The sequence below is a fragment of the Cupriavidus sp. 10L45 genome (genome assembly GCF_056395225.1).
The window spans coordinates 223,373-336,223 of the sequence record NZ_JBFTJC010000001.1 but is presented as its reverse complement, the minus strand read 5'-3'; the positions used below and the strand labels follow the sequence as shown (position 1 = coordinate 336,223).

Genomic DNA, 112,851 nt, shown 5'->3' with positions numbered 1-112,851 from the left:
GCCGGCCACCACTGCCTGCTGGCCCTGGAATGTGTAGTCGCCAGCGAGCGTGAAGGTGGCATTCGACGCGCCCTGCACGTCGATGACCTTGATCCCCTCGACCGTGGCCGCGCCCCCTCCGCCGATGTTGACCGCCCGGATCTGGCTGCTGCCCGAGGTATCGCCGGTCACCACAAGCCGCCCGGTGGCCGATGCGTCGCCGCCAAACACCGTGTTCACGCGGACCGTGCCGCCGTTGCCGATGTAGTTGCCGGCGATGGTCAGCACGCCCGAGCCGCCGCCCGGCGTCACCGTACCGCTGTTCGTGACATTGCCGAAGATCGTGCCGGTGCCGGACAGCGTACCGGCCGTGGCTACCGTCACCGGGCTGGTGATCGAGCCGTCGATGGCCAGCGTGCCGAGGTTGACGGCGGTGCCGCCCGTGTAGGTGTTGGCGCCGGTCAGCACGGTGGTGCCGCTGCCGTTCTGCGCGAGGCTACCCGCGCCCGACACGATGCCGCCATAGGTGTGGGCATCGGAACGATTGAACGCCAGCGTGGCGCCGCTGTTGACGACCACATTGCCGGCCAGGCTGCCGCTGGTGCCGCCATTGCCGATCTGCAGCGTGCCCTGGTCCACGGTCCACGGCGCGGTGACCGTGCCGGCACCGATCAGCGCCCACGTGCTGGCGCCGGTCTTCACGAAGTTGTCGAAGTAACGGTACTGCGCGGTGTCGCCGATGGTCGAGACATCGAACACGCTGTCGGTGGCGCCGCCGAGGCGGAAGGTGTCATTGGCCACCGTGTCGTTCGCGACGACGTTGCCGACGATGTTGGAGCCGGCCTGCAGTTCGAGCACAGCCCGGCCCGTGCCGCCCGAGGCATATTCGATGGCATTCGCGTAACCGGTACCGGCGCGGATGGTGCCCGCGTTGACGACCGTCAGCGTTCCGGCGGAGCCAGATACGGCGATAGCCCCCGCGCCAGCCCCCCCTTCGATCAGCCCCGAGTTAGTGACGGTAGGCGTACCCGCCTGGACGCGTATGCCGACGCCACCGGCCCCGCCACCACTCAGGTCGGCGCCCCCGCGAATCGTGCCCGCGTTGACCACGCCGCCCGTGACGGTCGCAGTCAGGTTCACGGCGGTGCCGGCCTGGCCACCCGAGGCATCGCCCCCCGTGATGGTGCCAGTGGCCGAGTTGACCAATCTGGCATTGGTCGAGAGCGATACGCCTCCCGTACCGTTGGCAGAATTCGTTCCGCTGCCGCCCTTGATCGAACCGTTGTTGACGACGGATGTGTTGGGCAGCACCGAGACGGCGACCCCGCTCTCGCTGCCCGCCACCGTCGTGTTGCCGCCGGTCACGGTGCCGTTGACGATCGCCTGGCCGCCTCCGCTGATCAACATGGCCGTGCCGCCCGCCGTGTCCGGGGCAACCGTATAGGTGCCGTTCAACGTCAGCGGTCCCGTCGCGGATGTCACATAGTTCCCCAGCGCGCCGGTCTTCGTCAGCACGAAACCGTTCGTATCGAGCGTGATTGGTTTGGTAGGCGAGCCGATTGACCAGACGCCACCGGGCATGGTCACGTCAGCGCTCAGGCGGATGGTGGCAGTGGCATCGCCGTCCGCATTGGCGGCCGTAATGGCCGACTGCAGCTCGGCGAGACTGGAGGCAACATATTCGCCGGCCGACGCGCCCGTCGGAAACAGCAGCGCAACAGCCAGGGGGATACAGGACGCTTGCGGCGCGCGCACGCCCGCCCGTCGGATTCCACGACAAAAATTGGACTTCATTGACACCCCGTTCAAATGTATTGTTATTGGCACAAAGTGATGCGGGGCGATCTTAAATCACGACGCAAAATGTATGTAAGCGCTACAGATAACGTCCTGTCGCGACAGCGCGACGCCTGTCTGTTGGACGGTGGCAAGGTATTGCCACCGCCGTCCTGATGGTTTAGAGGACACACTCTAAACGTCATTCTGTTAGTCGGAATGCACGCCGTGCGGCCGAGGAAAGGCCGCACGGCGTGCTCATCTGCAGGACCCTCCGTCAATCCGAACCGTCACATTTCGATCAACACCCTGTCACGAGCGCTCTCCAGAATCACGGGCTTTTCGTGGGTCAACAGGGAAGTAGAAATGCAAAGCAAGACACCGGGCAAGCCATCCGCAATCGATACCGTCAAGCTCGAGGGCATTCCAGACCGCCAGCGCCGCCTGCTGCTCAGGGCGGGCCTTGGCATGTCGTTCGGCACCTCGGCCCTGCTGGCCGCGTGCGGCGGCGGCGACGATGCCGCGCCCGGCACGCCGGCCACGACGCCCGGCACCACGCCGGGTGGCTCCACGCCGTCCGGCAAGGTCTCGAGCTTCGCGCTCGCCGTGCTGCCCGATACGCAGTTCTATTCGCGCTACGCCACCACTGACGAGAACCTGCAGTTCCAGCGCAAGTACGGCACCACGCCGTTCCTGGCGCAGACCAAGTGGATCACGCAGAACGCCGCCGACCTGCGCATCCCGTTCACGATCCACCTCGGCGATGTGGTGGATCAGCAGGGCAAGCCGCTGCAATGGCAGATCGCCGACGAGGCCATGGAAGTCATGGAAGCGGCCCGCGCGCCGTACTCGATCCTGGCCGGCAACCACGACGTGATCTCGGACGTGGACTACGTCAACGCCGGCAGCCAGGCGTCGAACACCGACGCGCAGCGCAACCTGGCCAACGAGCCGTACCTGAAGACCTTCCCGACCACCCGCGCGCAGCGCCAGGCCACCTTCGGCGGTCGCGATCCGTCGGGCTTCCACGAGTACCACTTCTTCGACGTGGACGGCAACCGCTTCATGGTGCTGTCGATGTCGTGGCGCGCCTCCGACGCCGCCATCACCTGGGCGCGCAACGTGCTCAAGCGCTACCCGAAGGTGCCGGTCATCCTCTCGACCCACCAGTTGCTCAATATCGGCCCGGATGGCGTCAGCCCGCTGGAAGTGCCGTACGGTCTGATGCTGTGGGACAAGCTGATCAAGGACAACGACCAGATCTTCATGACGCTGAACGGCCACTACCATGGCGCTGCGCACCTCACGAAGACCAACGACTTCGGCAACCCCGTCGAGGAAATGGTGGTCGACTACCAGATGGCGTACATGGGCGGCAACGGCTTGATGCGCCTGTACGAATTCGACCTGACCAATAACAAGATCAAGGTCATCTCGTTCTCGCCGTGGGTGCCGCAGAAGCCCACCGAGACGCTGAACGAGTTCGACGTAGCGGTGCTGACCGACAAGAACCAGCAGTTCGAGATCGACTTCGATTTCCGCAAGCGCTTTGCGCGCTTCAACGCCGACTTCGCCATCCCGGCGGCCGGCAACGATCCGATCAACGACCGCGCCAAGGCCGCGATCCTGGCCAACTACACCGAGCCGAGCCTGACCGACAAGAAGGCCGCCGCCGACACCAACGACTACCCGCTGGTGGCTTCCACCGTGGCGCACTGGCGCTTCTTCGGCGGCACCGACGGCGCCGCCGTGCCGGTCGGCCAGGTGATCGACGACCTGACCGGTGCCAATCCGCTCTCGCGTGAAGCGCTGGCCAACGGCGGCGCGGCCCAACTGGGCGACCTGACGTGGTCGAACGATCACCACTTCCTGTCGGCTGCCCCGGGAAGCGTGAAGTTCGCCAATTCACTGAACAGTCCCCAGCGCATGAGCTACTTCGCCACGCAGACCACGGCGGCCCTGAATGCGTTGACGTTCGACAACGGCTACACCGTCGAGGCATTCATCAAGGTGCCGGCGTCATGGACGGCCGGCAACAACGCGTGGATGAACATCATGGAGCGCGAGGGCCGACGCAGCACGGTCGCCGGCTTTGGCAGCGGCGACGGCGACGAAAGCCCGCTGATCTTCGCCATCTCCAGCCTGCGCGAAGTGCAGTGGGAAGTCACGCCGAGCACGGCCGGCACCAAGAACCCGGCCGCAAACTGGTCTGGCGAGATCATCGCCGAGAAGTGGGTCCACGTCGCCGTGGTCAACGACCCGGCGAAGAATGAGACGGTGATGTACGTGGAAGGCGCCCCGGTGCTGCGCAACGCGTCGAACACGCGCGGCATCGCCGCCGTCAATGCTGCCAGCCGCTTCTTTGTGGGCGGCGGTGTCTACGGCAACGTCCCGTCGAATGGCTTCCTCGGCCAGATCGGCGAAGTGCGCCTCTGCACGGAACCGCTGGCGTCGGACAAGTGGCTGACGGCACGCCGCGCCTGACCTGAGGCGTTGAGGCGCTAGCTAAAAAAGGCCCGTGCCGCCATGCGATGTTGCATGGCGGCACGGGCCTTTCTACATTGCGGTCCTGGCTTACTGCGGCTGGAGATGGATCCGCTTCGCCATCGCGCGGAACTTGCCGGTCTCTGCCTGCAGGAAGCGCTGCGCGTCAGCCACCGAGCTGGGCTTGGCCACCTCCGCACCGGTCGCCTCCAGACCGCTGACGACCTGTGCGTCCTGCAGCGTCTCGACGAGCGCCTGGTGCAGCCGCGCGACCACGGCCTCCGGCGTGCCCTGCTTGACCATGATGCCGGCCCAGGTCGCCTGGTCGAAGTCCTTGAGTTGCGTCCCTTCGCCGAAGGCCGGGATGGCGGGATCGACCTTGCTGCGGCTGTTTCCGGCCCAGCCGACCAGCTTCAACCGCCCCTGATCGGACAAGCCACGGAAGCTGGCCGCGTACGGCAGGATGGCGAAGTCGACGTTCTTCCCGGCCAGGTCCTGCATCAGCGGCGCCATGCCCTTGTAGGGGATGTGGCTCACGCCGATATGGGTCCGGGTCGCCATGTCCTCGGTCACCAGGTGATACATCGACCCGGGACCGACGCTGCCGTACGTCAGCGGCTTGGCCGGATTGGCCTTGGCCAGCGCGATGAGATCGTCGACGCTGCGGACCGGCAGGTCGGGCCGCGCCACCATCACGAGCCGGTTGACGGTGACCGGCGTCAATAAGCGGAAATCCTCGGTACGCAGCTTCACCGCCGCATTGGACAGCGGCGACAGGATGACCTCGTTCGGCGAGCCCAGGAAGATCATGTAGCCGTCCGCCGGCGCGTTCAGCACCTTCTGCGCCGCCATGGCGCCACTGACGCCGCCGAGATTCTCCACCAGCACCGGCTGGCCCAGCGCCTTCGACAGCCGAGTATTCATGCTGCGGGCAATGGCATCGGAGAGCCCGCCGGCCGGGTACGGCACCATCAGCACGACTGGCTTGGAGGGATACGCGTCCGCCGCGCCCGCGCCCGGCGTGGCGAGCAGGCCAACCGTAGCGACAGCGGCAAACGTGCAACGGGCAAGCATTCTGCGAATCGAGTTCATGGCAGTCAGGCAGTGGGGTGGAAGAATTCGGTGGCGAGCGCCACCCAGAATGCCGCGCCCGTATCCAGGCAGCGGTCGTTGAAATCGTACGAGGGGTTGTGCACGCTGCAGGGGCCGGTCGGCACGCCGCCCGCGTGGCCATTGTCGCCATTGCCGATCATCAGGTAGCAGCCGGGGCGCTCGGCCAGCATGTAGGCGAAGTCCTCGCTGGCGCACAGCGGCGTCGCGTCGTCATCGACGCAATCAGCCCCGTACAGCTTGCGGGCGACCCGCACGGCGAGCGCTGTCTCCGGCGCGGTGTTGACCAGTACCGGATAGCCGCGCTCATAGACGATGGCGTGCCGCAGGCCGAACGCGCGCGCCTGGCCCTCGACCACCTCGTGGATGCGCCGCTCCAGCAGCGCCCGCACCTCGGGCTGCAGCGCCCGGATGCTCAGTTCCAGTTCGGCCGACTCCGGGATGATGTTGTAGGTGGTTCCCGCCTCGAGGCGCCCTACGGTGATGACGGCGGCAGCCTGCGGATCGACATTGCGGGCGACGATGCTCTGCAGCGCCATCACGGTCGAAGCCGCGGCAATCGTGGGATCGACAGCCAGTTGGGGCATCGCCCCATGCCCCCCGACCCCGTGGAAGGTGATCACGGCGCGGTCGGACGACGCCATGAACGCGCCCTCCTTGACATAGAAGCGCCCCACCGGGCGCCCCGGATAGTTGTGCATGGCGAACACGGCATCGCACGGAAAGCGCGCGAACAGGGCCTCGTCCATCATCCGCCGCGCCCCGCCTGCGCCGCCCAGTTCCTCGGCCGGCTGGAAGATCAGGTGCAGGGTGCCATCCCAATCCACGCCCTCTCGCTGCATCGCCGCCAGACGCTGGGCCGCGCCTAGCAGCATCGCCGTGTGGCCATCGTGGCCGCAGCCATGCATCTTGCCGGGGATCTGGCTGGCCCATGGCAGCCCCGTGACCTCCTGGATGGGCAGCGCGTCCATCTCCGCGCGCAGGCCGAGCTGGCGGCTGCCCTTGCCGAAGCGAAGCCGCCCGACGAGCCCGGTGCCAGCGATGCCCGTGGTGACGTCGTAGCCCCATTCCTCCAGCTTGCCGGCCACGAAGGCGCTGGTCCGGAATTCCTCGAAGCCGAGTTCCGGGTGACTGTGGAAGCGCCGCCGCCAGGCCGTCATGTTGTCCACATCGGGGTCACTGCAGTTCGCGTCGGTCATGGGGGGTCGGATCGGTTCTGGTCCGCTCCATCATATGGCTCCCGGAGAAAACCAATTGGCGATATATTTTCCATGGTGAACACCCTTGGTGTTCATCATCGCCACCCTCCCCTGGAACCCTTGTCATGCGCCAGCACCAGCTCCGAGCCCTCGTCCAGGTCGCCGAAAACGGCACCATCCGTGCCGCTGCCCGGAGCCTGCATCTCAGCCAGAGCGCCCTGACCAAGGCGCTGCGCGAACTCGAGGACGATGTCGGGACGGAGCTGCTCGTGCGCAGCCACAAGGGGGTGGAGTTCACGGCGGCCGGGCGCGTGCTGCTCACCAACGCCCGCCTGGCGCTGGCGTCGCTGGAGCGGGCCCGGGACGAGATCCGGGCGTTGCAGGGCGGTGCCGGCGCGCACGTGGCGGCGGCGGTCACCCCGCTTCTGGCGCTGGATGTGCTGCCCCGCGTCTGGGAGGCCTTCACCGCCCGGCAGCCCGATGCGCGGCTGTCATTGAGCGAAGGATTTCTTGCCGACCTGATTCCACGGCTGATCGAAGGCCGGCTGGACTTCGCCATCGCCATCGCGGATCCGGACGAGCTGCCGCCCGAACTGGCCTTCGAACCGCTGTTCGAGGTCAGCGCCGTCCCGGCCGGCAGAGTCGGCCATCCGCTCGCCGGTGCGACGGGCTGGCAGGCGCTGGAGCATGCCCGGTGGACCTTGAACTTGTCCCCGGGCAGCCAGAGCGAGACGTTGCTGGAATGGTTGCGGACGAGCGACCTCCCCGTCCCGCGCCAGATCACGGCGTGCACATCGCCCACGCTGATGACGGAACTGATGCGCCGCACCGATGCCATCGGCTACTGCCCCACGCAACTGCTGGCCGATCCGATGTATGGCAACGGGCTGCAGGCGTTCGCGGCGCTATCTCCGCTGCCGCCCCCGATGCAGGCCGGCCTCATCCGCCTGCGCGCGATGCCGCTGGGGACGTCCGCGCGCATGCTGGCCGAACTGTTTGTCAGCCACCTGGCGCCATAGCATCCTGCGAACACGCAAAGTCCCCGGCTTTCGGAAAACGCCCCTGCGCCGCCCAGCCGTAGAGTGGCTCCAGTCAATGTCCGACAGGAGCCGCCCATGTTTTCCACACGTCGTCCTTCATCGCTGCACTTCCCGCTGGCCGCCATGCTGCTGGCCAGCACGCTGCTTGCCTCTGCCTGCGCCGAGTACGCGCCGCCGGGCAGCGTCTACAGCGCCGGACAGACCTCGCTGCCCGAGACCGTGACGATGGCCACGGTCGAGCGCGTGCGGTTGGTGCAGATCGACGACAGCAGCCAGGGATCGAGTCTGGTGGGCGAACTGGGCGGCGGCCTGCTGGGCGCCGTGGCCGGCAGCGCCATCGGGCACGGCCATGGTTCGCTGCTCGCAGGTGTGGCCGGCGGCCTTGCCGGCGGGTTGGCCGGGCACGAGATCGAGTCGGGCGTGGAGCGCCACCCCGGATATGAAATCACGGTCCGGCTGCCCGACGGCCGGCTGCAGGCGATCACCCAGTCGGCATCCGAAGGCAGCTTCTACCCGGGCCAGCGCGTGCAACTGCTGTGGTCGGAAGATGGCAAGGTGCGGGTGACGGCCTGAGCGGCCGGGGGAACGCGGCGCGATGGCCGCGCCGCTGTCAGATCTTGACGGCCGCGAAGAGAATCAGCGCGGCGATCGGCGAGGACACCAGCGAGATCACGGCGCTCTGCTTGAGCGTGGCCTTCAGCATCACGACGAAGCCGAACGAGAACGCGATGAACGTCACCACCCAGGTCACGAGCGAGGCGGGGCCGGACAGCGATCCGCCCGTCAGCTTGGCCATGGCCGCCGCCGCGATGGCGTTGAACAGTAGCGCTACAAACACGGCCTTCAGGGCCTCGACCACGGTCGGGTCTTCGCCCGTCACCATCCTGGCGACGACCTTGACCACGAAGCCGATCACCACGGTAATCACCACCACGGCGAGGGTGACCTTGACCGGCAACAGCATGGCCATGAACAGAAATGCGGCAACCAGAAGCAGGATGGCGACCATAGTCGGCAGATAGAGTGTGAGGGCGGCGAGCACGGTATCACGCAGGCAGCGCTATCGCACGCGTCTCGAAGTGGGGTGTGCGGGACCGATACACCCGACTATGGGAGGGATGCGGGCTTACGGGTCGCAGGGGCGAGTCAGTGGCTCGCCACCGCCACCGTCACCCGGCGGATTGTCTCTTATTGATGAGGCAGCGGACGGCGCGGATGGGCCAGGAAGAACCGGAGCATTTCCGTACTGGCGTCTGGCCCCTTGGGATCGGTGTACGAACCGCCTGTGCCTCCGCCTGACCATGCATGTCCGGCGTCATGGAGCAGCCAGTATTCGGCATCGACGCCCGACGGCGTGGTGATCAGGCTGCGCGTGTAGCGGCGGCCGGCGCGACTGGCGTCGCGCTCGATCCGCTTCTGGGCACTGCCCTGTTCGTAGGGCTCGATCAGCCGGTCGCCGTTGGCGCGGTGCACAGTGTGGTCGGCATCGCCGTGGAAGACAATCAAGGGGCGCCGTGGCGTGGCGTGCGGCGACGCGCCCCGCCTGGAAGCGCCCAGCCCCTTTCCGCCTTTCATCGCCGCGAGCGCCGATGGCAGGTCATGGGCGCAGCCCGCCGGAAGTCCCGAGTGGACGCCGGCCGCGGCAAACAGTTCGGGATAGCGTTCGACCATCACGGCGGCCATCGCCCCGCCCGCTGACAGGCCCGCAATGTATACGCGATCGGGATCGACGCCGTGGCGCGCAATGACCTCCTGCGTCATGCCCGCGAGGATCGACGGCTCACCACGCCCCGCTTGCTGGTCGCCCGGGCGGAACCAGTTCCAGCATTTCGAGGCATTGGCATCGGCCGGCTGAATCGGATACAGGACCATGAAGCCGAGCTTGTCTGCAAGCGCATTCATGCGCGTACCCGCTGCGAAATCATCGGCATCCTGGGTACAACCATGCAGCATGACGACCAGCGGCATCGGGCCGTGCACCTCGCCTGTCGGCTTGTAAAGTTTGTAGGCGCGCTTGCCAGCTTCATTGGCGAATCGTCGCTGACTGAAGTCTCCCGCCTTTGCCACGGCTTCGGCGCGTGAGGCTGGAGCTGGAGCTGGAGCCGGAGCCGGCTCGGCGGTGCGATGCTCCAGCAGGTGCTGGACCACCTGTGCCGGCATCGGCGGCGATTCCGGCGCGGGTGCATCCGCCGAATGTTGGCGAAGCGCCCGTTGGATAACGGCGGTTGCCTCGAGCGGGCCTGCGGTCTGAAGAAGCTGCATGGCCTCATGCATCGAGGCGAGAAACGCGTCGTTCATTTTCACGTTGATTTCCCATCTGGCCCGAAGAACCGGGCGCGGCGACATTGCCGCAAGCTACCGTATGCGTCCTGCCAGCGCGGCCTTGACCGCGGGCGGTGCATGAAACGCGCCGAGTACAACAACCGATTCGATCGTCGCCGATGCCAGCGCTGGGCTCACATCGGCAGCAATACTTGCCAGACCAAGAACATGGATGGCCAGTTTCTCATTGGCTGCCAACGCCGCCTCGAGGTCCTGCTTCGAGAAATGCTGCAGACCGAGTACCAGCGCGCGGCGCGTCACCGTCTCATGAATGGCCTGCTGGTGCACGGCCAGTTGATTGCGGATGGCGGTCCGGATCAGATCCGTGCGGTTCGAATAGAAGCCCTCTTCCACCAGCAGATCGATCTGCCCGAGGTCCACCGGCCCAAGGTTGATGGTGATTTTTTCGGTCTCGCCGCCCTTGGGGCGAAGTGCGCCGCCCTGTGCCGCAAGGTCCATTTTTCGTTCCATGTCGCCCGCTAAGTGGTTAGGTCTGCAACCATCCTAGCACCATCCCACTGGATGGTGCTAGGAGTTTTTTCGCCCTCTTGGAGGCTGCCATGCGGAAGTGCGGTGATATGCTGGGACGACGGCGTGCGCTTCCGCGCCCACCGAAAACCACACCTCTGCCCCCGCCCTGTGCTTCGAATCCCGCACCGCCAGGCAGCACGCCCATCGCCCCTGAAGATCTGGGAAGGCTATTCGAACCCTATTGGCGCCCTGCAGGGCAGGACGCTGCCGCTGGACTGGGACTTGGCTTGTATATCTGCCATGAGATTGTGAAAGCGCATGGTGGCACCCTCCGGGCGCAATCCGACCTTGAAGTGGGAACGCGCTTCGAAGCCTCCCTTCCAGTACGGTAATGGCCCGCATGCGCGCTAGTGCTTCTGTGATCTTTTTGTCCCGTCTCGAAATTAATGGGACGTCAATCACCGACAAATCCAAAAGGGACGATCTGTCTCACAGTAACTGGGCACATGGAGAGTGGTGGTACTACAGGTCGCAGTCCTACTTGGCGACGTCCTAAGACGTGTGCGTCGGCACGTTTAGAATCGCCCTACAGGTTGGAAGTGGATTGGTCGATGGCGCCGACGGCGAACGTAACTGTTAGCTACGATAAAGATCGCGGCGCGTCGAGGTCCCTTTCCGGCCAGTAACCGTCATTGCCCATCGCTGAACGAATGGCTGCTTTGGCACAGGCAGCAGTCGAGACTTGATTCCTTGCTGGCTTGATTTCCATTAGCGCGACTCTGCAGCTTCCAAACCACTTACTTGCACCAGATTCCCGCTCAATTAGCCCGATTTTTCTCCGAAGATCTGGCTCTATTCGGAGGATCGGCTGATACCGGAAACGGAAAATGGCTGAATGCCCTTCGAGCACCCCTCGGTCGATAAAGGAGTGTTGAAGGATCAGTGTTCAACTGTGTGGGCTACCCGACTGAATGCATGAGGGCGGTCTGCGTTCCCGCATTACGCCGCTGCCGCAACTGGAAGCCGAAACGGGGCGCCGAGACGATTGAATGCGTTCATGGCGGCAATCGTAATAGTGAGATCAACGAGGTCCTTGGGCGAAAATGCTGCCGATGCGGCCGCATAGGCTTCGTCTGAGGCATGCGTCTCACTGACGCGCGTCACTTCCTCCGCCCAGGCCAACGCGGCCCGCTCTTGCTCGGCGAATAGGTGCGGTACTTCATCCCACACCGGAACCAGCGTGATCTTGTCGACCGACATGGTCTTTCTGAGATCGCGGCTATGCATGTCAATGCAATGCGCGCATCCGTTGATCTGGGAGACGCGGAGGAACACGAGGTGGACAAGCTCCTCGGGGAGATCCGTCTTCTTCGTGACATAGTGGTGGATACCAAAAAGCGCCTTCGCGCCGTCAGGCGCTATCTCTTGCCAATTCAAGCGGGTCATCTCGGTCCTTTTCTGTTGGTGATGGGGTCTAGCGTCGCGGTCCGCGCGCCCGAGCCGCCTATCGACTTGGGCCGCGATTCATGTCATAACGCAAAGTTACTCCGCCAGGCATTGAAGATACAGGCCCAAAAAGTGGAGAAACGACTGGCCCAAAATGAATCACCCGAATTCGCCCGCCGTGCTGTCCGTTCTGGTGGACCGCGCCACCGCCGTGCCGATCGGCGACCAGATCCATGCGAGCCTGCGACAGGCGATCGTCGAGGGTCGGCTCCTACCTGGACAGCGTCTTCCTTCCGGCCGGGACCTCGCTGCGCAGCTTGGCGTCGCCCGCGGCACCATCCGTGTCGCCTACGACCGTCTGATCGCCGAGAATCTGGTGTTCGGCGCGGGCTCCGCGGGCACACACGTATGCGCGCGGCTACCTGTCGGGCGAGCCGGCGGCGAAGCCGCACTCGATGGGCCTCTGGCGGATTTCACCCGCCCGTTCTCGAGCGTCCCGCTTCCGTTCCAAATGGGCGTACCTGCCCACGACGCGTTTCCCGCCAAGCTCTGGGCCCGCATGCGGACGCGTGCCGTACGCGCCGATGCCTTCGCTTACACGGCCTATGCTGATCCGCGCGGCGAGCCTGCCCTGCGAGCCCAGATCGCGAGCCACCTGGCCGTAAGCAGGCAGATGCAATGTCATCCGGATCAAATCATCGTTACCAGTGGATACCGGCAGGGTCTGATGCTGGCACTGACCGCCCTGCGCGCGCACGGCCGCAAGGCGTGGCTCGAGGAGCCAGGGTATCCGCTCGGAAGGCGAGCACTGGAAGTGACCGGAGCCGAGGTCGTACCCGTACCCATTGATGCCGAGGGGCTGCGCGTCGAAGCCGGCGTCGCCAGCGCGCCAGACGCTTTGCTGGCGCTGGTCACGCCCGGCCAGCATGCACCGCTGGGCGTCACGATGTCGCCGGCACGCAGGCGCGCGCTGCTCGAATGGGCGGCGACAAGGGGGGGCTGGATCATCGAAGACGACTATCTCGGAGAACTACAGCTCGACGGCCGGGCCGCACCGGCGCTTGCCGCCGGCGAGGGCGCCGAGCGTGTCGTTCATATCGGCGCGTTCAGCAAAACGATCAGCCCGGCGCTGGGCCTCGGTTTCGTCGTTGCCCCGCGCGCAGTGGCGGAGCGTCTGGTGGAGGTCTGCGCCGTGTTGGCCCCGGCGCCGAACCGGACCACCCAATTGGCGGTGACGGAGTTTCTGCGGGATGGGCACTACCTGCGGCATTTACGCCAGATGAAGGCACTCTATGGCGAACGGCGCCGCCTGACGCTGGCGCATGTCAGCGAGTTTCTGCCGGGCACGCTGATGGCGGGTCTGGGTGTGATCGCACCGCTGCCACAAACCGCCGACGACCGCGTGGTTGTCGGCATTGCCCGCGCACGCGGCCTCGCACCTTCGGCACTCTCCGCATGGTACCTTCGCCGCAATCACGCGCAAGGCGGCTTACTACTCAGTGCGACAAACCTGCGCCCTGACAACATCGAGGCCGTGTGCGCGACGCTTGCGGGTATCGTTGCTTCATCGAGTCGTAGCCCACATGAGTCCAATGGTCGCGAAGGCGACGTCGGAGCGTCCACTTTCTAGAGATATCGACGACGGCTAAGGGTCGGAACCGAGGATCCGTAGCTGCGGCGGGCCTGGCGACCGCGGAACTTCCGCGTTCGGCCAGCACTAGACGTTCGTAACCTGATCATGGCAGACCGCAACCCATACGTGCCCGGCCATTCGATATGGCCTCACCAGTCCGCCGCGACAGCATTAGCGCGCCCCGGCGCGCTCGTGATTGCCTGTCAGTTCCACCACGAAGTCAAGAAAAGCGCGGGTCTTTGCCGGCACGTAGTGCCGGGACGCGTAGTAGACGTATAAAGGATACCGTTCGTCTACCCATTCGGGAAAGAGATTGATCAATCGGCCGTCAGCAATCAGAGGCTCGGCACCGAGCAGCAACATCTGCGCGATTCCCGAACCGGCGAGACATGCGTTGAGCAGGGCACCCGGATCATTGACCGTGAGTCGTCCGTGAGTGTCGACCACAATACGTCTTCGCTTGCGATGAAATTCCCACTGAAATGGCTTGCCTGTCTCCGGGTTGCGAAACTCAAGGCATCTGTGGCCTCGACCTTCGAGGTCCTCGGGTCTTGACGGCCGTCCCCAGCGAGCAACGTACGATCGCGCTGCGACCGTCACGATGCGGGTGTCGAGCAGCTTTCTCGCGATCAGAGTAGACGCTTTGGGTTCGCCGAATCGCACAGCGAGGTCGAAGCCGTCCATGACGAGGTCGCCAAGACTGTCTCGCGCGATGAACTCGATTTCGAGTTCCGGGTGTGCGTCCATGAACGCATCGAGTTGTTGCCCGAGAATGGTCCGGTAGACGACAGGATCCAGATTGATTCTCAGCTTTCCACGCACAGCGGACGCGCCACCTGCCGCAGCGGCCGCTGCTTCCTCAAGCCCGGCGAGATGGGGCATGACCTCCTCGTAAAAGCGGCGGCCCTCTTCAGTCAGGGAGACGGAACGCGTTGTTCGGCTGAAGAGCCGGATGTTCAACCTTTTTTCCAGCCGCGCAATTGCCCGACTGACGCCCGGCGGCGTCATTCCTATCACCTCCGAAGCGGCCACAAACGTTCCCGCATCCACTACGGCGGCGAACACGCTAATGCTGCCGGAAAGCTTCTCGCTACTGGATCTCATGGTTTCTCGAGTTAATACGTGTGGCGGAGCGCGACCGACTACCTGAATGCAAACGCTTCGCCGCGCAGCAGTGCTGATCGTGTCTTGGGATCATGCCAAATTGGTGATGCGTTGTCACTTATCCAATGACATCCATGTCATTTTGTTTTGTTTGGTGCTTGTCCAGAATACGTCTCACCGAGACATCCGGTCTCGCCAATCGAAGGAAGTCGCCATGCACAGCCCATTTTCATTGTTGCTCTGGCGACCGTTGGACGCATCAACTGGAACCGATCGCGGCGCGCGTTGCTCGCCCACCACCGAAGCACTGTGATGTCGCGATTCATTCATTTGGAAAGGAACGGAAAATGGCAGTTCAAACGGATCGTCGTCGCCTCCTGAAGGGAGCGTCGAGCCTGCTGGCTCTTGCGACACTTGGTGGCGTCGCAAGCCGCGACGCGCGGGCAGTACCGCAGCGTGCGAGTGGCGACGCCGCGCTGGCCCATCACCCGGCCCATAGTTCGATCGATCAATGCCTGCAACGGGCGGTGGACGACGGCACGGTGGTTGGTGTTGTCGCCATGGGCGCAACGGACCGCGGACTGGTTTACGAGGGCGCCTGTGGCCGGGGGAATGCACGCACCGGCGAGGCTATTAGTCCTGACACGGTCTTCTGGCTCCTGTCGATGACAAAAGCGATTACCGCAACCGCGTGCATGCAGCTCATCGAACAGGGCAGACTGCGGCTGGATCAACCTGCGGGCGAGATCCTGCCGCAGTTGAAGTCGCCTCAAATCCTCGATGGATTCGACGTCTCGGGGCAGTCGAAGCTGCGTCCTGCGCGCAATGCGATTACGGTGCGCCATCTGCTCACGCATACCTCCGGCTTTACCTACAGCATCTGGAGCGACAAGCTCAGTCGGTACGAGACGGTAACGGGCATGCCGGACATCGGCTATTCGATGAACGGTGCATTCGCGGCGCCGCTCGAGTTCGAGCCGGGCGAGCGCTGGGAGTACGGCATCAGCATAGACTGGGTCGGCAAACTGGTCGAGGCCGTGACCGATCAGTCGCTGGAAGTCTACTTTCGCGAGCACATCTTCGATCGGCTGGGCATGCGCAACACGGGCTTTCTCATCGGTAGCAAGCAGAAGCAGCGAGTCGCGACCATGCACAGGCGTCAGGCGGACGGCTCACTTGCGCCCGAGCCGTTCGAGATCAACCAGCGCCCCGAGTTTTTCATGGGTGGAGGCGGACTCTTCAGCACGCCGCGCGATTACATGGCGTTTCTGCAGATGCTGTTGAACGGCGGCACGTATGGCGGCGAACGCGTGCTGCGCGCCGACACCGTCGCGACGATGCTCCGCAATCACATTGGCGATCTGCAGGTCGCGGAAATGAGGACCGCGCAGCCGTCGTGGTCGAACAGCTTCGATCAGTTTCCGGGGACCGCGCACAAGTGGGGGCTTTCGTTCGACATCAATACAGAGCAAGGACCCCACGGACGAAGCGCTGGCAGCGTGAGCTGGGCCGGGTTGTTGAACACCTACTTTTGGGTCGATCCGGTCAAGCGGGTCGCCGGATCGCTCTTTACGCAGATGCTGCCCTTCTACGATGCGCGCGTCGTGAACCTATACGGACAGTTCGAGCAGGCGTTTTACGACGGTTTGCGTCGCGCCTGAGTGGTTGAGCGTCGGCACATCCAGGCTGCGTCACACGATATATCCACACATGGAGAACGAGCAATGTATGCAATCACAGGAATCACCGGCAAGGTGGGCGGCGCACTGGCCCGCGAACTGCTGGCTACCGGACAGCCAGTGCGCGCAGTCGTGCGGGATGCGACGCGGGCGGAGGCGTGGGCAGAACGAGGTTGCGAGATCGCGACGGCTTTCATGGAAGACCCTTCGTCGCTCGCCGCAGCGTTCGAAGGCGCGACGGGCGCTTTCATCCTGCCGCCTTCGGAGTTCGATCCGGAGCCTGGGTTTCCTGAAGCGCGCACAGTAATTGAGGCTGTGTCCGCGGCACTCCTGAAGGCGCGGCCGGACAAGGTCGTTTGCCTCTCGACGATCGGCGCACAGGCCGACGAGGTCAACCTGCTCACTCAACGCACGCTGATGGAGCATGCGCTGCGCGAGATGCCCATGCCGGTGACCTTCCTGCGGCCTGCCTGGTTCATGGAGAACGCCGCATGGGATGTTGCGTCTGCAAGCGACGATGGCGTCATTTCCAGTTACCTGCATCCGCTCGACAAGCCGGTGCCGATGGTCGCCACCGCGGACGTAGGCCGCGTTGCTGCTGAACTGCTTCAGCAGACGTGGCGCGGTGTGCGCATCGTCGAGCTTGAGGGCCCACGCCGGGTGAGTCCTAACGATCTCGCAGTCGCTTTCGCCGGCGTGTTGCGTCGTCAGGTGCGTGCGGAAGTTGTCGAAAGGAAGACGTGGGAAGCGCTGTTCCGCAAGCAGGGCATGAAGCATCCTCTACCTCGCATGCGCATGCTGGACGGCTTCAACGAAGACTGGATCGATTTCGAAAGCAGCTCCGACGAAATCTTGCGCGGCCACGTCGAACTGGAAACCGTTCTGGGCGAGCTTGTGTTGCGTCGAATCTGACCAGAGTCGATGGCGCGACGCGTGGACTCCAGGTCTTACTCTACCGGTGCATCAGATTTTCGTTCAAACAAGGAATACACGATGGAATACAGCACACTTGGCAGAACCGGGCTACGCGTCTCACGGCTGAGCCTGGGCGCAATGACGTTCGGTGCCGGCTCGGGCATCTGGGGCAATATTGCCGGCTTGAACAGCGATCAGGCCGCCCGGCTCGTCGCGATGGCCGTGGAACGTGGAGTCAACCTGATCGACACGGCGGACGCCTATTCGCAAGGTCGCTCAGAAGAGGTCGTGGGCCATGTGCTGAAAGCGCTAGGGCTGGACGAAGATCGAATGCTCGTCGCGACCAAGGTTCGGCTGCGTACCGGCAGCGGCCAGAACGAAGTGGGATTGGGCCGCTCACACATCATGCGCTCGGTCGAGACAAGTCTGAAGAGACTCGGTCGCGATCACATCGACCTGTTCCAGTTGCATGACCGTGACGCGCTTGTTCCGCTCGACGAGACGCTTCGTGTGCTGGACGACCTCGTCACGCAGGGAAAAGTCCGCCATATTGGCGTGTGCAATTTCAGTGCAGGCGATCTCGAGCGGGCCGTCGGGATAACGTCCCGTACCGATCGGGCTCATGTCGTGAGCAATCAGGTGCACTATTCGCTGACGAGCCGCGATATAGAACTCGAGATAATGCCGGTTGCAGCGACAAACAGAATGAGTCTTCTGGTCTGGAGTCCGCTCGCAGGTGGCTACCTGAGCGGCAAGTACCCGCAGAATGGCGAAGCTACCGGGCGGCGTGCGAAGCTCGACTTTCCGCCGGTAGATACAGTCAGCGCGGAGCCGATCCTCGCAGTATTGCGTGAAGTCGCCGACGAACTGGCGGCCACGACGGCTCAAGTCTCATTAGGTTGGTTGCTTGCGCGCGAGCAGATCACTTCCGTCATTGTCGGAGCCCGCACGTGCCAGCAACTCGTAGCTAACCTCGATGCACAGAATCTCGCACTAACCTCCGAACAGTGCGCGCGGCTCGATAAAGTATCTGAACCGTCACTTTCATTCCCCTACTGGATGCAACGCTTCCATGACCGGGATCGCGTCTGCTAATGAGGGGCGGGCGTCGGGAATCCTGCCTGCGCGAGGCGGTTGAATGGGGAATGCCTGTGACCATGTGCGGCAGCTCATCCTCGAATAGCCGCCGTTGGAAGTCTGCGGCTGGCCGACCGGAATGGGTCGGACAGCGACCGTTGCGAAAAGCGCAAACTGGATCTCCCTTCACCTGAAAGGAGATCGCCATGGACACCGCATACTCTCCTGCCGCACCTCGCATACCTTGGAACAAGGGAAAGCTCACGGGTCAGAAGCCTCCATTGAAGCTTAAGGAAATCTGGGCAATCCGAACTAGGCTGCAGATGTCCGCGAACGCGCGCGATTTGGCCCTATTCAACCTAGCAATCGACAGCAAGCTTCGTGCTTGCGATCTGACTCGGCTGCTGGTCCAAGACATATGCCACGGCAGCCACGTGGCTACACGCGCAACAGTGACGCAGCAAAAGACACATCGGCCGGTGCAGTTCGAGATCACCGAGCAGACACGCGAGAGCGTCGATGCCTGGATACGATTGCGTGGCCTGCGTCCACCAGAGTATTTGTTCCCGAGCCGACTCCACGCCTCGGCGCATCTTTCGACGCGGCAGTATGCCCGGCTAGTTCACCGATGGATAGCTTCGATCGGGCTCGATGATTCGGCCTATGGAACACATACCATGCGGCGAACGAAGGCTTCGTTGATCTACCGGCGAACGAAAAATCTCCGCGCCGTGCAGTTGCTCCTCGGACACACGAAGATCGAGAGCACCGTGCGATATCTCGGCATCGAGGTTGACGATGCCCTTGAGATGGCGGAGCAGACTGAAGTTTGATGAGATCGGCCGGCGAGCGGGCGCTTGCCGGCCAGGAGCAGCCGTTCACACCGTGTAATATCGTCAAGTGAATGCGAAGCTTCCTGCTATACCCGCCTGACCTTTTGCCCGAGGGTTTTCTATACCCTCGAGAGCTCGTCGAAATCGCCGCCGGGGCGCGATTCACGCCCGTCGGCCAGTGGTGGTTCATCGACGCAAATTCCAAGGCCGGTCGGCTGGCCTACGAGATCCGTACCCGTGGTGGCAGGAATCTAGTTCCGTTTGCAAAGGTCGATGATGGCCGCGGGGATGTTGCGTGCTTTGACGGAAACGACCGCTCGGGCGATCCGCCTGTCCTGATGCTCGTTCTTGACGACTCGGAGCGCAGCTGCCGGTACGCCAACTTTCGGGAATGGCGCCTGACGGAAATGCAGGAGTAATAAGAGCGCCTGCGACTTGTCCTGTCCCAGCACAGGGGGCCGACGCGTAGCGCGGCCGTCGCCGCGCCCCTCTCAGTCTTGGCTGCTCCCGGCCTGGAACGGTCGGTCGAAAGGATCGCGAAAATGAGTTCTCATTCGACAAAAAATTCGGATTGAACGACACTGCGTGATAATAGTTCGATAACTCTTTAAATTCTTATCGTCGCGGACATGAACCTATCGCTCAATCGCATCATGCTTTATGTGAGGAACATCGATGACACCCGCGTTTTCTACGAGCGTTACTTTGGCTTCTCGGCCGAATCGCGCGACGACGATCGGGTCGTGGAATTGAAATCGGCGCATGGAGGCGCGATTCTGATGCTTCATCAGGCCGCGAAAAGCGTCAAAACAGGCCAAGCTTCGGTTAAGCTGGTTTTTGACGTAGAGGACGTAGAGAGATTCAAGCAGCATTGCTCCGCGCGTGGGCTCGAATTTGGCTCTACGCATAAGGCGGACGGCTATTGTTTTGCGAACGCGAAAGATCCGGACGGCAACTCAGTTTCAATTTCGAGCCGTGCGTTCGCCAACCGATGAGCTCGCCTAGGCCGCCTCAGCCTCAGACCATCCCCCCTGACTACGTGACCAGCACTCGTTAGTCCGCCAATGCCCGAGCCAACGAGGGTCACCGTTGACCTCCTAACCGGAGGCTGAGTCCGGCCATAAGCTGCCAGTCGACATGCATCGCTACATTGCGCACAATACGTAGATGGCTCAGAAATCGACTACGTTGCAACGGGAAGAGAGAGCGCGCGCTTATCGGGCCTGCAACTTCGTCGGGCCTCTCTACACGACGGATAGGTGCCAAAATGCTGCCTGTGGAAGCTCAGTTCGCCCCTAGCCTGAAAGCGTTAGGGTTCAAGAAGAAAGCCAGGACCTGGACAAGGGAAACGGCAGAGGCATTCCAACTCGTCAATCTGCAAAAGAGTCAGTTTGGCGAGCAAGTTTATGTGAATGTCGCCGTATATTTGAAGGCACTAGGCGAAGAGACTTTTCCGCCCGAGTACCGGTGCCACATTCGTGCGCGTTTGGAGCGCATTGCACCTGAAAGCCTTTTCGAAGACATCAGGTCAGTCAATGCATCGCATCCACCGCAGCCAGGCCTGCTCAGGGCGCTGCACGACCATGCGGTTCCCTGGCTTGAACTCGTGTCTAGCCAAACGGGACTGGAGTCGTTCATTCGGTCACCAGCGGCAAAGCATTGCTCGATCAATAGCAGAGTCCGCGCCGTATGAGTATTCACGCGGCGGCGTCCACCCCCTCGTCGCAGCCGACTCTGGCCAGTTGAACTAGTCGGCCGGCTGGATTCAGCAGTTAAGCGTCCGCTTCCGGTAAGCACGAGGGGCAGCTCTGGGTCGGATAGCGACCGTTGCAAAAAGCGCAAACTGGATCTCCCTTCACCTGAAAGGAGATCATCATGGACACCGCAAACTCTCCTGCCGCGCCTCGCATACCGTGGAACAAGGGAAAGATCACGGGTCAGAAGCCGCCCCTGAAGCTCAAGGAAATCTGGGCGATCCGAACCAGGCTGCAGATGTCCGCGAGCGCGCGCGAGCTGGCGCTGTTCAACCTAGCAATCGACAGCAAGCTCCGCGCTTGCGATCTCACTCGGCTGCTGGTCCAGGACATATGCCACGGCGGCCACGTGGCTGCGCGGGCGACCGTAACGCAGCAAAAGACCCATCGACCGGTGCAGTTCGAGATCACCGAACAGACACGCGAAAGCGTTGATGCGTGGATTCGATTACACCGTCTGCGTCCATCAGACTATCTGTTCCCAAGCCGGCTTCACGCCTCGGCTCATCTTTCGACGCGGCAGTACGCCAGGTTAGTTCACTGTTGGATCGCTTCGATCGGGCTCGATGATTCGGCCTACGGGACACACACCATGAGGCGAACGAAGGCTTCGTTGATCTACCGGCGGACGAAGAACTTGCGCGCGGTGCAGTTACTCCTCGGGCACACGAAGATCGAGAGCACGGTGAGATACCTCGGCATCGAGGTCGACGATGCCCTCGAAATGGCGGAGCAAACCGAGGTGTGACGGCATCATGGCCGGCGAGCGGACGCTTGCCGGCCATTTGCGGTCACTGAAGTTTCTTCCACTTGCGGCAGATTTACCTCACAAAACGGTCATCGCCATTCGCGATGAGTTAATGCGAGTGGCGATGGTGGACATCTGGATAGTGCGGGTGTTTGTGCACCATGACCTCGTGATGATGGGGGTGCCGGTGTGGTTCCCGGCCGTCCCACGGGAAGTCGTGCGTATGTCGATGATGCTCGTCATGCCGGTGCGCGTGCGTATGATCCAACGGCTCATGCATGTGCTCATGTTCATGCCGCTCCCGCAAATGCAGCCATACCCCGAGCGCCATCAATCCGGCGGCGATCCAGAAGGCCACGCTCGGCACCTCGGGCCAAATGACGAAAGCGATCAATACCCCGAACAACGGGGCGACGGAAAAGTAGGCGCCAGTGCGAGCTGTGCCGAGGACACGCAGGCCGACTACGAATAGCGCAAGGCTGACGCCATACCCAGCGAAACCGACCATCATCGCGCCAGCACCGACGGCCAGGGACGGCATCGATGCACCCTGCCCCAAAGCGAGCATCGTATTGCACAGCCCCGCGGCGAGCCCCTTCAGGCACGCCAACAGAAGTGCATCGTTGCTCGATACCTTGCGTGTCAGGTTGTTGTCCACCGCCCAGCAAAGACAAGCACCGACAATGAGCAGCGCACCGACGGACATCTGCAGGCTCCCAGGCTGCCAGGAGAGCAGCAGCCCGCCTGCAACAATGGCTATCATGCCAAGCACAATCTGACGATCGGCGTTCTCCTTGAACACCACCCACGCGATCACGGCAGTCAGCACGCCTTCTACATTCAGAAGCAAGGAAGCCGATGCGGCATTGGTCGTCACGAGGCCCGTCATCAGCAGTGCGGGACCGGCGACGCCACCGGCCAGGATGGCGCCCAGTAGCCACGGCCAGTCAGCCCTGGGTATGCCGATTTCATCACTTGGTGAAGCGTGCTGGCGCCATAACCGCCGAACCGCGAGCACCAGCGCGAGCCCGAACCCGCTGCCCAAGTAAAGCAGGCCCGCAAGCAGGAGCGGTGATACCGCGCCGGTCAGGGCCTTGGCCAGGGGCGTGCTGGCGCCGAAAAGCAGTGCGGCAAGTAAAGCCGGATATGCGGTGCGAAGGGACATTGCAGGAGGGCTGGAATGCTAACGGGGCCTATTGTCTACCTGGCTGGCGACAATGTCAGGAGCATCGACGGTATCCCCCGAACACGAAGGGATTGTGTCGAGGGCCATCTTGCTCATGTAGAATCCGTGCCATGTCGCGAATCATAGCCATTCTCATGATGCTGATTCTGCCACTGCAGGCCTTTGGCGCAGTGGAGCGACAACTCGTCCATATGTCGGGCGAAGCCATGGATCATCTGGTCGCGCATGCCGAGCATTTGCAGCACCACCACGACGATGACGGCGCCATGGAGGAGGACGATTCCCTTGCCTCTGCGACGCATCAACTCGATTTCGACCTGATGTCGAACCTCCCTGGCACACTGCTGTGCGTGGCGCTCCCGCTGCTGCTGGATACCCAACAAGTCGTGCCATCCTTTGCAGGAAGCGCCATTCCGACGCCTGCATACAGTCCCCCCTTACGACCGCCTCACGTGCCCGCCTGACGGCGGGGCGTTGTCTTTTTCTGCTCGCCGTGTCCGGCTGTGACACGGTGCCCCGTCGCGACGCTTGCTCGAGCTTTTGGCGTTTGGGGATCTTATGCGGAAGTTATTGCTATGCCTGACGGCATCCTTGGGGATGCTGACCAATGTCTGCGCGCAGAGTCCATCTTCGGATTTGCGCGCCCTGTTCGATGCCGCCTGGCAGCGGTCGGTTGCCGTACAGGCGACCGAAGGCCGTCGGCTGGAAGCCGCTGCCAGCCGCGTCCAGGCCGACGCGCTGATTGCGGGGCCACCTTCTATCGACTTGCGGCATCGCGGCGACCAGCTTACCGATCGTCGCGGCGTCCGGGAAAGCGAGGTTGCGCTGGGCGTGCCGATCTGGATGCCCGGCCAGCGCAGTGCGCGCGGCGCGCTCGCGGAGGCCCAGGCCGCCGAAGCGGAATCGGCTGTCAGGCTGGGCCAACTCGCCGTCGCCGCCGAGGTTCGACAACGGGTGTGGCAACTTGCCGCCGCGGAATCAGAACGAGACGTAGTGCGGCGCCGCGTGATCGTCGCGCAGTCACTGCGCGACGACGTCAGGCGCCGCCTGACTGCAGGCGACCTTGCGCGGACAGATCTGCTGTTCGCGGAACAGGAACTGCTTGCAAGCCAGGCGCTGCTGACAGAGAGCGAAGCGCGGCTGGTGGAGACCCGCGCGCGCCTTATGCAGACCACGGGCTCGGACGGACTGCCCGCGAGATTCGAGGAAACGCCGGCTTCCGACGGCTCAGCCACTTCCCATCCCCGGCTTGACGCCGCGCAAAGCGCCGTGGAACGCGGCGAACGTCAGGTCGGCTACCTGCAGAAGTCTCGTCGTGACCCACCCGAGGTCGGTTTGACCTATCGACGCGACACGGCGGGGGGCGGCCTGCCGAGCGACCAGACCATAGGCGTCTTCATCCGGATCCCCTTCGCCACGGATGCGCGCAACCTGCCTCGCGAAACGGCCGCGCAGACCGAACTGATGACCGCGCGCGCGGAACGGGACCAAGCCGAACGCATCGTGCAATCGGAAATCGATGCCGCCCGGAAATCGTTAGCGCTGGCCGAACAACAGCTCGAACTGATCAGCCAGCGTAGCAGCACGCTGTCGGAGCGCTCGGACCTGCTGCGCAAGACGTTCAACGCCGGCGAAATCGGCTTGCCCGAAGTCTTGCGCGCCCAAAACCAGGCACTGGAAGCGGAAACGGAGTTGGCGCGGATGCGCGCACGCCGTGGCCTCGCCATTGCCAATCTGAATCAGGCCCTCGGAGTCCTGCCATGAAACGAATCCCGATCATCGCGTGGCTGTGCTGCGTCACGCTGACTGCACACGCAGCCCCTGGCGCCCACGGGCCCAACGGCGAGCACCTGGATGCGCCAGCCACCGTTGCCGGCGCCGCCACCACGCTTCCCGTGATAGAAGCCAATACCGAAGGCTTCGAGCTGGTCGGCACGCTGCACGAGGATGAGCTGTCCGTCCTGGTCGATCGCTATGACACGAACGAGCCGGTCACGACAGGAACGCTCGATGTCGAACTCGGCACGATCAAGGCGCAGTCGAAGATGCATCACGACATCGGGGATTTCTCCTTCACCGACCCGAAGCTCCTTGCCGCGCTGCGCCAGCCCGGCGACCACGCGCTCGTCTTTACGCTGGTGACGGGCAACGATACCGACCTCATCGAAGGCAAGCTTGCCGTGGCACCGGGTACGGACAGCCATGGCCATCGTCAATTAGGGCGTGTTGCATGGTTCGTCGCGGCGCTTCTCGCCGTGCTCCTCCTGATTGCCATTCTCTGGCGAATTCGTGCTCGCCGATCCATTTCCTGAAGGCCACGCCACCATGAACAAGATAACGATGGTGATCGCTATTTTCACGCTGATCGTAAGCCAAGCAATGTCCGTGTGGGCCGCCCCCGGCGCCCACGGGCCGAACGGGGAACACCTGGACACCGCCGCCGTCGGTGCCGGCATTGGTCTGTTCCGCCTCCCGGACGGCAGCGTGCAGGTGCCGAAGCTGGCGCAGCGCCGCATGGGTATTCGCACCATGATGCCGCAGAGTGGAGAGCACCCTCAATCGGTAACCCTCAACGCAATCGTGGTGATGGATCCGAACGCCGGTGGCCGCGTGCAGGCCGGTCACCCGGGCTGGCTCGAACCACCCAGAGACGGCTTCCCGCTGCTGGGGCAACGCGTCGCAAAGGGGCAGACGCTTGCGGTGCTTCGACACAAGAACGAGCCGTTCGATATCGGCAACCAACAGGCACAACTTGCGACGCTGACGGCCAACCTCAAGCTGGCGCGGCAACGCCTGGAGCGTCTGGAGTCGTTGCAGGACAGCATTCCACGCAAGGATATCGATGCCGCGCGTGCGGAGGTCCAGAGCCTGAGCGGCCAGCGCGACGCGGTGGCAACCAGCCTGCACCCGACGACCCTGTTGCGCGCACCCGCCAGCGGTGTGATTGCCTCGGCCAACGTGGTCGCTGGTCAAGTGGTCGCGCCGCAGGACGTGTTGTTCGAAATAGTCGATCCACTGCATCTATTGATCGAGGCCCAGACTGCCGACACTTCCCTGGTCGGCCGCATCCGAGATGGCGTGTTGGCGGACGGCGGCAAAGCCAACGGTGCGCTGAAGTTTGTCGGCGCGGGCCGCAGCCTGAAGAATGGTGCGGTGCCGCTGACGTTCAGCCTGGCAGACGGCGCGTCGACGCTTGCGGTGGGCCAGCCCCTGACCGTGCTGGCGCGGCTCTCCGACACGATGCAGGGCATTGCATTACCCAGCGAGGCATTGGTACGGAACCCGAACAACGAGCCAGTCGTCTGGGTCAAGTCCGGGACGCAGCGCTTTATTGCGCAACTCGTTGAAGTCCGCACGCTCGATGCGCGCACCGTGATCGTCACCCGGGGACTGTCGCCGGAGAACCGGGTGGTCGTCACAGGCGCCGCGTTGATCAACCAGATCCGATAGAGGCGCGCCATGTTCAACTGGATTGTTCGCGCGAGCCTCGGCAACCGGCTGCTGGTGCTGGCCCTGGCTGCCATCCTGATGGTGTACGGCGCCCTCACGGCCTGGCGCACCCCCGTGGACGTGTTTCCTGATCTCAACAAACCACTTGTCACGGTGATCACGGAAGCTGGCGGTATGGCTCCCCAGGAAGTGGAACTGCTCGCATCGTTCCCCATCGAGACGGCGCTGAATGGCATGCCGGGCGTGACCCGCGTGCGGTCCGTTTCGGGCGTTGGCCTGTCCATCGTCTACGCCGAGTTTGACTGGGGCAGCGACATCTACCGCAACCGGCAACTGGTATCCGAGCGGCTCGCACTGGTCAGGGAACAACTTCCCGGCGGACTGACGCCGATCCTCGGCCCCGTATCGTCGATCATGGGCGAGATCATGCTGGTCGCGTTGCCCATCGATCCCGAAATGGCCAGCCCCATGGCCGCTCGCGAATATGCGGACTTCGTACTCCGGCCGCGCCTGCTGTCGGTACCAGGCGTTTCGCAGGTCATTCCGATCGGCGGCGAGGTCCGCCAACTGCGGGTGGAACCCGATACGGCACGCATGGCGCAGTTCGGGGTCACGCTGGAGCAGGTGACGCGCGCCTTGCGCGACTTCGCTGCGAACACGAGCGGTGGCTTTATCGATCTCAACGGACGCGAGTACCTGATCCGCAACCTGGGTCGCACCAGACAGCTTGAAGATCTCCGTGGCCTCGCCGTCTCATATCGGGACAGCGCGCCCGTGCTGCTTGAGCAGATTGCGGATGTCCGCCATGCCGCAGCGGTAAAACGCGGAGATGCTGGCTTCAACGGACAGCCCGCAGTGATCGTCAGCGTGCAGAAGCAGCCGGCCGCCGACACCGTCAAACTGTCGCACGATCTCGAACAGGCCCTTGCCGAGTTGAAGCAAGGGATGCCTGCCGGCCTTGCCGCGCCGCGGATCCTGTTCCGTCAGGCGGACTTCATCGAAGCCTCCATCGGCAACGTCATGGAGGCGCTGCGGGATGGCGCGATCATGGTGGCGATCGTCCTGTTTGCGTTCCTGCTGAGCGCGCGCACCACCGCCATTTCGCTGATCGCCATCCCCTTGTCCCTCGCCGTTACGGCGCTGGCATTCCATCTGCTCGGTCAATCCATCAACGTGATGACGCTGGGTGGGCTGGCCATCGCAATCGGAGAACTGGTCGATGACGCCGTGGTGGATGTGGAGAACATCCTGCGGCGGCTGAAACAACGGCGTGCCATGGACGCCCCGCCTCCGGCACTGGACGTCATCTGGCACGCATCCGTCGAGGTGCGTTCGGGCATCGTCTACGCCACGCTGGTCGTGGTGCTGGTCTTCGTCCCCCTGTTTGCGCTGCCGGGCATTGAAGGCCGGCTGTTTGCGCCGCTGGGCATCGCCTACATCGTATCGATCCTTGCATCGATGCTGGTGTCGATGACGGTAACGCCTGTGCTGTCGTACTACCTGCTCCCGGGCATGAAGCGCCTCGACCATCCGGACAGCCCACTTGTGCGCTGGCTCAAGAAGGTGGAGACCCGCGTGCTGGAATGGTCGTTTCCGCGCGCCCGTCGCGTGCTGGCAGTTGCCGTGGCCCTGGTGCTGGTGGCTGCCGCCACCGTTCCGTTCATGCCCCGAGCATTTCTGCCCGCGTTCAACGAAGGCTCGCTTGTCATGTCGCTGATGCTCAACCCCGGGACATCGCTTGCCGAGTCCAACCGGATCGGGGCGCTGGCCGAATCCCTGATCCGGCAGGTGCCGGAAGTCGTTCAGGTGGGTCGCCGTACCGGACGCGCGGAACTGGACGAGCATGCGGAAGGTGTGCATTCCTCTGAAGTCGATATTGACCTGCATCGCTCAGGCCGTAGTCGCGAAGCGGTCATGGCAGCGATCCGCGCGCAGCTTGCGACGCTGCCGGCGTCGGTGGCCATCGGCCAGCCCATTTCCCATCGACTCGACCACCTCCTGTCTGGCGTGCGTGCCCAGATCGCCCTGAAGATCTACGGCGACGACCTCGATACCCTCCGCGGCCTGGCGGAGAACCTGCGCGGCAAGCTGGCGGGCGTCCCCGGCCTGGTCGACATCTCCGTGGAGAAGCAGGTCTTGATTCCGCAGGTTAACGTGAGGCTCGATTACCGCAAGGCCGCGCAATATGGCGTTACCCCCGGCGACGCGCTCTCGGCCCTGCAAACGCTTGCCGACGGGACGCGCATCTCGCAAGTCATCGATGGCGTCAAGCGCTTTGATCTTGTGGTGCGCCTGCCCGATGCAAGTCGTACCCCGCAGGACCTTGCACGCATCATGATCCAGTCCCCGCGTGGGGCAATTCCGCTGTCAGCCATCGCCACCGTGGAGGAGTCCGACGGTCCCAACCAGGTGGGTCGCGAGAACAGCCGGCGCCGCATTGTCGTCTATGCGAACACCGATGGTTCCGACATGTCCCGCGTCATAGCAGGTGTGCGGGGTGCCATTGCCAGCACCGGACTACCCGGCGGGTACTTCGCCAGTATCGAAGGTCAGTTCCAGGCCCAGGAACAGGCCACCCGGCTGATCGTCCTGCTGGCAATCGGGTCGCTGGTGATGGTTTATCTCGTGCTGTTCTCCCGATATCGTTCTCATCGGCTGACCCTGGCCATCATGGCCAACATCCCCTTCGCGCTGATTGGCAGCGTTGTGGCGATGTGGCTCGGCGGGCTGACGTTATCGGTCGCATCGATGGTCGGGTTCATCACGCTGACAGGCATTGCTACGCGCAACGGCATCCTGAAGGTCAGCCACTACATCAACCTGTGCCGGCTCGAGGGCGAGCCGTTCGGCGTGCCGATGCTGGTACGCGGATCGCTGGAGCGGCTCACCCCCGTGCTGATGACGGCGCTGGTGGCCGCGTTTGCCCTCGTCCCGCTGCTGATCTCCGCCGATGCGCCTGGGAAAGAAATCCTTCACCCCGTGGCAGTGGTGATTTTCGGGGGCCTGCTCAGTTCTACTGTGCTGGACGCCGTACTGACACCGCTCATCGTCTGGCTGTTTGGGCGCGAACCGATCCAACGCATGGTCCATGAATGGGGCCGGGACGCTTACTGAACGACGGGCTCTGTGGCGACGCCCTTCAAGTCGCCCATCTCCATGGAGAAACACATGAAAAAACTCGTAGCGATTGGCTTGGCCGCCTTCACCCTTGGCGCCACCGGACTCGTTCATGCACATGGCGCCAAGCCGGCGCAGTATGGTGGTGTGGTCCAGACGGCCAGCGACCTGCAATTCGAGCTGGTCAACAAGGATGGCAAACCGAATCTTTACGTGGACGATCATGACGCCAGGAAATCCGTCAGCGGCGCGAAGGGCAAGCTGACGGTGCTGTCAGGCAAGGAGAAGAACGAAACCGTACTGACGCCGGGATCTGACAACGTCCTGGTCGCGAGCGAACCCGTCCCGCTTCCCCGGGGTGCCAAGGCCGTAGCGACCGTGACATTCGCCGACGGAAAGACCATCACGGTGAGGTTTGCCATCAAATAGATGGACACCTGACGATGTGACACGGCTACAACAGGCCCTCCCGTTGCGGAGAGGGCTGTCAGCCGAACTGATGCTAAGTTGGGGACGCGGCGAATAGAGTTACGAAGAGGATGTCAGATCGTCGGTCTCAGTTCGGCCAGTCGGCCCTCGAGCCAGCTATGGGCGAAAAACTGGGTGTAAAGCGGACGTCTGGCGTTGACAAGTTGGCAACACCCTACTCCCATGCTTCGTATCAATTGCGCCGCCCCGTACGTCCGGAGCGGCATCCTGGCTGGCAGGTCCGACACATATTGAAATCCTCTTTCGGACGGATACGAATACTGATGGCTCGCGCCATGAACCATCAGCACCTGCAAGAAGGTGCTTCACTTCCGCAAATCGATCACCGTTGCCTTACCGTCCACGGTGTCAAACGTTGCCGACACCTTGTCGCCCTCCTTCAACGTCTTCAGCATCGTGGGATCCTTGACCGGGAATGCCATCGTCATGCCGGACATGCCCAAGTTGGCGATGGGCCCATGCTTGAGCGTGATCTTGCCTGTTGTGACGTCGATCTTACGGACCTCCGCCGGCACCGGTTGAGGTGTCTTGGTGGCGTCGGCGGCTGGCTTCATGTCCATGCCTTCCATATTCGCAGCGAATACCGGCGGGACAATGCCGATGGTTAGCGCAAGCGCGATGGTGCCAAGGGTTGCGTTAATGGACGTCTTCATGCTTCTTCCTCCTTGAGGGTTGTTGGGTGAGTTACAGCAGGGAAGGTTGTCGTCTGCCGACGGCGGATCAGCAGGTACACGGCGGGGACCACGAACAGCGACAGCAGCGGCGCCGTGACCATGCCGCCCACCATTGGCGCCGCAATGCGTTGCATGACTTCGGAGCCCGTGCCATGGGACCACATGATTGGGATCAACCCGGCCAGGATAACGGCCACCGTCATCGCCTTGGGACGCACCCGCTGTACGGCGCCTTCCTGGATCGCAGCGAGCAAGGCGCTGGCATCCGCTTCGCCACGGGCCTGATGGTCCTCCCAGGCGTGCTTGAGATAGAGCAGCATGATCACGCCGAATTCTGCGGCGACGCCTGCCAGCGCGATGAAGCCGACAACGCCCGCTACAGACAGGTTGTAGCCAAGCAGGTACAACAGCCAGAAACCACCGATCAAGGCCAGTGGCAGCGTCCCCATGATCAGCAGCGCTTCGTCCAGACGACCGAACACCAGGAAAAGCAGCACGAAAATGATCGCCAAGGTGAATGGCACCACCATCTTCAGCTTTGCGCTCGCACGTTCCAGATATTCGAACTGTCCAGACCAACTCAGCGAATAGCCGGCCGGCATCGGCACTGTCTTGGCAACGGCGGCCTGCATATCACGAACAGCAGATTGCAAGTCGCGTCCTCGGATGTCGACGTAGATCCATCCTGACAGCCGCGCGTTTTCGCTACGCAGCATAGGCGGGCCTTGCACCACCTGGATGCGCGCTACATCGGTGAGGACGATCTGTTGTCCGCGATCAGTGACGATGGGCAGCCTGCGCAATTGCTCGACTGAATCGCGGTAGTCGCGCGGGTAACGCAGATTGATCGGAAAGCGCGCCAGTCCATCGACCACTTCGCCTATGTTGTCGCCACCTATGGCCGAGGACACGATGCCCTGTACATCGGCGATATTGAGTCCGTAGCGGCCAGCCGCCGAGCGATCGATATCGATATCAATGTAGCGTCCACCGGTCAGGCGCTCCGCCAGCGCCGATGTGACGCCGGGCACGGTCTTCACGGTTTCTTCAATGCGAGTGGCGATTCGGTCGATCTCCTTCAGGTCCGTGCCCGCCACCTTGATGCCCACCGGGCTCTTGATGCCGGTGGCCAGCATGTCGATGCGGTTGCGGATCGGCGGCACCCAGATATTGGACAGCCCCGGCACTTTCACCACGCGATCGAGTTCTTCCACCAGTTTGTCCGGCGTCATGCCCGCGCGCCACTGATCGCGCGGCTTGAACTGGATCGTGGTCTCGAACATTTCGAGCGGCGCCGGATCGGTTGCGGAATCCGCGCGGCCGGCCTTGCCATGGACGGTGGCGACTTCCGGCACGGATTTGATCAACCGGTCGGTCTGCTGCAGCAGTTGCGCCGCCTTTCCAGCGGAAAGGCCGGGCAGCGCCGATGGCATGTAGAGCACGTCGCCCTCATCAAGCGGCGGCATAAATTCGCCGCCGATTCGCATGATTGGCCATGCCGTCGCCGCCAGCACGATGGCAGCCACCACGAGCGTTGTCCTCGGATACTCAAGAACCTTCGTGAGGATGGGTTGGTAGATGCGGATCAGCCAGCGGTTAAGCGGGTTGGCCTGTTCAGCCGGAATGCGCCCACGAATCAGGTATCCCATCAGCACAGGCACCAGCGTAATCGACAGCCCCGCCGCCGCCGCCATGGAGTACGTCTTGGTGAAGGCCAATGGCGAGAACAGGCGGCCCTCCTGCGCTTCGAGCGTGAACACAGGCACGAAGGACAGCGTGATGATCAGCAGCGAGAAGAACAGCGCCGGCCCCACCTCAGCCGCTGAATCGCTGATCACGCGCCAGCGATCGGCCCCTTCCAATGGCTTGCCGGGATGCTCCGCGTGCCAGCGCTCCAGGTGCTTGTGCGCATTCTCGATCATCACGACGGCAGCATCCACCATCGCCCCAATGGCAATGGCGATGCCACCCAATGACATGATGTTGGCATTCACGCCCTGATAGCGCATGACGAGAAACGCGGCCAGCACGCCAAGCGGCAGCGACACAATGGCTACCAAGGCCGAACGCAGGTGAAACAGAAAGAGCAGGCAGACCAGCGCGACGACAATGAACTCTTCCACGAGCTTGTGACTGAGGTTGTCCACCGCTCGGTGGATCAGCGCGGAGCGATCATAGGTCGTGACAATCTCGACGCCTGCCGGCAAGCTCTTTCTGAGGACTTCCAGCTTGGCCTTGACCGCGTCGATCGTCTCCAGCGCATTCTTGCCCGAGCGCATGACGATGACGCCGCCCGCCACTTCGCCCTCGCCGTTGAGTTCGGAGATGCCGCGCCGCGTTTCGGGGCCGAGCTGGATCGTGGCGATATCGCCCAGACGCACGGGTACGCCGGCACTGCTCGTCTCGATCGGAATCTGCCTGAAGTCATCGAGTGTCTTCAGATAGCCCGATGCCCTGACCATGTACTCCGCTTCCCCGAGCTCCAGCACGGAGCCCCCTGCTTCCTGGTTGGCGCCGCGAATCGCGGCCAGTACCTTGGCTTGCGACAGATTGTAGGCACGCAGTCGGTCCGGCATCAGTACTACCTGGTACTGCCTGACCATGCCGCCCAGCGACGCCACCTCGGCGACGTTCGGCAAGGATTTCAACTCGAAGCGCAGGAACCAGTCCTGCAGCGCACGCAACTGGCTCAGGTCGTGCCGGCCGGTGCGGTCGACCAGCGCGTACTCATAGATCCAGCCCACCCCGGTGGCGTCGGGTCCCAGCGCGGGCCGGGCCGCGGGCGGCAGGCGGGATTGCACCTGATTCAGATACTCCAGCACGCGAGAGCGCGCCCAGTAGGGATCCGTTCCATCCTCGAACAGCACGTAGACGAAGGAATCCCCGAAGAACGAATAGCCGCGTACCGTCTTGGCGCCAGGCACCGACAGCATGGTGGTGGTCAGCGGATAGGTGACCTGGTTCTCGACGAGTTGCGGGGCCTGGCCCGGGAACGTGGTGCGGATGATGACCTGCGTGTCCGACAGATCTGGCAAGGCGTCGAGCGGTGTGCTGCGAATGGCCCAGAGTCCCCATGCCATCAGCATGACTGTGGCCAGCAGCACGAGGAAGCGATTACGTATCGACGCGAGGATGACATGCGCAATCATGGCTTGCCTCCCCCAGCGCCGGTCGGTTGTACCGACGATAGCGTGGCCGCGCCATCCTGATCGAGACGGAATTGAAACCGGATGCGATCGCCCGGCTTCAGACCCTTCAGCAACGCCGCATCGTGCGTCGCGAAATCCATGGTCATTCGTCCCCATTGCGCCGAGGGAATCGGGCCATGGGAAATGGTCAGTCCGCCCGCATTGACAGACTCGATGCGGCCTGTACCTTCGTGCGCCTGCGCAGCCGCGGCAGGCGCCGACGCAGCGGCGGGCGACGCCAGCCGCTGCGACGTCCCGCGCAGGCTGGCTTCGGAGTCGATCAGGAACTGGCCGGAGACAACGATCTTTTGGCCGGCGCGCAGTCCGGAAAGGACTTCGGTCATGCCTTCGGCTTCGTGCCCCGTGCGGATTTCCGTGGAGACGTAGCCCTGCGGGCCCGCATCGACAATGACGATGTTGCGCTGACCCGTGCGAATCACAGCTTCGGATGGAACCTGCAACACGTCCTGGCGTTCGCCGCTATCGAACCGCACGTTGGCGAACATGCCCGGCACCAACCGGCGCTGCTTGTTCGGCAACACGATACGGACCTTGATGGTACGCGTGGCCGGATTGACGTCGGGCAGGATCGCATCGACCTTGCCGGTCACGAGTTCCGGCGCAGCGGTGGCCGACACCGTGGCGGCCTGTCCGGGCGCAATGGCACGCGCCTGGGCCTCGGGCACCTCGGCAATCACCCACACCTGGCCAAGATCCGCCAATCGGAACAGCGTCATACCGGGGGTGACCGTCATACCCTCGCGTACGGCGATTTCGGTGACCACGCCATCCAGCGGGCTGGCAATGCCCTGGCCCGTCTGCAGCTTGCCCGAACGGGCGACCGCATCGGCCTGGCCCGGCGTCATGCCGGCTTGCAGCATGCGCGCTTTTGCAGCACCGACCAGGTCGCCTTGGATCGTTGACGGCAATCGTGCCACGGCCAGGTATTCCTCCTGTGCCGCCACCCAATCCGGCGAGTAGAGGCTGACCAGCGTCTGCCCCTGCCGTACCGGATCGAGCGTAGCGCGCACGCCCACATGCTGGACGAAGGCAGTGGTCCGCGCCTGGATGACGTGGATGCTGCGCTCGTCGATCGCCACATTGCCGGGCGCCTCGAGTACGGAAGCGATGTGCGCGGACCTCACCTCTGCCGTGCGGATGCCCAGGTTCTGGCTAACGCGGCTGTCGATGGTGACACCGCCACTGCCGGCATCGTCGGCCTCGGCATAAACCGGAACAAGCTGCATGTCCATGAAAGGCGACTTGCCAGGCTTGTCGAAGCGCTGCCCGGGCACCATCGGGTCATGCCAGTAGAGAATCTTCTTTCCGGTTTGCGGATCGATGTCACCACCCTTAGCCATCGCGCTCGTGTCCGGCTTGCCAGGCATGGCAGGTATTCCCTGCGAGACGCCGAAGCGATAGCCGGCGTACCCGGCCGCTCCGATCATGACGAGACACGCTGCGGCGATCTTCAGTCGTGGGCTCATTTGAAATCCTTGATGGCAGAAGCGGTTTGCGCAGTCGGCAGCGGAGTCAGGAACGTGAGCTCGGCCCAGAGCTTTGTCGTGCGTTGTTCCAGGGCCAGCCGTTCCAGCGCGGTATCGATGGCGCGGTGATTGGCTTCAGCCACTGCCAGCAGCGAACCGGCATTGGCGCGATAGGCCGTCAGTGCGGCTTCCGCCTGCGCATTGGCCAGCGGCAGCGTCGCGTCGTCATAGCGCTTGAGGCGCTCCAGATTGCGGCGCATTTCCGCGAGTCGCGCACCAACTACCGCGTCGGTATTGCGCTGGGCGATCTCCGCCTTGGCACGCGCCTGCTCGGCCTGTGCAAGCTTCGCGGAGACTTCCCGGTCCTGGCGATTGGCGCGATCCCACGGCAACGGGAAGCTCACATTGACCGATGCCATGTTCGAGTAAGCCGAGCCGCGCTGGCTGTACATCAACTCGACGGTGACGTCGGGCTTGCGCACTTCATCCGCCACGCGCACTTCCGTCTCCGCAAGGGTGACGTCGCGCTGGGCGGCGGCAACTTCCGGAACGCTGTCATAGCGCGTGCGGACGAGCTGCTCCACGCGGTCCGGTATCACCAGCGTCGGACGGTTACCGAGGGGGCGCGTGGCGTCTGCACCTACCCAGCGCGAGAGATTGACTGTGGCGATATCGAGGGCTGTCTGATTCTCGCTTTCACGGTCGCGTAGTTTCTGTACTTCCAGTTGCGCGGATAGCACATCGGCACGCGTGCCGCGGCCGCTGCGATAGGCCGCATTGGCAGCTTCCAGCGCCAGGCTCAACGGATGCGAGTGGTGGCCTAGCAGCGACGCTGCCTGCTCGGCGTACCAGCGGTCGATCCATGCCACTACGGCGCCGCGCTGGACATTGGTCACGCCAACGAGGCGCTGTGCATCGGCGGAAGCGGCCTCGGCCTCGAAGCGCGCGGTGCGCGCCCGACGTTTGTCCGCACGCGTAAATTCCTGCATCACGCTAATCGAACGCATGGTCATGAAGTCACGACTCAACGAGAACTTGTCCGGGCCATCGGTGGGGACGTTGTTCAGTCCAACCTTGAGCACGGGATCAGGCAACTGGCCGGCCGCCACGGCCATCTGCACGGCTGATTCGACAGCGCCGTGCGTGTTTTCGGCATCGTGCGCACGCGCCGTGGCCAGCGCAGCGGCTTCTTCAATGGATAGGGACGGGACGGCATGTGGTGCCGCGGCAAGCGACACCGACATGCCGAAGGCGGACGTGCAGAGCAGCGCCAGCCTCAGGCAACGCGGGAATGACATAAAGCCTCCGAATACAACGACCACCGCCCCCAGGGATTTGGGAGCGACAACGATATGGCGTGGTATTGGAGGCTAGGTGCGGAAACAGCAGTGAAGAATGGCGTGCGGCGGCGGTGGCGCACGCGGCTGCGCCTGTGCGCGCTCGGCAAATAGCGGCGCGGCGTCCAGCATTGGGGGCTCGACGACAGTGCTGACTAGAATCGGGATGAACGCTGGAACCTGCGGCGCCGGATGATCGGCGTGCTTGGTATCGGCCTGGCAGTGCGCCATGCAGAGCGCCTTCTGGCCGTCGTGCTGCGCGGCGTCCTGTTCGACCATGTCGGCGCAGGACGGCATCGCCTCCATCGTCTCCATCGACGGCTGTCCATCCAGTTCGCCCTGGCCTGCGGTGCAGGCATAGGCGGCCGTTGCCAGTTGGACTGACAGGAACACAACTAGAAGGATGCCGGCAAACCATGAATGCCGGCGGACGATGTGTCGCACGATGGACTAGAGTGTCGGAGCAGCGCCTAGGATAGCCGCTTTTTGGTGATTTTCAATAGCCGGTCTGCTGAAATACCCCGCCAGCCGCTTGGCTGCCGGAGCCATTGCAAAAGCCGCTCGGGCGTGCGAAGCGTAACCGGTGGCGACGCTGTCGGCGGGTATTGATTGAAGAACACGGTGAGCGTGGACATTCCCACTATGGGAAGGTCAAGCACTTTCTTTGATGGCCCTCGTGATGTCACCCGAAGGAATTACAGTCATGGGGAGATCCCCATGCCTAACGTCCGATATGAGGTAGGCAACAGCCGTTACCGAGGGGTTGATTGAGCGGCCCAAATGGGTCGGCTACGAAGTCCGGCCCGGCGGTGACGCCTGGTGGCCAGCGGACTTCCGGATTCGGCCATTAGCGGACGGAGGCAGCGTGAATGTGGATGGCTGCTATTGAATGCCTCTCGGACCCGCGTCAGCCAGGGTCGCGCACATGGGACGATTCGCCTTGATCGGACATCTACCGCATGTGCGCGAGGGCGCGGAAGCAAAGCGTCACTATTCCTGCCAAAAAAATGCCACGTACGCAAGTACGTGGCAATGGCGAAGCCCCTTCGCTTACTTGTGCGCTTATTCGATCTTCGCGCCGGATTCTTTGATCACGCGGGCCCAGCGGACAGATTCGCTCTTCATGTAGTCCGTGTATTGCTGCGGCGTTCCCCCCAGGATCTCAGAGCCCTGGTCCTGCAGCTTGGCACGCACCGACTTGTCTTGCAACGCGTGCGCCGTCGCATCGCGCAGTTGCGCGACGATGGCACCGGGCGTGCCCTTGGGTACCAGAATGCCCTGCCAAGCGCCCATCACCAGCGAATCCAGGCCCGTCGCTTCCTTGATGGTGGGCACGTCGGGAAGGATCGGCGTGCGCTTGTTGCTGGTGAGCGCAAGCGCCTTAAGCTTACCCGCCTTGATATGCGGCGTGGCCTCGTTGAGCGGCAGGAACATGAACTGCGTTGCACCGGCGATCAGGTCCGTGATGGCGGGCGCGCTGCCCTTGTACGCCACATGCGTGGCCTGGATGCCCATCTCCTTGGCAAACAGGGCACCGCCCAGGTGCAGCAGTGCGCCCGAACCTGACGACGCGTAGTTCAGCTTGCCGGGATTGGCCTTCGCATGCGCAACGAGTTCCTTGACGTTGTTCACGGGCAGGTTTGGCGTCGTGACGAGGACCAGCGGGATGTTGGCGGTCAGGCTGATCGGGACGAAATCATTGAAAGCATCGAATTGAACGTTCTGGTACAGGGACGGCGCGAGCACGATGGCCGAGGTGCTGTAGAAGATCGTATAGCCATCCGGCGCCGCACGCTTGGCCTCGGTCGCCGCGATATTGCCACCGGCGCCGGGCTTGTTGTCAGGGACAATCGAGGCGGAAAACTGAGATGCCAATCCCTGCGCCATGATCCGCGCATTGATGTCCGCCGAGCCGCCCGGCGGGAAGCCCACCAGCATGCGCACGGGCTTGTTGGGGTATTTGTCCTCAGCGGACACTGCCGGCGCCGCAAACGTCGTGGCAAGGATCGCTGCAGTTGCTGCGAGATAGAGGGTACGCATGTCCTGTCTCCGAAATTCTTTATCGTGGTGATACTTGTGTCGTTATGCGGCTTGGCTAAGCAGCCACTGCAGTGCGTCCTCGAGCGACGGGTTCTCTCCCACCGGGCTGGTTTCGATGGCTGCGGCGGTATTGGCGAAGCGGGCCTCCACACCGGGCAGCACGAGCGACGTCAGCCCCGCCCCGCGCAGTTCTTTCTGGGCTTCCGCCACTTCGTGGGTGCGGCGACGCGCATGAATCGTGTGCGTGCGCACCAGCATGTTGATGAAGTCTTCGAGCGGACTGTCGTCGATGTCCTTCAGCACGCCATACAGCTTCGCGCGCACGCCCTGTTTTTCCGCCGCCATGAGCAGTTCCACCGCCAGCGCTTCCATCCCCTTGGTGAACACGCTGCGCAGAACCTTCAACGAGATGGCATCGCCCGCAGCACCGCCATCGACGACCCGCGCATTGCCGCCCGCGCGCTGGATAAGTCCTGCAAAGTCGTCGGCGGCATCGCCCGCGCACAGTAGCGGCGTCTTCGACAAGGCGAGCGAGATCGCCCCCATAACCGCCACGTCCGCGTAGCCGATGCCCTTGGTTTTCGCACGCACGGCCGCCACGCGCTTGTCCCCCGGGCTTGCCGTCGTCAGGTCGGCATAGCGCGCACCTAGCTTCATGTGGTCGAAGCACTGCCCTGCCACGTCGAGCGCCACCGCGCCGAACACACAGGACAGCACCCAGTCGGCATCGGCGAGCCAAGGCCCGATCTGATCGTGAACACTGAGGTCGAAGCTTGTGGCGAGCTCCTGGCCGGTCTGCGACAGGTGGGTGTCGCAAAACTGGAAAGTGGTGCCCGGAATCGTGGCGAGTGTGCTGACGTAGCACCGGCCGACTTCGCCTAGGCCAATAATTGCGATGTTCAAGACCGCCTCCTTGCTGATGAAGCCAAAGAGTACAAAAAAAATACAGCCAGGACAACGGGTATCGACAGAGTGCAGGGTAAACGTGGAAAATGCTCGCGGTCACCTCTCCGCAATGTGCGCCGCAGTCGCTACATTGTTCTATTTTTGTACGTCGATCGGTCGTGGCTCGAAGCTGTCCAAGCGCCGGCTCATGAACCGCTGATTCGACACCAGTAGGTGCACGGACATGAGTTGCTCGGCCAAGTCGCCATCGTGCAACTCGACGGCCATGGCGATATCACGGTGGTGTTGCAGGCTTCGCAACAGGTCTTCGTACTCGTAGAGGAAGAACGAGCGCGTGATGATCGGCATGTCGATCATGGTCTCCAGGATCGTCTTCAGCCGCTGGGAGCCTGCTGCATCGAGCATCAGGCGATGGAAGCGACTGTTCGCGGCCTGCACCGCCTCAATGCCACTTTCCGAATCGCGAGCCCCTTCGATAGCGCCGGCCATTTCTTGGTTGCATTGCTTCAGGCGCGCGATGACGGACGCATCGGCCCGCTCGGCCGCCAGGCGCGCGGCAAAGGGCTCGAGGCGGATGCGCAGCCGGAACATGTCTTCGATATCCCACCGTGTAAAGCCTGTGACGAATACGCCACGCCCGCTTTCCTGCACGGCCAGGCCATCGTCGATCAGTCGCTTGAGGGCGGCACGCACCGGCGTGCGGCTCACGCCGATGTCCTCGGCGATGTGCTCCTCCTTGAGCTGAGTGCCCGCCGTGTAGTGTCCCGCCACGATCCGCTTCTTCAGCACTTCGTAGGTCTGTTCGCTGCCCTTTTTCATCGCTTTTCTGATTTTCCTGACGCGCGTCTCGGGGTCACTCCCCACCGGACCGCATGAGGCGGCCAGCGTCGCAATGCTACCAAATGCGCCGGCGCCCGCTGAGCGACGCGCGGGCGCGTGGGCATCGTTGTACTTTTAATGTACACATACCACCGAGATACCGCGGTTACCCACCAAGATGTTCGCGTTTTTTCCACGTTTACCCGCACCACATTAAGTTGTCCTTGAACTGTATTGTTTTTATTTTGTACTATGCGCTCACCAACGACACACCGCATTCACTCTAAACGGAGACGACATGTCCGCCAACGCACAGCACATCGATCGCCTGAAAGCATTGGGCACCGCCACCATCCATGAAGCCCAGGGCCAGAAAGGCGCGCTCGATTCGGGACTCAAGCCCCTGGACCCGACCCTGCGCATGGCCGGCCCGGCCGTCACCGTCGAGATCCGGCCGAGCGACAACCTGATGATCCACTACGCCCTGACCAAGACGAAGCCCGGCGACGTGCTCGTCGTGGACGCCAAGGGTTTTCTCGAAGCAGGACCGTGGGGCGACATCCTGACGCTGGCCGCGCTTGAACTTGGACTCGCAGGCCTCGTCGTAAACGGTTCGGTTCGCGATGGCAACGCCATCATTGAGATGGGCTTCCCCGTGTTCTGCCGCGGTCTGTCCATCAAGGGTACCGGCAAGAACCAGCCTGGCAAGGTCAACGTGCCGGTGCACTTCGGCGGCGTCCAGATTAATGCGGGCGACATCATCGTCGGCGACCGTGACGGGTTGGTGGTGGTCTCGCCCGATGAGGTCGAGAGCGTCATCAACAAGAGCATCGAGCGCGAGGAGAAGGAAGAAGCCATGCGCGTGGCGCTGAAGGAAGGCAAGACGATGGTGGAACTGCTCAAGCTGGGCGAGACCCTGGAGCGCTTCGGCCTCCGTTGATCTCAGCGCGCCCATCAGCGGGCGCGTTCTTCCGCATCCCAGGAGCGCTCGAAGAAGCGCCTTTCCCAAAAGATTCTGGAGACACTCATGCACATCCTCATGCGCATGCTGGCGGCGCTCGCCCTGAGCACTACCGTATCTACTGCCGCGTACGCCGCGGAATACGCCGGCCCCATCCGCATCGTCGTACCGTTCGCCGCGGGCGGCGCCACCGATGCGCTCGCTCGCCTGCTTGCACCAGGACTCGCCAGGGAACTCGGCCACACCGTGGTGGTGGAGAACCGCCCCGGCGCCAGCGGCCAGATCGGCACCGCCTACGTCAAGAACGCACCCGCCGACGGCGCCGTGTATCTGCTCGCGCTGGACCACTCCGTCGTGATCGTGCCGTTGATTACCCCGACGGCCGGGTATGACGCCTTGCGCGACTTCACGGCTGTTGGCACCGTCGCCCGCTTCCAGTGGGTGCTCTCTGTCCCGACCACCAGCCCCGCAACGACCCTCCAGCAGTTCATGGAGCTGGCGAAGAACGACCCTGGCAAACGCAATTACGGTGTGCCGCTGATGGGCGGGATGCCGGATCTCATCGGCAGGAGCGTCGGCAAGAAGTCGGGCGTCGCAATCGAAGCCATTCCCTTCAACGGATCTGCGCTGATGATGCCGCAACTCATCGGCGGCCAGCTCGCGTCCGGTGTAACCGGTTCTCCCGAAGCCGTGACCATGGCGCGCGCGAAGAAGGTTCGCCTGCTCGCGGTCACGGGCGACAAGCGCTCGCCCGTACTGCCCGACGTGCCGACCTTTACCGAAGGCGGCGTGCCGGGCCTGAACCTGAACAGCTTCAATGCGTTCTTCGCGCCGAAGAACCTGCCACCGGCGATCGCGGACAAGTTCAACGCGGCCCTGCGCAAGACGCTCGCCGACCCGGACGTACGGAAGCAAGTGAGCGATATGTCGCTGGATCTGGTGGAGTCATCCTCAATTCCGGAGGCCAAATCCGAACTCGAACGCACCTATCGGTTCTGGAACACCTCCGCGGCGGCCAAACGCTGATACGACTCAGGAGCGTCACGCAATGACGGACAACGTTCCTCACTCGACAGGCACCGACGCGCCGTCGTTCGCCATGCCTGAGAACGCATGTGATTGCCACATGCACATCTTCGATCCGGCGCTACCGTTCTTGGACAACGCAGTGCTGACGCATGATGCCGCGACGCCCGCTCAATACGAGCGTCTTCGCGAGCGCCTTGGCATCAGGCGCAATGTCATCGTCCAGCCGTCATCGTATGGCACCGACCATCGGGCCACGCTCGCGGCATTGCAATATTTCGGTCCGTTCGCGCGAGGCGTGGCCGTCGTCACTCCGGACACCTCCGATGGGGAACTGGAACGGTTGGCAGCTGCAGGCGTCGTTGGCGCGCGCTTCAATCTTGTCCAAAGAGGCGCGACCGACATTTCGATGGCCAAGCCGCTGGCCGCGCGGCTTCGTCACCTTGGCTGGCATCTGCAAGTCCACATGGTGCCGGACGATTTCGTGCAGGAAGTGGACCATCTGCTGGGTCTCGGCATCGATATCGTGGTCGATCACTTCGCACGGGCCTGCACCGAACCATCGCTCGCCCCCCTGATGACACGCGCGGTCAACAAGCTGCTCGGAAGCGGCCGCGGATGGCTGAAGCTATCGGGCGCCTACATCGCGGTGCCGCACGGCAGCCCCGACCTCCATCCGCTCGATGACTTCGTCGCTGGCATCGCCGACCGGTTCTCATCGCGCCTCGTGTGGGGAACCGATTGGCCTCACGCAACGGAGTCGGTCAAGCCCGACGACACCACGCTCGCCAACCTGCTCGCGCGCTGGTTCCCGCAGCCCGTGCGGGACAGCATCCTCGCGACCAATCCTGCCCTGCTTTACCGCTTCAACGATTAGTACCCATTCCGGACGAGGTCCGGACAAGCAGCATCTGTCATCACAACAACTAGACGAGGAGACATGGTGGAACATTTGAAACGAAAAGCCCAAGCGGCGATCATCGGCGCGGGCATGGCCGTACTGGCAATTACCGCCGCTTGCGGAGGCAGCGACGATCCGCCGGCCGCATCGACGACTCCGGCCACACCCCCGGTCGTCGACCGCTTCGCGGCATTGACACCCGTCGATCCAGAGCCCGCCTATGCAACACAAATGGACCGGCACCTCGCGGCGGCGACGCGCGACGCAGGCGGGGATCAGGCGCTTCTGGATACGTACCGTAAGTACTACTGCATGTATCCGGAGAACAATACGGCCCTCCGCAGCCAAGTGATCGCAGACAATGCACGCCTGCCCCTGACGCAGATCTTCGACGACGTCTGGTACGTCGGCAGCCGCTATGTGGGGCAATACATCTTCCGCTCGCCGACGAGCTTCATGATCCTCGATGCGCTTAATAACGCCGCCGAGGTGCAGCAGTACTCGGTTCCTGCGCTGACGTCCCTCGGCGTCGGCGCGGCGCTTCCGGTAAAAGATCTGCTGCTCACGCATGGCCACGGCGACCACGACGGCGGCGCACTGGAAATCAAGACGACCTATGGCCCCCGCGTCCTGCTGGGTTCCGGCGACGCAGCGGGCAAGGCATACGCGCCCTATCAGATCGACTCGACCGATCCGAACCCTGTGACCATGACGCTCGGTGGCCGCGTGGTGTCGCTGCTTGCCACGCCTGGCCATACGCCGGGTTCGGTCAGCGCGGTCCTGCCCGTGCTCGACAAGGGCAAGCAGATCAAGGTGATCGTGGTAGGTGGGTCCGCAATTCCCGCAACGGTCAACGAATCCAGGAATTATCTGGACTCCGTGGAGCGCACCTACAAGCTCGCCCGATCGGAAGGCGTGGTCGGCTCCATCCACCCGCATCCGGTGTTCGACGGCTCGCAACGCAACATGGTGACCATCAACGCATCCGGCATGCCGGCGAACAATCCATTCGTCGTCGGCAATAAGAAGGTCCTGCGCGCTACCGCGATCTTGCGCCAATGCGCAGCCGCGATGGTTGCGCGGGTGGACACCACGGCAAACCTGTCCGTGTGGCGCGTCACGAAACTCGAGTTGCCCATTGGCGGCCCGAACATCAACGACGTGTCCGCACGACTGACGAGCGACTGGGGGCCGATACAGGGCAAGACACTGAACTTCTCCACGGCCTCCGGTAAAACCTGCGCCGCCACGACAAACGACGTGGGCGTCGCCCGCTGCACCAACCCCGGCTTCGCCGCAACGGATTCTGTCACCGTGACCTTCGATGGCGCTGAGGGCGATGGCACGACGGAATTGCCCAGCACAGAGACCGCGCAGATGGCATCGGCGACGTAAAGCGGACCCTTTGTCACCGGGACGACAGCGGTTCATCGGCCGCTGTTGTCAAAATTGCGGCCGGTGGATATCCAGTCTCCAAATGACGGCTCTGGGTCGCGAGCCGCCAATTGAGCCTGGCCGTCCTGTGAGTGTGGACCGACGGCCCGGTCCGGCCAGCTTCTGCCATTGGTCCTGAGCACACCGCCGTTGCGCGGGCAGCTTGACAAGCCCGCCCATCTATTCTAGTTTACAAGACATAAATTCTATTTTACTAGATGCATGGACATCAACGCTGTCATCGCTCGCCGCGTGAAAGAACTTCGCGATGCGCAAGGGTGGTCGCTCGACGCGCTGGCTGAACGCAGCAACGTCAGTCGCTCCGCCATTTCCCTGATCGAGCGCGGTCAGAGTAGCCCCACTGCTTCCGTTCTAGACAAACTCTCTGCCGCATTGAACGTCACGCTCGCCTCGTTGTTCGAGGAGCAAGCCGAGGAAACCTCGGATCCCTCACCGATGTCGCGCGCCAGCGAACAGGTCGTCTGGATCGATCCGGCGTCGGGGTACGTCCGTCGCAACCTGTCGTCCATCGCACCGTCCCCGATCCAGCTTGTCGAGGTGAGCTTTCCCGCTGGCCAGCGCGTCACGTACGAGACAGGGGCGCGAGTGACAGAGGTGCATCAGCAGGTCTGGATCATCGAAGGGACCATGGAAATGACCATCGGCGACAAGAGCTGGCGACTCGAAACCGGTGATTGCCTGACCATGCGCCTGGACGCGCCGATCACGTTCCGCAATCCAGCCAGAAAGCCCGCGCGCTATCTCGTGGCGCTCGCGAATATGTCCAACAACAATCCCAGGGGAAATGGATGGTCGGCAATGTGATCGTGCGGCGCGTCGATACGGAAGAAGCTCACGCTTGTGTGGAGGAACTCGCGGATGTGCTCATAGACTGCGTAGAAGGCGGCGCGTCGGTAAGCTTCATGCTGCCAATCGAACGGGAGAAAGCGACCGCGTTCTGGCGCAATGTCGCCGCCGATGTGGCACATGGCGGACGGGTTCTGCTCGTCGCTGAGGATGAGGCTGGACAGATTGTCGGCACGGTGCAAGTCATCATTGCACAACCGGAGAACCAACCGCATCGCGCCGATATCGCCAAGATGCTCGTACACCGCCGCGCCCGACGAAACGGCGTCGCACAGCAACTGATGGTTGCCGCCGAGGTTGCCGCGCGACAGGAAGGCAAAACTGTTCTGGTCCTCGATACCGTCACCGGGGGTGCCGCAGAACGGTTGTATCAGCGGGTAGGCTGGCACCGTGTGGGGGATGTTCCGAACTATGCGTTGATGCCTACCGGCGAGCTTTGCGGAACGACGTTCTATTGCAAGCAGATCTGATCGGTCCCGCCCCCGTTTTTCTCCTCCGCTTTGACACGCACGGGTTGAGACCGGTCGGCGCTCTTCGGCCAGAAGGCGCCGGTCGACATGCTCGCCTCGATTGCACACAATCCGGAGACAACGCCCGCGATTGCCTGCGGCAGCGAACGCCGGCCTCCTGCGAAGATTGCCTCTTCCGGTGCTGTGATCGCTTTGGCAAGTGTGGCTGGAACCCTCCGTTTGGGGCATGCGAGGTTATAGTCCTCTCGCCATAATCGGCGGTCGGGCCTCCGGGCACCGATATCGCCAGCTAATGCGGCACACAGAGCAAAAATATCGAGGGGTCATATGAAGGCATTGTTCGGCCTGGCGTTGTTCATGGCGCTCGTCTTTATCGTGCTAGGCGCGATGAAGACGAAGCGTGGCGGGGACGGGTCTTCGCAGCGCTATCAGTTTTCCCGCAAGGCACCATTCATGCGCGACGACGAAATCCATCTCTACGAGCGGTTAGTCATTGCCCTGCGAAACGCGCATGTGTTTCCACAGGTGGCCATGTCGTCTTTCGTGCAGCACAAAGGGAAGGAGTACGGCGCTCGGAGTCTTTTTTCGCAGAAGTATGTCGATTATCTCGTTTGTGAACGCGGGACAATGCGACCGCTGTATGTGATCGAGCTTGACGGCGCTTCGCATAGCAGCGCGCGGGCGAAGAAGCGGGATGGGCAGAAGAATCAGGTGCTGGAATCGGCGGGGATTCCGATCAGGCGGTACACGTCGAAGGACGTCGATTTCAAGGTAATTTTGTTGGATTTTGCATCGGTGGTTAGGCCGGCGGAATCGGTTGTGACTTCCGGGAGTCGGAGTGTGGTGAGCGTTATGTAATGGACGGACGAGCCTTGGACGGTCGGGTTCGGCCATGAAGAATCATTGGCATTCGCTTCCCAAAGTGGTCGTACACATGCTTGTTTTCCCGAGGTGCGCAATAGCAGCGTGTGACGACTGGTTTGGAAGTTTTCCCGGATATAATCAGTAAGATGGTCATAACAGCAACGCACAGACTGAGAAGATATGGCGGTCGCCGGCACGTGCGTCTGCCACGCTGGCTTACACGTTCGCATTTCAGAGATTGAAGTACTTCGGACTTAACTAGATATGCCAGTGTATGAGATATGTAGTGACGCGATTCAGCCATTAAAGAAAGTGGCGTTTTCGGAGCTAGGATTGCGTGAGCGCGGAGATATTCAACGGCTTCTGCGGGAATGCATCGACGTCATATCACCACATACGTTGGTTATCTCTGAAGAGTTCAGTGGTTGGTCTGAAGGCAACCGGCGGATCGATTTGCTCGGCGTCCACAAAACGGGTGATCTAGTTGTCATTGAGCTTAAGCGAGACGATGCAGGCCACATGGAGTTGCAAGCGCTCCGCTACGCCGCAATGGTGTCCACAATGACGCTTACCCAGGCAATTGACACGTATCAGACCTATCTGAGCGCTCGCGGGATGGCGGAGGAAGGAGCTGCGCAGAAGATCGCCGACTTTCTCGACGCCGACGCAAAATTCGGCGAATCCGTGCGCATAGTGTTGGCCGCGTCCACTTTCCACAAGGAGATCACATCGACGGTCCTTTGGCTTAACGACAGCGGTCTCAACATTTCGTGCGCCCGTCTGACGCCATACAGTAACAACGGCAAGGTGTTCCTCGACGTAGACCGATTTATCCCACTGCCTGGCGCGGAGGAGTATCAGATTGCTGTCAGAAACAAGGTGGCTTCTGAAAAAATCGCCGAAAGCGAGCGAGCCGCGCGTAATCTCGCAAAGTACTCCCTTCACACGTCGTCCAAAGACTTCGATTCCTTGAGCAAACGAGATTTGATCTTTAACGTTGTGAAGATCGCAATCGAATCTAACGTTTCCATTCAGCAGATTCAAGAAGCCATACCTTGGAAGCCACAACTCTTCGTGTCTGCGAAAGGCTCGCTTCGCATAGACGAATTCCTCCGACGAGAGGGGCCGCGTGCTATGGCTGCCGGCCAAAATCTCGAACGTAGCTACTTCAAAGATCAAAAGCGACTACTAGTTCATCACGATATGACATATCTCATGCGTCGAGATTGGGGACCCAAAACCGAGCAAGCTGTAAGGAATGTCATCGCCCTTCTACCTGAAGGCCACGGTGTCACTTACAGTGTTCAGGAAGCAGACGAATCCGCTTAGATCGAAGGTCCACCGAACGGCGATTTCTGGCAGGTTCTAGCGTCCCTTCCGGGTCGAGACCAGAAATTCATTGCCCGGGGCGGCCCGACTGCCTTGGGCTGGGCGCCCAGGTAAAACCGGTCCACCAATCAGGCGCACGCAAAAATAGCGCTATAGACACCGTTGCACCTCATCCCTCGGCCTCAAAGCGCGCCGCAATGGCATCGATCATCGCCCGAACCCTCGCGGTATGACGGAGGTCCTGGTGGGTGACCAGCCAGACTTCGTAGGCTGCCGCCCTTGAAAGCTCGGGCCAGATCCTTACCAGCCCATCCCGTTCGCCCATATGCACCGGCACCTCGCCGATACCGATATCGGCACGGATCATCGCTCGCAGCATCAGGCTTGAGTGCACACTGGCGACAATGCGTCCCGCATGGATAGGCTCGCCCACCAGCGTGGGCCTACTGCTGCCCGACAGGAACGGCTGATAGAGCACGAGATCGTGCCCCGTGAATCCCGTCCCACGTTCAGGCTCGCCGTGGCGACTCAGGTAATGCTCCGTTGCATAGAGCCCCACGCGCCAGCGGGCCAATCGCCGTGCCACCAGGTCGGGGCTTTCCGGTTTCTGGGTACGAATGGCGATGTCCGATTCGCGCCGAGCGAGGTTGAGCACTTGTGTGGAGGTGCTCAATTGCACCCTGACGTCCGGATGTTCGACGTGCAAGCTGGCAATCGCCGGGATCACGAACGCGAGTGCGAGCGAATCTGTCGTGGTCACCCTCACCTCACCCGCCAGCCGATTGTCCACACCTTGTGCCTGCCTGGCCAGTTCATGCGCGGACTGCTCCATCTTCTCCGCTGCTTTCAGGACACTTTCGCCAGCAGATGTCAGGGCGTAGCCATCCGACGCCCGAAAGAACAACGTGGCGCCCAATGCATGCTCAAGCGCGGCAATGCGCCGTCCGACAGTAGCCTGGTCCAGCCCCACTACTTTGGCGGCCTTGCGCAGCGTACGTTCGCGCTGCACGGCGAGGAATACCCGTGTGTCATCCCAGTTCATGCTGTCGGCCTTGTGATGCGTTTTTGCATTGGAGAAGCTGAATATTGCCGCATCGATTCATCGATGTGCAACTCTATACTGGCTACCAATGTTCGGGCGGCTGTCGTCCGGCGCAAGCGCGATCCACCAGGGACAAACCATGAAAGCCATCACCTTCGCCGAATTCGGCGACGCCGACGTTCTGCAACTCACCGATGTGCCGGATCCGGAGGTCAGGCCCCATGACTTGCTGGTGCGCAATCGTGCTGCCGGTCTGAACCGAGCGGATCTGACGCACAGGCGTGGGGGGTACGGGCGCACGAACTTCGGCGATTCGGACATCATGGGCCTGGAGATTGCCGGCGAGGTGATTGCAATCGGCTCAGAGGTGCAGGGTTTCGCCATTGGGGATCGCGTCATGGGAATCGTGGGCGGCGGCGGATACGCGGAGCTGGCACGCATCGACTATCGCATGGCCATGCACATTCCCGATGGGCTGGACGACGTGCATGCGGGCGCGCTGCCGGAAGTATTCGTCACCGCCTGGGAGGCGCTTGGTCATCTTGGTCGGCTGGCATCAGGCGAGTCGGTACTGATCCATGCGGCGGCTGGTGGCGTCGGCTCGGCCGCAGTGCAACTGGCGCACGCGGTAGGTGCCCGGGTGCTGGCAACGGCCGACGGCAGCAAGCGCGAAGCCGTAATCGGTTTCGGCGCCGATGTCGCCATTGATTACAAGACCGAAGACTTCGAGGCGGTGGTGAATAAAGTCACCGATGAGCGCGGCGTCGATGTGATTATCGATTTCGTCGGCGCGCCCTACCTGGCACGCAACATTCGCTCCCTGGGCTTTGGCGGCCGGCTGGTTCAAGTTGGCATCCTTGGCGGCATCCAAGGCGCCGAGCTTCCGCTGGATCGAGTGCTCTACCGACACCTGCAAATCATGGGAACGGTCATGAAATCGCGCCCGCCAGCGGTGAAACATGCCATGACTCGCCGGTTCGCAGATACGTGGCTTCCTCGATTTGCAAGCCACTGCCTGATGCCCGTCGTCGACAGCACGTTTCCGTTGAAGAATGCAGCTGATGCGCACCACCGCATGGAATCCAACCAGAATGTGGGGAAGATCATGCTGACGATGGCTTCTGTGACCTTTTGACGCACCGCAAAAACTCCTGCATGCCCCCTTGATCCGTATTAAACTTTCACAAATTACTGAAAGTTCGAAACGTTCATGCAGCTCTCGCCCCTGATCCAGCGCTTTGTCCTTCACTTTGGTGAGATGGGTAGCCGCTGGGGTATTAACCGGACGGTCGGTCAGATTTACGCCCTGCTCTTCACCGCCTCGCGCCCCCTCAATGCCGATGAAATCGCCGAATCGCTCGGTTTCTCGCGCTCCAACGTCAGTATCGGCCTCAAGGAACTGGAATCCTGGAGTCTGGTGAAGCTCTCCCACCAGCCGGGCGACCGCCGCGAGTACTTTTCCGCGCCCGATGACGTCTGGGCGATTTTCCGCACGCTGGCCGAGGAGCGCCGCCGCCGCGAGATCGATCCCACGCTGTCCATGCTGCGCGAAGTGCAGCTCGAGGCGGCCACCTCCCCGGAAGACCGCCACGCCCAGGCGCGCATGAAGGAGATGTACGGCCTGATCCTGCTGGTGACCACGTGGTTTGGCGACATGCAGCGGCTGGACGTCGCCACGCTGGAAAAGCTCATGCGGCTCGGCTCCCGTGTGACCAAGCTGCTCGACGTCAAGGACCGCTTCGCCAGTGCCATCGGCATGGGCGGCGACAAGAGCGCTGACAAGGGCGCCGACAAGTCCCCCGCCGCCGCCCCCAAGAAAGCCCCCAAGCCCCCCGCAAAGTCCTCCCGCCCCCGCAAGGAGTAGCCCGTGTTTGCCAGTCTCGACCCCGTGGTGCTGGCGCGCATCCAGTTTGCCGCCAACATCACGTTCCACATCCTTTTCCCAACGATCAGCATCTCGCTGGGCTGGGTGCTGCTGTTCTTCAAGCTGCGCTACGGCAAGACCGGCGATGAAAGCTGGATGGCCGCCTACCGCGTCTGGGTCAAGATCTTCGCCCTGACTTTCGCGCTCGGCGTGGTCAGCGGCATCACCATGAGTTTCCAGTTCGGCACCAACTGGCCTGGCTATATGGAAACCGTCGGCAACATCGCCGGCCCGCTGCTGGCCTACGAGGTGCTGACCGCCTTCTTCCTGGAGGCCACCTTCCTCGGCATCATGCTGTTCGGCATGCGGCGCGTCAGCAACCGCACCCACACCATCGCCACGCTGCTGGTGGCGGGCGGCACCACGCTGTCGGCGTTCTGGATCCTCGCGCTGAATTCGTGGATGCAGACCCCGGCCGGCTTCGAGATGATCGATGGCCGCGCCCACGTCACGAGCTGGCTCGAAGTCATCTTCAATCCGTCGTTCCCCTACCGCCTGACCCACATGCTGCTGGCGTCCGGGCTGACCGTGGCCTTCCTGCTGGCCGGCGTCTCGGCCTACCGCTGGCTGCGCGGGGACCATGGGCGCGATGTCATCCATGCGATGCGGACCGGCGTGGTGCTCGCGGCGATCCTGATCCCCCTGCAGATCGTGGCGGGCGACCTCCACGGCCTGAATACGCTCCATCACCAGCCGGCCAAGATCGCCGCGATGGAGGGCATCTGGAAGACCGAGAAGGGCGCGCCGGCTGTGCTGTTCGGCATTCCCAACGCCCGCACACAGACCAACGACTTCGAAATCGCCATTCCCAAGCTGGCCTCGCTCTACCTCGCCCATGACCTCGAGGGCGAAATCAAGGGCATCGACGCCTTCCCGGACCGCCATCCCCCCGTGGCCCCGCTGTTCTTCGCCTTCCGCATCATGGTCGGCGTGGGCCTGCTGATGCTGGCCGTGTCGTGGATCGGCGCGTGGCAGTTCCGCCGGCGCGGCGAGCCCGCGCCGTGGATGGCCCGCGCGCTGGTGGCCATGACCTTCTCCGGCTGGGTGGCGCTCGTCGCCGGCTGGTACGTGACCGAGATCGGCCGCCAGCCGTATCTGGTCTACGGCGTGCTGACCACGGCGCAGGCCGCCTCCAAGGTGCCCGCCGCGATGATCGCCAGCACGCTGGCGATGTACCTGGCGCTCTATCTGGCGCTGATCGTGGCCTATATCTCGGTGGTGTTCCACCTCGCCCGCAAGGCCGGCGCCCCGCCGGAGGATACCGCCGCGCCCGACGCCTTCCAGACACCGCAACCCGTCCTTCCCGGCCAACCCAGGAGCAAGTCATGAACCCGGCCACCCTTCCCGACCTGACCCAGCCGGCCGGCTGGATGCCGCTGGTCTTCCTGGCCCTGATGGGGCTGGCGATGCTGATCTACGTGATCCTGGACGGCTACGACCTTGGCGTGGGCGTGCTGCTGCGCCGGGCCGACGATGCGGACAAGGACCGCATGATCGCCTCGATCGGCCCGTTCTGGGATGCCAACGAAACCTGGCTGGTGCTCGGCGTGGGGCTGCTGCTGACGGCCTTCCCGCTCGCGCACGGCGCCATCCTGACCCACCTCTACCTGCCCGTGGCGATGATGCTGGCGGGGTTGATCATCCGCGGCGTGGCGTTCGACTTCCGCGTCAAGGCGCGCGATCCGCACAAGCCGTGGTGGAACTTCGCGTTCTATGCGGGCTCGCTGCTGGCCAGCTTCTCGCAGGGGCTGATGCTCGGCCTCTATATCACCGGCTTCCGCTACGACCTGCCGAACCTGCTGTTCGCGGTGGCCGTGGGGCTGTGCCTGGTGGCCGGCTACTGCCTGCTCGGCGCGAGCTGGCTGATCATGAAGACCACCGGCAGCCTGCAACTGCGCGCCATCTACTGGGCGCGGCGCAGCCTGTGGCTGACGGCGCTGGGCGTGGCAGCCATCTCGGTGGTCACGCCGCTGGTCAGCGCGCGGATCTTCGAGAAATGGTTCTCGCTGCCCAACATCATCCTGCTGGCGCCGATTCCGCTGATTACGCTGGGCGTGTTCGTGGGGGTGGAGCGGCTGCTGCGCAAGATGCGCGACCTGCACGCGCGCGGCAACGACCGCTGGTGCTGGGTGCCGTTCGCTGGCACGGCGGTGATCTTCCTGATGGCGTTCAACGGCCTGGCCTACAGCCTGTTCCCCTACCTCGTGGTGGATCAGATCGACATCTGGCAGGCCGCCAGCGCGCCGGAATCGCTGGCAGTGATCCTGATCGGCGCGGCGGTGGTGCTGCCCACCATCCTGGGTTACACGGTCTACGCGTACCGTGTATTCTGGGGCAAGGCCACGGACCTGCATTACTACTGATTTACTACTGATCCGTCCCCACTCATTGACCCGTGGCCCCGGGCGCCAGGGAGGCGCCCCAGCGGCATGTCCTCACGCGTCCCCGGCCCCCCCACGGAACCCGCCACCCCTCCGCTGCTGACCCGCCTGCGCAGCCATGCCGGCGCGCAGGTGCGCGCGCTCACACGCAGCAACTCCGGCCTGTCGATCGACTACGACAACCCGCCGGGCGATCCCGGCCTGTTCGGCCCCGATGCAGTCTGCTGGCGCGTGCATGGCGATTTCCCGGCGATGCTGGCCGGCGGCGTCAGCGCGCTGCTGCTCCAGGCGCTGCATCCGCTGGCGCTGGCCGGCGTGTGGGACCACTCCACCTTCCGCACGGACATGCAGGGCCGGCTCGGCCGCACCGCGCAGTTCATCGCCGGCACCACCTACGGCAGCCGTGCGGACGCCATGCGGCTGATCGAGCGCGTGCGCCACATCCACGCCAATATCAGCGGCCTCGCGCCAAACGGCCAGCCCTACGCCGCCGACGACCCCGCGCTGCTGACCTGGGTGCATGTGGCCGAAGTGTCGAGTTTTTTGGCGGGATACCTGCGCTATGTCGGCCCGCTCTCGGCCGCCGATCAGGACCGCTACTACGCCGAGGAAGCCACCGTGGCCGCCCTGCTGGGCGCGCCGGACGTGCCGAGATCCCGCGCCGAGGTACACGCCTACCTGGAAGCCCAGCGTCCCTATTTAGTTAACAGTGAGCGCACGCGCGAAGTGGTGCGACTGGTGATGGCGATGCCGGTGGCCAATCCGATGCTGGTGCCGGCCGTGCGGACCATGGCCGATGCCGGCGTGGCGCTGTTGCCGTCCTGGGCGCGCGAGGCGCTCGGGCTGCACCGGCGCTCGGTGCGCCGGACCCTGGCCGTGCCGGCGATGGGCGCGCTGGCGCCCACCTTGCGCTGGGTGCTCGGCCCCGGGCTGGCAGCCCGCGCCCGGCGGCGCGTGGCGCGCAGCGCGTAACAGGTAAGCCGGGTTATTCCGCCGCGCTGGCCGCGGCCGTAGCGGCAACCGGGCTGCCGCGCAGCGTGGTCTCGCGCAGCCGCATCACCAGGAACGGGGCGATCACGGACACTGCCGCGCTGAACAGGAACAGCGTGCGGAACGCCTGCTCGGCCGCCACGCGCACCGCCGCGGCGTCGCCATCGTTGGCCGCGCCCATCGCGCGCCGGAACATGCTCATCAGCACATCCTCGCCGCCGCTCAGGTCGCTCACGGCCATCCCGCTATGACGCAGCAGGGCGATCAGCACCGTGGTCAGCACGGCCACGCCCACCGCCCCGCCCAGCAGCCGCGAGAAAGCCGTCAGCGCCGTGGCGATGCCCACCTGCTGCGGCGGCACCGAATTCTGCGTGGCAACCAGCCCGCTCGGCAGTTGCAGGCCGATGGAGAGCCCGAGCACGATCATCACCAGCGCGGACGCCATCACGGCCTGCGGCGGCATGAACGCCAGCGCCACGATGGCCAGCGGCGCGATGATCGAGCCGGCCAGCTGCATCGGCTTGTAACGGCCGCTCCACGACATCAGCCGCCCGGAGATATAGGCGCCGAACGGAATCGCCAGCGTCAGCGGCACCAGCCGCAGCGCGGCGGTGTCGGCATGGGCGCCGCCCACCACCTGGAAGCGCAGCGGCAGCAACACCGACATCGCAATCAGCTGGAAGAAGCACAGGAACAGCGTGGTGCAGCAGATGGCCACCGTGGGCACGCGCAGCATCGACAGCGGAATCACCGGGTCGACGGCGCGCCGCTCCTGCCAGACGAACAGCACCATGCCGACGACGCCGGCCACCAGCAGGCCGAGGGTCTGGAATTCCAGCGGCGAGTGGCCCTGCCCCAGACGGGTCAGGAACACCAGCACGCCCGAGAGCCCGCCGCCGAACAGCAGCGCGCCGAGGTAGTCGATGCGGTGCCGGCGCCCGCCCACGGGCAGGTGGCGCAGCGCGCGGCGCACCACCACCAGCGCCAGCAGGGACAGCGGGATGTTGATCCAGAAGATCCAGCGCCAGGACAGGAAATGCGCCAGGTAGCCGCCGATGACCGGCCCGGCCATGCTCGCCACGGCCCAGACCCCGCTCACATAGCCCTGATAGCGGCCACGCTCGCGCAGCGGCACCACATCGGCGATGGTCGCCTGCGAGACCGAGATCAGGCCGCCGCCACCCAGGCCCTGGAGGATGCGGGCGAGGATCAGCATCGGCATGGTCGTGGCCATGGCGCAGAAAATCGACGCCAGCAGGAACAGGATGATCGAGAACGAGAGGACGGAGCGGCGCCCGAGCACGTCGGACAGCTTGCCGTAGATCGGCGTCACCACGGTGGAGGCAACGAGATACGCCGAGATCACCCAGGCCATATCCTCGAAGCCGTTGAGCTGCAGCGCGATGTCCGGCAGCACCACGGCCACGATCGACTGTTCCAGCGCGCCAAGCAGGATGGCCAGCATCAGGCCGAACAGCACCTGCATGACGGGCACGTCTGGCGGCGAGGCGTCAGGTGACCGGAGGGACGGCTGGGGGGATGACTGCTGGGGAGGCGGCACGGAAGGGGCGGACATGGAAGGCCTGCGTGGCAGACGGCGGCGCGACCGGCCGTGTCTGCTCTTGTCTGGTCAAGGAGAGCCGGTATTGTAGGCGCATGCCGCCGGCCCTGCTTGCCGAAGTGCCGCCCGGCTTACAGGCGGCTTTCAGGCGACGCTGGCGCCGCCTGAAAGTGGGGACGGTCGATCAGAACGTTTCCCAGTCGCCAGCCTCGACCGTGGCAGGCGCGGGCGCGGCTGCGGGACGGCGGCGGGCCGGCGTGGACAGCACGGGCTCCTTGCGCTGGGGCGTCACTGCCGGACGCGGCTTGGCGGGCGTGGCCGGCTGGCGCGCGGCCAGCACCGACGGCTGCGGCTTGCGCGCCACCGGCGGACGCACCGCCGCCGGCACGGCCGGGGCGCGAGCGCTGCGGGGTGCGGGGGCTGGGGCCGGGGCAGGCGATGCCTTGGCCGGCAGCGCAGGCGCTGCCGGACGGCTGATGGCCCGCACACGGGCGGGGGCCGGCGCAGCCAGGGCCGGGGTCTTTGCCGGGAGCTTGGCCGGGGCGGCCATGCGCGGCGCGGCCGTCATCACGGCCTGGGGCGCGCGCGCCTCGGGGGCGCGCACGCCGCCCAGGTCGAAGCGCGCCACCTCGGACACCAGCCCGCCGGCCTGCTGCATCAGGCTCTCGGCCGCCGCGCTGGCCTGCTCCACCAGCGCCGCGTTCTGCTGCGTCACCGATTCCATCTGGGTAATCGCCAGGCTGACCTGCTCGATGCCGGCGGTCTGCTCCTCGCTGGCCGCGCTGATCTCGCCCATGATGTCGGTCACACGACGCACGGCGCCGACGATGTCGTCCATGGTCTTGCCGGCCACTTCCACCTGCTTGGCGCCGTCCTGCACCTGGCGCACCGAGCTGTTGATCAGTTCGCCGATCTCCTTGGCTGCCGACGACGAGCGCTGCGCCAGGCTGCGCACCTCGGCCGCCACCACGCTGAAGCCCCGGCCCTGCTCGCCGGCGCGGGCCGCTTCCACAGCCGCGTTCAGCGCAAGGATGTTGGTCTGGAAGGCGATGCCCTCGATCACGCTGATGATCTCGGCCACGCGTGCGGAGGATTTCGAGATGCCATCCATGGTGTCGACCACGCTGCGCACCACCCGGCCGCCTTCCGTGGCCACATCCGAGGCGTTGACCGCCAGCTGGTTGGCCTGGCGGGCGTTCTCGGCGTTCTGGCGCACCGTGGAGGTCAATTCCTCCATCGACGCGGCGGTCTCCTCGAGCGAGGCCGCCTGCTGCTCGGTCCGCTGGGAGAGATCGGTATTGCCACTGGAAATCTCGCGCGCTGCCGTGTCGATCGAGCCGGCGGCCTGCTGGATGCCGCGTACCAGCACGCCAAGCTGGCCGAAGGCGCGTTCCATCGCGCCAAGCATGCGGCCCATCTCATCCTGGGTGCGCACGGCGATGGCGTGGCCCAAGCGGCCCTGGGCGAGCGCCTCGGCGGCGTCCAGCGCCTGGCCGGCCGGGCGCGTCACCGAGCGGGTGATGGCCAGGCCCAGCAGCGCGGCGATCGCGGCGGCGGCGGCCGCCAGGCCGATCAGCAGGTTGCGGGCAAAGACATAGTGGTCGGAAGCCTCGGCCACGGCGTCGATGGCCATCTTCCGGCCAGACGCGGCGGCTTCGTCGAGTTTGTCGAAATAGGCGCCCTGCGCCGCCGGCAGCGTCACGATCAGGCCGGCGCGGGCGCTATTGAAGTCGCCACCGCGCAGTTGTTGCATGACGAGGTCGAGCTGGCCGTTGTAGGTGGTCCGGGTCTGGTTGAGCTGCTCGAACATGGCCTTGGACTCGGCCCGGCCACTGGCCTCGATGATCTTGGCCAGGGTTTCCAGGCTGGCGCGCATCTCGTCGCGCAGCTTGTTCACCTTGTCGATGTTCTGGGCGGCCAGCGCCGGATCCTCGGTCAGCGTGGCGTCGCGCACCAGCACACCGATCTGCAGCGCCCCTTCCTTCACGTGGTTCAGGTCGATGACGCGCAGCAGGCGCTGCTCCACCGCCTGGTGCATCGCATCGTTCATCCCGCGCAGCGCCGTCACGCCCACGGCCGCTACGGCCGCCAGCAGCAACACCACCGCACAGAATGCCAGGGACAGTCGTGCCCCGATACCCATGTTTCGCAAGCCCATCTCAGCGTACCTTTCTCTCTTTTTCGATGTTGGATGTACGTCTAGCGTCCACCGGAATCCGGGTGTCGCCATCAGCGCTATCGGGCAGGCCGGTGCGCTTCTTGAGCGGAAAATCGAAATAGGGGGAAAAGTGCCGGCAGTTCGTCAAATTGCCGCGTCAACGACTGGCGTCTAATCTGTTCCGGGCACTCCGGCCCGGCCGATCACGGCCACTGCGGCAACAGACCGCGACGAAACGACGAGGGCAAAAAAAAGAAGCCCACGCGCGGGGTGCTCGTAGGCTTTCAGGACTGCTGTGAAAGACCGGGGGTAAACCGGTCCGAACCCCGGAATATAAACCTGCTTACATGAGGTGTAAATGAGGCTTCTATCAGGGAATGCCCTGATAGCGGCTGTAACGAATTGAGCACTTTCGCGTTCCATGTCATGCCATGCCGCACATTCGGGCATATCGGCAGTTATCGGCAGCGTCCCAGAAAGCTTTAGTGCGAGCGGATTGCGACCCAAACGTTGCTTTTCTGTCAGGCGCCGACCACGAAGGTGCTACTTCAATCACACCGACTGCATCAATAAAATAAATAGAGCTTTACCTCTAGGCATTGTTCGCGGGCCAACTTTGTCAACACTTGTAAAACTTTGTTACCCTCCCGGCTGAAGTATTCCCCTTCTCTCCTCGCAAGGCCGGCCGAATTGCTCGGCCGGATGGCGCCATTCAACCGTTCGGTGTGCGCGCCCGTTAACGTGATGAAGGTGAGCCCCTGCCCCGGCTCCGAGAGCGAATGTTTCATATCTCGCCGGGATCAGGGCGCGCCATCCGTCACTTTTAGTGCGACCTCGATCCATGCGCCTGGTCCTCGGACCGTTGACCGCCGCCAGAACCCTCGCGGGCTCTTCCGGAGAAGTTGTGAAGCAGGAAAAAAAGGTTCCCCGTCCCAGCCGAAAGTTGCAGCATCTGCACTTTGCGGCCCACAGCGCCAGCCGCAATACCGTCATCGTGCACCTCTCGAATGGCACGCGGCTGACCGGGATCGTGCTGGCCTCGGACAATTACATGATTCTGCTGGGCAAAACGGGCGAGGATCCCATGCCCACGGTGGTCTACAAGCGCGCCATTACCGTGGTGACGCCGGCGCACGCGCCGGAAGCCGACGCAGCGGTGCTGGACGCCGAGGCGTCGCCGGATTTTGTGCGTCTATATATACCGCGCACCCGCAAGCGCCGCTGACGCCGCCAGGCCGGCCTGCGCCGGCGGCGCCCCGCCCATTCCCCGGGCCGGCCGCCATCCGCAATAACGCCGGGGGTTCCGGGCAGCGCCCGCAAACTCTCGCAAAGATCACTCTAAAGTCTCCTACCGCCCTGTCGATAACCCTTGCAACGGAGGCACTCTACGCCCTGCAACGCAGGCAGCCAACGTTACGGCACCCGCCGGAATGCCTAAAACATTGCATATAGGAGTCGTACCATGGCGCAAGTCATCAACACCAACATTCTGTCGCTGCAAACGCAGAGCAACCTGAACACGTCGCAATCGTCGCTGAACACCGCGATCCAGCGCCTGTCGTCGGGCCTGCGCATCAACAGCGCCAAGGACGATGCTGCTGGTCAAGCCATCGCCAACCGCTTCACCGCCAACATCAAGGGCCTGACGCAAGCTTCGCGTAACGCCAACGACGGTATCTCGATCGCGCAAACGACCGAAGGCGCCCTGAGCGAAGTCAACAACAACCTGCAACGTATCCGTGAACTGTCGGTGGAAGCCGCCAACGGTACGAACTCGGGTTCGGACCTGAAGTCGATCCAGGACGAAATCAAGCAACGTCTGTCGGAAATCGACCGCGTGTCGGCTCAGACCCAGTTCAACGGTGTCAAGGTTCTGGCCAAGGACCAGAACATGTCGATCCAGGTTGGCGCCAACGACAGCGAAACCATCTCGATCGCCCTGAAGGAAATCACCTCGAAGACCCTGGGCGTCGCTGGTTTCAGCGTTGCCGGCCCGCAAGGTGCCACGGCTTCGATCGGTTCCGCCGCCGCTCAAACGGCTCTGGGTTCCGCTACCCCGGTGACGGCTGCTTCGGCAACCGGCATCGCCGCCGCTGACATCCAGCGCGCTCTGGGCCTGAACACCTCGGCAGCCATCAACTCGCAATCCGTCGTGACGGATTCGAAGGGCAACTGGTTCGTGCAAGTGAGCATGACCGGCCTGACCGCCGCCGACGACGCCGCTCTGTCCTCGAAGGGCCTGGCTGGCAACGGTACGGCTACCTCGACGACGATGTACATCGCCGTCAAGCCGAGCGACGCTTCGGTGTCGGGTTCCACCGCCGGCTTCACGATCAAGGGCGCTTCGCTGCAAGCTTCGGACTTCCAACAAGCTGCCACGGTTGACCCGCTGAAGACGCTGGACTCCGCACTGGCTTCGGTTGACAGCCTGCGTTCGAGCCTGGGTGCTGTGCAAAACCGCTTCGAGTCGACGATCAACAACCTGAGCACGACGGTGAACAACCTGTCGGCTTCGCGTTCGCGCATCGAAGACGCTGACTACGCAACGGAAGTGTCGAACATGACCCGCGCGCAGATCCTGCAACAAGCTGGTACCTCGGTGCTGTCGCAAGCGAACCAGACCACGCAAAACGTGCTGTCGCTGCTGCGTTAATCGCCGCGCCGCAAGAAGGCCGGGCCGCAAGGCCCGGCTTTTTTGCCGGAATGTTTTGCAGGCAGCCCACTGCCTGCAAAGCGTTTCAACCGAGCAGAACCCCTCGCCTCACCGGACGGAGCAAACCATGGCAACTCCCAATCCCGTTTCCACTCCGGCGGCCCGCATTCCCGCCGACACCGTGGCCATCGCGCCGGCTTCCGCCGCCCCGACCGCCACGGTAAAAGCCGTTCGCCCGTCGCATGAAGCCGACCGCGCGGACACCCGGCCCGCCGCCGATGCGCCTGAAAACACCGCCACCGCGGTGCAGGAGCTGGTGGACGTGCTGAAGACCACCTCCATTGGCCTGCGCTTCGCCATCGACGACCAGACGCACCGCGTCATCACCACGGTTTTCGACAAGGAGACGGGCGAGATCATCCGGCAAATGCCGAATGAAGACGTTGTGCGCCTGGCGCGCGCGATCGACAAGCTCCAGGGCCTGTTCGTGAGCCACGCCGTCTGACCTCTGCAATCACCCAGTTGAAGACAAATAACAATAGGTAGAACAGTCATGGCAATCTCTTCCATCGGTATCGGTTCCAACCTCGAGCTGCAAACGCTGCTCGACAAGCTCCAGGCAGCGGAAGAACTTCCGCTCACGCAGATCAACAACCAGGCCAAGAGCTACCAGGCCAAGCTGTCCGGCTACGGCACCATCAAGAGCGTGCTGGATGCCTATTCGGCCGCCGCCAAGACGCTGAACACCGCCGCCACGTGGAGCGCCGTCAAGGCCGCCGTGGGCTCGGATAGCGTGCTCAGCGCCGCCACCGACGCTACCGCCGTGGCAGGCAGCTACAACATCAACGTGTCCTCGCTGGCCGCGGCGCAATCGCTGGTCTCGAAGTCGGTGGCCGACAAGACCGCTGCCATCGGCGGCGGCACCATCACGGTGGACTTCGGCGCCGACCTCGCCACGGGCGGCACGCCCACCAGCACCAAGACGGTGACGATCGGCTCCGATACCTCGCTGGAAGGCATCCGCGACTCGATCAACAAGGCCAATATCGGCGTCACCGCCAGTATCATCAACGACGGCAGCGGCACGCCCTACCATATTGTGCTGACGTCCAACAAGACCGGCACCCAGTCCGGCATGCGTATCAGCGCCAGCGACAGCGCCGTGAGCGACATCGTGGCCTATGACCCGGCCGTGGCCACGCAGCCGAACGGCATGTCCGAGAAGGTGGCCGCTGCCAACGCCACGCTGAAGATCAACGGTATCGACGTCACCAGCCAGAGCAACACCGTGCAGGGCGCGGCCCAGGGCGTGACCCTGACGCTGAAGTCCACCGGCACCACGACCATGAACGTGACGCGCGACGATGCGTCGATCAAGGCCAGCGTGCAAGGCTTTGTCACCGCGTACAACAACATCCTGTCGGCCGTCGGCTCGCTGACCACGTTCGACACCGATGCCGGCACGGCTGGCGCACTGAACGGCGACGGCACGCTGCGCAATATCGCCACGCGCCTGCGCTCGATGCTGACCACCCCGATGTCCGACGGCAACGGCGGCTCGGTCACGCTGTCCGATCTCGGCATCGAGTTCAACGTGACCACCGGCAACGCTGGCAAGCTGGAAATCGACGACGACAAGCTGAACAAGGCGCTCTCGGACAACTTCCAGGACCTGACCAAGTTCTTCTCGGGTGTGGATGGTTCGGCCGGCATGGGCAAGACCATCACCGACTATGTCGACTCGCTGAACGGCACCTCCGGCGCACTGACGGCAGCCACCGACGGCATCACCGCCACGCTGAAGGACCTGGAAGACAAGTACACGGCGACGCAGGACCGCGTCACGTCGACGATGGACCGTTACCGCGCGCAGTTCACGCAGCTGGACCTGCTGGTGTCGAAGCTGAACCAGACCAGCAGCTACCTGACGCAGCAGTTCGCGGCCATGAACGGCACCAGCAGCAAGTAAGTCACCGGAGTTCACCATGTTCGCGCGCCAAGCCATCAATGCCTATGCCCAGGTCGGTGTACAGACCGGGGTCATGAGCGCCAGCCCGCACAAGCTGATCGCGATGCTGTACGACGGCGCCCGCTCGGCCATCGCCCGTGCCAGGTTCCACCTGGACAATGGCGAGCTGGAGGCGCGCGGCAATGCCATCTCCAAGGCTATCAACATCATCGACAACGGGCTGCGCGCGGTGCTGGACCACGAGGCGGGCGGGGAAATCTCCGCCAACCTCGAATCGCTGTACGAATACATGACCCGTCGCCTGATGCTGGCCAACCTGCGCGGCGACGCTACCCTGCTGTCGGAAGTGGATGCCCTGCTCGAGAATCTTGCCTCGGCCTGGACCGCCATCGACCCGGCAGCGCCCACTGACGCCGAGCCCGCTGCACCGACCGCCATCACGCAGCCGGCCCTGCAGGAATCCTGAGATGTTCGATATGTCCCCCATCGTCAGAAGCTACGAAGAGCTGCTGGTGCTCTCGGAGCAGATGCTCGAAGCCGCGCGCGCGTCCAACTGGGATGCGCTCAACGATCTCCAGCAGGTCTACATGGCCGAAGTGGATCGCCTGCGCCTGCTCGACCACACCAAGCCGTTCTCCGACAACGAACGCCTGCGCCGCTTCCAGTTGCTGGAGCGCATCCTGGCCTACGACGCCCGGATCCGCGACCTGACCATGCCGCGCCTGGCCCAGTTGGGCGAACTGCTGAACAGCTCGCGCCGCAAGCTCGAGTTGTCCGCCGCCTACGGCGCCGCCGCCTGAATCCACTGCCCTTCCGTGCTTGCGGAAGGGATCGACCGACGCGTATCACGTCCATCGCCATCCGCTGACACGCGCCCATGACTGGCATCCAAATCCCGGCGGCCCTGGTGCCCCACGCTGCACCGGACACGCAACTCTCGCGCCCGGCGCTGGCCATCGACAAGCTCGCGGCGCTGATGCCGGTGCACGACGTCTCGCAGGGCGACGTGCAGTCGTCCACGGGCGAGACCGTCCAGGCCCGGCCGCCCAGCGCGGTCGGCCCCGGCGCCATGGACGCGCGCGGCAACGCGCTGACCACCTCCACGCGCGAGACCCTGAGCTTCGCGGCGCGCGCCATCCTCGACCTGTTCGAATCGGGCGATGCGCAGCCGCTGCAGACGCGCGCCCCGCTGCTGGCCACCGCGCCCGGCGCGGGCAACGCGTCGGCCGCCACGCTGTCCGCCGCGCTCGCCACGCTGGTCGACCAGAGCGGCCTGTTCTACGAATCGCATGTGGCGCAATGGGTAGTGGGCCAGCGCCCGCTGTCGGCCCTGCTGCAGGAGCCGCAGGCCGGCCTGCGCCAGCCCGCCCCGCCGGCCCAGACGGCCCCGCCCGCCGCGACGCCACCGCAGCAGCCCGCGCCCRGCGCCGGTGCGCCGGTGGCGCTGCTGCCCTATGGCGGCCCGCCCGCCGCGCCCGCGCAGGCCCCGAGCGCCGCGATCCTGGCAGAACTGACGCGCCCGACCATCTTTCCGCTGACTACCGGCGTACCGGCGCAGCCAGCGCGCGGCCATGGCGCCGACGCAGGGAGCCAGGCCGGCCAACCGGGCCAGCCCGTCGGCGCCACGCCCGGCCAGGCCACGCCCTCGACACCGGCCGCCGAACAGCGCCGTGCCGCGCACGCCAATGCGGCGGCGCATGCTTACCAGATCACGGCCGAGGTGTCGCACGAAGGCCACCATATCGCCCAGGCCCAGCGCGCGGCGATCATCGCCAGCTGGAATGCGCCCGACCAGCCCGCCGCCCCCCCGCAGGCCGACGTCGGCCCGCCAGTCCACCCGGCCAGCGAAGGCGTGGTGCGCCACCAGCTCGAGCTGCTCGCCACGCAGCAGTTCCGCTGGACCGTGGAAGCCTGGCCCGGCATGCCGATGGACTGGGAAGTCACGCGCGAGCAGCAAGGTGAGCACTCGCCTACCTCGGCAGATGCCGCGACCTGGAGCACCCGGCTGCGGCTGGATCTGCCCCGGCTCGGGCATGTCGATGCCGTGCTGACTCTCGGCGCGCACGGTCTGGAAGCGCGACTGGTGGCCGATGACCGCGCCACCGCTGGCCGTCTGGCCGAAGCAGGCGCTGACTTCCGCGGCCAGCTCGAAGCCCACGGCATCTCCCTGCTGAACCTCAACGTCAGCGCGGCCGCCGAGGTGGAAGCGCGCCTGGACGCCATTCCCGCAGCCCAGTCATGAGCGAGAACGATCCGAACCGCGGCGCCGCCGTCGCGCTCTCCTACCAGTCCGCCGACAAGGCCCCGCGCGTGGTGGCCAAGGGCTACGGCCTGTCCGCCGAAGCCATCATCGCGCGTGCCCGCGAGGCCGGCGTCTACGTGCACGGCTCCCCGGCGCTGGTCAACCTGCTGATGCAGGTGGACCTCGACAGCCAGATTCCCCCGCAGCTCTATGTAGCCGTGGCCGAGTTGCTGGTCTGGCTGCACCGGATGGAGCAGCCGGATGCGGCGGCATCCCTTCCGGCCCTCACCTGACCCCGCCTGACCCTCATCTGACCCGGTCCCCGAGGCGCCGAAAACGGCACCCCCGCTGAAATAGCGCCAATTTCGGCCCGTGTTCCGGCCGATGGCGCGGAACGTCCCTTGTTACTGTGCATGCATCGATCAGCCCGTCTGCTGTCCGGGCTGACACCGCGCCTTTGCAAAGCACAACGCCATGACCAAGAACGTTTCGAGTCCCGCGCAGCGGACGATCCAGCAGGCCTGGACTGCCTACAACGCCAGCAAGTATGCGGAAGCGCTGAAGCTCGCCCGCGCCGCCAAGCGCAGCGCCGGCACGCTCCCCGAACCGTATTACATCGAATCGCTGTGCCTGTCCGGCATGAACCATAGCGAGGAAGCCAAGCGGCTGGCGGAAGCCGGCATGAAGCGCTTCCCGAACCATCCGGGCTTCCTGGGCCTGGTCGGCGCGCTCGACGTGGCACTGGAAAACTACGCCGCCGGCATTCCGCTGCTCCAGCGCAGCCTGGAACTCCAGCCTGGCTCGGCCCATCTGTGGCAGGTGCTCGGCACGGCCATGTTCTATACCGGCGACTATTACGGCGCCCGCCTGGCCGGCGAGAAAGCCGCCGCGCTGCTGCCGAACGACCCGGTGGCGGTGGGCAACTACGCCTCGGCGCTGCGCGAATCGGGCAGCACCATCGAAGCCATTCCGGTGTTCCGCCGCGCCTGCGCGCTGGACCCGCTGCAGCGCGTGAACCGCTCCAACCTGCTGTTCTCGCTGCTCTACGACGAAACCATCGGCGCCGAGGAACTGCGCCGCGAGGCCACCGACTGGGCCCGCACGCTGGCCCGCACGCCCGTCGAAGCCCCGGCCTTGCAGGCCAGCCAGGGCGAGCGGATCCGCATCGGCATCCTGTCGAACGACTTGCGCCGCCATGCCTGCGCCTACTTCCTGATCCCGCTGATCGCCAACCTGGACCGCACGCGCTTCGAGGTGCACCTGTTCTCGCTGTCGAACGTCAACGACAACATCACCAGGAAGATCCGCGTCTACGCGGAAGGCTTCCACGACCTCTACAGGATGTCCGAGGCCGAGGTGGTCAAGGCCGTGCGCGCGCAGCGCTGCGACGTGATGATCGACCTGGGCGGCTACACGGGCGCCTCGCCGCTGACCTACATGGTCCACCGCCTGGCCCCGAAGCAGCTGACGTGGCTGGGCTACCCCGGCACCACCGGCATGGAACAGATCGAGTACCGCGTGACCGACTGGACCGCCGATCCGGAGGGCTTCGACCACAACTACACGGAAACACTGCTCCGTGCGCCGGTGTTCAGCGCCTACCACCCGATCGTCACCAACCCGCTGAAGATCTACGACCCGCAGTTCCGCGTGCAGCCGACCCCGGCGCTGAACAACGGCTACATCACGTTTGGCTCGTGCAACACCATCGCCAAGCTGGGTCCCAAGACCATGCGGCTGTGGAGCGCCGTGCTGGCACGCTGCCCGAACGCCCGCATGCTGGTGGAAGCCACCGGCTGCGACCGCGACAACGTGCGCGAGATGCTCTACGAGCGCATGGTCGCCCATGGCATCGACACCAGCCGTGTGGAGCTGATCAACCGTGACGGCGCCGCGCAGTACGTGACCTACAACCGCATCGACATCGCGCTGGACACCGCGCCCGTCACCGGCGGCACCACCACCTGCGACGCCATCTGGATGGGCGTGCCCGTGGTGACCTTCTCCGGCGACACCTTCCACCAGCGCGTGTCGGCCCCGTTCCTGCACGCCGCCGGCCTGGACGACCTGATCTGCGAGACCGAGGCCCAGTACGTCGACGTGGCCTGCGCGCTGGCTTCGGACGTGCAGCAGCTCAACGAGATCCGCATGTCGATCCGTCCGCGTGCCGAGCAGAGCGAGATGTTCGACGCGCAGCGCTTCGCCGCCTGGTTCGAGGACCAGTTGACCGAGATCTGCAGCGAGACCAAGCCGATTCCCGCCCGCACCGAACCGCGCCGCTCCGGCCTGTTCTTCGCCGGCGCGTGGTATCCCGCCGAGGACCTCGTGATGTCGGTGGCCGCTCACATCCACCTGAAGGAATGGGTGCCGCTGCTCAACGTGCTGGAGAACCTGACGTCCACCTGGTACCGCAACTGGGTGGTGGCCTACGGCCTGGCCGAATTCAAGTACCACAACGGCGAGGCTGACGCGGCCATCGACCTGCTGGTGGAAGCCATCGGCATGCGCCCGTACGCGCTGCCGCTGTACCGCAAGCTGGCGCTCTGGCTCGACGAACTCGGCCTGGACAAGTCCGCGCTCGCCCAGTTGCTGGACGAGCAGTTCGGCCTGGCACTGGAAGTGCTGGAAGCCTCCCCGCCGCCTACCGTGTTCGAGGTGATCGGCATCGAGGTGGCTACGCAGGCCGCCCCCGAAGCCGCCGCCGAGGAGGTGGCAGCATGAAGGCCGTCATCCTGGCCGGGGGCCTGGGCACCCGCATCTCCGAGGAATCGCACCTGCGGCCGAAGCCGATGATCGAGATCGGCGGCAAGCCCATCCTCTGGCACATCATGAAGATGTACTCGGCGCACGGCGTGAACGAGTTCGTGATCTGCCTGGGCTACAAGGGCTACGTCATCAAGGAATACTTCGCCAACTACTTCCTGCACATGTCCGACGTCACGTTCGACATGCGCGAGAACCGCATGGCCGTGCACCACCGCAAGGCCGAGCCGTGGAGCGTGACGCTGGTCGATACCGGCGAGGACTCGATGACCGGCGGCCGCCTGCGCCGCGTGCGCGAGTACCTGACGCCCGGAGAGCCGTTCTGCTTCACCTACGGCGACGGCGTGTCCGACATCGACATCACGGCCGAGATCGCGTTCCACCGCGAGCACGGCCGCCGTGCCACCGTGGCCGCCGTGCAGCCGCCGGGCCGCTACGGCGCGCTCGAGCGCGACAACGACAAGGTGTGCGGCTTCACCGAGAAGCCGCGCGGCGATGGCGCGTGGATCAACGGCGGGTTCTTCATCCTGCACCCGGAAGTGCTCGACCTGATTCCGGACGACACCACGAGCTGGGAAGAAGCGCCGATGCGCCAACTCGCCCGCTCCGGCCAGATGGCCGCGTTCGAACATACCGGTTTCTGGCAGCCGATGGACACGCTGCGCGAGAAGAACCTGCTGGAAGACCTCTGGCAATCCGGCAAGGCGCCCTGGAAGCGCTGGTAATGGTGTCGACTGCTTCCCCGTCGGCGGCGCTTTCCGCCTTCGCAGGCCGGCGCGTCTTCGTGACCGGGCACACCGGTTTCAAGGGCGCCTGGCTGGCGCTGCTGCTCGCGCGGCTGGATGCGCGCGTCAGCGGCTACGCCCTCGCCCCGAACACCACGCCGAGCCTGTTCGACGCCGCGCGCGTGGCGCCGGCGCTCGCGCAGCATACGGTGGGCGATGTCCGCGATGCCGCCGCGCTCACGCGCGCGCTGCACGCGGCCGAACCCGAGATCGTGCTGCACCTGGCGGCGCAGCCGCTCGTGCGCGCGAGCTACCGCGACCCGGCCGAGACGTGGTCCACCAACGTCATGGGCACGGTCAACCTGCTCGACGCGGTGCGCACCTGCCCGTCCGTGCGCGCGGTCATCGTGGTCACCACCGACAAGTGCTACGACAACAAGGAATGGCTCTGGGGCTACCGCGAGACCGATCCGCTCGGCGGCCATGACCCCTATAGCGCGAGCAAGGCCGGCACCGAACTCGTGGCCGCCAGCTATCGCAAGTCGTTCCTGGCCGAGCGTGGCGTGCTGCTCGCCACCGCGCGCGCCGGCAATGTGATCGGCGGCGGCGACTGGTCCGAGGACCGCCTGATTCCCGACGCCGCGCGCGCTGCCGCCCGTAGCGCCACGCTTGAGATCCGCAGCCCACAGGCGACGCGGCCGTGGCAGCACGTGCTGGAAGCGCTGCACGGCTACCTGCTGCTGGGCGCCCGGCTGCTGGCCGGCGACGCCGCGCTGGCCACCGCCTTCAACTTTGGCCCGGAAGCGCGCGACAACCTCCCGGTAGCGCGCGTGCTGGGCGGATTGCAGCAACACTGGCCGGAACTCCAGTGGGCGCATTGCCCGCCACCGGGCGCTGCGCCGCACGAGGCCCGCAACCTGTACCTCGATTCCTCCCAGGCGCACACGCTGCTGGGCTGGCAATCGCGCTGGACGCTGGACGAGGCGCTGGCCGCCACCGCACGCTGGTATCGCACCGTCCAGCACGAGCCGGGCCAGGCCCGCGCCATCACCGAACAACAGATCGAGCAATTCTGCGCATGACCACTGCTGCCACCGCTCCTACCCCCTGCTGCCGCGCCTGCGGCGCACCGCTGACGCAAACCGTCGTGGACCTCGGCCTGTCGCCGGTCTCCAATGCCTTCATCCGGCCGGAGCACATCGCACAGGGCGAGATGTTCTATCCGCTGCACGCCATGGTGTGCCACAAGTGCTGGCTCGTGCAGCTGCGCGACGCCACGCCGGCGGAAACCCATTTCCACGACGACTACGTCTACTTCTCGTCGTTCTCCACCTCGTGGCTCGAACACGCCCGCCGCTACGTGACGGCGATGACCGAGCGCTTCGACCTGACACCGGCGAGCAGCGTGATGGAGCTCGCCAGCAACGACGGCTACCTGCTCCAGTACTTTCACCAGAACGGCGTGCCGTGCCTGGGCATCGAGCCTTCCGCCAATACCGGCGAAGCCGCGCGCGCCAAGGGCATCGACAGCCGCGAGCTGTTCTTCGGCGAGCGCACCGCGCGCGCGCTGCGCGTGGAAGGCTGGGAGGTGGACCTGCTGCTCGGCAACAACGTGCTGGCCCACGTGCCGGACATCAACGACTTCGTGGGCGGCATGCCGATCGTGCTGAAGCCGGAAGGCGTGATCACGCTCGAGTTCCCGCACCTGCTGCGCCTGCTCGAACAGAACCAGTTCGACACGCTGTACCACGAGCACTATTCCTACCTGTCGCTGACGGCGCTGGTGCCGATCCTCGCCCGCGCCGGGCTGCGCGTGTTCGACATCGAGCACCTGCCCACGCACGGCGGCAGCCTGCGCCTGTTTGCCTGCCACCAGGCCTCGCGCCGCGCCACCACGCCGGCCGTGCAGGCCTGCCTGGATGAGGAGGTCGCCGGCGGCCTGACTTCGCCGGACCGCTACGCCCGCTTTGCCGAGCGCGTGCGCCAGGCCAAGCGCGACCTGCTGGCCTTCCTGATCGAGGCGCGCCGCGCCGGCAAGCGCGTGGCCGCCTACGGCGCCGCCGCCAAGGGCAACACGCTGCTGAACTACTGCGGCATCGACGCCGACCTGATCGAGTACGTGGTGGACCGCAACCCGGCCAAGCAGAACAAGCTGCTGCCCGGCACGCGCATTCCGGTGCGCTCGCCCGATTCCATCTACGCCAGCCGGCCCGACTACCTGGTGATCCTGCCGTGGAACATCAAGGACGAGGTGATCGAGCAGATGGCCGGCATCCGCGCCTGGGGCGGCCGCTTCGTGGTGCCCATTCCCGATACCGTGGTCCTGCCGTGATCTTCACCCCGACCCGCATCGCCGGCGCCTGGCTGGTGGACCCCGAACCGCTGCCCGACGCGCGAGGCTTTTTCGCGCGCACGGTCTGCGTGGCGGCGTTCGCCGAGCACGGCCTCGACGCGCACTTCGTGCAGCAGAGCGTCTCGCGCAACACGCGCGCCGGCATCCTGCGCGGCATGCACTTCCAGACCGGCGCGCATGCCGAGGACAAGCTCGTGCGCGTGACCACCGGCGCGGTGTACGACGTGATCCTCGACCTGCGCCGCGCGTCCACCACCTACCTGCAATGGCAGGCCGTGGAGCTGTCGGCGGACAACCAGCGGGCGATCTACATCCCGAAGGGCGTCGCACACGGGTTCCAGACCCGCACGGCGCTCTCCGAGGTGTTCTACCAGATGACGGTGCCGTTCGCGCCCGGCAGCAGTGCCGGCGTACGCTGGGACGACCCCGCCATCGGCATTGACTGGCCAGACTGCGCGGACCGCATGGTCTCCGCGAAGGACCTGGCGCTTCCCCTGCTCGCCGGGCTTGGCGAGCATTGACAACCCCTTTTATTCGATCCTGACAATCCAAGCGGAGCCACCCATGACGACTGAACATCTGCAAAAGCTGTCCGACGCCCTGCGCACGGTGGGCGGCAGCGCCGCCGCCCGCGACAAGGTCATCGCCCTGTGCAAGAGCATCGAGCAAGACCTGGACGCCTACGAAGGCAGCGTGCGTGACGACATTACCGGCCCGATCGTCGACGCCATGTACAACGAGCAGTCGCGCCTGCGCAAGACGCTGGCCGACGGCACGGTGTTCGAATTCCTGTACCGCACCAAGATCGCGCGCGACTTCCTGATGAGCACGCCGCCGCAGCCGGACCACGTGTGGGAGCCGCAGACCACCAAGCTGCTGCTGAAGCTGTGCGAGCGCGGCGGCCATGCCGTGGTGGGGGGCGCCTACTTCGGCGACCAGGTGATCCTGATGGCGCGCCGCCTGGCGCAGGCCGGCGGCACCTGCCACGCGTTCGAGCCGAATGCCGACCAGCTCGGCATGCTGCGCAACAACGCCTCGCTGAACCACGTGGAAAACATCCGGAGCTGGCGCCTGGGCCTGTGGTCGGACAGCACCACGCAACTACGCCTGGTGGGCCACGACTCATTCGCCCATGCCGAGCACACCGACGGCCCCGCCGATGACGACAGCTTCTCGACGATCACCATCGACGAATACTGCGCCCAGCAGAACGTGGACAAGCTCGGCCTGATCATGCTCGACATCGAAGGCGCCGAACTGAACGTGTTCAAGGGCGCGGCGAAGCAGCTGGCCCGCCCGGCCGGCGAAGCCCCGAACCTCGTGTTCGAAGTGCACCGCCACTACGTGGACTGGAGCGCCGGCCTGCAGAACGCCGAGATCATCCGCATGCTCACCGGCTTCGGCTACCACGTCTACGCCGTGCGCGACTTCAACTCGAACGTGAACATGGAAGGCCGCCCCGTGGAGCTGGTGCCGGTGGACCAGGTCTACCTGGAAGGCCCGGCGCACGGCTTCAACATGGTGGCCGTGAAGGACCCGGCGCTGCTGGCGGGCAAGGACTTCGCGGTCGTGCCGGGCGTGAGCCCCAAGCTGCTGTGGCACCGTGACCCGGCGCTCCACCATCCCGTCAACTGATCGACACCGAGGAAAGCAATGCGCTGTACGGTGATCGGCGGGGCCGGCTTTGTCGGCCGCCGCCTGGCGGACACGCTGCGGCGTGCCGGCCATGAGGTCTGGGTTCCCGCGCGCGGCGACCGCGCGCTCTTCACCCGTGACCTGGGCCATGTGTATTACTGCGCCGGCCTGACGGCCGACTTCGCGGCGCGCCCGTTCGACACCGTCACGGCGCACGTCTCGCTGCTGGCCGATGTGCTGCGCGCGAACCGCTTCGCGCATCTGGTCTACCTGTCTTCCACGCGGCTCTACGACACCTCGCAGCTGCCCGTGGGCGACGAAGCCGCCGCGCTGATGCTGCAGCCGGCCAGCCCGCGCGCGCTGTACGACCTGTCGAAGGGGCTGGGCGAAAACCTCTGCCTGACCGTGGCCGCCGGCCGCGCCGCCGTGGCGCGGCTCTCGTGCGTGTTCGACTGGGCGCCCGAAGCGCCGGGCTTCCTGTCCGAATGGCTGATCCGGGCCGCCACCGAGCGCGCGTTCACGCTCGACAGCGACGCCGGCTTCGTGCGCGACTACATCCACCTGGACGACGTGGTCGGCGCACTGACCGCGATGTCCACGGGCGGCGCGAGCGGCATCTTCAACCTGGCCAGCGGCGCCAATGTGTCCAACGGCGAGTTGGCCGAGGTCTTCAACCGGCTCGGCTGGGACATCGGGCTGACCCGCGCCTCGCCCGTGCAACGGGCCGCCGTGTGCAGCACCGAGGCACTGCGCGGCCTCGGCGTGGCCCCGCGCGACGTACGCGACGTGGTGGCGAGCTATCTGGAGGGGATCAAGCCATGGAACTGATCGGCCATACCCGCGAGTCGCTGGCCGCCTACACCTGCGCCCAGGTGGCCAACCTGGTGCCGGACGGCCGCCACGCGGCGCTGCTGCCCGTGGTGTCCCGGCACATGGACGAGGCCCTGACCCGCGTGGGCCACTGCATCGACGCCGTGCGCATGTGGCGCCCCGGCCAGTTCAACTACCTGCACTCGTCGCAGTACTGCCAGTACCTGTACTACCTCTCGAACACGATCTGGCGCAATGAGCGCCACGGCGAGGCCTGCACCAAGCTGTTCCTGCTCAACAAGGCGCTCAACGCGATCGACCTGTTCTACGAGATCGAGATGCCCGAGGTGTTCTTCATCGGCCACTCCGTCGGCATCGTGCTGGCCAAGGCCACCTACGGCAACTACCTCGTCCTGTACCAGAACTCCACCGTGGGCAAGAACCACGGCGTGGCCCCGGTCATCGGCGACGGCGTGGTCATGTACCCCAACACCGCCATCATCGGCCGCAGCCACGTCCGCAACGGCTCGGTGATCTCGCAGGGCGTCAGCGTGCTGAACCGCGAAACCCCGGGCGACTGCCTGGTCTACGCCGGCGACGCCGGCGACCTGATCTGCAAGCCCGCCTACGAGCGGGCGGCGACGGAGTATTTCAGGGTCTGAGGGGGTGACAGACGGCAAAAAGGCCATGTCGCGGCAGCGCAACATGGCCTTTTTGTCGTTCCCGACCCACGCCCCAACCGCTGCACGGGTCGGAGAACTGCCATCAAACCGGCATATTCATCATTTCCTGGTACGCCGCCGCCAGGCGGTTGCGGACCTGGACGGCGGTCTGGAACGACACGTTGGCTTTCTGCATGTCGATCATCACGTCGTTCAGGGCCACGCCGGGCTTGCCCATTTCGAAGGCTTCGGCCTGGCCGTAGGCGCGGTCCTGCACGGCGTTCAGGCGTTGCATGGAGCGTTGCAGTTCGCCCGCGAAGCCTTCGGTAGAGGCCGCCGGGGCCTGGTTGGTGCTGCCGCCGCCAGCCACCTGCGCCAGGCCGCGCAGTTGCTGGAGCATGCCTTCAATCGAGGAGATCGTCATGACGCGTCCGGTTCTGTGAGAGGGGTTTCCGGAGCCACGCGCCTGATACATCACACGCAGTCCGTTTTCAGTGCTCGCACTGTACCCACCCCCGCTCCCAGCCCAAAGGATGAATTCGGCGGGAAAACCTAGCCTATTCAGCCGATTGTCCATCAGCCTTCTGGCCGATCATCGCTACCGTGCCGGATCTGGCGGATCCAAGCGTATCGACGCACCGCCCCGGCCTGTTATCAACCAGCGGGGAGTGCGCGTGTTTTTTCAGCAGCGTAATGTGAGCCAAGCCGAAATGATTAACGGCAGCCAAGGCGAAAGTGGCAAGGGCAGGACTAACCCTGCCGCGCCGGAGTCGCGCGCATGAACGCGGCAGCTACCCTGCCGAACGGCGCGGCACTGGTCGACAAGCTCAAGGCCAATCCGCGCCTGCCCATGATGCTGGGCGGGGCGGCACTGGTCGCGGCCATCGCCGTGGGCGTGATGTGGTCGCGCACGCCGGACTACAAGGTGCTGTACAGCAACCTGTCCGAGCGCGACGGCGGCGCCGTGGTGGCCTCCCTCCAGCAGATGAACGTGCCGTACAAGTTCGCCGAAGGCGGCGGCGCGCTGATGGTGCCGGCTGACAAGGTGCACGAAATGCGCCTCAAGCTGGCCAGCCAGGGCCTGCCGAAGAGCGGCAACACCGGCATGGAGCTGATGGACAACCAGAAGTTCGGCATCAGCCAGTTTGCCGAACAGGTCAACTACCAGCGTGGCCTGGAAGGCGAACTCGCCCGCTCGATCGAGTCGATCGGCGCCGTGCAGTCGGCCCGCGTGCACCTGGCCATCCCCAAGCCCACCCTGTTCGTGCGCGAGCGCCAGAAGCCCACCGCGTCGATCGTGCTGCAGCTCTACCCGGGCCGCGCCGTCGATGAAGGCCAGGTCGCCGCGATCAGCCACCTGGTTTCGTCCAGCGTGCCCGAACTCACGCCGAAGTCGATCTCCATCGTCGACCAGCACGGCAACCTGCTCTCCGGCACCAACGACCGCTCGCTGGATGCCAGCCAGCTCAAGTTCGTGCAGCAGGTGGAACAGAACTACGTGAAGCGCGTGGAAGCCATCCTCGCGCCGATCCTCGGCAAGGACAACGTCCACGCCCAGGTCACCGCGGACGTGGACTTCTCGTCCGTCGAGCACACCGACGAAAGCTACAAGCCGAACCAGGACCCGACCAAGGCGGTCATCCGCAGCCAGCAGACCAGCGAGTCGAGCACGCAGGGCGCCACCCCCGTGGGCGGCGTGCCGGGCGCGCTGTCGAACCAGCCGCCGGCCGCCGCCGTGGCCCCGGTGACCACGCCGCAGCCGCCGCGCCAGCCGGGCCAGCCCAATCCGCCGGCCCAGGCCAACGCGAACCAGGCCACGCAGACCGCCGAGAAGACCGGCCCGAGCACCAGCCGCCGCGACGCCACCACCAACTACGAGGTGGACCGCGTGGTGCGTCACGTGCAGCAGGCTCCGGGCGGCGTGAAGCGCCTGTCGGTGGCCGTGGTCGTGAACTACCGCCAGAAGCTCGATGCCAAGGGCAAGCCGGTGACCGAGGCGCTGTCCGCCAAGGAACTGGCCCAGATCGAGAACCTGACCAAGGAAGCGATGGGCTACTCGGCCGACCGCGGCGACTCGCTGAACGTGGTCAACAGCCCGTTCACCGACAACGCGGAGAAGGAACCCGAGCTGCCGCTGTGGAAGCAACCGCAGATGATCGACCTGGCCAAGACCGGCGTCGGCTACCTGCTGCTGGCCATCCTGGCGATGTTCCTGTGGTTCAAGGTGGCGCGTCCGGTGCTGCGCAAGTACACCGCGCCGCCGCTGCCCGCGCCCTCCGAGACGACGGAAGCCAGCGAAGCCGTGCTCCTGCCGCCGGAAGAAGCCCAGAATCCGGAAGTCCTGCGCCTGGCCGCGAAGTACGAAAGCGATCTCGCCCTGGTGCGCGACGCCGCGCAACGCGACCCGCGCCTGGTCGCCAGCGTAATCAAGAATTGGATGGCCCATGACGAACGCCAGTAAGGGAATGCCCGAACAGGGCCTGCAGAAGAGCGCCATCCTGATGATGGCGATTGGCGAGGACGCTGCCGCCGAGGTTTTCAAGCATCTGTCGCCCCGTGAAGTGCAGGGGCTGGGTTCGGCGATGGCCAACCTGTCGTCGGTGACGCGCGAGGAAATGGCCGAGGTGCTGGCCGAGTTCCGCGGCGAGACCGAGCAGTACCTGGCGCTGAACGTGGACTCCAGCTCGTTCATCAAGAGCGTGCTGAACAAGGCGCTGGGCGAGGAACGCGCGCTGTCCGTGATCGAGGACATCCTGGAATCGCGCGATCCGGGCGGCGGCATCGACTCCCTGAACTGGATGGACGCCACCTCGGTGGCCGAGCTGATCAAGGACGAGCACCCGCAGATCATCGCTACCATCCTGATCCACCTGGACCGCCAGAAGTCGTCCGAAGTGCTGGGCTTCTTCACGGACCGCCTGCGCAACGACGTGATCCTGCGGATCGCCACGTTCGGCGGCGTGCAGCCGGGCGCGCTGCAGGAGCTGACCGACGTGCTGACCAAGCTGCTGGCCGGCCAGAGCCTGAAGCGCAGCCGCATGGGCGGCGTCCGCACGGCGGCCGAGATCATCAACCTGATGAGCACGGCCCACGAGGAAGCGGTCATCGACGGCGTGCGCACGCACGACACCGACCTGGCCCAGAAGATCATCGACGAGATGTTCCTGTTCGAGAACCTGCTGGAAGTGGACGACCGCGGCATCCAGCGCGTGCTCAAGGAAGTGGCTACCGAATCGCTCATCGTGGCGCTCAAGGGTGCCCAGCAGGAACTGCGCGACAAGTTCATCCGCAACATGTCCACCCGTGCCGGCGAGATGCTGCGCGAAGACCTGGAAGCGCTGGGACCGGTGCGTGTGTCGCAGGTGGAGGCCGAGCAGAAGGCCATCCTGCAGGTGGTGAGACGCCTGGCGGAATCGGGCGAAATCCAGATTGGCGGAGGCGACGATGCCTACGTTTGAGCGCGGCTTTGCCGCCAGCCGCGGGCCTGCCCGCGGCGACACCGGCACCAGCATCGGCAATGGCAGTGGCGCCGGTGCCAGCGACCCGTTCGACAACTTCAGCGCGTTCGAGCCGCCCAGCCCGGTGCGCGCCCGCTCGCGCGGGGACGCCTGGCAGCGCTGGCAGATGGTGTCGCTGGACCCGCGCGACGCGCTGAAGCGGGCGCTTGAGTCCGTCCAGCTCCCCGCCGAACCGCCGCCCCCGCCGTCCATCGATTTCGAAGCCCTGCATGCGATGCGCGAAGGCGCCCGCAAGGAAGGCTATGCGCAGGGCTACACCCAGGGCCAGACCCAGGGTTATGGCGACGGCCACCGCGAAGGCTATGCGCGCGGCCTGGAATCGGCCCGCAATGAAGCCGCCCGGCTGCAGGAGCTGGCCGGCAACTTCCGCGACGCGCTTGGCCGCGTGGATACCGAGATTGCCGACGCACTGGTCGGCCTGGCCCTCGATGTGGCCCGCCAGCTGGTCCGCAAGACCATGGAGACCGATCCCGCCGCGCTGCTGCCCGCCGCGCGCGAACTGCTGGCGGCCGAGCCGCGGCTGTCCGGCTCGCCCTGCCTGCTGCTGAATCCCGAAGACGTGTCGCTGGTGGAAACCCACCTGGCCGGCGAACTGGAAGCCGCCGGCTGGACCGTGCGCGCCGACGCCACCGTGGCGCGCGGCGGCTGCATCGCCAGCGCCGCCAGCGGCGAACTGGACGCCAGCCTGGCCACCCGCTGGAGCCGTGTGATCAAGGCCCTGGGCCGCAACGACCCGTGGGAGCCCCCGCATGCATGACGCCCAGCCCGCCGCGCCGGCCCAGCCGATGCCCCCGTCGGCACCCGCCGATGTCGCTTCTGCCGCGCTGCACACCGCGCGCTGGCGCGACGCGCTGACCGGCGCCTCGGCAGGTATCGCCGAGGTGGACAGCAAGCGCGCCTGCGGCCGCCTGACGCGCGCCGCCGGGCTCGTGCTGGAAGCCGTGGGGCTGCGCATGCCGGTGGGCAGCGACTGCCTGATCGAACTGCCGGGCACGCAGCACGCCCATGGCGGCCCGCGCACGGCCGAGGCCGAAGTGGTCGGCTTTGGCGCCGACCGCCTCTACCTGATGCCGCAATCGGACGTGGCCGGCCTGGTGCCGGGCGCCCGTGTCTATCCGCTCGAACCGTCGCCGCAACCGTCCGGCATGGCTTCGCCGCGCGAACCCGGCTCGAAGCGCCTGCCGGTAGGCCACGGCCTGCTGGGCCGCGTGCTCGACGCCGCCGGTCGTCCGCTCGACGGCCTCGGCCCGATCACCGCCGCCACCGAAGTCCCGCTGGCCGGCAAGCAGATCAACCCGCTGATGCGCGCCCCGATCGAAACCGTGCTGGACACGGGCGTGCGCGCCATCAACGGCATGCTGACCGTGGGACGCGGCCAGCGCATGGGCCTGTTCGCCGGCTCCGGCGTGGGTAAGTCAGTGCTGCTGGGCATGATGGCCCGCTACACCAGCGCCGACGTGATCGTGGTCGGCCTGATCGGCGAACGCGGCCGCGAAGTGAAGGACTTCATCGAGAACATCCTGGGCGAAGAGGGCCGCAAGCGCTCGGTCGTGGTGGCCGCGCCGGCCGATACCTCGCCGCTGCTGCGCATGCAGGGTGCCGCCTACGCCACGCGCCTCGCCGAATATTTCCGCGACCAGGGCCAGCACGTGCTGCTGATCATGGACTCGCTCACCCGTTACGCGATGGCCCAGCGCGAGATCGCGCTGGCCATCGGCGAACCGCCCGCCACCAAGGGCTATCCGCCTTCGGTGTTCGCCAAGCTGCCCACGCTGGTGGAGCGCACCGGCAACGGCCCCGAGGGCGGCGGCTCCATCACCGCCTTCTACACCGTGCTGACCGAGGGCGATGACCAGCAGGACCCCATCGCCGATTCCGCCCGCGCGATTCTGGACGGCCACATCGTGCTGTCGCGGAGCCTGGCCGAGAGCGGCCACTATCCGGCCATCGACGTGGAAGCCTCGATCAGCCGCGCCATGACCGCGCTGATCGAGCCGCCGCAGTTCGCCTCCGTGCGGCGCTTCAAGCAACTGATGTCGCGCTACCAGCGCAACCGTGACCTGATCAGCGTGGGCGCCTACGTGCCCGGCAACGATCCGGAACTGGACCTCGCAATCCGCATGCACCCGCGCATGGAGTCGTTCCTGCAACAGGACATCCACGAGCGCGCGGACTACGAGGGTTCAATCGCCCGCCTGCACGATCTCTTCGAGAGGACGCACCATGGCTAAGCCGACCCCGCTCAACACGCTGGCCGAACTGGCCCAGGACAACACGGACAAGGCCACGCGCGAGCTGGGCCGGCTGCAGGGGCTGCGCACGCAGGCCGAGCAGCAGCTCCTGGCGCTGACCGAATACCGTCACGAGTACCGCACGCGCATGCAGGCCATCGCGGCGGAGGGCATGACCTCGGGGCGCTGGCAGGACTTCTCGCGCTTTCTCGACTCGCTCGACCACGCCATCCGCCAGCAGACCAGCGCGCTGGCCAAGGCCGAGGCCGACCTGCTGGCTGGCCGTGCCAACTGGCAGCAGCAGAAGCGCCGCCAGAACTCGTTCGACACGCTGATCACCCGCGCCGAAGTGCGCGAGCAGCAGGTCTCCGCGCGGCGCGAGCAGCGTTCCACTGACGAATACGCCGCCCGCATGGCCCGCCAGCCGGCCAGCGGCCAGAACTAACCTGCCAACAAGAACATGATCGATATCAGCCAGCTCGTCGGCAACGCCGGCCTGAAGACCCCGACCTCCGGCACGGCCGGCGACGCCCGCGCCAGCGCCGAAGCGAATGCGTTCAAGGACGCGCTGACCCGCGCGCGCGAGAGCGGCCAACCCGCCGTGCGCGTGCCCGCCAAGCCGTCCGGCAACAAGGCGGACGCCAGGGACACGGCAGCCAAGGACAAGTCGGCCGAACCATCGACGCAGAACAAGGGCGACACCCAGACGGCGCAGGCCAATACGCGCCCGGCCAAGGATGCCGACGGGAAGACCACCGGCAAGGCCGATGCCGCCACGGACACCACGCAGGATGCCGAGAACGGCGAAGACAGCACTGTGGCCTCTGACGCCGCCGCCGCTGCCGCCGCGCTGGCCGCCGCGATGCTGCTGCAACCGCTGCCCCAGCAACCGGCTCCGACCGACAAGACCGCTGCCGACCCCACCGGGCTGAACAGCCTCGCTGGCCTGAATGGTATGAATGGCGTGAACGGTCTCAATGGTCTCAATGGTCTCAATGGCCCGGCCACGCTGACCGGCCAGGCTGCCGCGCAAGCCGCCGCACAGGCCGCACAGGCCGCACAAGCCGCACAAGCCGCCGCAGCGGCTGGCGATGCCGCCGCCCCGGCCCAGACCGACCCGCTGGCGCAACTGCCGGCCACGGCCACCGCCGACGCCACCGCCAAGGCGTCCACGCCGAGCCCGGCCGACACGCTGGCGACCATCGCCCAGCAGCGCGCCGCGCTCCAGGGCACCGCACCGACCACCGCCGACAAGATCGCCGCCGCCACGCAGCAGGTGCCGGTCGCCGGCGCGCAGGACGCGCACGGCCAGTCGGGCAGCCACACGGGTGGCCAGTCCGGCAGCCCGCAGTCGAGCCTCGGCCAGACGGCCCAGCCGGCACTGCAAGCCGCCGCCGCGCCGAACGCCAACGCCCCGGCCGCCAACCCGTTTGCCGCCGCTGCGGCTGCGGCGCGTACCGGCGAATCGGCCGATACCGGCGCCACGAATGCCAGCAGCGCCGCCACGCTGGCCTCGGCCATCGCCGCGCAGGCTGCCGTGCATGCCACGCCGGCAGCGGCCGCCGCAGCCGCCGCGCGTCCGGCCGTCGCGCCGAACGTCGGCGACAGCCAGTGGGCGCAGGCCCTCGGCCAGCAGATGGTGCGCCTGTCCACGCAAGGCAACCAGACCGCCGAACTCGATCTCAACCCGCCCAACCTCGGCCCGCTGAAGGTGGTGCTGAACGTGGTGAACGATCAGGCCCAGGCGCAGTTCGTGTCGCCGCATCAGGCCGTACGCGCCGCCGTGGAAGCCGCGCTGCCGCACCTGCGGACGTCGATGGCCGAAGCGGGCATCCAGCTCGGCCAGGCATCGGTCGGCTCGGACGGTTTCGCCCAGGCCGGCAACGGCGGCCAGCAGCAACCGCAGCGCCAGTCCAACGGCGGCAGCGCCTTCGCCCAGACCACCGGCTTCGGCAAGGACACGGCACCCGCCGTGGCCGCTACGCCCGCCCCCCGCACCCCGCGCCCGCTGGCGCGCGGCGAAGTCGATACATTCGCCTGATCGGGTACTGCAGACGCCTGCCCTCTCCCCCAGCCCCTCTCCCAGAGGGAGAGGGGAGAACACCGCGGGTTTGCTCCCCTCGCCCGCTTGCGGGAGAGGGGCCGGGGGAGAGGGCAGCGCCTGCACGCCCGCCGCCGTCCGGAACTTCCCCGCACGCGGGGCGGTCAGTTGTGCGACGATCCTGTCTCTTCCTCGCACCCCGCCCCCGCCATGTCCCTGCTCCGCCAGACCCTGCTTGCCGCTGCGACTGTCGCCGCGTTCTCTGCATTCGCCGCGCCGCTCGCCCACGCCGCCGATGCCGCTGCATCCGCGCCGACTGCCGATAGCGGCCCCGCCTACGGCCCCGAACTCGAAGGCTTCGACTACCCCGCCCCGGTCCAGCGCTACCGCTTCACCTCCCAGGGCGAAGCCATGCAGATGGCCTTTCTCGACATCAAACCCGAGAAGCCCAACGGCCGCGCGGTGGTCCTGCTCCACGGCAAGAACTTCTGCGCCGCCACCTGGCAGGAAACCATCCACCAGCTCAGCGGCGCCGGCTACCGCGTGATCGCGCCGGACCAGATCGGCTTCTGCAAGTCGACCAAGCCGGCGCGCTACCAGTACACCTTCCAGCAACTCGCCCGCAACACGCACGACCTGCTGGCATCCATCGGCGTCAGCAACGTGACGGTCATGGGCCATTCCACGGGCGGCATGCTGGCGATGCGCTACGCGCTGATGTACCCGCGCGAGACGCAGCAGCTCGTGCTGGTCAACCCGATCGGGCTCGAAGACTGGAAAGCCAAGGGCGTGCCGCCGCTCTCCGTGGACCAGTGGTACACGCGCGAGCTGGGCACCACCGCCGACCGCATCCGCAACTATGAGAAGGCCACGTACTATGCGGGCCAATGGCGCGCCGACTACGAACCGTGGGTGCAGATGCTGGCCGGCCTCAACCGCGGCCCGGGCAAGCAGACCGTGGCGTGGAATTCGGCCCTGCTGTACGACATGATCTACACCCAGCCCGTGGTCTACGAAATGGGCGCGATCCAGGCCCCGACCCTCCTGCTGATCGGCGACAAGGACACCACCGCCATCGCCAAGGACGCCGCCCCGCCAGAGGTCCAGGCCAAGCTCGGCCGCTACCCCGAACTGGCCAAAATCACTGCCAAGGCCATTCCGAACACCACACTGGTGGAATTCCCCGAACTCGGCCACGCCCCCCAGATGCAGGACCCGGCGGCGTTCCATAAGGCGTTGCTGGAGGGGATGGCGCGGCCGAGGTAACCCTCGCTCAGAACGGCAGCCCGATGTAGTACTTGCCCAGTTCCGTCAACTGCCCATCGCCGCCGAGCAGGCTGGTGAAGTGCATGTCGTTGTTCCAGCGGCCGGTGAACCAGGCGTAGCGGAACACGTCGGCGCGTTGTTCGCAGATGGCGACCATTTCCTTCATCTGCTGTTTCTGTTTCTCGAGGGTGTCGATCTGGGCGCCGTCGGCGTTGCTGTGCCAGTTGGCGAACTCGGTCACCCAGAACGGCTTGTTGTACTTCATCAGCCGGTCGAGCTGGCCGCCGAGGCCGTAGTCGTACCAGTGGAAGGCCAGGTAGTCGATGCGCGGGTCGCGGTTGCCGTTGGCGGTGCGATAGGCGGCGTAGAACGCGTCCATCCAGATCACCGGGTCCTGGTAGCCGGGCATGGTGCCCCAGGTGATGGTCGGGCCGACCAGCTTGACGCCGGTATGGGCGGCGATGGCCTCGTAGCGCGGCCAGACGGTGGCCGCCTGCGCCGGGGTCAGGTTGGCCTGATCGGTGAGGTTCGGCTCGTTCATCAGCAGCAGGTACTTCACGCGCGGATTGGCCAGCAGCCAGGCTTCGATGGCGGCGTCGTTGAAGTTGTCGTTCCAGAGCATGGGGATGAAGTCCATGCTGTACTTGGTGGTGGCATCGGCGGGCGCCGTGCCGTTGGGCTTGGCGGCCCAGTTGTACCACCAGGACACCCCCGGCGCGAGCGCCGCGAAGTCCTGCGCGCTGACCAGATCGTAGGCCACGCCGCGCTTGGCGCTCTTGGTCACGCCGGGCGTGCCGGGGTCCCCCGGGGTCACCGGCGGCACTTGCGGCACCTGTGGGTTGGACGGCGTCAGCGGCGCCCCGGCGCCAGGCGAGCCGTTGGTCGCCTCCTCGCCCCCGCCGCCACAGGCGGCCAGTGCCAGCATGCCGGCGATCAGTCCCGCGCCCAGCAAGCGCCGGACAAGTGTCATCCCGCGCCATGGCGCGAATTGCTTGGTTTCCATCGTATTGACCCCTTCTGGTTATTCCCGTGCGCGCTATGTTTTTGTCGATCCGCGCTACCGTCCCTTGACAGGACTCGCGGATGATAACGGAAGCGCACTCGGAATCCGTGCCGGTTTGCCCATTTACAACGCTGGTCGATGCGCGATGGCACCCAGATAGCGTGAACGCGTTGCACGCCCCGCCACCCGGCATCCCGGCGAGCCGCTATCATCGGCATGCCCCGCCTCACCTCATCATGACTTTCGATCTCTTCGACGCCCTGCCCGCCGACCCCGACACCCCGCCCGCCTCCGAGCCGCTCGGCGCGGGCGCCGTGGTGCTGCGCGGTTTTGCGCGCGATGTCGATACCCGCCTGCTGGCCGCCGTGGACCAGGTCAGCGCCCAGGCCCCGTTCCGCCACCTGATCACCCCCGGCGGGCTGCGCATGTCGGTGGCAATGACCAATTGTGGCGAGGCGGGTTGGGTCTCCGACCGCACCGGTTACCGCTACGACCCCGTCGACCCCGATTCCGGCGCGCCGTGGCCGCCCATGCCCGAGGTGTTCCGCGCGCTGGCCGAGCGCGCCGCCGCCAGCGCCGGCTATCCGGGCTTCGCGCCCGATGCCTGCCTGATCAACCGCTACCTGCCCGGCACGCGGCTCTCGCTCCATCAGGACCGCGACGAACTGGACCTGCGCGCGCCCATCGTCTCGGTCTCGCTCGGCCTGCCCGCCACCTTCCTCTGGGGCGGCCTGCGCCGCGCCGACAAGCCGGCGCGCATCCGGCTCGCCCATGGCGACGTAGTGGTGTGGGGCGGCCCGTCGCGGCTGGTCTTCCACGGCATTGCGCCGCTGCCCGATGACGATCACGCACTCACCGGGCGCACGCGCATCAACCTGACCTTCCGCAAGACACGCTGAGCGGGAAAACACAAGCGACAAATCCTCGCGCCGGGCACAAGTTGCGCATCCAGCACGGGCCTTGCGGCGTGCAGTACGATACGGCACCACGACAAATGGCTGCCGGCGCCAGACGTCAACAATCGCGCGACCGGCCTCCGAAGAGACACCCGCGATGCCTGCCGATTCGACCCCCGCCAATCCCGCCGCCGATCCCGCCGTCAAACCGGCACCCACCCCCGCCCCGCAATTCACCGGCCGCCCCGCGGACTCCATCCGCGCCGCGCTGCTGATCGCGGCCAGCATCGCCGCGGTCTGGATCGCCGGCCAGGCCGCCGGGGCGCCGCCGGCGCTGATCTGGGCCGGCGCGCTGGTGGTCTCCACCGTGTCCTGCTGGGCCACCGGCGCGCTGCCCGAACCCACCGCCACGCTGCTGTTCTTCCTGTGCGCAGTGGTCCTCCACATTGCGCCCGCGCCGGTGGTCTTCTCCGGCTTCACGTCCACAGCCTGGTGGCTGATGTTCGGCGGCGCAGTGACCGGCGTGGCGCTGCGCGGCACGGGGCTGGCGCTGCGGCTGGCGGACATCATCTTCCACAAGCGCGTCAACACCTATCCGCAGGTGATTGCCACGGTGGCCATGAGCGCGGTGGGGCTGGCGTTCCTGATGCCGTCCACCACGGGCCGGGTGCTGCTGTTGATGCCGATCGTGCTGGCGCTGTCGGACCGCCTCGGCTTCCGGCCCGGTTCGAACGGGCGCATCGGCATGGTGCTGACCGTGGCGGCGGCCAGCTACATGCCGCCCACGTCGATCCTGCCGGCCAACATTCCCAACAGCGTGCTGCTCGGCGCGGCCAATTCGCTCTATGGCATCAACCTGAGCTATGGCAGCTACCTGTTGCTGCATTTCCCGGTGCTTGGCGCGCTGAAGACCGTGGTGCTGGTCTGGCTGGTCTGCAAGCTGTTCCCGGAAACGGCGGCGATGACGCCGCAGCCGGCCACCGCGCGCACGGCCATGAGCAAGCCCGAAACGCTGCTCGCGGTGCTGCTGGCGCTGGCCGTGGCCGCGTTCGCCACGGACGCCTGGCACGGCATCTCGCCCGCCTGGATCTCGCTGGCGGCGTGCATCGTCTGCCTGCTGCCCGGCATCGGACTGGTCTCGCCCAAGGCGCTGACCGAGCAGGTGCATCTGGTGCCACTGCTCTACGTGGCCGGCTTCCTCGGCCTGGGCGCGGTGGTCGAGCACACCGGCCTCGGCACGGCCATCAGCGCAGCGCTGCTGCACTGGCTGCCGCTGGCGCCGGGCCACACCGCCGGCAATGTCGGCGCGCTGGGCGCCATGGGCGCCGTGCTCGGGCTGATGTCGACGCTGCCCGCGCTCCCCGCCGTGATGACGCCGCTGGCGCGCGACCTGGCCACCGCCACCGGCCTGCCGCTGGAAACGGTGCTGATGTTGCAGGTACCGGTGTTCTCGACGGTGTTCTTCCCCTACCAGTCGCCGCCCATCGTCATCGCCATGCAGCTGGGCGGCGTGGGCCTGCGGCACGGCACGCGGCTGTGCCTGGCGCTGGCGGCCATCACGGTGGTGGTGCTGCTGCCGCTGGATTACCTCTGGTGGCGCGTGCTGGGCTATCTCCCGTAAGCCACGCCCTGTGGGATTCGGCTGACATCGCGGCGCGCCGTTTGCCGGCAGGCGCCGCGGGGCGTCATGCGTACCCTCCAAAGTGACAGATTCCGATGCTGGCACGAGGATGGAGGCACCATGGGCGACTTTCCGGACGATCGCGGCGCGCACGCCCACCTCGGGGCTTTGATTGCCGAGTTCGTCCGGGGGGATCGCGTCCCCCCTGGCATCCCCCCTGGCATCCCCCATGGCATCCCCCTCCCCGGCCATGGCCAGACGCTGGCGCGCTGGCAACTGTTCGCCACCATCGCCGCCAGGCGGGGCGCGGTAGCCATCAAGCTGTTCGAGGCCCATGCCGATGCGCTGGCCATCCTCGCCGAAGTCGCCGGCGCCACGCCGGCTCCCGACTCAAGCTGGGCGATCTGGGCGGCGGAACCGCCCGATGCACGCCTGCGCGTGCAGACCGATGATTCGCCCAGCATCCCGCACATTGCCGGCCTGACCGGCAACGACAGCGGCACCGACAGCGGCACCGACACCTTCACCCCCGCCCGCCTCACCGGCCGCAAGGCCTGGTGTTCAGGCGCCTGGGAGGTCTCGCACGCGCTCGTCACCTGCTGGCTGGATCAGGCGGAGCCCGGTCCGCAGCGGCTGGCTATCGTCGACATGGCCGGGCCCGGCGTCACCGTCACGCGCGAGGGCTGGCACGCCGTGGGCATGGCCGCCACCGATAGCGGCGATGTCCTGTTCGACGATTGCCCCGCGCTGCTGCTCACCGCGCCCGATGCCTACCTGCGCCGCCCCGGCTTCTGGCACGGCGGGGCCGGCATCGCGGCCTGCTGGCATGGTGCGGCGCTGCCGCTCGCCCACGCCGTGCGCGCGGCGCTGAAGAAGCGGGACGATCCCCACGCTGCCGCCCACCTCGCCGCCATCGACGGCGACCTGCACGCCAGCGCCGCGCTGCTGCGCGAGACCGCGCAATGGATCGACGCCCATCCCACCGAAGACGCCTTCGTGCCGGCCATGCGCGCCCGCACCGTGATCGAGGCCGCCGTGCTGCGCGTGATCCAGCACGCCGGCAACACGCTCGGCGCCGGCCCGCTGTGCCGCAACCCGACGCTGGCCGCGCTGTACGCCGACCTGCCCGTGCTGCTGCGCCAGAGCCATGCCGAACGCGACCTCGCCGCGCTGGGTCAACGGCTGGCGCAGGACGATAGCGATATGGGGGCGCTATGACCGCAACCGCCACGGATTTCCACGCCATGTTCGACAACCCCGACCCGTGGGGCTTCGAGTCGCTCTGGTACGAGGCCCGCAAGCGCGACGTGGTGCTCGCCGCGCTGCCTGACGCGCGCTACGGCGCGGCGTTCGAGGCCGGCTGCGCCACCGGCATGCTGACCGATCGCCTCGCCACGCGCTGCGACCACCTGCTGGCCGTCGATCTCGTGCCCCGCGCCGTGGCCTGCGCGCAGGAGCGCGTGGCGCGGCACAGGCACGTGAAGGTGGCCACCGCCAACCTGCCTGCGGAATGGCCGAACGGCCCCGAGGCCGCCTTCGACCTGATCGTGCTCAGCGAGATCGGCTACTTCTTCGCCCCGGATACCTGGCTTGAGACCGCGCAACGCGCGGCCGGCGCGCTGACCGATGCGGGCGTGATCCTGGCCTGCCACTGGCTGCGGCCGTTCGCCGAGCGCACCCAGCCCACGCGGCACGTGCACGCTGCCATCGCGCGGCAGCCGGGGCTGCATCGCCATGTGCGGCATCTGGAGCCGGATTTCCTGCTCGAAGTCTGGTCGCGCGACGCGCGGCCACTCCGCCAGCGGGAGGCGCCATGATCGGCGTGGTCGTGCCTGTTCACAACGAGGAAGACCATCTGGAGGCGTGCCTGCGGGCGCTGACCATGGCCGCCACCCATCCGGCGCTCGGCGGCGAGGCGGTGCGCGTGGTGATTGTGCTCGATGCCTGCGACGACGGCTCGGCCGCCATCGCCCAATGCCACGCGCCGGAGCGCATCACCTGCCTGACGATTGCCGCGCGCAACGTGGGCGAGGCCCGTCGTGCCGGCGCCCAGCACCTGCTGGCCCAGCAGGCGCGCTGGCTGGCCTTTACCGATGCCGACAGCCGCGTAGCGCCGGACTGGCTGGTGGCGCAGCTTGCGCTACGCGCCGATGCGGTCTGCGGACTGGTGACGGTGGAGGACTGGAGCCCCCAGCCGCCGCACGTGGCCGTGCGGTTTGCCGCGCGCTACCGGCGCGAGGAGGGGCACCGGCATGTCCACGGCGCCAACCTCGGGGTCTGCTCGCATGCCTACCGGCGCGCGGGCGGCTTCCTGCCGCACCCGGTCAGCGAGGACGTGGCGTTGATCGAGGCGCTGCAGGCCATCAACGCGCATATCGCCTGGAGCACGCTGCCGCAGGTGACCACCAGCGCGCGCGCCCGTGGCCGGCTGGCCGGCGGCTTTGCCGATCATCTTGCGACGCTTGCCGCGCTGCGCGAGGGCGAAACGCTGTTGCCCTGAGCCGGGCGGATTGATCCGGGCCTTACCACTCGAACTTCTGAATTTCCGCTTCCCCGATCGCGCGGTCCTGCACGACGAGATCGAGGTCATAGGCCCCGAGCAGCGCCAGCAGTTGCCCCGCGCTGATGGTCTCGGGGTTCAGCTCCATATGCGAAATCCGGCTTTGACTGATGTCGAGCCGGGCAGCCGCTTCCGCCTGGGTCAGGCCGGCGACCTTGCGTGCGCCTTGCAGCACTTGTCCAAGCTGATCTGGGTTGGAAATCATGACTCTCAGCATCGCGGTCATCCAGGAAAAGTTAAAAATCTATCAATTCTGACCAATGATTGACAAAACCTCCTAGCGCAACATCATGCGGCTACGCATGCCATAGGTAAGTACCCGCTTCGCGGTTTGTAATGTTGTCAAAATAAAACGCTCGCCCGAGCAGCGCGCCGTGGCAATCCCTACAAACGGAGGGAGGCGGCCCCCTCCGGACGGGCGCCGGCGGCGTGGAACGAAGCTTGCGGCGGTCAGGGAATTCCTATTCGATAACGGAGACACCCCCATGGACCCGATCGAGACCCCCATCGACCGCCTGGACGATCCCGAGCGCGCCCCGGTCACCGGCACGCGCCGGCTGGCCGTGGTCACCGGTGCCTCTACGGGCATTGGCTATCACCTCGCGCAGTGCTGCGCGGACCACGGCATGGACCTGATCATCGCGGCGGACGAGCCGCAGATCGAAGCGGCGGCGCAGACACTGCGCACCGAAGGCACCACCATCGAGGCCATCCAGGCCGATCTCTCCACCCCGGCCGGCGTGGACAAGCTGCTGGCCGCCACGCGCGGGCGGCAGGTGGACGTGCTGTGCGCCAACGCCGGGCGCGGCCTGGGCCGCGCCTTCCTGGACCAGGCATTTGCCGATATCGAGCATGTGGTGGAAACCAACGTCACCGGCACGCTCTACCTGCTCCATCACATCGGCCAGACCATGCGCGAGCGCGCCGAGGGCCGGATCCTGATCACCGGGTCCATCGCCGGCTTCATGCCGGGCACCTATCAGGCGGTCTACAACGCCACCAAGGCCTTCCTGGACTCGTTTTCGTTCGCCTTGCGCCACGAACTGCGCGATACCCGCGTCACGGTGACCTGCCTGATGCCGGGGGCCACGGAGACCGAGTTCTTCGACCGCGCCGACATGCTCGACACGCGCATCGCCCAGGAGAAGAAGGCCGATCCGGCCGAGGTGGCGCGCATCGGCTTCGAGGCCATGATGCGGGGCGAGGGCGACGTGATTACCGGCTGGCAGAACAAGCTGCGCGCGGCCATCGCCATGGTCACGCCGTCCGATGTGCTGGCGGAACAGCACCGCAAGATGGCCGAACCGATGAGCGGCGACGCGGTGCCGAGCGTGGAGAACGAGCCGCGCGCCGTGGAAGAGAAGTAAGAAGGGGAATCAGCGCCGCCGCGCGGCAATGACCAGCGCGATCCCGCCGAGGATGGCCACCGCGCTGACGGCCAGCCGCGCGGTCATCGGCTCGCCCAGCCAGGCGATGCCGCCCAGCGCGGCCAGCACCGGCACGCTCAGTTGCACCGTGGCCGCCGTGGTGGACGCCAGCCCGCGCAGCGCGGCGTACCAGATCACATAGCCGATGCCGGACGTCACGGCGCCCGAGGCCACCGCCAGCACCACCCCGCGCCAGTCGACCGAAAGCTGGGCGACCGCCCCCACGCTCACCACGCTCACCGCCAAGGCTATCGGCACCCCGCGCACGAAGTTGCCGGCGGTGGCGGCCAGCGCGTCCGGCGCGCCCCGGCCCCGCAGCGAATAGACGCCCCAGCCGATGCCGGCGACGGCCATCAGCAGCGTCGCCCCGGGCGGCGGGGCCTGCAAACCCGGCAGCACCAGCCAGACCAGCCCCGCCAGCGCCAGCGCAATGCCGAGCCACTGCACCGCGCGCAGGCGGTCGCCGCGCCGCAGGCCATCGCCGATCATGGTCGCCTGCACGCTGGCGAACAGCACCAGCGCCCCGGTGCCGGCGGCCAGCCGCAGGTAGGCGAACGAAAAGCCGCACGCGTAGACCAGTAGCGCCGCCGCGCCAATCCAGTCGCCCCCCATGCGCGCCCTGCCCCGCGCCCGCAGGTGCAGGATCGCCCCCAGCACAAGGGCGGCCGAAGCCACCCGCACCAGCGTGAACGTGGCCGCGTCGATGCCGGTGCCCTTCAGCGCCGCCCGCGCCAGCAGCGAATTGGCCGCGAAGGCGACCATCGCCAGCGCGGTCAGGGCGGCCGTGGTGGCTGCCGTGGCGGGGGGTGCCGGGAGGGTGGACGGCGGGGTGGACGGCGGGGTGGACGGCGGGCGGGACATCATCGATTTGTCATTTGGGGGAAGGGGGCCGATGAACCATACTGGGCCATGATGCGCCCATGCAGGCGCCCCCCACCAGCCCGATCCAGGAGACCAACATGCTCAGGGACAGCCATGCTTTCAGCGGATTTTCGGTCAACGACCTCGCCATGGCCAAGGACTTCTACGCCAACACGCTCGGCCTCGTGGTCACGGAGGAGCACGGCATGCTCGCGCTCAACCTGGCCGGCGGCAACCACGTGCTGCTCTACCCCAAACCCAACCACGCGCCGGCCACGTTCACGGTGCTGAACTTCCCGGTCGCCAGCGTCGACAAGGCCGTGGACGACCTCTCGCACCACGGCGTGCGCTTTGAAATGTATGACGAACCCGACCTGAAGACCGACGCGCGCGGCATCTGCCGGGGCGAAGGCGGCCCCGTCATCGCGTGGTTCAAGGACCCGGCCGGCAACATCCTCTCGATCCTCGAGGCAGAGTAGCCGGCGCCGCCACAGGTCTCCGGCGTTGCGGGTCGGTGTGCGTGCCAATACACTAGTGCCTCCAACCCACACCCCAACGGCGTGCTGCCTGGCAGGCGCCGTGACGACAGCAACGGTGGAGACACATGACGGTTCGAAGAAAGACGCCCGACGCGCTGCGCAGCGCGCGCTGGTTTGCCCCCGATGACCTGCGCTCCTCGGGCCATCGCTCGCGCATCATGCAGATGGGCTACGCGCCCGACGAGTGGATGGGCAAGCCGCTCATCGCCATCCTGAACACCTGGTCGGACATCAACCCCTGCCACGCCCACTTCCGCCAGCGCGTGGAAGACGTCAAGCGCGGCATCCTGCAGGCCGGCGGCTTCCCGGTGGAGCTGCCCGCCATCTCGCTCTCCGAAAGCTCGGTCAAGCCGACCACCATGCTCTACCGCAACCTGCTCGCCATCGAGGCAGAGGAGCTGATCCGCTCGCATCCGGTGGATGGCGCGGTGCTGATGGGCGGCTGCGACAAGACCACGCCGGGCCTGCTGCTGGGCGCCACCAGCGCCGGCGTGCCCGCCATCTACGTGCCGGCCGGGCCGATGCTGCGCGGCAACTACAAGGGCAACGTGCTCGGCTCCGGCTCGGACGCCTGGAAATACTGGGACGAGCGCCGCGCCGGCAACCTGAGCCAGGCCGAGTGGATCGGCATCGAGGGCGGCATCGCGCGCAGCCACGGCACCTGCATGACGATGGGCACCGCCAGCACCATGACCGCCATCGCCGAGACGCTGGGCATGAGCCTGCCCGGCGCATCGTCGATTCCGGCGGCAGACGCCAACCATATCCGCATGGCCTCCGAGTCGGGCCGGCGCATCGTCGACATGGTCTGGGAAGACCTCACGCCGGCGCGCATCCAGACCCGGGCGGCGTACCTGAACGCCATCGTGGTGGCCATGGCCATGGGCTGCTCCACCAACGCCATCATCCACGTGATTGCCATGGCGCGCCGCGCCGGGCATGACATCGGGCTGGACGACTTCGACGCCGCCAGCCGGCACGTGCCAGTTATCGCCAACATCCGGCCCAGCGGCGACAAGTACCTGATGGAAGACTTCTACTACGCGGGCGGGCTGCCGGCGCTGATGAGCCGCATCCGGGACAAGCTCGACCTGACCGCGCTGACCGTGACCGGCCGTACGCTGGGCGAGAACATCGCCGGGGCCGAAGTCCACAATGACGATGTGATCCGTACGACGGAGAACGCGCTGTACCGGGAAGGCGCGCTGGCCGTGCTGCGCGGCAATATCGCGCCGGACGGCTGCGTGATCAAGCCGAGCGCCTGCGACCCGCGCTACTTCCGCCATACCGGGCCGGCGCTGGTGTTCGACGATTACCCGTCGATGAAGGCTGCCGTGGAGGACGAGAGCCTCGACGTGACCGCCGACCACATCCTGATCCTGCGCAACGCCGGCCCGCAGGGCGGCCCCGGCATGCCGGAATGGGGCATGCTGCCGATCCCGAAGAAGCTGGTGAAGCAGGGTGTGCGCGACATGCTGCGCATGTCCGACGCACGCATGAGCGGCACCAGCTATGGCGCCTGCATCCTCCATGTGTCGCCCGAGGCGTACATCGGCGGGCCCTTCGCGCTGGTGCGCACCGGCGACCTGATCTCGGTGGACATCGACCGGCGCAGCATCCACCTGGAGGTATCCGACGAAGAACTGGCGCGCCGCCGCGCCGCCTGGACCCCGCCGCCGCCCCGCTATGCGCGCGGCTACGGCTTCATGTTCTCGCAGCACATCCGCCAGGCCAACGACGGCTGCGACTTCGACTTCCTGCAGACCGACTTCGGCGACCCCGTGGGTGAGCCGAGCATCTACTGACCGCAAGCCTTCCGCAAGCATCCTCCCCGATAATGACGGGCGCGCCGCCCCCGGCCGCGCCCCGCCCTTCTTCCCAGATCTCTCCCAGACAGGACCAATTCCGCATGAAACCCCGCCTCCTGCAGCACGGCCGCCTGCCCGAACACACCGAAGCCCGCCTGGCCGAATCTTTCGACGTGCACCCGCTCTGGGCCGAGACCGACCCCGCCGGCTACCTGGCCGCCCACGGCGCCGAGTTCGTGGCGATGACCACCCGGGCCGCCACCGGCGTGGACGGCAAGATGCTGGCCGCGCTGCCGAACCTGCGCGTGATTTCCAGCTTCGGCGTGGGGCTCGACAAGCTCGACCTGGACACCGCCCGCGCGCGCGGCATCGCGGTGGGCTACACGCCGGACGTGCTCAATGACTGCGTGGCCGACACGGCGTTCGCCCTGCTGATGGACGCGGCGCGCCAGGTCAGCGCGGCAGACCGCTACGTGCGGCGCGGCGCGTGGCCCAAGGCTCCGTACCCGCTGACCACGCGCGTCAGCGGCAAGCGGCTGGGCATCGTCGGCATGGGGCGTATCGGGCGCGTGATCGCGCAGCGCTCGTCGGGCTTCGACATGGAAGTGCGCTACTTCGGCCGCAAGCCGCAGGACGGCGTGGCCTATGGCTTCGAGCCGTCCGTGGAGGCGCTGGCGCGCTGGGCGGACTTCCTGGTCGTGGCCACCTCGGGCGGGCCCGAGACACGCCACCTGATCTCCGCCGGCGTGCTGGAAGCGCTCGGGCCGCAGGGCTACCTGATCAATATCGCGCGCGGCACCGTGGTGGACGAGGCCGCGCTGGTCGACGCCCTGACCCACAAGCGCATCGCCGGCGCCGGGCTGGACGTCTACGAGAACGAACCGCACGTGCCCGAGGCGCTGTTCGGCCTGGACAACGTGGTCCTGCTGCCCCACGTGGCCAGCGGCACGCACGAGACGCGCGCAGCCATGGCCGGCCTCGTGTTCGAGAACCTGGAGAGCTTCTTCGCCTCCGGCGCGGTGGTGAAATCGGCGCTCTGATCCGCCGATCGCCCCCTTGGTCGCCCCGTTACCACGTGTAGCCGGGGCGACACAGACGCGAAACACTGGCGGGGCACCCCCGGGACTACACTGGGCATTCCAGCTTTTTACGGAGCGTGCGATGCCCGACTCTCCTGCCTCGCCACCATCGACAGCATCGATCCCCCGCCGGCGCCACCTGCTGGCGCTGGGCCTGGGCAGCGCCGGCCTGACCGCGCTGGCCCGCGTGGCACCCGCCGCCGAACCCCGGCCGGCCACCGCCGCCACGCTCCCCCTGACCGCCCAGACCACCGAGGGCCCGTATTACTTCGATGCGGGCAAGATCCGGCAGGACATCACCGAAGGCCAGCCCGGCGTGCCGCTCGAGGTGCGCTTCACCGTGGTGGACGTGCAGGGCCGCCCGCTCGCCGGCCAGCGCGTGGATCTCTGGCACTGCAACGCCGCCGGCGTGTACTCGGGCTATGACGGCCAGCGCGACGACAAGGGCCAGCGCATTGCCACGCGCGGCCAGACCTTCCTGCGCGGCAGCCAGCCAGTGGGCGCCGATGGCGTGGCGATGTTCCGCACGATCTATCCCGGCTGGTACGCCGGGCGCGCCACCCATCTGCATATGAAGGTGCTCGACCCGGCCGGCCGGGCGCACCTGACCACGCAGTGCTTCCTGCCCGATGCGCTCAACGAGTATCTGTATAGCCAGCTCCCTGCCTACCGGCGCCGGCAGGTGCGCGGCACGCTGAACAGCAACGACGGCATCGCGCTGATGGCCGGCGAGACCGTGCTCGGCGCCGTGCGCGAGGCGCACGACCGCTACGTGGCCACGCTGACGCTGGTGGTGGACCCCGCCGGCACCGCCCCGCGCGAGGGGTTTTCCGATCATCCGCCGCCGGACCGTCCGCCGCTGTCCCGCGATGGCCGCCGCCCGCCCCCTCCCCCCGGCCAGGGCGAGCAGGCCGCCCCGGAGGCAGGCAGCGCCCGCGCCGCCGCGCTTATCCCCGGCGTGCGGCTGTAGGCCCCCTGGCCTCCGGCCGCCATCCACCATCCGGCCAAGGTCTCCATCAATGCCCGCCATGGAAAAAATGCAAAATCCACGGCAATGACCAGACATGACCCGTAATTGTTAGTTATGCTCCCCAGGGGCGGGCCGATGGCCTGCCGATCAACCGGGCGTTGACGATCCGGTACATCATGGGGAGCGGCGCATCCTTGGGAGCGCCGCGTTCGGCGCGGTTCTCCAGGAGGGGATGTTCTCCGATGCAGCGCAGCTGGTTTCTCGCGTTGACGATTGCCCTGGCGACCCTGGCTACGCTGTTCCCGGTGGGAATCGGCGTGTTCATGGCGCAGCTGGAGGCCAATCGGCGCGAAGCCGACCAACTCGCGGTGTTCGCCGACGCGGCGCTGCGGCGCGGCGAAGCGGTCATGAGCCAGGCCATCAGCGCCATCCAGGACATGGAGCAGCTCCGCGACGAGCCCTGCTCCCCGTCGAATCTCGTCGAACTCCGGCGCATCACCTACAGCTATCGCTTCCTCCAGGACGCCGGCGTCTATGGCCGCGGCCGCCGCCTGTGCTCGGCGCTGCTGGGCCCGGTGCAGGCGCGCACCCTGCCGCTGCCGCCGCCCGACTGGCGCACGCCCGATGGCTACGACTTCTGGTTCGACCTCGCCAACCCGTTCAGCGCGCCGCGTCGGACCATCCTGATGGGCCGCAACGGCAACCATGTGTCGATCGATCCGCAGGTTTTCGTCGATGTGGTGGACCGCGACACGCGCATGCTCGCCGTGGTGCATACCGATGCCGGCCGCATCTTCGCCACCACGCAGGGCGCCAACCTCGCCCGGCTGCAGCGCGCCTACGCCGACCATGCCTACGGCACCGGCGGCGCCGCCGAGCATGAGGACGACGCCGCCGTAGTGCTGCGCAAGTCACGCACGATGCCGTTCGCGGTGGTGGTGCTGGCCCCGCGCGCGGCACTGCTGACCAACTGGAAGGCGCTGCTGGTGGGCGGGCTGATCGTCGGGCTGGCCGCCGGGGTGCCATTCGGCATCCTGGTCTGGCGGCGCGCCACGCGGCGCTTCAGCCTGGAGGGCGAGTTGCGCGGCGCGGTGCGGCGCCACGAGATGGCGGTGCACTACCAGCCCATCGTCGCGCTCTCGGACAACCACTGCGTGGGCGTGGAGGCGCTCGTGCGCTGGCGCCGTAACGGCCGGCTGGTGCGTCCCAACCTGTTTATCCCGATGGCCGAGAACGCCGGGCTGATCCAGCAGATCACCGATCAGGTGCTGGACATCGTGCTGACCGAGCTGGGCACGCTGCTGCGGCGGCATCCGTCGTTCTATGTCTCGATCAACGTGGGCGCGGAGGACCTGAAGAGCCGGCGCTTCCTGAGCGTGCTCGACGCGAGGCTGCGGGACACCGGCATCGCGCCGGCGCAGATCCGCATCGAGGCCACCGAGCGCGGCTTCCTGGAGCCGGACGTGGCGCGCGACACCATCCAGGCCTTCCGGGACGCCGGCCATCCGGTCTATATCGACGACTTCGGCACGGGGTACTCGAGCCTCTCCTACCTGGAGAGCTTCAAGGTGGATGCGCTCAAGATCGACAAGTCGTTCGTCGATACGATGGGACAGGAGGCGGCCACCAGCACCGTGGCGCCGCATATCATCGCCATGGCGCGCTCGCTCGGGCTGGAGGTGGTGGCCGAAGGCATCGAGGACAGCGCCCAGGCCGACTACCTGCGCGAGCAGGGCGTGGACTACGGGCAGGGCTGGCTGTTCGGGCGGCCCGTGCCGGCCGTGGAGCTGGCCCAGTTCCTGAGCAAGAACGCCGCGCCGGCGGCACCGGCGCCGGCCTGACGCAAACCCCAAGATCGATAAAAAAAGGAGGCCCGATGTCCCTGTCCACCCTGTTCCTGACCGCTGCCGGCGTTGGCCTGGCGGTGGCCGCCCCGGTCGGCCCGATGGGCATGCTCTGCATTCGCCGCACGCTGGCCGAGGGGCCTCGCGCCGGGCTGGCGATCGGGCTTGGCATTGCCTGCGGGGATGCGGTCTACGGGATGGTGGCGGCGCTCGGGTTGGTCGGCATCTCGCAGTTCATGCTGGCCTATGACAAGCCGCTCCACCTGGCGGCCGGGCTGTTTTTGGTCTACCTGGGCCTGCGCACGTTCTTCCACACGCCGACCGAGACCGTGGCCACGCTGCGCGGCAACGGCTCGAGGCGCCGGGCCTTCGCCAGCGCCCTGCTGCTGACGCTGACCAACCCGCAGACCATCATCATGTTCGCCGCGCTGTTCGCCACACTGGCGCCGCGCGGGCCGTTCTCGACCCCCATCGCCCTGACCACGGTGCTGGGGGTGTTCTGCGGATCGATTGCCTGGTGGTGCGTGCTGGTGGCGATGGTCACCGGCGCCCGCCACGCGCTGGGCCAGCGCGTGCGGCAGTGGATCGACCGCGTCACCGGCCTCGCGCTGGCCGCGTTCGGCGTGGCGGAGATCCGGCGGTCGATCTAGGCGCGTTGGGCGCTTACTCCGCCTTGGCCCCCGAGTCCTTGGCCACCTTGGTCCACTTGACGGTCTCGGTCTTGATGAAGCCGGCGAGCTGCGGCGGCGTCATGTCGCCGGCGGTCACGCCCTGTTCCTCGAAGCGCTTCTGCACGTCCGGCTGCTTCAGCACCTTGGCCAGCTCGGCGCTCATGCGCTGGCGCACGGCCTCGGGCGTGCCGTGCGGCGCCATCAGCGCGTACCACGTGGTCACTTCGTAGCCCGGCACGCCGCTTTCCGCCACGGTCGGCACGCCCGGATAGGCCGCCGAGCGCTTGGCCGTGGTCACCGCCAGCGCCTTCACCTTGCCGCTCTTCACATGCGGATTGGCCGACGGACTGGTCTCGATGGCCATCTGGATCTGGCCGGCGATCAGGTCCGTCATCATCGGCGCGCCGCCCTTGTACGGCACGTGGGCGATGTCGGTGCCGGTGGCCGCGCGGAACAGCTCGCCCGAGAGGTGCTCGGTGCTGCCGATGCCCGCCGAGCCGTAGTTCACCTTGCCCGGATGCGCCTTGATATAGGCGATCAGCTCCTGCACGGTCTTGGCCGGAATCGACGGATTGACCAGCAGCACGTTCGGCGTCAGCGCCACCATGCCGATCGGTTCCAGGTCTTTCTGGAAGTCGTACGGCAGGGTCTTGTAGATGCCCGGCGCCATGGTGTGGGCGACGGTGGCCAGCAGGAAGGTGTAGCCGTCCGGATTGGCGCGCGCCACGATGGACCCGCCAATGGTGCCGCCCGCGCCGGGGCGGTTGTCCACCACCATCGGCTGGCCCAGCGCCTCGCCCAGTTTCTGGCCCACGGCCCGGCCGATGATGTCGGTGGTGCCGCCCGAGGCGAAAGGCACGACCAGCGTGATCGGCTTGGACGGCCAGCTATCGGCGGCGAAGGTGGGGATGGCAGGGAGGGCGGCAAGGGTGGCGGCGGCGCCAAGGCAGGCCTTGAGCACGGCACGGCGCGGCATGCGGATGGTCATGCGGGTCTCCGGGGGATTTTCTGGATATGTAATCCCCCCACTGTACTGAGACGTCCGCGTCACAACCAGCCCCACGCCGGCGGGAGGTCTTCAGGATTTGTGAAGGGTCGCCCCGGGCCAGCGGCCCGCCGTTACCAGCCCGCGCGCCACGCTGTCCAGCACGCTGCGGGCGGCCAGGCCGGCCGGGGACAGTTCGTCGTCGGACAGGCTGACCAGCAGGTTGGGCCGGCGCACGCCCGCATCGGCAATCTCGATCAGCACCAGCGGCTCGCCCAGATGCCGCGCCACGGCCGCGCCGGGCTGGATGGTCGCCCCGAGGCCGGCGCGCACCGCATCCATCAGCACGGCCAGTCCGTCGATCTCCGCCACCACGTTGAGAGAGCGCTCACTACGCGCGAAGGCCGCGTTCAGCACCGCGCGCAGGCCGTGCGCGTTGCTGGGCAGGATCAGCGGCAGGCCGTCGAGTGCCTCCAGATGCACCGGATCGGTGGTCGGCAGGCCCGGCTGGTCCGGCCGGGCGATCACGAACAGCCGTTCCTCCAGCAGCGGCACCACGCTCCAGCGCTGGCCGGGTTCGAGCTGGAACAGCACGGCGAGGTCAAGCTGGCGCGCGCCGATCATCGTGGCGAGGTTGCCCGAGAGGCTCTCCACCAGATGCAGGCGGATGTCCGGGTAGCGCTCGCGCATGGCCAGCATGAACGGCGGGCCCATGACGGAGAGTGTGCTCGGCGCCATGCCCACGCTGACATGGCCCGAGAGGCGCGCGGTGCGCGCGGCGCGGGCGGCGTCATCGGCATGGCGCAGCGCGAGTTGGGCCTGGCGCCAGAAGGCGAGCCCGGCGTCGGTCGGCACCACGCCGGTGGAGGTGCGCTGGAGCAGCCGCGTGGACAGTTCGCTCTCGAGCCGGCTGATCTGCTGGCTCAGCGCGGACGTGACCACGCCCAGCCGCTGGGCCGCCTGGCCCATGCTGCCCAACTCCACCACATGCACGAAGTAGCGCAATTGGCGCAATTCCATCGTCTTCATCCCAGATCTGTCACGCGGAGCCGGTATTGTGCCTGTGCCGGGCCGCCTGGACGGACAAAGCGGGCCAGGATCACCAAACTTCACAGAAGTCATCCATACGCTGGTTGACCGAGCGTCCATACTGGATAAGCATGTAGGCAACCCCTGCGCAGGACCCACCTTCCACCCAAGGTATCCACCGGAGCTTTCCACCATGAACAGCCTTCCACCGACGCTGTGGTCTTTCCCCGCTTTTTCGTTCCAGGGCGCCTACGCGCTGGACGACAAGATGATCGAGAACTGGCGCAAGATGATGGGCCTGAACGCCGATTTCGCGAAATCCTGGATGGATGAAGCCCAGTTCGACTGGGCCTCCTGCTTCATGCCGCAAGACCCCGAGGAACTGTACGCGCGGCAGTGGACCAACCAGATGCCCTTCTTCTCGATCCCGATGCACTACGCCACCGCCATGCTGGAGCAAGGCGCGGCCATGCAGCGCGCCTGGCTCGACAACTGGGGCCGCATGTTCGGCATGTTCGGTATGCCGACGCTGCTGCCCGCGATGCCGGTGATGCCCGACATCGCCGCCGTGGCGACATCCGAAGGGGACATCGTCGACGTACCGGCCGTCGCCGTGCGCGAGACCCCGCGCAAGGGCAAAAGTGTCTGAAAACCGTCACTGAAGCCGACAGGTTCCCCGGGCTTTACACGGTATTTTCTGCAACGCACGGCCCTGATGCGACGTTTGCATCACAAATTGATCGGCGCGATTGATGCGTCTACTGTTTAGTCAGTATGCTGATCAAGACACAAAGCGCCACCTGCCCGATGGCTTATAAAGCTGTTGAGGGCGCAGTCGAGGCAGGTATCTGAATCGCGCCCCATCCCGCGAGGCCCTTATGAGCAAGACCCTTATCTCCAGCATGTTCGTCGCCGCCGCTGCCATCGTCGCGATGCCGCTGGCCCACGCCCAGCAAAAGCCCGTGGACCCGTACACGCAAGGTGCCAAGGTCGGCAAGCCCGACCCGTACACCGACGGTGCCAAGTCCGGCAAGTTCGATCCGTACACGGATGGCGCGAAGTCGTCGACCAAGACCGACCTGGCGCCGAGCAAGCCGGACCCGTACACCTCGGGCGCCAAGAGCGGCAAGCCCGACCCGTACCTGGACGGCGCCAAGACCGGCAAGCCCGATCCGTACACGGACGGCGCCAAGAAGTAAGGCCAACCGTCAGGCGGCAAGCCAGCCGCCCGTGACATCCGGCGCCTGATACCCGGAATGCCCGGCACGCCCGCAAGGACGTGCCGGGCTATTTTTTTATCCTCCATCGTGCGGTGGATTTGCTCATCGCGGGCAGGCCCTTCAGAATAGCGCTTCGTCCGGCTCGCCCCCGCCGGCGAGGAATCCATCTTGACTAGCCGCGCCCCTGCCGTCAAAGCCGACCCACCGGTCGCCTTTGGTCCGTTTACGCTGCATATCGCGCAGCGCCTTTTGCTGGAGTCCGGCCGCCCCGTGCGGTTGGGTGCGCGTGCGCGCAGCATCCTCGCCGCGCTGGTCGAACGTGCCGGCGAGGTAGTGGGCAAGGCCGCGCTGATCGCCTATGCCTGGCCCGACGGCGATGCCGAGGAAGCCACGCTGCGCGTGCACATGGGTGCGCTGCGCAAGGTGCTCGGCGATGGCCAGGGCGGCACGCGCTACATCGCCAGCGTGGCCGGACGCGGCTACTGCTTCGTCGCGCCGGTGGCACGCGCCACCGCCGAAGGTGCGCCCGGCGCACTCCCGGCAGCCCCCGCCCATGACGCCCACCTCCCCGCCCGCGTGACCCGCGTCATCGGCCGGGAAACCCTGATCGCCGCGCTCGCCCAGAGCCTGCCGCAGCGGCGCCTGCTCACGCTGTGCGGCGCGGGCGGCATGGGCAAGACCACCATCGCGCTGGCCATGGCCGAACGGCTGCTGCCGGACTATGCGGACGGCGTGCGCTTCGTGGACCTTGGCCGCGTGGCCGACCCGGGACTGGTGGACGCCGCGCTGGCCGCCACGCTCGGCATGACGGCCGGCCCCACCGCGCGCGCGGCGCTGGTGGATGCGCTGCGGCACCGGCGCATGCTGATCGTGCTGGACAGTTGCGAGCACGTGATCGACGCCGTGGCCCTGCTGGTGCTGGCGCTACTGCAGGGGGCGCCGGACGTCCACCTGCTCGTCACCAGCCGCGAGCCGCTGCAATGCGAGGGCGAATGGGTCCAACGCGTGCCGCCGCTCGCCCTGCCCTCCCCGCGCAACGAAATCAGCGCCGACGAGGCGATGCGCTACCCGGCCGTGCAGCTATTCGTCGAGCGCGCCATCCACAGCGCCGACACCTTCCAGCTGCCGGACGCCGACGCGCCCGGCGTGGTCATGCTCTGCGCCAGCCTCGACGGCATGCCGCTGGCCATCGAACTGGCCGCCGCGCACGTGGAGACCTTCGGCGTCGCCCATCTGCGCCGGCTGCTGGACGACCGCTTCCAGATGTCGGCGTACAACAGCGACATCGTGCAGCCGCGCCACCGCACCCTGCGCGCGCTGCTGGACTGGAGCTACGACGTGCTGCCCGCCACCGAGCGCGTCGTGCTGACGCGGCTGGCCGTGTTCACCGGCGAATTCACGCTGGCCTGGGCGCGCGCGGTACTGGTGGACGCCGAGGTCAGCCGGGGCGATGTGGACACCGGCATCGCGTCGATGGTCGCCAAGTCGCTGGTCAGCGTGGATGCCAGCGAAGGCGTGGTGCGCTACCGGCTGCTCGCCACCACGCGCGCCTATGCGCTGGAACGGCTGGCCCGGGACGGCGCGCTCCATGAGCTGCAGGCCCGCCACGCGCTGCACTGGCGCGATGCGCTGCGCGCGACCTGGACCGACGAGCCCACGCTGACGCAGGCCGAATGGGCCGCGCGCTACGGCAACGCCATCGACGACGTGCGGGCCGCCATCGGCTGGGCGCTCTCCCCGGACGGCGACGCCGCCCTGGGCGCCACGCTGATCATCGCCGCGCTGCCGCTGGGCTACTTCCTCTCCCGTCTCGACGAATTCTGCGGCTACGCGGCGCGCGCGCTGGCGCTGGCCGACGAGGGCGCCGCCCCACTCGACCCCACGCTGACCACGCGGCTGCGCGTGGCGCTGGGCACGCTGATCTATCACACGCGCGGCGTGGCCGCCGGCGCCGAAGACGCCTACCAGCGCGCGCTGCGCGACGCCACCGCGCTGGCGCAGCCAGGGGCGCAATCGGGCCCGCAACAGCAGGCGCTGGCCGGCATCGGCATGATCGCGCTGGCTTCTGGCGACTACGCCGCCGGGCGGCGCCACGCCGAGACCATGTGCGCACTGGCCGATCAGGACGGCGATGCGATGGCCCGCGTGTGGGCCGAACACACGCTGGCGCTGGCCCACCACTATCTGGGCGACCACGCCACGGCGCGGCATCTCGCGCGGCACGTGCGCACCCATCCGAGCCCGCTGGTGCGGCCCGTGGACAACCTCACCGCGCTGGTGGACCGCCGCGTCTGCATGCGCATCGTCGAGGCGCGCACGCTGTGGATCGAGGGCTACGCGGACAGCGCCGCGTCGCTGGTCGCCCAGTGCGTGGAAGACGCGCTGACCGACATGCCGCTGGCACTGGCGCAGGCGCTGGCATTCGCGGCCTGCCCGATCGCGCTGTGGCGCGGCGACGAGACCGCACTGGCCGACTACGCCAACCGGCTGCGCGAGCACTCGTTGCAGCACGCGCTGGTGGCGTGGCACGGCTGGGTGGAGATGCTCGACGGCGCGCTCGCGCTGCGCGACGATGCGCCGGGTGCCGTCGACACCGACGCGCACCATCGCCTGCAAGCCCGGATCACGCACACCGGCGGCAAGCAGGCCGATCTCTACGCCACCTTCGGCGCCCGCTTCGTGACGCCGCTGGCCATCACGCGCGCGACGGCGGGCAAGTCCGGCTGGTGCATGGCCGAAGTGCGGCGCGTGGCCGCCGAGGCGCACCCGCATCGGCACACGCACGCGGGCCGGCTGGCCGCCGCATCGGCGTTCGAGGACGCGTTGGACGTGGCCCACGCCCAAGGCGCACGCGCCTGGGCGCTGCGCGCCGCCACCAGCCTCGCCCGGGTGCGCCATGAACTGGGCGATGCTGACGACAGCACGCGCGCGGCTGAGTTGCTCGCGTCGATCTGCGCACGCATGCCCGAAGGACACGCCACGCGCGACTACCGGACCGCGCAGGCTGCGCTGGCGGATTGCGCCGCGATGCCGGCCATCGCACCCGAAGCCGACGCGGCGACCACGCAGGCACGCGCATGATCATGGCGAATACGGACCCTGACAGCGCGGCCGGGCGCGCGTACCGCTTTGGCGCCTTCCTGCTACGGCCGGCACGGCGCGAGCTGCTGGCGGACGGCGTGCCGGTGACGCTGGGCAGCCGCGCCTTCGACCTCCTCGCCGCGCTGGTCGAGCACGCCGGGCAGGTCGTTTCCCGCGATGCGCTGACCGCGGTGGCGTGGCCGCGCATGGTCGTGGAGGACAGCAGCCTGCGCGTGCAGATCGCCCATTTGCGGCGCGTGCTGGGCCCGGAAGGGCCGGGCATCGTCACGGTGCCGGGTCAGGGCTATCGCTTCGACGGCGTGGTGCAGGTCGTGGACGAGGGGGCCGCGCCAGCGGCGCAGGTCATACCGGCCGCGCGCGTGCTGCCGCGCCGCCTCACCGCCATCATCGGGCGCGATGCCGAGGTGGCCCGCGTGCAGGCGGCGGTCCAGCCGGGGCGAGTTGTCACCCTGGTCGGCATCGGCGGCATCGGCAAGACCACCGTGGCGCTGGCCGCCACCGAGCGGCTGGCGGGGGACTATGCCGATGGGATCTGCTTCCTGGACCTCGGCACGCTGCCCGACCCCGTACAGGGTCTCGCCGCCGCGTTCGGCGCGGCGCGGATGGACGCGCTCGGCCACGCCATGGCCGGCCATCGGCTGCTGGTGGTGCTGGACGGCTGCGACTACGCACCGGAAGCCGTGGCCGCCCTGCTCGCGCAACTGGCGCAGGCGCCCGGCGTGGCGGTACTGGCCACGAGCCGCCACCCGCTCGGCGCCGCCGCCGAACACCGCCTGCGGCTGCCGCCGCTGGACCTGCCTCCTGAGGGAGAGATCGAGATCGACGCGCCCCGGGCGCTGACCTTCGGCGCGGTGCAGCTATTCGCCTCCCGCGCGCAGGCCAGCGGGGCCGGCTACACGCTGACCGACCGCGACGCCCCGGTCGTAGCCGCGCTCTGCCGGCGACTCGACGGCCTGCCGCTGGCCATCGAACTGGCCGCCGGCTGCGTCGACGCGTTCGGCGTGCTCGGCCTGCTCGACCAGGCCGACGATCGATTCAACCTGCTCGAAGCCCGCCGCCGCAGCCCGCAGGAACGCCAGCGCTCGCTGCGGGCGTCGCTGGATTGGAGTTACACCCGGCTGTCCGCCCCAGCGCAGACCGCGCTGCAACGGCTGTCGGTGCTCGACGGGACGTTCACGCTGGCGTCCGCCACGGCAGCCATCGGCGCGGATGGCATCGACAACGCGGCAGCAGCGGACCTGCTGGAAGCGCTGGTGGCGCAGTCGCTCGTATCGCCGGAAGCCACCGATGACGGCCCGCGCTTCCGCCTATCCGCCATGGTCCGCGCCTACGCGCGCGAGCGGCTGCGGGCCGTTACTTCGCCTCGATAGACTGGTAGGTGGAGACGTAGGTCGCGTCCGCGTAGACCCACGAGCGTATGAGGTTGATGCGCATGTCTTCGACATAAGACATGGTGTACCGGCGGCTGGTTTCGGCGCCCTCGGTCTCCGTGCAGATCATGTCGATGGCCATGCCGGTTAGCGTGGGCAGGATCTGGCTTGCCGCGTAGCGCCCGCCGGTCCGGCAAACCACCTTCGCCAGCTTCGGCGCGCCCGACACCTCCCCGCGCCACGACGATACGGAGAACGTCATCCGGGCATCGGGCTTCACGGTGGCGGGACGCTGCGCCGGCTCGTTCAGCATGACGTACTGGGGCGGCTCCATGGCTTTGGCGCCGTGCGTGTATTCCTGCTGTTTCATCGTCCACGGGAAGGTGTCCCCGAGGTAGAAGTTGCCGTAATAGGGGACGTCTTCCGTCGTGCTCGCCTGCTGGAAACACTGGAGGATCGGCGCCTTGACCACGGAACACACCGACTTGATTTCGACAAAATCCGATCGTTCGCGGGTCTTGATCGAGAGAAACGAATGCGTCTCCAACTGCTTGAATGGCAGCTTGCCGCCGAGCGAGGTCAGTTGCTTGCGGAAAGCGGGAGGCATGGCGGAGAGGACGAAGTCCGCGTCGAGGACATCCTGGCTGCTCTTGAAAGGCGCGGGCAGCACAGCAGTCTTTGGGCGTTCGGCGCGCGCCCGCCCACCCAGCAGGAGGAGGACGAGATCATCGCGATCCGCTTCGTCGATCTGGTCGACCGCGACGCGTACGACGGCTTCGACAAAGCACGCCGCGTCCTCGTCGGAAAAGTCCTTCTGACCCAGATCGATCAGCTTCTGGGCGCCGCCAGGCATCTTGGCGGCAACCTCAAGTGTCTTGGCACCGAACGTGCGTTCCAGCGCCGCCGTGCGCTCGACTGTCAATCGCGTGTGGGGAACGCTTCTGGCTTCGGCCTGAAGGCCCAGGTAGAACACACGGTAGGCTGCATCCAGGTCGATCGGCGCCGCCTCGTCAATTGGCGCGTTGCGGCGGCACAGCAATGGCATGCCGCTCCGCAAATAGGACATCCGGTTCTGGCTGTCGAGGCGCATCAGGTTCCGCGTCATCTCGCAGTGGCGGCATCCCTCGCTGGCAACCCGGTTCAACCGCGACTGCAATTCCTCGTCAGTAAGCCCCTTCCTGATCTCCGCATCATCCTCCGCAGCCTCCAGCCATTTCCGGACCGCCGGATTGCCCGCCAACTGGCGATCCGCGCCTTCGCGGCTCAGGGCGGAATCGGTCATCGGGTGGCTGCCGGCGCCGGGCGCCGCGGCATCTTCCGCCGCGCCTGCCGTGTGCATGGCAAGGAAAGTCCAGACTGCAACAAACAGCAACTGCAGGGCACGTCGTGTGAGCGTCATGATGGGAGGGAAGGTGCGGCGACTCGCCGAATTGGAGCGAGACCGTAGCACCGACGCCCCATCATGTCGCGGATGGCGAAGGAGGGTGTGTTGCGACCCGCCAACGCAGGACGCAGCGCCTGCTTTAGCAGGCTAGGTGAGCGCTGACTATCGGCGGGGCATGACCCCTCACCCCAACGTTCGCCTCGCCGCAGCCTGGATCGCTTGCACGGCCGCCGCGGTCATGACGCCCATCGCCAATACGCCCAGCGCGCCGAGGGCCACGGCGAGGAAGCGGCCCAGGGGGGTGGTCGGGACGACGTCGCCGAAGCCGATCGTCAGCGACGTAATCGCACAGAAATACAAGGTGCCGCCGAGCGACGCTGGCGACCGGCTGCCCGCGTCGACCGGGCCGCCGACGTAGTACATCGCCAGCGACAGCAGGACGAACAGCACGCTGAGGAAAATCAGGATCGAGCGCAATTGCCACAGCACGGCGGTGAATTCGGCAATGGCGTGGCGGGGGCGGATGGGTAGCTGCCCGGATTCGTTGCGGATGGTGGCCATAAGCGGTGGACTCCCTGGCAAGGTGCGGCGAAGGCCGCGCTAGTCCATGTTAGGTCCCGGATCAGCCCGCCGTGCGCTTCAGTCGCGTCGTGACCGAAAAGGTTTCCGCCGGATGGATGGTCACGGACACCTCGAAGGTGTCGCCGGCCTCGTCGATATAGCGGCGCACGATCTTCAGCACCGCCGCCCCCGGCTCCAGCCCCAGCGCGCGGCCGATGCGCGGGTCCGCCAGCGTGGTGGCGCGCACGTCCTGCTCGATCTCGGCAATCGGCCGCCCATGGCGCGACTCGATCAGGGCGCTGACCAGCACGTCGGGCGTGTCGCGCACGATCGGGCCGATGTCCGCGTAGGCGCTATCTATATAGATATCGGTCCAGGCCATGGGCGCGGCGCTGGCACCGTCGTCCAGCCGCACGCTGGAGATGCGCAGCCAGCGGGTGTCCGGCGCGCCGCCCAGGTCGGCCGCCACTTCTGGCGGCGCCGCCACGGTCTCCACCGACTGCACCACGCGCCGGTGCGCCTCGCCGAACTGCATGAGGTCTTCCACCGAGGCCAGCGTCGGTTTGAACACGGCCCGGGGCCGCGCGGCCTCCACGCGGGTGCCCACGTTCTTGCGGCGCGACACCAGCCCCATGTCCTGCAGGGACTGCAGCACCGCCCGGATGGTGTAGCGGCTGGCCTGGAACTGTTCGCACAGCGCGAATTCGGTCGGCAGCAGCGTGCCCACGGGGAATTGGCCCGTGGTGATGCCATCCAGCAGTTCGCGGGTGATCTCCGCTGCGTTTGTTTTACTCATAAAGGCCCGTTACATCACTGGATTGGCGCGGTGCGGCATGGCTGACGGCACACGGGTTGACGCCCCGGGTTTACGTCTATTTCGCAAATATGTTCGAACATATTTAATAGTCGATATGTTCGAACATATCCGAGATCCCATCAGCATGCCACAAGGTCGCACCATGCCCAACATTTCGATTCCCGCCGCCAGTACCGTTGTCGACTCCGCGCTGTTCCGCGACGCCTTCGGCACGGCGGCCATGCGCGAGATCTTCTCCGATGGCGCGCTGGTCCAGCGCTACATCGACGTCGAGATCGCCCTCGCCCGGGCCGAAGCCCGCGTCGGCGTGATTCCGGCCGATGCCGCCGAGACCATCGCCAGCGCCTCGCGCCTCGATCGCATCGACTTCGACCACATGCGCGAGGAAACCGACATTGTCGGCTATCCGATCCTCCCGCTGGTGCACCAGCTCGTGGAAATGTGCGGCGATGCCGGCCGGTACGTCCACTGGGGCGCCACCACGCAGGACATCATGGACACCGCCGTGGCCCTCCAGGTGCGCGACGCGCTGGACAGCATCGACGCCGATATCCGCACCCTGCGCGGCATCCTGGCCGACCTGGCTGCCCGGCACCGCGACACCCCGATGGCCGGCCGCACCCACTTGCAGCAGGCCCTGCCGGTGACCTTCGGCTACAAGGTGGCGATCTGGCTGGCGATGTTCGACCGCCACCAGCAGCGCCTGGCCGAGCTGCGTCCGCGCGTGGCCATGGTGGAGTTCGCCGGGGCCGCCGGCACGCTGGCGTCGCTGGGCGACAAGGGCTTCGCCGTGCAGCAGGCACTGGCCGAGGAACTGGGCCTGGGTGTGCCTGCCACCACCTGGCACGTGGCGCGCGACGGCTTTGCCGAGGCAGTGAACCTGCTGGCGCTGGTCACCGGCTCGCTGGGCAAGATTGCGCTCGACATCATGATCATGGCGTCCACCGAGTTCGCCGAGGTCTACGAGCCCTTCGTCAAGGGGCGCGGCGCCAGCAGCACCATGCCGCAGAAGCGCAACCCGATTTCGAGCGAACTGATGCTCGCCGCCTCGAAGGCAGTGCGCCAGCACGCCGGGCTGATGGTCGATGCGATGGTGCAGGACTTCGAACGCGCCACCGGCCCGTGGCACGCCGAGTGGATCGCCATTCCCGAGAGTTTCATCCTGACGGCCGGCGCGCTGCACCAGGCGAAGTTCGCGCTGGGCGGGCTGATCGTCGACGTGCCGCGCATGGCCCACAACCTCGGCATCACCAAGGGGCTGATCGTCGCCGAGGCCGTGATGATGCGCATGGCGCCCCACATCGGCCGCCAGCAGGCGCACGACGTGGTCTACGACGCCTGCCGCACCGTCAACGAGCAGGGCGGCACGCTGGCCGAGGCCCTGCTGGCGCTGCCGGCCGTGACCGAGCACTTCGACCGCGCCGCCATCGCACACATGGTGGACCCCGCCAATTACCTCGGCCTGGCGCCGCAGATGGTCGACCGGGCCATCGCGCTGTCCGGCGAAGTGGCCTGAGCCCTCCGGCCGGCGCCACGCACTGCTTTCCACACGATAAGACTGATTCAGGAGACAACCATGCACCGCTTCCCCACCTTCGTGCGCGGCGCGCTCGCCGCCGCCGCCCTGCTCACCGCCGTAACCGCCCAGGCCCAGAACTGGCCCACCAAGCCGATCACGTGGATCGTGCCGTTCGCGGCCGGCGGCCCCACCGACGCGCTGGCCCGCAACATCGCCGAGCGCGTGGGGCGCGAAGTCGGCCAGTCGATCATCATCGACAACTCGCCCGGTGCCGGCGGCACGGTCGGTGCGGCCAAGGCGGCCCGCGCGCCGGCGGACGGCTACACCATGCTGGTGGGGCACATGGGGTACATGGGCGCGGCGCCGGCGCTCTACAAGAAGCTGCCGTACGACCCGGTCAGGGACTTCGCGCCGGTGTTCCGCTTCCCGGACACGCCGATGGTGCTGATGGTGCGCAAGGACCATCCGGCCAAGGACGTGAAGGCGTTCGTCGAATATGGCAAGCAGCATCCGGGCAAGCTGTTCATCAGCAACGCCGGCATGGGCTCCACCTCGCACCTGATTGCGGCGATGTTTGCGTCGGCGGCGGGGATCAAGGTATCGCTGGTGCCCTACAAGGGCGCCGGCCCGGCGCTGATCGATGTGATTGGCGGGCAGGTCGATGGCATGTTCGACCAGACCAACACGGCGCTGCCGCAGATCACGGAATCGAAAGTACGTGCGCTGGCGGTGACCTCGGCATCGCGGGTGGGCCAGCTCAAGGACGTGCCGACGCTGGCCGAAACCGTGATACCCGGCTTCGAGGCCGCGACGTGGTACGGCATCTACGCGCCGAAGGGCACGCCGCAGCCGGTCATCGACAAGATGCAGGCCGCCTACCTGAAGGTGATGCACGACAAGGCGTTCACTGACCGCCTGTCGGCGCAGGCCATCCAGATGCTGCCGGCTGACAAGTACACGGCCAGCGCGCTGGGCAAGCACACCGAGGCGGAAGTGGCGCGCTGGAAGGTGCTCGCCGCCAAGGCCAATATTTCGCTGGACTGAGCGCCATGACAACGTCCCGGGTGGAGCGTGACGCCTTCGGCCCCGTCGATATCCCGGCGGACCGCTACTGGGGCGCCCAGACCCAGCGCGCGCTGGCCGTCTTCGGCATCGGCAGCGAGCGCTTTCCGGACTGCCTGATCCACGCCTTCGGCCTGCACAAGATGGCGGCGGCCGTTGCCAACCAGCAGCGCGGGGCGCTGGAGGCGGAGATGGCGGCGGCCATCGTCGCCGCGGCGGCCGAAGTGCGCAGCGGCGCGTTCGATGCGCATTTCCCGCTCACGGTCTGGCAGACCGGCTCCGGCACGCAGACCAATATGAATGCGAACGAGGTGATCGCCAATCGGGCCAACGAGCGGCTGGGCCAGCCGTTGGGGACCAAGCAGCCGATCCATCCGAACGATCACGTCAACCGCTCGCAGTCATCGAACGACAGCTTTCCCACGGTGATGCACCTGAGCGCGGTGCTGGAACTCGAAGACCGGCTGCTGCCGGCGATGGCCGCGCTGCGCGACAGCCTTCAGGCGCGCGCGACGGACTTCGCGGACATCCTGAAGCTGGCCCGCACCCACCTGATGGATGCCGTGCCGACCACGCTGGGCCGCGCCTTCGAGGGGTTCGCCGCGCAGATCGGGCACGGCATCGCGCGTATCGAGGGGACCCTGCCGCGCCTGCTGATGCTGCCGCAGGGCGGCACGGCGGCGGGCACCGGGCTCAACGCCCCGCCCGGCTTCGCGGAGGCATTCTGTGCGGAGGTAAGCCGCCTGACCGGCCTGCCGTTCCAGCCCAATCCTTGCAAGGTGGAAGGCATGGCCGCGCACGACGCCCTGCTGGAGTTGTCCGGCGTGCTGAACGTGATCGCGGCGTCGTGCATCAAGATCGCCAACGACCTGCGCTGGATGAGTTCCGGGCCGAACTGCGGCCTCGGCGAGCTGGTGATGCCCGAGGACGGGCTCACCTCGTCGATCATGCCGGGCAAGCGCAATCCGACCATCGCCGAAGTCATGGTGCAGGCCGGCATGCAGGTAGCCGGCAACCATGTGACGGTGACCATGGCCGGCGCCTCGGGCAGCTTCGAGCTGAACGTGGCCAAGCCGGTGCTGATCTACAACGTCCTCCAGTCCATCCGCCTGCTGGCCGACAGTGCGAACACCGTGGCCGAACGGGTCATCCCCGGGCTGGCGCCGGACCGCGCGCGGCTGGCGCGCCAGCTCGACAGCCCGCTGCTGGCAGCCACCGCGCTGAACCCGGTGATCGGCTACGACCAGGCGGCACGCATCGTGCGCCACGCCATGGCGTACGGCATGGCGCCGCGCGAGGCCGCCATCGCACTGGGTATCCTGCGTGGCGAGGAATACGACCGGCTGGTCGATCTCGAACGCATGGCGCGCGGCGTGGCGTAGCCCCGGGGTGCCTCAGCAGCGATAGTCCCCGCCATCGCGATCCAGCAGGCGCAGCAGCGCCGTCCACTCGCGGTCCAGGTGCACCGTGTCGAGGTAGGCGTA

Annotated in this window: 105 protein-coding genes (2 of these 105 only partly in view); 74 read left to right on the top strand and 31 right to left on the bottom strand. The window is 66.1% G+C overall.

The genetic code is table 11. The features are described 5' to 3' along the window. A protein-coding gene (locus AC1DFU_RS01620; protein ID WP_441592444.1) for an autotransporter family protein crosses the window boundary here: on the bottom strand, window positions 1-1,734 show its 5' portion. 1,116 nt of this gene lie to the left of the window's left edge; 1,734 of the gene's 2,850 nt are visible here — the first part of the coding sequence; its start codon is at window positions 1,732-1,734; the stop codon falls past the left edge of the window. Between the two features lie 387 nt (window positions 1,735-2,121). Between AC1DFU_RS01620 and AC1DFU_RS01615 the strand changes: the two genes are divergently transcribed. Beyond that, a complete protein-coding gene (locus AC1DFU_RS01615; protein ID WP_441592442.1) occupies window positions 2,122-4,239 on the top strand; it encodes a LamG-like jellyroll fold domain-containing protein in 2,118 nt (705 codons plus the stop codon). A gap of 90 nt (window positions 4,240-4,329) precedes the next feature. Here the strand turns inward: AC1DFU_RS01615 and AC1DFU_RS01610 are convergent, their stop codons facing one another. After that, the gene (locus tag AC1DFU_RS01610) at window positions 4,330-5,313 is read right to left on the bottom strand and encodes a Bug family tripartite tricarboxylate transporter substrate binding protein (RefSeq protein WP_441592440.1); all 984 of its coding nucleotides are present in this window, start codon (window positions 5,311-5,313) and stop codon (window positions 4,330-4,332) included. 23 nt (window positions 5,314-5,336) lie between these two features. Beyond that, entirely contained in the window at window positions 5,337-6,548 is a 1,212-nt protein-coding gene (locus AC1DFU_RS01605) for a M20 aminoacylase family protein (RefSeq protein WP_441592438.1), read from the bottom strand. A gap of 125 nt (window positions 6,549-6,673) precedes the next feature. Between AC1DFU_RS01605 and AC1DFU_RS01600 the strand changes: the two genes are divergently transcribed. Both AC1DFU_RS01600 and AC1DFU_RS01595 read left to right on the top strand, forming a co-directional pair. Then, window positions 6,674-7,567 carry a LysR substrate-binding domain-containing protein gene (locus AC1DFU_RS01600; RefSeq protein ID WP_441592436.1) on the top strand — a complete coding sequence of 298 codons (894 nt, stop codon included), beginning with the start codon at window positions 6,674-6,676 and terminating at the stop codon, window positions 7,565-7,567. 96 nt (window positions 7,568-7,663) lie between these two features. Then, the gene (locus AC1DFU_RS01595) at window positions 7,664-8,161 is read left to right on the top strand and encodes an outer membrane lipoprotein (RefSeq protein WP_092295365.1); all 498 of its coding nucleotides are present in this window, start codon (window positions 7,664-7,666) and stop codon (window positions 8,159-8,161) included. Between the two features lie 37 nt (window positions 8,162-8,198). On the opposite strand, the gene AC1DFU_RS01590 is transcribed toward AC1DFU_RS01595, so the two are convergent. The 3 genes from AC1DFU_RS01590 to AC1DFU_RS01580 form a co-directional block, all read right to left on the bottom strand. After that, window positions 8,199-8,558, bottom strand: a complete 360-nt coding sequence (locus AC1DFU_RS01590) for a hypothetical protein (protein WP_143093904.1) — start codon at window positions 8,556-8,558, stop codon at window positions 8,199-8,201. Between the two features lie 218 nt (window positions 8,559-8,776). Next, the gene (locus tag AC1DFU_RS01585; RefSeq protein ID WP_441592433.1) at window positions 8,777-9,892 is read right to left on the bottom strand and encodes an extracellular catalytic domain type 1 short-chain-length polyhydroxyalkanoate depolymerase; all 1,116 of its coding nucleotides are present in this window, start codon (window positions 9,890-9,892) and stop codon (window positions 8,777-8,779) included. 51 nt (window positions 9,893-9,943) lie between these two features. Further along, entirely contained in the window at window positions 9,944-10,369 is a 426-nt protein-coding gene (locus AC1DFU_RS01580; protein ID WP_441592431.1) for a CopG family transcriptional regulator, read from the bottom strand. 101 nt (window positions 10,370-10,470) lie between these two features. Here AC1DFU_RS01580 and AC1DFU_RS01575 point away from each other — a divergent pair, with 101 nt between their 5' ends. Then, window positions 10,471-10,773, top strand: coding sequence for a sensor histidine kinase (locus AC1DFU_RS01575; protein ID WP_092295374.1), 303 nt, complete (start codon window positions 10,471-10,473; stop codon window positions 10,771-10,773). Between the two features lie 607 nt (window positions 10,774-11,380). Here the strand turns inward: AC1DFU_RS01575 and AC1DFU_RS01570 are convergent. After that, entirely contained in the window at window positions 11,381-11,827 is a 447-nt protein-coding gene (locus AC1DFU_RS01570; RefSeq protein WP_092295395.1) for a carboxymuconolactone decarboxylase family protein, read from the bottom strand. 154 nt (window positions 11,828-11,981) lie between these two features. Between AC1DFU_RS01570 and pdxR the strand changes: the two genes are divergently transcribed. After that, entirely contained in the window at window positions 11,982-13,457 is a 1,476-nt protein-coding gene (gene pdxR, locus AC1DFU_RS01565) for a MocR-like pyridoxine biosynthesis transcription factor PdxR (protein WP_092295398.1), read from the top strand. Window positions 13,458-13,631: 174 nt separating this feature from the next. Here pdxR and AC1DFU_RS01560 read toward each other — a convergent pair whose 3' ends face one another. Next, window positions 13,632-14,564, bottom strand: a complete 933-nt coding sequence (locus AC1DFU_RS01560; RefSeq protein ID WP_441592427.1) for a LysR family transcriptional regulator — start codon at window positions 14,562-14,564, stop codon at window positions 13,632-13,634. Window positions 14,565-14,911: 347 nt separating this feature from the next. Here AC1DFU_RS01560 and AC1DFU_RS01555 point away from each other — a divergent pair, with 347 nt between their 5' ends. The 8 genes from AC1DFU_RS01555 (at window position 14,912) to AC1DFU_RS01520 (ending at window position 21,570) form a co-directional block, all read left to right on the top strand. Beyond that, a complete protein-coding gene (locus AC1DFU_RS01555) occupies window positions 14,912-16,225 on the top strand; it encodes a serine hydrolase domain-containing protein (protein ID WP_410747964.1) in 1,314 nt (437 codons plus the stop codon). 63 nt (window positions 16,226-16,288) lie between these two features. Continuing rightward, window positions 16,289-17,155, top strand: coding sequence for an NmrA family NAD(P)-binding protein (locus AC1DFU_RS01550; protein ID WP_410747965.1), 867 nt, complete (start codon window positions 16,289-16,291; stop codon window positions 17,153-17,155). 81 nt (window positions 17,156-17,236) lie between these two features. Beyond that, window positions 17,237-18,253, top strand: coding sequence for an aldo/keto reductase (locus tag AC1DFU_RS01545; RefSeq protein WP_441592424.1), 1,017 nt, complete (start codon window positions 17,237-17,239; stop codon window positions 18,251-18,253). A 188-nt stretch (window positions 18,254-18,441) separates the two neighbouring features. Then, window positions 18,442-19,068, top strand: coding sequence for a tyrosine-type recombinase/integrase (locus AC1DFU_RS01540; RefSeq protein WP_441592422.1), 627 nt, complete (start codon window positions 18,442-18,444; stop codon window positions 19,066-19,068). Between the two features lie 71 nt (window positions 19,069-19,139). Beyond that, window positions 19,140-19,487 carry an SMI1/KNR4 family protein gene (locus AC1DFU_RS01535; protein WP_441592420.1) on the top strand — a complete coding sequence of 116 codons (348 nt, stop codon included), beginning with the start codon at window positions 19,140-19,142 and terminating at the stop codon, window positions 19,485-19,487. 210 nt (window positions 19,488-19,697) lie between these two features. Next, window positions 19,698-20,063 carry a VOC family protein gene (locus AC1DFU_RS01530; RefSeq protein WP_441592418.1) on the top strand — a complete coding sequence of 122 codons (366 nt, stop codon included), beginning with the start codon at window positions 19,698-19,700 and terminating at the stop codon, window positions 20,061-20,063. Between the two features lie 272 nt (window positions 20,064-20,335). Then, window positions 20,336-20,761 carry a DUF4304 domain-containing protein gene (locus AC1DFU_RS01525; protein ID WP_441592416.1) on the top strand — a complete coding sequence of 142 codons (426 nt, stop codon included), beginning with the start codon at window positions 20,336-20,338 and terminating at the stop codon, window positions 20,759-20,761. A gap of 182 nt (window positions 20,762-20,943) precedes the next feature. Next, window positions 20,944-21,570 (top strand): tyrosine-type recombinase/integrase, encoded by a 627-nt coding sequence (locus AC1DFU_RS01520; RefSeq protein ID WP_149137736.1) that lies wholly within the window; start codon window positions 20,944-20,946, stop codon window positions 21,568-21,570. Window positions 21,571-21,679: 109 nt separating this feature from the next. Here AC1DFU_RS01520 and AC1DFU_RS01515 read toward each other — a convergent pair whose 3' ends face one another. Further along, window positions 21,680-22,735 carry a DMT family transporter gene (locus AC1DFU_RS01515; RefSeq protein WP_441592414.1) on the bottom strand — a complete coding sequence of 352 codons (1,056 nt, stop codon included), beginning with the start codon at window positions 22,733-22,735 and terminating at the stop codon, window positions 21,680-21,682. A gap of 155 nt (window positions 22,736-22,890) precedes the next feature. Between AC1DFU_RS01515 and AC1DFU_RS01510 the strand changes: the two genes are divergently transcribed. From AC1DFU_RS01510 to AC1DFU_RS01485, 6 genes are all read left to right on the top strand, one after another. Beyond that, entirely contained in the window at window positions 22,891-23,220 is a 330-nt protein-coding gene (locus tag AC1DFU_RS01510; protein WP_441592412.1) for a hypothetical protein, read from the top strand. A gap of 133 nt (window positions 23,221-23,353) precedes the next feature. Further along, a complete protein-coding gene (locus AC1DFU_RS01505; RefSeq protein ID WP_441592410.1) occupies window positions 23,354-24,520 on the top strand; it encodes a TolC family protein in 1,167 nt (388 codons plus the stop codon). Next, entirely contained in the window at window positions 24,517-25,068 is a 552-nt protein-coding gene (locus AC1DFU_RS01500) for a hypothetical protein (RefSeq protein ID WP_441592409.1), read from the top strand. The genes AC1DFU_RS01505 and AC1DFU_RS01500 overlap by 4 nt, the downstream gene beginning before the upstream one ends. Continuing rightward, complete coding sequence (locus tag AC1DFU_RS01495) at window positions 25,046-26,206, top strand: efflux RND transporter periplasmic adaptor subunit (RefSeq protein ID WP_441592407.1); 1,161 nt, start codon at window positions 25,046-25,048, stop codon at window positions 26,204-26,206. The genes AC1DFU_RS01500 and AC1DFU_RS01495 overlap by 23 nt, the downstream gene beginning before the upstream one ends. A gap of 9 nt (window positions 26,207-26,215) precedes the next feature. After that, the gene (locus tag AC1DFU_RS01490; protein ID WP_441592405.1) at window positions 26,216-29,320 is read left to right on the top strand and encodes an efflux RND transporter permease subunit; all 3,105 of its coding nucleotides are present in this window, start codon (window positions 26,216-26,218) and stop codon (window positions 29,318-29,320) included. 54 nt (window positions 29,321-29,374) lie between these two features. Then, window positions 29,375-29,752, top strand: coding sequence for a hypothetical protein (locus AC1DFU_RS01485; RefSeq protein ID WP_441592403.1), 378 nt, complete (start codon window positions 29,375-29,377; stop codon window positions 29,750-29,752). A 365-nt stretch (window positions 29,753-30,117) separates the two neighbouring features. Here AC1DFU_RS01485 and AC1DFU_RS01480 read toward each other — a convergent pair whose 3' ends face one another. The 8 genes from AC1DFU_RS01480 to AC1DFU_RS01445 form a co-directional block, all read right to left on the bottom strand. Then, entirely contained in the window at window positions 30,118-30,465 is a 348-nt protein-coding gene (locus tag AC1DFU_RS01480) for a copper-binding protein (RefSeq protein ID WP_441592401.1), read from the bottom strand. Further along, entirely contained in the window at window positions 30,462-33,635 is a 3,174-nt protein-coding gene (locus AC1DFU_RS01475) for an efflux RND transporter permease subunit (protein ID WP_441592400.1), read from the bottom strand. Before AC1DFU_RS01475 ends, AC1DFU_RS01480 begins: the two co-directional genes overlap by 4 nt. After that, window positions 33,632-35,161 carry an efflux RND transporter periplasmic adaptor subunit gene (locus tag AC1DFU_RS01470; RefSeq protein ID WP_441592398.1) on the bottom strand — a complete coding sequence of 510 codons (1,530 nt, stop codon included), beginning with the start codon at window positions 35,159-35,161 and terminating at the stop codon, window positions 33,632-33,634. The genes AC1DFU_RS01475 and AC1DFU_RS01470 overlap by 4 nt, the downstream gene beginning before the upstream one ends. Next, window positions 35,158-36,459 carry a TolC family protein gene (locus tag AC1DFU_RS01465; RefSeq protein WP_441592568.1) on the bottom strand — a complete coding sequence of 434 codons (1,302 nt, stop codon included), beginning with the start codon at window positions 36,457-36,459 and terminating at the stop codon, window positions 35,158-35,160. Before AC1DFU_RS01465 ends, AC1DFU_RS01470 begins: the two co-directional genes overlap by 4 nt. Window positions 36,460-36,531: 72 nt before the next feature. Then, complete coding sequence (locus tag AC1DFU_RS01460) at window positions 36,532-36,942, bottom strand: copper resistance protein (protein WP_441592396.1); 411 nt, start codon at window positions 36,940-36,942, stop codon at window positions 36,532-36,534. A gap of 618 nt (window positions 36,943-37,560) precedes the next feature. After that, window positions 37,561-38,538 carry a Bug family tripartite tricarboxylate transporter substrate binding protein gene (locus tag AC1DFU_RS01455; protein WP_092295377.1) on the bottom strand — a complete coding sequence of 326 codons (978 nt, stop codon included), beginning with the start codon at window positions 38,536-38,538 and terminating at the stop codon, window positions 37,561-37,563. A gap of 42 nt (window positions 38,539-38,580) precedes the next feature. Then, window positions 38,581-39,441, bottom strand: a complete 861-nt coding sequence (locus AC1DFU_RS01450) for a DUF1932 domain-containing protein (RefSeq protein WP_092295380.1) — start codon at window positions 39,439-39,441, stop codon at window positions 38,581-38,583. Window positions 39,442-39,579: 138 nt separating this feature from the next. After that, entirely contained in the window at window positions 39,580-40,263 is a 684-nt protein-coding gene (locus tag AC1DFU_RS01445) for a GntR family transcriptional regulator (RefSeq protein WP_092295383.1), read from the bottom strand. Window positions 40,264-40,561: 298 nt separating this feature from the next. Between AC1DFU_RS01445 and AC1DFU_RS01440 the strand changes: the two genes are divergently transcribed. The 8 genes from AC1DFU_RS01440 to AC1DFU_RS01405 all read left to right on the top strand — a co-directional run bounded on the left by AC1DFU_RS01440 (window position 40,562) and on the right by AC1DFU_RS01405 (window position 48,115). Beyond that, entirely contained in the window at window positions 40,562-41,203 is a 642-nt protein-coding gene (locus tag AC1DFU_RS01440; protein WP_092295386.1) for a 4-carboxy-4-hydroxy-2-oxoadipate aldolase/oxaloacetate decarboxylase, read from the top strand. Between the two features lie 87 nt (window positions 41,204-41,290). Continuing rightward, complete coding sequence (locus AC1DFU_RS01435; protein WP_255370844.1) at window positions 41,291-42,250, top strand: Bug family tripartite tricarboxylate transporter substrate binding protein; 960 nt, start codon at window positions 41,291-41,293, stop codon at window positions 42,248-42,250. A 22-nt stretch (window positions 42,251-42,272) separates the two neighbouring features. Next, on the top strand, window positions 42,273-43,127 hold the full coding sequence (locus tag AC1DFU_RS01430) for an amidohydrolase family protein (protein WP_092295389.1): 855 nt from the start codon (window positions 42,273-42,275) through the stop codon (window positions 43,125-43,127). 63 nt (window positions 43,128-43,190) lie between these two features. Continuing rightward, window positions 43,191-44,546 (top strand): MBL fold metallo-hydrolase, encoded by a 1,356-nt coding sequence (locus tag AC1DFU_RS01425; RefSeq protein ID WP_441592393.1) that lies wholly within the window; start codon window positions 43,191-43,193, stop codon window positions 44,544-44,546. Window positions 44,547-44,807: 261 nt separating this feature from the next. Beyond that, complete coding sequence (locus AC1DFU_RS01420; protein WP_441592392.1) at window positions 44,808-45,410, top strand: helix-turn-helix domain-containing protein; 603 nt, start codon at window positions 44,808-44,810, stop codon at window positions 45,408-45,410. Next, window positions 45,395-45,922 (top strand): GNAT family N-acetyltransferase, encoded by a 528-nt coding sequence (locus tag AC1DFU_RS01415; RefSeq protein WP_441592390.1) that lies wholly within the window; start codon window positions 45,395-45,397, stop codon window positions 45,920-45,922. The genes AC1DFU_RS01420 and AC1DFU_RS01415 overlap by 16 nt, the downstream gene beginning before the upstream one ends. Window positions 45,923-46,249: 327 nt before the next feature. Then, on the top strand, window positions 46,250-46,780 hold the full coding sequence (locus AC1DFU_RS01410; RefSeq protein ID WP_441592388.1) for a DUF2726 domain-containing protein: 531 nt from the start codon (window positions 46,250-46,252) through the stop codon (window positions 46,778-46,780). A 270-nt stretch (window positions 46,781-47,050) separates the two neighbouring features. Further along, window positions 47,051-48,115 (top strand): oxidoreductase, encoded by a 1,065-nt coding sequence (locus tag AC1DFU_RS01405; protein ID WP_441592386.1) that lies wholly within the window; start codon window positions 47,051-47,053, stop codon window positions 48,113-48,115. A gap of 169 nt (window positions 48,116-48,284) precedes the next feature. On the opposite strand, the gene AC1DFU_RS01400 is transcribed toward AC1DFU_RS01405, so the two are convergent. After that, entirely contained in the window at window positions 48,285-49,157 is an 873-nt protein-coding gene (locus AC1DFU_RS01400) for a LysR family transcriptional regulator (protein ID WP_092295408.1), read from the bottom strand. Window positions 49,158-49,296: 139 nt separating this feature from the next. Between AC1DFU_RS01400 and AC1DFU_RS01395 the strand changes: the two genes are divergently transcribed. From AC1DFU_RS01395 to AC1DFU_RS01375, 5 genes are all read left to right on the top strand, one after another. Then, window positions 49,297-50,292, top strand: coding sequence for an NAD(P)H-quinone oxidoreductase (locus tag AC1DFU_RS01395; RefSeq protein WP_441592384.1), 996 nt, complete (start codon window positions 49,297-49,299; stop codon window positions 50,290-50,292). A 75-nt stretch (window positions 50,293-50,367) separates the two neighbouring features. Continuing rightward, the gene (locus tag AC1DFU_RS01390) at window positions 50,368-51,021 is read left to right on the top strand and encodes a GbsR/MarR family transcriptional regulator (RefSeq protein ID WP_092295411.1); all 654 of its coding nucleotides are present in this window, start codon (window positions 50,368-50,370) and stop codon (window positions 51,019-51,021) included. Between the two features lie 3 nt (window positions 51,022-51,024). Next, complete coding sequence (locus AC1DFU_RS01385; protein ID WP_441592381.1) at window positions 51,025-52,410, top strand: cytochrome ubiquinol oxidase subunit I; 1,386 nt, start codon at window positions 51,025-51,027, stop codon at window positions 52,408-52,410. Beyond that, window positions 52,407-53,444, top strand: coding sequence for a cytochrome d ubiquinol oxidase subunit II (locus tag AC1DFU_RS01380; protein WP_092295417.1), 1,038 nt, complete (start codon window positions 52,407-52,409; stop codon window positions 53,442-53,444). Before AC1DFU_RS01385 ends, AC1DFU_RS01380 begins: the two co-directional genes overlap by 4 nt. A gap of 66 nt (window positions 53,445-53,510) precedes the next feature. After that, window positions 53,511-54,434 carry an oxygenase MpaB family protein gene (locus tag AC1DFU_RS01375; RefSeq protein ID WP_441592379.1) on the top strand — a complete coding sequence of 308 codons (924 nt, stop codon included), beginning with the start codon at window positions 53,511-53,513 and terminating at the stop codon, window positions 54,432-54,434. Window positions 54,435-54,447: 13 nt separating this feature from the next. On the opposite strand, the gene AC1DFU_RS01370 is transcribed toward AC1DFU_RS01375, so the two are convergent. From AC1DFU_RS01370 to AC1DFU_RS01360, 3 genes are all read right to left on the bottom strand, one after another. Further along, the gene (locus tag AC1DFU_RS01370) at window positions 54,448-56,028 is read right to left on the bottom strand and encodes an MDR family MFS transporter (protein WP_441592378.1); all 1,581 of its coding nucleotides are present in this window, start codon (window positions 56,026-56,028) and stop codon (window positions 54,448-54,450) included. A 169-nt stretch (window positions 56,029-56,197) separates the two neighbouring features. Next, window positions 56,198-58,156 (bottom strand): methyl-accepting chemotaxis protein, encoded by a 1,959-nt coding sequence (locus tag AC1DFU_RS01365; RefSeq protein WP_255370845.1) that lies wholly within the window; start codon window positions 58,154-58,156, stop codon window positions 56,198-56,200. A 581-nt stretch (window positions 58,157-58,737) separates the two neighbouring features. Next, a complete protein-coding gene (locus tag AC1DFU_RS01360) occupies window positions 58,738-58,959 on the bottom strand; it encodes a hypothetical protein (protein WP_092295428.1) in 222 nt (73 codons plus the stop codon). A gap of 116 nt (window positions 58,960-59,075) precedes the next feature. Between AC1DFU_RS01360 and AC1DFU_RS01355 the strand changes: the two genes are divergently transcribed. From AC1DFU_RS01355 to AC1DFU_RS01280, 16 genes are all read left to right on the top strand, one after another. Next, window positions 59,076-59,396, top strand: a complete 321-nt coding sequence (locus tag AC1DFU_RS01355; RefSeq protein ID WP_092295431.1) for an RNA chaperone Hfq — start codon at window positions 59,076-59,078, stop codon at window positions 59,394-59,396. 237 nt (window positions 59,397-59,633) lie between these two features. Then, window positions 59,634-60,824 carry a FliC/FljB family flagellin gene (locus AC1DFU_RS01350; protein ID WP_092295434.1) on the top strand — a complete coding sequence of 397 codons (1,191 nt, stop codon included), beginning with the start codon at window positions 59,634-59,636 and terminating at the stop codon, window positions 60,822-60,824. Window positions 60,825-60,951: 127 nt separating this feature from the next. Further along, window positions 60,952-61,329 (top strand): flagellar protein FlaG, encoded by a 378-nt coding sequence (locus AC1DFU_RS01345; protein ID WP_092295437.1) that lies wholly within the window; start codon window positions 60,952-60,954, stop codon window positions 61,327-61,329. Between the two features lie 48 nt (window positions 61,330-61,377). Beyond that, on the top strand, window positions 61,378-62,793 hold the full coding sequence (gene fliD, locus AC1DFU_RS01340; RefSeq protein WP_092295440.1) for a flagellar filament capping protein FliD: 1,416 nt from the start codon (window positions 61,378-61,380) through the stop codon (window positions 62,791-62,793). A gap of 16 nt (window positions 62,794-62,809) precedes the next feature. Beyond that, window positions 62,810-63,259: a flagellar export chaperone FliS gene (gene fliS, locus AC1DFU_RS01335; protein ID WP_092295443.1), complete on the top strand. Its 450-nt coding sequence runs from the start codon at window positions 62,810-62,812 to the stop codon at window positions 63,257-63,259. Between the two features lies 1 nt (window position 63,260). Then, entirely contained in the window at window positions 63,261-63,593 is a 333-nt protein-coding gene (locus AC1DFU_RS01330) for a flagellar protein FliT (RefSeq protein ID WP_092295446.1), read from the top strand. 77 nt (window positions 63,594-63,670) lie between these two features. Next, window positions 63,671-65,035, top strand: coding sequence for a flagellar hook-length control protein FliK (gene fliK / locus AC1DFU_RS01325; protein ID WP_477159842.1), 1,365 nt, complete (start codon window positions 63,671-63,673; stop codon window positions 65,033-65,035). Beyond that, window positions 65,032-65,328, top strand: coding sequence for an EscU/YscU/HrcU family type III secretion system export apparatus switch protein (locus AC1DFU_RS01320; protein WP_092295452.1), 297 nt, complete (start codon window positions 65,032-65,034; stop codon window positions 65,326-65,328). Before fliK ends, AC1DFU_RS01320 begins: the two co-directional genes overlap by 4 nt. 181 nt (window positions 65,329-65,509) lie before the next feature. Further along, window positions 65,510-67,756: an O-linked N-acetylglucosamine transferase, SPINDLY family protein gene (locus AC1DFU_RS01315; protein ID WP_092295455.1), complete on the top strand. Its 2,247-nt coding sequence runs from the start codon at window positions 65,510-65,512 to the stop codon at window positions 67,754-67,756. Then, window positions 67,753-68,523 carry a glucose-1-phosphate cytidylyltransferase gene (gene rfbF / locus AC1DFU_RS01310; protein ID WP_092295458.1) on the top strand — a complete coding sequence of 257 codons (771 nt, stop codon included), beginning with the start codon at window positions 67,753-67,755 and terminating at the stop codon, window positions 68,521-68,523. Before AC1DFU_RS01315 ends, rfbF begins: the two co-directional genes overlap by 4 nt. Continuing rightward, window positions 68,523-69,605: a CDP-glucose 4,6-dehydratase gene (gene rfbG, locus AC1DFU_RS01305; protein WP_092295461.1), complete on the top strand. Its 1,083-nt coding sequence runs from the start codon at window positions 68,523-68,525 to the stop codon at window positions 69,603-69,605. Before rfbF ends, rfbG begins: the two co-directional genes overlap by 1 nt. Next, the gene (locus AC1DFU_RS01300; RefSeq protein WP_092295464.1) at window positions 69,602-70,855 is read left to right on the top strand and encodes a class I SAM-dependent methyltransferase; all 1,254 of its coding nucleotides are present in this window, start codon (window positions 69,602-69,604) and stop codon (window positions 70,853-70,855) included. Before rfbG ends, AC1DFU_RS01300 begins: the two co-directional genes overlap by 4 nt. Beyond that, window positions 70,852-71,397, top strand: a complete 546-nt coding sequence (gene rfbC, locus AC1DFU_RS01295; protein ID WP_092295467.1) for a dTDP-4-dehydrorhamnose 3,5-epimerase — start codon at window positions 70,852-70,854, stop codon at window positions 71,395-71,397. The genes AC1DFU_RS01300 and rfbC overlap by 4 nt, the downstream gene beginning before the upstream one ends. Before the next feature lie 43 nt (window positions 71,398-71,440). Beyond that, window positions 71,441-72,511 carry an FkbM family methyltransferase gene (locus AC1DFU_RS01290; protein ID WP_092295470.1) on the top strand — a complete coding sequence of 357 codons (1,071 nt, stop codon included), beginning with the start codon at window positions 71,441-71,443 and terminating at the stop codon, window positions 72,509-72,511. Window positions 72,512-72,529: 18 nt separating this feature from the next. After that, window positions 72,530-73,339, top strand: a complete 810-nt coding sequence (locus AC1DFU_RS01285; RefSeq protein ID WP_092295473.1) for an NAD-dependent epimerase/dehydratase family protein — start codon at window positions 72,530-72,532, stop codon at window positions 73,337-73,339. Further along, window positions 73,330-73,983, top strand: coding sequence for an LbetaH domain-containing protein (locus tag AC1DFU_RS01280; protein ID WP_177219935.1), 654 nt, complete (start codon window positions 73,330-73,332; stop codon window positions 73,981-73,983). Before AC1DFU_RS01285 ends, AC1DFU_RS01280 begins: the two co-directional genes overlap by 10 nt. Window positions 73,984-74,086: 103 nt before the next feature. On the opposite strand, the gene fliE is transcribed toward AC1DFU_RS01280, so the two are convergent. Continuing rightward, entirely contained in the window at window positions 74,087-74,407 is a 321-nt protein-coding gene (fliE, locus tag AC1DFU_RS01275) for a flagellar hook-basal body complex protein FliE (protein ID WP_092295476.1), read from the bottom strand. A 354-nt stretch (window positions 74,408-74,761) separates the two neighbouring features. Between fliE and fliF the strand changes: the two genes are divergently transcribed. From fliF to AC1DFU_RS01240, 7 genes are all read left to right on the top strand, one after another. Beyond that, a complete protein-coding gene (fliF, locus tag AC1DFU_RS01270; protein ID WP_441592577.1) occupies window positions 74,762-76,444 on the top strand; it encodes a flagellar basal-body MS-ring/collar protein FliF in 1,683 nt (560 codons plus the stop codon). Continuing rightward, window positions 76,428-77,441 carry a flagellar motor switch protein FliG gene (gene fliG, locus AC1DFU_RS01265; protein ID WP_092295482.1) on the top strand — a complete coding sequence of 338 codons (1,014 nt, stop codon included), beginning with the start codon at window positions 76,428-76,430 and terminating at the stop codon, window positions 77,439-77,441. The genes fliF and fliG overlap by 17 nt, the downstream gene beginning before the upstream one ends. Then, on the top strand, window positions 77,428-78,258 hold the full coding sequence (gene fliH, locus AC1DFU_RS01260; protein WP_092295485.1) for a flagellar assembly protein FliH: 831 nt from the start codon (window positions 77,428-77,430) through the stop codon (window positions 78,256-78,258). Before fliG ends, fliH begins: the two co-directional genes overlap by 14 nt. After that, window positions 78,251-79,732, top strand: a complete 1,482-nt coding sequence (gene fliI / locus AC1DFU_RS01255; protein WP_369823441.1) for a flagellar protein export ATPase FliI — start codon at window positions 78,251-78,253, stop codon at window positions 79,730-79,732. The genes fliH and fliI overlap by 8 nt, the downstream gene beginning before the upstream one ends. Next, on the top strand, window positions 79,725-80,177 hold the full coding sequence (fliJ, locus tag AC1DFU_RS01250; protein WP_092295488.1) for a flagellar export protein FliJ: 453 nt from the start codon (window positions 79,725-79,727) through the stop codon (window positions 80,175-80,177). The genes fliI and fliJ overlap by 8 nt, the downstream gene beginning before the upstream one ends. 15 nt (window positions 80,178-80,192) lie before the next feature. Next, window positions 80,193-81,773: a flagellar hook-length control protein FliK gene (locus tag AC1DFU_RS01245; protein WP_477159662.1), complete on the top strand. Its 1,581-nt coding sequence runs from the start codon at window positions 80,193-80,195 to the stop codon at window positions 81,771-81,773. Between the two features lie 210 nt (window positions 81,774-81,983). Next, the gene (locus tag AC1DFU_RS01240) at window positions 81,984-83,039 is read left to right on the top strand and encodes an alpha/beta fold hydrolase (protein ID WP_441592579.1); all 1,056 of its coding nucleotides are present in this window, start codon (window positions 81,984-81,986) and stop codon (window positions 83,037-83,039) included. Between the two features lie 7 nt (window positions 83,040-83,046). On the opposite strand, the gene AC1DFU_RS01235 is transcribed toward AC1DFU_RS01240, so the two are convergent. Further along, window positions 83,047-84,042 (bottom strand): glycoside hydrolase family protein, encoded by a 996-nt coding sequence (locus AC1DFU_RS01235; RefSeq protein WP_441592580.1) that lies wholly within the window; start codon window positions 84,040-84,042, stop codon window positions 83,047-83,049. Window positions 84,043-84,278: 236 nt separating this feature from the next. Between AC1DFU_RS01235 and alkB the strand changes: the two genes are divergently transcribed. The 5 genes from alkB to AC1DFU_RS01210 all read left to right on the top strand — a co-directional run bounded on the left by alkB (window position 84,279) and on the right by AC1DFU_RS01210 (window position 89,059). Continuing rightward, window positions 84,279-84,941 (top strand): DNA oxidative demethylase AlkB, encoded by a 663-nt coding sequence (gene alkB, locus AC1DFU_RS01230; RefSeq protein ID WP_441592581.1) that lies wholly within the window; start codon window positions 84,279-84,281, stop codon window positions 84,939-84,941. Window positions 84,942-85,095: 154 nt separating this feature from the next. Beyond that, entirely contained in the window at window positions 85,096-86,559 is a 1,464-nt protein-coding gene (locus AC1DFU_RS01225; RefSeq protein ID WP_441592582.1) for an SLC13 family permease, read from the top strand. Between the two features lie 120 nt (window positions 86,560-86,679). After that, window positions 86,680-87,777: an acyl-CoA dehydrogenase gene (locus tag AC1DFU_RS01220; protein WP_441592583.1), complete on the top strand. Its 1,098-nt coding sequence runs from the start codon at window positions 86,680-86,682 to the stop codon at window positions 87,775-87,777. Continuing rightward, a complete protein-coding gene (locus AC1DFU_RS01215; RefSeq protein ID WP_092295506.1) occupies window positions 87,774-88,376 on the top strand; it encodes an SAM-dependent methyltransferase in 603 nt (200 codons plus the stop codon). The genes AC1DFU_RS01220 and AC1DFU_RS01215 overlap by 4 nt, the downstream gene beginning before the upstream one ends. Further along, the gene (locus AC1DFU_RS01210) at window positions 88,373-89,059 is read left to right on the top strand and encodes a glycosyltransferase family 2 protein (RefSeq protein ID WP_092295509.1); all 687 of its coding nucleotides are present in this window, start codon (window positions 88,373-88,375) and stop codon (window positions 89,057-89,059) included. The genes AC1DFU_RS01215 and AC1DFU_RS01210 overlap by 4 nt, the downstream gene beginning before the upstream one ends. 22 nt (window positions 89,060-89,081) lie before the next feature. On the opposite strand, the gene AC1DFU_RS01205 is transcribed toward AC1DFU_RS01210, so the two are convergent. Then, complete coding sequence (locus AC1DFU_RS01205) at window positions 89,082-89,324, bottom strand: helix-turn-helix domain-containing protein (RefSeq protein ID WP_255370847.1); 243 nt, start codon at window positions 89,322-89,324, stop codon at window positions 89,082-89,084. A 280-nt stretch (window positions 89,325-89,604) separates the two neighbouring features. On the opposite strand from AC1DFU_RS01205, the gene AC1DFU_RS01200 reads away from it, so the two are divergent. Next, window positions 89,605-90,486: an SDR family NAD(P)-dependent oxidoreductase gene (locus tag AC1DFU_RS01200; RefSeq protein WP_092295512.1), complete on the top strand. Its 882-nt coding sequence runs from the start codon at window positions 89,605-89,607 to the stop codon at window positions 90,484-90,486. A gap of 9 nt (window positions 90,487-90,495) precedes the next feature. Here the strand turns inward: AC1DFU_RS01200 and AC1DFU_RS01195 are convergent, their stop codons facing one another. Next, window positions 90,496-91,308 (bottom strand): DMT family transporter, encoded by an 813-nt coding sequence (locus AC1DFU_RS01195; RefSeq protein ID WP_441592679.1) that lies wholly within the window; start codon window positions 91,306-91,308, stop codon window positions 90,496-90,498. Window positions 91,309-91,466: 158 nt separating this feature from the next. Between AC1DFU_RS01195 and AC1DFU_RS01190 the strand changes: the two genes are divergently transcribed. The 6 genes from AC1DFU_RS01190 (at window position 91,467) to AC1DFU_RS01165 (ending at window position 98,297) form a co-directional block, all read left to right on the top strand. Next, window positions 91,467-91,886, top strand: a complete 420-nt coding sequence (locus tag AC1DFU_RS01190) for a VOC family protein (RefSeq protein ID WP_441592584.1) — start codon at window positions 91,467-91,469, stop codon at window positions 91,884-91,886. Between the two features lie 125 nt (window positions 91,887-92,011). After that, window positions 92,012-93,751: an L-arabinonate dehydratase gene (gene araD / locus AC1DFU_RS01185; protein WP_092295518.1), complete on the top strand. Its 1,740-nt coding sequence runs from the start codon at window positions 92,012-92,014 to the stop codon at window positions 93,749-93,751. Window positions 93,752-93,855: 104 nt separating this feature from the next. Next, entirely contained in the window at window positions 93,856-94,794 is a 939-nt protein-coding gene (locus AC1DFU_RS01180; protein WP_092295521.1) for a 2-hydroxyacid dehydrogenase, read from the top strand. 121 nt (window positions 94,795-94,915) lie between these two features. Further along, on the top strand, window positions 94,916-95,803 hold the full coding sequence (locus AC1DFU_RS01175; RefSeq protein ID WP_441592585.1) for an intradiol ring-cleavage dioxygenase: 888 nt from the start codon (window positions 94,916-94,918) through the stop codon (window positions 95,801-95,803). Between the two features lie 242 nt (window positions 95,804-96,045). Beyond that, complete coding sequence (locus AC1DFU_RS01170; protein ID WP_092295527.1) at window positions 96,046-97,644, top strand: EAL domain-containing protein; 1,599 nt, start codon at window positions 96,046-96,048, stop codon at window positions 97,642-97,644. Between the two features lie 35 nt (window positions 97,645-97,679). Next, window positions 97,680-98,297, top strand: coding sequence for a LysE family translocator (locus AC1DFU_RS01165; protein WP_092295530.1), 618 nt, complete (start codon window positions 97,680-97,682; stop codon window positions 98,295-98,297). Window positions 98,298-98,310: 13 nt separating this feature from the next. Here the strand turns inward: AC1DFU_RS01165 and AC1DFU_RS01160 are convergent, their stop codons facing one another. Further along, window positions 98,311-99,306: a Bug family tripartite tricarboxylate transporter substrate binding protein gene (locus AC1DFU_RS01160; RefSeq protein WP_092295533.1), complete on the bottom strand. Its 996-nt coding sequence runs from the start codon at window positions 99,304-99,306 to the stop codon at window positions 98,311-98,313. A gap of 90 nt (window positions 99,307-99,396) precedes the next feature. Next, window positions 99,397-100,323 carry a LysR family transcriptional regulator gene (locus AC1DFU_RS01155; protein WP_092296191.1) on the bottom strand — a complete coding sequence of 309 codons (927 nt, stop codon included), beginning with the start codon at window positions 100,321-100,323 and terminating at the stop codon, window positions 99,397-99,399. Window positions 100,324-100,525: 202 nt separating this feature from the next. Between AC1DFU_RS01155 and AC1DFU_RS01150 the strand changes: the two genes are divergently transcribed. The 4 genes from AC1DFU_RS01150 to AC1DFU_RS01135 all read left to right on the top strand — a co-directional run bounded on the left by AC1DFU_RS01150 (window position 100,526) and on the right by AC1DFU_RS01135 (window position 106,024). Continuing rightward, the gene (locus tag AC1DFU_RS01150; protein ID WP_441592587.1) at window positions 100,526-100,981 is read left to right on the top strand and encodes a polyhydroxyalkanoate granule-associated phasin; all 456 of its coding nucleotides are present in this window, start codon (window positions 100,526-100,528) and stop codon (window positions 100,979-100,981) included. A 229-nt stretch (window positions 100,982-101,210) separates the two neighbouring features. Further along, on the top strand, window positions 101,211-101,531 hold the full coding sequence (locus tag AC1DFU_RS01145; protein WP_092295539.1) for a hypothetical protein: 321 nt from the start codon (window positions 101,211-101,213) through the stop codon (window positions 101,529-101,531). Window positions 101,532-101,720: 189 nt separating this feature from the next. Continuing rightward, entirely contained in the window at window positions 101,721-104,633 is a 2,913-nt protein-coding gene (locus tag AC1DFU_RS01140) for an ATP-binding protein (RefSeq protein WP_441592588.1), read from the top strand. Window positions 104,634-104,635: 2 nt separating this feature from the next. Continuing rightward, window positions 104,636-106,024: an ATP-binding protein gene (locus tag AC1DFU_RS01135; protein ID WP_441592589.1), complete on the top strand. Its 1,389-nt coding sequence runs from the start codon at window positions 104,636-104,638 to the stop codon at window positions 106,022-106,024. On the opposite strand, the gene AC1DFU_RS01130 is transcribed toward AC1DFU_RS01135, so the two are convergent. The 3 genes from AC1DFU_RS01130 to AC1DFU_RS01120 form a co-directional block, all read right to left on the bottom strand. After that, complete coding sequence (locus AC1DFU_RS01130; RefSeq protein ID WP_092295548.1) at window positions 106,008-107,423, bottom strand: hypothetical protein; 1,416 nt, start codon at window positions 107,421-107,423, stop codon at window positions 106,008-106,010. The two genes, AC1DFU_RS01135 and AC1DFU_RS01130, sit on opposite strands and share 17 nt — an antisense overlap. Window positions 107,424-107,591: 168 nt before the next feature. Further along, on the bottom strand, window positions 107,592-107,969 hold the full coding sequence (locus AC1DFU_RS01125) for a potassium channel family protein (protein ID WP_441592590.1): 378 nt from the start codon (window positions 107,967-107,969) through the stop codon (window positions 107,592-107,594). A gap of 61 nt (window positions 107,970-108,030) precedes the next feature. Further along, window positions 108,031-108,765: a GntR family transcriptional regulator gene (locus AC1DFU_RS01120; RefSeq protein WP_441592591.1), complete on the bottom strand. Its 735-nt coding sequence runs from the start codon at window positions 108,763-108,765 to the stop codon at window positions 108,031-108,033. A gap of 163 nt (window positions 108,766-108,928) precedes the next feature. Here AC1DFU_RS01120 and pcaB point away from each other — a divergent pair, with 163 nt between their 5' ends. Genes pcaB through AC1DFU_RS01105 form a run of 3 tightly spaced genes read left to right on the top strand, consistent with a single transcriptional unit; the run spans window position 108,929 to window position 112,749 of the window. Continuing rightward, complete coding sequence (gene pcaB / locus AC1DFU_RS01115) at window positions 108,929-110,302, top strand: 3-carboxy-cis,cis-muconate cycloisomerase (protein ID WP_441592592.1); 1,374 nt, start codon at window positions 108,929-108,931, stop codon at window positions 110,300-110,302. Window positions 110,303-110,362: 60 nt separating this feature from the next. Continuing rightward, window positions 110,363-111,349 carry a tripartite tricarboxylate transporter substrate binding protein BugD gene (locus AC1DFU_RS01110; RefSeq protein WP_441592593.1) on the top strand — a complete coding sequence of 329 codons (987 nt, stop codon included), beginning with the start codon at window positions 110,363-110,365 and terminating at the stop codon, window positions 111,347-111,349. A gap of 5 nt (window positions 111,350-111,354) precedes the next feature. Then, a complete protein-coding gene (locus AC1DFU_RS01105) occupies window positions 111,355-112,749 on the top strand; it encodes a class II fumarate hydratase (RefSeq protein ID WP_441592594.1) in 1,395 nt (464 codons plus the stop codon). 12 nt (window positions 112,750-112,761) lie between these two features. On the opposite strand, the gene AC1DFU_RS01100 is transcribed toward AC1DFU_RS01105, so the two are convergent. Further along, on the bottom strand, window positions 112,762-112,851 hold the 3' portion of the coding sequence (locus AC1DFU_RS01100; protein ID WP_092295563.1) for a class II aldolase/adducin family protein. It continues 693 nt past the right edge of the window; the window shows 90 of its 783 coding nt (coding positions 694-783); its start codon lies beyond the right edge, outside the window; the stop codon is at window positions 112,762-112,764.

What these genes read in the sequence shown, in the direction of transcription:
- AC1DFU_RS01615 (WP_441592442.1), top strand. Translation starts at nt 2,122, where the DNA reads ATGCAAAGCAAGACACCGGGCAAGCCATCCGCAATCGATACCGTCAAG.
- AC1DFU_RS01610 (WP_441592440.1), bottom strand. Translation starts at nt 5,313, where the DNA reads ATGCTTGCCCGTTGCACGTTTGCCGCTGTCGCTACGGTTGGCCTGCTC.
- AC1DFU_RS01605 (WP_441592438.1), bottom strand. Translation starts at nt 6,548, where the DNA reads ATGACCGACGCGAACTGCAGTGACCCCGATGTGGACAACATGACGGCC.
- AC1DFU_RS01600 (WP_441592436.1), top strand. Translation starts at nt 6,674, where the DNA reads ATGCGCCAGCACCAGCTCCGAGCCCTCGTCCAGGTCGCCGAAAACGGC.
- AC1DFU_RS01595 (WP_092295365.1), top strand. Translation starts at nt 7,664, where the DNA reads ATGTTTTCCACACGTCGTCCTTCATCGCTGCACTTCCCGCTGGCCGCC.
- AC1DFU_RS01590 (WP_143093904.1), bottom strand. Translation starts at nt 8,558, where the DNA reads ATGGCCATGCTGTTGCCGGTCAAGGTCACCCTCGCCGTGGTGGTGATT.
- AC1DFU_RS01580 (WP_441592431.1), bottom strand. Translation starts at nt 10,369, where the DNA reads ATGGACCTTGCGGCACAGGGCGGCGCACTTCGCCCCAAGGGCGGCGAG.
- AC1DFU_RS01575 (WP_092295374.1), top strand. Translation starts at nt 10,471, where the DNA reads ATGCGGAAGTGCGGTGATATGCTGGGACGACGGCGTGCGCTTCCGCGC.
- AC1DFU_RS01570 (WP_092295395.1), bottom strand. Translation starts at nt 11,827, where the DNA reads ATGACCCGCTTGAATTGGCAAGAGATAGCGCCTGACGGCGCGAAGGCG.
- pdxR (WP_092295398.1), top strand. Translation starts at nt 11,982, where the DNA reads ATGAATCACCCGAATTCGCCCGCCGTGCTGTCCGTTCTGGTGGACCGC.
- AC1DFU_RS01560 (WP_441592427.1), bottom strand. Translation starts at nt 14,564, where the DNA reads ATGAGATCCAGTAGCGAGAAGCTTTCCGGCAGCATTAGCGTGTTCGCC.
- AC1DFU_RS01555 (WP_410747964.1), top strand. Translation starts at nt 14,912, where the DNA reads ATGGCAGTTCAAACGGATCGTCGTCGCCTCCTGAAGGGAGCGTCGAGC.
- AC1DFU_RS01550 (WP_410747965.1), top strand. Translation starts at nt 16,289, where the DNA reads ATGTATGCAATCACAGGAATCACCGGCAAGGTGGGCGGCGCACTGGCC.
- AC1DFU_RS01545 (WP_441592424.1), top strand. Translation starts at nt 17,237, where the DNA reads ATGGAATACAGCACACTTGGCAGAACCGGGCTACGCGTCTCACGGCTG.
- AC1DFU_RS01540 (WP_441592422.1), top strand. Translation starts at nt 18,442, where the DNA reads ATGGACACCGCATACTCTCCTGCCGCACCTCGCATACCTTGGAACAAG.
- AC1DFU_RS01535 (WP_441592420.1), top strand. Translation starts at nt 19,140, where the DNA reads ATGCGAAGCTTCCTGCTATACCCGCCTGACCTTTTGCCCGAGGGTTTT.
- AC1DFU_RS01530 (WP_441592418.1), top strand. Translation starts at nt 19,698, where the DNA reads ATGAACCTATCGCTCAATCGCATCATGCTTTATGTGAGGAACATCGAT.
- AC1DFU_RS01525 (WP_441592416.1), top strand. Translation starts at nt 20,336, where the DNA reads ATGCTGCCTGTGGAAGCTCAGTTCGCCCCTAGCCTGAAAGCGTTAGGG.
- AC1DFU_RS01520 (WP_149137736.1), top strand. Translation starts at nt 20,944, where the DNA reads ATGGACACCGCAAACTCTCCTGCCGCGCCTCGCATACCGTGGAACAAG.
- AC1DFU_RS01515 (WP_441592414.1), bottom strand. Translation starts at nt 22,735, where the DNA reads ATGTCCCTTCGCACCGCATATCCGGCTTTACTTGCCGCACTGCTTTTC.
- AC1DFU_RS01510 (WP_441592412.1), top strand. Translation starts at nt 22,891, where the DNA reads ATGATGCTGATTCTGCCACTGCAGGCCTTTGGCGCAGTGGAGCGACAA.
- AC1DFU_RS01505 (WP_441592410.1), top strand. Translation starts at nt 23,354, where the DNA reads ATGCTGACCAATGTCTGCGCGCAGAGTCCATCTTCGGATTTGCGCGCC.
- AC1DFU_RS01500 (WP_441592409.1), top strand. Translation starts at nt 24,517, where the DNA reads ATGAAACGAATCCCGATCATCGCGTGGCTGTGCTGCGTCACGCTGACT.
- AC1DFU_RS01490 (WP_441592405.1), top strand. Translation starts at nt 26,216, where the DNA reads ATGTTCAACTGGATTGTTCGCGCGAGCCTCGGCAACCGGCTGCTGGTG.
- AC1DFU_RS01485 (WP_441592403.1), top strand. Translation starts at nt 29,375, where the DNA reads ATGAAAAAACTCGTAGCGATTGGCTTGGCCGCCTTCACCCTTGGCGCC.
- AC1DFU_RS01480 (WP_441592401.1), bottom strand. Translation starts at nt 30,465, where the DNA reads ATGAAGACGTCCATTAACGCAACCCTTGGCACCATCGCGCTTGCGCTA.
- AC1DFU_RS01475 (WP_441592400.1), bottom strand. Translation starts at nt 33,635, where the DNA reads ATGATTGCGCATGTCATCCTCGCGTCGATACGTAATCGCTTCCTCGTG.
- AC1DFU_RS01470 (WP_441592398.1), bottom strand. Translation starts at nt 35,161, where the DNA reads ATGAGCCCACGACTGAAGATCGCCGCAGCGTGTCTCGTCATGATCGGA.
- AC1DFU_RS01465 (WP_441592568.1), bottom strand. Translation starts at nt 36,459, where the DNA reads ATGTCATTCCCGCGTTGCCTGAGGCTGGCGCTGCTCTGCACGTCCGCC.
- AC1DFU_RS01455 (WP_092295377.1), bottom strand. Translation starts at nt 38,538, where the DNA reads ATGCGTACCCTCTATCTCGCAGCAACTGCAGCGATCCTTGCCACGACG.
- AC1DFU_RS01445 (WP_092295383.1), bottom strand. Translation starts at nt 40,263, where the DNA reads ATGAAAAAGGGCAGCGAACAGACCTACGAAGTGCTGAAGAAGCGGATC.
- AC1DFU_RS01440 (WP_092295386.1), top strand. Translation starts at nt 40,562, where the DNA reads ATGTCCGCCAACGCACAGCACATCGATCGCCTGAAAGCATTGGGCACC.
- AC1DFU_RS01435 (WP_255370844.1), top strand. Translation starts at nt 41,291, where the DNA reads ATGCACATCCTCATGCGCATGCTGGCGGCGCTCGCCCTGAGCACTACC.
- AC1DFU_RS01430 (WP_092295389.1), top strand. Translation starts at nt 42,273, where the DNA reads ATGACGGACAACGTTCCTCACTCGACAGGCACCGACGCGCCGTCGTTC.
- AC1DFU_RS01425 (WP_441592393.1), top strand. Translation starts at nt 43,191, where the DNA reads ATGGTGGAACATTTGAAACGAAAAGCCCAAGCGGCGATCATCGGCGCG.
- AC1DFU_RS01420 (WP_441592392.1), top strand. Translation starts at nt 44,808, where the DNA reads ATGGACATCAACGCTGTCATCGCTCGCCGCGTGAAAGAACTTCGCGAT.
- AC1DFU_RS01415 (WP_441592390.1), top strand. Translation starts at nt 45,395, where the DNA reads ATGGTCGGCAATGTGATCGTGCGGCGCGTCGATACGGAAGAAGCTCAC.
- AC1DFU_RS01410 (WP_441592388.1), top strand. Translation starts at nt 46,250, where the DNA reads ATGAAGGCATTGTTCGGCCTGGCGTTGTTCATGGCGCTCGTCTTTATC.
- AC1DFU_RS01405 (WP_441592386.1), top strand. Translation starts at nt 47,051, where the DNA reads ATGCCAGTGTATGAGATATGTAGTGACGCGATTCAGCCATTAAAGAAA.
- AC1DFU_RS01400 (WP_092295408.1), bottom strand. Translation starts at nt 49,157, where the DNA reads ATGAACTGGGATGACACACGGGTATTCCTCGCCGTGCAGCGCGAACGT.
- AC1DFU_RS01395 (WP_441592384.1), top strand. Translation starts at nt 49,297, where the DNA reads ATGAAAGCCATCACCTTCGCCGAATTCGGCGACGCCGACGTTCTGCAA.
- AC1DFU_RS01390 (WP_092295411.1), top strand. Translation starts at nt 50,368, where the DNA reads ATGCAGCTCTCGCCCCTGATCCAGCGCTTTGTCCTTCACTTTGGTGAG.
- AC1DFU_RS01380 (WP_092295417.1), top strand. Translation starts at nt 52,407, where the DNA reads ATGAACCCGGCCACCCTTCCCGACCTGACCCAGCCGGCCGGCTGGATG.
- AC1DFU_RS01375 (WP_441592379.1), top strand. Translation starts at nt 53,511, where the DNA reads ATGTCCTCACGCGTCCCCGGCCCCCCCACGGAACCCGCCACCCCTCCG.
- AC1DFU_RS01370 (WP_441592378.1), bottom strand. Translation starts at nt 56,028, where the DNA reads ATGTCCGCCCCTTCCGTGCCGCCTCCCCAGCAGTCATCCCCCCAGCCG.
- AC1DFU_RS01365 (WP_255370845.1), bottom strand. Translation starts at nt 58,156, where the DNA reads ATGGGTATCGGGGCACGACTGTCCCTGGCATTCTGTGCGGTGGTGTTG.
- AC1DFU_RS01360 (WP_092295428.1), bottom strand. Translation starts at nt 58,959, where the DNA reads ATGAAACATTCGCTCTCGGAGCCGGGGCAGGGGCTCACCTTCATCACG.
- AC1DFU_RS01350 (WP_092295434.1), top strand. Translation starts at nt 59,634, where the DNA reads ATGGCGCAAGTCATCAACACCAACATTCTGTCGCTGCAAACGCAGAGC.
- AC1DFU_RS01345 (WP_092295437.1), top strand. Translation starts at nt 60,952, where the DNA reads ATGGCAACTCCCAATCCCGTTTCCACTCCGGCGGCCCGCATTCCCGCC.
- fliD (WP_092295440.1), top strand. Translation starts at nt 61,378, where the DNA reads ATGGCAATCTCTTCCATCGGTATCGGTTCCAACCTCGAGCTGCAAACG.
- fliS (WP_092295443.1), top strand. Translation starts at nt 62,810, where the DNA reads ATGTTCGCGCGCCAAGCCATCAATGCCTATGCCCAGGTCGGTGTACAG.
- AC1DFU_RS01330 (WP_092295446.1), top strand. Translation starts at nt 63,261, where the DNA reads ATGTTCGATATGTCCCCCATCGTCAGAAGCTACGAAGAGCTGCTGGTG.
- AC1DFU_RS01320 (WP_092295452.1), top strand. Translation starts at nt 65,032, where the DNA reads ATGAGCGAGAACGATCCGAACCGCGGCGCCGCCGTCGCGCTCTCCTAC.
- AC1DFU_RS01315 (WP_092295455.1), top strand. Translation starts at nt 65,510, where the DNA reads ATGACCAAGAACGTTTCGAGTCCCGCGCAGCGGACGATCCAGCAGGCC.
- rfbF (WP_092295458.1), top strand. Translation starts at nt 67,753, where the DNA reads ATGAAGGCCGTCATCCTGGCCGGGGGCCTGGGCACCCGCATCTCCGAG.
- rfbG (WP_092295461.1), top strand. Translation starts at nt 68,523, where the DNA reads ATGGTGTCGACTGCTTCCCCGTCGGCGGCGCTTTCCGCCTTCGCAGGC.
- AC1DFU_RS01300 (WP_092295464.1), top strand. Translation starts at nt 69,602, where the DNA reads ATGACCACTGCTGCCACCGCTCCTACCCCCTGCTGCCGCGCCTGCGGC.
- AC1DFU_RS01290 (WP_092295470.1), top strand. Translation starts at nt 71,441, where the DNA reads ATGACGACTGAACATCTGCAAAAGCTGTCCGACGCCCTGCGCACGGTG.
- AC1DFU_RS01285 (WP_092295473.1), top strand. Translation starts at nt 72,530, where the DNA reads ATGCGCTGTACGGTGATCGGCGGGGCCGGCTTTGTCGGCCGCCGCCTG.
- AC1DFU_RS01280 (WP_177219935.1), top strand. Translation starts at nt 73,330, where the DNA reads ATGGAACTGATCGGCCATACCCGCGAGTCGCTGGCCGCCTACACCTGC.
- fliE (WP_092295476.1), bottom strand. Translation starts at nt 74,407, where the DNA reads ATGACGATCTCCTCGATTGAAGGCATGCTCCAGCAACTGCGCGGCCTG.
- fliF (WP_441592577.1), top strand. Translation starts at nt 74,762, where the DNA reads ATGAACGCGGCAGCTACCCTGCCGAACGGCGCGGCACTGGTCGACAAG.
- fliG (WP_092295482.1), top strand. Translation starts at nt 76,428, where the DNA reads ATGACGAACGCCAGTAAGGGAATGCCCGAACAGGGCCTGCAGAAGAGC.
- fliH (WP_092295485.1), top strand. Translation starts at nt 77,428, where the DNA reads ATGCCTACGTTTGAGCGCGGCTTTGCCGCCAGCCGCGGGCCTGCCCGC.
- fliI (WP_369823441.1), top strand. Translation starts at nt 78,251, where the DNA reads ATGCATGACGCCCAGCCCGCCGCGCCGGCCCAGCCGATGCCCCCGTCG.
- fliJ (WP_092295488.1), top strand. Translation starts at nt 79,725, where the DNA reads ATGGCTAAGCCGACCCCGCTCAACACGCTGGCCGAACTGGCCCAGGAC.
- AC1DFU_RS01245 (WP_477159662.1), top strand. Translation starts at nt 80,193, where the DNA reads ATGATCGATATCAGCCAGCTCGTCGGCAACGCCGGCCTGAAGACCCCG.
- AC1DFU_RS01240 (WP_441592579.1), top strand. Translation starts at nt 81,984, where the DNA reads ATGTCCCTGCTCCGCCAGACCCTGCTTGCCGCTGCGACTGTCGCCGCG.
- AC1DFU_RS01235 (WP_441592580.1), bottom strand. Translation starts at nt 84,042, where the DNA reads ATGGAAACCAAGCAATTCGCGCCATGGCGCGGGATGACACTTGTCCGG.
- alkB (WP_441592581.1), top strand. Translation starts at nt 84,279, where the DNA reads ATGACTTTCGATCTCTTCGACGCCCTGCCCGCCGACCCCGACACCCCG.
- AC1DFU_RS01225 (WP_441592582.1), top strand. Translation starts at nt 85,096, where the DNA reads ATGCCTGCCGATTCGACCCCCGCCAATCCCGCCGCCGATCCCGCCGTC.
- AC1DFU_RS01220 (WP_441592583.1), top strand. Translation starts at nt 86,680, where the DNA reads ATGGGCGACTTTCCGGACGATCGCGGCGCGCACGCCCACCTCGGGGCT.
- AC1DFU_RS01215 (WP_092295506.1), top strand. Translation starts at nt 87,774, where the DNA reads ATGACCGCAACCGCCACGGATTTCCACGCCATGTTCGACAACCCCGAC.
- AC1DFU_RS01210 (WP_092295509.1), top strand. Translation starts at nt 88,373, where the DNA reads ATGATCGGCGTGGTCGTGCCTGTTCACAACGAGGAAGACCATCTGGAG.
- AC1DFU_RS01205 (WP_255370847.1), bottom strand. Translation starts at nt 89,324, where the DNA reads ATGATTTCCAACCCAGATCAGCTTGGACAAGTGCTGCAAGGCGCACGC.
- AC1DFU_RS01200 (WP_092295512.1), top strand. Translation starts at nt 89,605, where the DNA reads ATGGACCCGATCGAGACCCCCATCGACCGCCTGGACGATCCCGAGCGC.
- AC1DFU_RS01195 (WP_441592679.1), bottom strand. Translation starts at nt 91,308, where the DNA reads ATGGTCGCCTTCGCGGCCAATTCGCTGCTGGCGCGGGCGGCGCTGAAG.
- AC1DFU_RS01190 (WP_441592584.1), top strand. Translation starts at nt 91,467, where the DNA reads ATGCAGGCGCCCCCCACCAGCCCGATCCAGGAGACCAACATGCTCAGG.
- araD (WP_092295518.1), top strand. Translation starts at nt 92,012, where the DNA reads ATGACGGTTCGAAGAAAGACGCCCGACGCGCTGCGCAGCGCGCGCTGG.
- AC1DFU_RS01180 (WP_092295521.1), top strand. Translation starts at nt 93,856, where the DNA reads ATGAAACCCCGCCTCCTGCAGCACGGCCGCCTGCCCGAACACACCGAA.
- AC1DFU_RS01175 (WP_441592585.1), top strand. Translation starts at nt 94,916, where the DNA reads ATGCCCGACTCTCCTGCCTCGCCACCATCGACAGCATCGATCCCCCGC.
- AC1DFU_RS01170 (WP_092295527.1), top strand. Translation starts at nt 96,046, where the DNA reads ATGCAGCGCAGCTGGTTTCTCGCGTTGACGATTGCCCTGGCGACCCTG.
- AC1DFU_RS01165 (WP_092295530.1), top strand. Translation starts at nt 97,680, where the DNA reads ATGTCCCTGTCCACCCTGTTCCTGACCGCTGCCGGCGTTGGCCTGGCG.
- AC1DFU_RS01160 (WP_092295533.1), bottom strand. Translation starts at nt 99,306, where the DNA reads ATGACCATCCGCATGCCGCGCCGTGCCGTGCTCAAGGCCTGCCTTGGC.
- AC1DFU_RS01155 (WP_092296191.1), bottom strand. Translation starts at nt 100,323, where the DNA reads ATGGAATTGCGCCAATTGCGCTACTTCGTGCATGTGGTGGAGTTGGGC.
- AC1DFU_RS01150 (WP_441592587.1), top strand. Translation starts at nt 100,526, where the DNA reads ATGAACAGCCTTCCACCGACGCTGTGGTCTTTCCCCGCTTTTTCGTTC.
- AC1DFU_RS01145 (WP_092295539.1), top strand. Translation starts at nt 101,211, where the DNA reads ATGAGCAAGACCCTTATCTCCAGCATGTTCGTCGCCGCCGCTGCCATC.
- AC1DFU_RS01135 (WP_441592589.1), top strand. Translation starts at nt 104,636, where the DNA reads ATGGCGAATACGGACCCTGACAGCGCGGCCGGGCGCGCGTACCGCTTT.
- AC1DFU_RS01130 (WP_092295548.1), bottom strand. Translation starts at nt 107,423, where the DNA reads ATGACGCTCACACGACGTGCCCTGCAGTTGCTGTTTGTTGCAGTCTGG.
- AC1DFU_RS01125 (WP_441592590.1), bottom strand. Translation starts at nt 107,969, where the DNA reads ATGGCCACCATCCGCAACGAATCCGGGCAGCTACCCATCCGCCCCCGC.
- AC1DFU_RS01120 (WP_441592591.1), bottom strand. Translation starts at nt 108,765, where the DNA reads ATGAGTAAAACAAACGCAGCGGAGATCACCCGCGAACTGCTGGATGGC.
- pcaB (WP_441592592.1), top strand. Translation starts at nt 108,929, where the DNA reads ATGCCCAACATTTCGATTCCCGCCGCCAGTACCGTTGTCGACTCCGCG.
- AC1DFU_RS01110 (WP_441592593.1), top strand. Translation starts at nt 110,363, where the DNA reads ATGCACCGCTTCCCCACCTTCGTGCGCGGCGCGCTCGCCGCCGCCGCC.
- AC1DFU_RS01105 (WP_441592594.1), top strand. Translation starts at nt 111,355, where the DNA reads ATGACAACGTCCCGGGTGGAGCGTGACGCCTTCGGCCCCGTCGATATC.